Raw genomic sequence first — 115,343 nt, 5'->3', positions numbered from 1 at the left:
CTGTTCCTCTATAATACGGATAACTTCCAGTTTACGGTCTTCCAGATTGCGCAAATACACCAAGCGTTCTTCAATCTGCCGCAGCTGGTTCTCATCCAGTTCTCCAGTCATTTCTTTACGGTAGCGGGCGATAAATGGAATCGTATTGCCTTCGTCCAGAAGCTCCGATGTGGTGCGAATCTGCTTCAAGGACAGTGACAGTTCCTTGGCTACCTGTTTGATGATTCGTTCTTGGCGTTCCGCCTTTAATGTTTCTTCATTGGGTTCCAGAACCGTTTCCTGTTCAGACAAATAAATCCCTCTTTCCTTCCTGAATCGTTCATAATACTCATTTCAGGGCAGCTGTGCTGCATAATAACAGTATGGTCGATCATCCGAAGTTGATCTCAAGCTTTTCAAGCTCTAAATAACACTCTTCTCTATATTATCACAAAATCACGTTGAAATTTCTATCATTCCTATGGCACGTCTGTCATTTGCGTTATTGCACTCCTAACATCCTTCCCCGTTGAACGAAAAAAAAGACCGAGAACGTCATCATGACATCCTCAGGTCTTCTTCAGAATAACCAATTCATCTAAATAAGTTGAAATTTTCTTTTACACGTTAACGGAGAGGACAGAAAAAACCTGGAATAGCGAAGCGTTCGCCTTTATCACCGGATTTTCCCTTCAGAAAAGGGGATCAAAAAAATCTGGGGATAACAGCGAATGGAAGGTTATTCTGTCATCGGAGTGGACTGTGTAAAATCTCTAGTTCAACTTATTTACACCCGCTCAAACCGGAACATTTCGCTCAGGTAGTCTCCCGACTCACTACCTACAGCAATACCGCCATACATCAAGGCATCGCCTGTAAACGTCTCTGAGCCGCCTTTCAGGCGGTAATCCGCATTTGGATCAAGCCCTTTCAGCTTCAGACGTTGAAGCGGTGCATTCGGTTCAGAAAGTACACGGAAGTAGAATACAATCACTTCACCGCCATCTGGTGCAATGAACATCCATGCCGTTTCATTGCCTTCAAACGGACTGAGTAGACGACGGAAAGTACCGTATTGTACCGTACTGCGAATTTCCTTGTAAAGGTCGACCTGTGCTTTTACAATCGCATTCTCTTCGTCTGTAAACTTCGTCAGATCCAGCTCATATCCAAAGTTGCCCGACATCGCAACATGACCGCGAATCTCCAGAGAAGTGATCCGGTTCACCTGATGGTTTGGCACAGCCGAAATATGTGAACCCATGGAACTTACAGGATATACAAGGCTTGTACCGTATTGAATCCGCAAACGGGAGATCGCATCGGTGTTATCACTGGTCCATGCTTGAGGCATGTAATACAGCATGCCCGGGTCAAAACGTCCGCCTCCGCCAGAGCAGCTTTCGAACAAAATATGCGGGAAGGAAGTAACGATACGCTCCATTACTTCGTACAGTCCGAGCATATAACGGTGCGCCGTTTCGCGCTGTCTGTCCGCCGGGAGTAATGCAGAGCCAACCTCTGTCATGTTACGGTTCATGTCCCACTTCACATAAGTGATCGGTGCAGAGCCCAGAACATCGGACAACATCCGAACGATCTCGTCACGCACATCCTGACGGGAGAAGTCGAGCACAAGCTGTTGTCTTCCTTCGGTACGGCGGCGATCAGGCACATGCAGACACCAGTCCGGATGCTTACGATACAGCTCACTATCCGGGGAGATCATCTCTGGCTCGAACCACAGCCCGAACTGCATATCGAGACCTGTGACACGGTTAGCCAAGTCATCCAGTCCTTGAGGCAACTTGTTTTTGTCCACAATCCAGTCGCCCAAGGATGAATTATCGCTGTCCCGGTGACCGAACCAACCGTCATCCAGCACGAACAACTCAATGCCGAGCTTCTGCCCTGCACGTGCGATCTGCTCAATCTTATCGGCATTAAATCCGAAATATGTTGCCTCCCAGTTGTTAACCAGCACAGGACGCTCAGCATTGCGGAATTGTCCACGCGCCAGACGTTCGCGGTACAACTCGTGGTAGGATTGAGACATGCCATCCAGACCCGTAGCCGAGTAGACCATAACAGTCTCAGGTGTCTGGAACGACTCCTGCGGTTCAAGCTTCCAGCTGAACTCAAACGGATTAATACCAACAGATACACGAGTGGTATAGAACTGATCCACTTCTGCCTGTGCAGTAAAGCTACCGCTATATACTAAACTGAATCCATACACTTCACCTTGATCTTCATCCGTTCCCGGTGTCATCAGGGCAATGAACGGGTTTTGCTGGTGACTGCTGGAGCCACGGCGGCTCTCGATTCCTTGCAATCCGGAAGCGAGTGGACGACGAACGATGTCACGTTCACGAGTCCAAGCACCCGAGAGTTGCAGCAATTCATAATCTGCATGTGGCAGGTCTACAGAAGAGCTGAGTGCTCGCAGTACATTTACCACGTTAGCGCTCTCATTCACGATACGCATCGATCGTGTAATGGCATTAAAGGCAGTAAACGCGGTATACGTTAACTCAATTTTCACACCCGACACCTGATCTTGCATTTCAATAATAAGCGTATCCGCTTCATCTTCGGATTCTACATACGTTGCCGGAAGTCCCGTTAACGCCTCTTTTCCCTTGACCAAACGATGGCCTGTATACGTAAACTCGGATACCGTTGAACCATTCTCCAGTTCCAGCTGGATGGCCGGGTTGCGGAAATCGCTCGTTCCATAGACCGGAAGTTCCACTGGCAGGGTGTCAAACGAAATCGTACGATCCTCCGGCACCGGATTTGGACTAAAGGATGCTCTTTCCGTCCGAACATGAAGCCAGCTCAGGTCGGTATCACGCAGTTTTTTACCATAATACAAATGCACCAAATACCCCGAAGGCAATACCTGAAATACGTAGCTCGCCTCGCGGGTCTGTAAATGAAACTGAAGTTTCTCCTGATTGATGTAAATGCTCATATGTCTCCTCCATCTATCTATATAGGTCTTTCGGGTAAACGGTTTCTCAGGTTCCATTATAACGAAAAGATCATCAATGTTCTACGCTTTCACCAAGTCTTAATCAAAAGAGCGCACAACACCCATAAAGGTATCGTACGCTCTTAAGATTACAATCTGAAATTGTGTGTTCCCTCACAGGAACATCCGTTGTCAACAGACAGGCGAGCAAGCACATCAAGTGCTACGCTTCACCCTAAAAATCGATTAAACCCAAGCTGATCTGCAAGGCTTCGTTGACCAATTTCATGGTCTCCTCGTCCAAATGCGTAATCTTGTCGGTCAGCCTCTGCTTATCGATCGTCCGAATCTGTTCGAGCAAAATCACCGAGTCCCGGTCAAAGCCATGCGCCGCTGCATCAATCTCGACATGTGTTGGCAGCTTTGCCTTCTGAATCTGGGCGGTAATCGCCGCCACGATACAGGTTGGACTGAACCGGTTGCCGATATCGTTCTGGATGACCAGAACCGGCCTGACGCCACCTTGCTCAGAACCGACAACGGGAGAAAGATCCGCAAAAAAAACGTCACCACGTTTTACGATCACTGTCTACACCCCGCTAACTAAGCGGTCCAGAGTGCTGTCCGCATCTTCCTCCGCGTGAAAGGCTTCGGATGCCATGGTCAGGTTAATTTTCGCCATCTCCATGTACCCTCGCTGCATTGATTCACGGATGTAACGTTTCTTCCGTTCAGTCAAGTACAGCTTCATTGCTTGCCTAATCAATTCGCTGCGGTTGGAATTCTCCAGCGCTACGATGCCATCCACTTCCTGCAAAAGATAATCAGGCAAACTGATCATAATCCGCTTGGTGTTCTGCAAGTTGGCCACCTTTCTTCCACCCCCACAAACCTTTCGCCATTGTGAACCAGTATTACGCTTTTCCAGAACTTTTATACAAAGGAATATATATGCCCCGCGTATATCAAGTATGCTGTACTCCATTATAAACACGGGAATCATTATTCGTACAGACTAAACATCGCATTTCAGGATTTAATTCCTGACAACGTACATATTTCGAGATACTGCGACAGTATTCCTTCTGTTCTGAAAAAAACTTTGCTGGTAATCGTGTCCAATTTGCGAATTACGTTGTCAAAAGGGGATTGATTCTGGCGACTACCTCTCCTCCCCGGGTATAGACCCGAGGAATACGATGTGCCATCATGCAGATCACTTCATAGTGAATCGTACCAAGCTGGTCTGCCACTTCACTAGCGGTAATTACACCACCAGACTGGTGACCGATGAGAACAACCTCTTCGCCGGCTTGAATTGCTTCCGCTTCTTCTGCGAAAGATTGTAGCGACACCATACACTGATCCATGCAGATCGTACCAACGACAGGAACGCGGCGGCCACGTACAAGCACTTGTGCTTTGCCTGTCAGCATTCTTGAGAATCCGTCTGCATAGCCGATAGGCAAGGTCGCTATTCGTTCATTTTCATGTGTAAAATAACGGGTTCCATAACTGACTCCCCAATGGGACGGCAGTGTTTTGACCAGAACCGCTTTTGTCTTCAGTGTCATTACCGGGAGCAGTTTCACTACCTGGTGATTCACCTCTACCGAAGGATACAGTCCATACAGACTTATGCCCACACGTACCATATCATAGGATAATTCAGGTGTATCAATAGTAGCGGCACTGTTCGCCGTATGTATAATCGGGATGACACATCCCTGATTCCGAAGCGTCTCTGTAACGCTCTGAAACCGTCGATACTGTTCCAGTGTATAGGTCTTGTCTTCTTCATCTGCTTTGGCATAGTGAGTAAACATACCTTCCAGCATTACCTGATCAAGTGAGGAAACCTCTTGTATAAAGTCAATGGCCTCATTGCCAGGTAGCAGACCCAATCTGCCCATGCCACTGTCGATCTTGATGTGAACTTTCAGCTGATTTGCGAATGTGCCTGGATTCACCTGTTTGATAGCCTCAAGCACTTCTCTGCTAAACAATGTAATCGTCACATCATGTTGCCACGCTACAGCGACTCCTTCAGGCGGCGTATACCCCAATACCAGAATCGGGCTTGTGATGCCGTGCAGACGCAGTTCAATAGCTTCGTCAAGGAACGCTACACTTAAATAATCCACGCCTACTCGTTCCAATTCTCTGGCTGTCTCTACTGCACCATGCCCGTAAGCGTTGGCCTTTACACAAGCGAGAAATCTCGTACCCTGAGGTAACGCCTTACGAAAGGCGGTTACGTTGCCTCTCAGATGGTCCAGATTAATCTCCGCCTGGGTTGGCCTATATTGTCCTTGCACGTTAAGTCACCTTCTCTAATCTTCTTAATCCGGCTCACGTCAGACTCCATCGTAATGCTCCAGCATGTCACTGTCAAATATGCAGAAATTTCACTTCTCACATCATATGCTGTAGGAGCCTGCAGAGAACCACAATCAAGTGCAGAAGACAGCCGATAAGCACAGTTATTACAGTCCGCTTGGGTCTCAATATACAGCTGTATATAACTTGCTTACATCAGCTTATTACCCGGTTCACTGCGCGTAGAAGCGTATTTTGTATTTTTAGACTGAACTAGGCATGTTCTTGGGTACTGTAAAAATAGATAAAGCACCGGAGAATTGAATTCTCCGATGCTCTATAGCATTCCTTGGGATAGCACGGCTATGCGTTCTCGTTTTATTTACCTGACTCTTCCTGCATGGAGGTCGCTATACGTACCATCTCATTCTCAGGCAGATCCGCGCTTGTAATTCGGTATTCCACGCCATCAGAAGTCCAGGTCAGCGTCTGCAAAGCATCTCCGCTAATCATACCCGCTGTAAATCCAAGATCAACCAGACGGGAAGGGGCAAGCGATACAGCACGATCCTGAGGTCTTGCTTCAAATATGGTGTAATTATAGGTTCCCTCATACCGAAGCAGAACGGAATAATCCCCGGCTTCTTCCAGAATCTGATCATCCTTCAGCTTGACACCTTCCGGCGCATATGTCGGTTGAATGACACCAAAGCTCTCTGCTTCTTGCGGTTCAGCCACAGTAGGTTCTTCAGTACCCTGCCCACTTGTTGCCCCTTCTGAACCTTCTGCTCCTTGTGTTCCTTGTTGATCCGTACCCTCACTTACGCCTGTCTGCCCATCAACAGCTCCCCCAGTTCCCTCGGAGCCTGGCGTAGCCTGAGGATTAGCAGGCTGTTGTCCGGCGGCGTCATCGGTTTTCTCGGCTGGAGCAGCACCTGCATCTGTTTCTGTCTTATTCCCTTCTTCTGTTGCAGCCGTCATGTTGCGTTGCATATCAAAGGCATCTTTTCCAAATTCCGCTCCGAATTTGAAGCTGTCAAACTTCACGTCCACCACCACATTGGCGTTGGAGTCCGATACTTCTACTTGTTTTGGTGCGTAATCACTCTTATTCAGCCAGATTTTTTGTCTTACGAGAGCATGTGTATTGTAGTTGGCAGCAACATCAAATACGTAGCTTTCCTTTTCGTCTGCAAACTGACGGGTCGTATCCCCTGTAATGCTTCGAATTAACGTCTCATACAAGTAAACCTGACCCTGGTTATCCGGCCAATCACTTTGGAAACGGAAGCTTTTATTCTGGCTCGGTGTCAGTACAAACACACCTTCATCGTTACGAAGTACAATTTGCGTAACATCCTTCTTGGCATTGGTTAATGCAATACGGTAATACGAAGGCTTCTGATGCCATACCTCGACCTTGTACTGCTGCGGTGTTTCTCCGGTATGCAGCGTCATAACGCCTGCTCCCTGGTAACTTTCCATCTCTCCAACGACTTCGTTCAGATCTTTGACCACAGCTGCCGCATCCTTCTTCCCGCAGGCGGCAAGTAAGGCCGATAAGACCAATACCATGGCAAGCATCCATGATATTCGGCGCATGACATCATCCCCTTTAGCACATGTTTTCACTTCAGGATTGTGCGTACAGCAGAACCCCTACTTGATTAGTACATGTTATGAGGGACTTGTTCGATATATGCGGACTAGTTTGACAAGCATGGCATGAAACGTTGTTGAAACGGATTTCTTGTCTACCATAGCGGGATATACACCGGATAACTTGTCTCCGTATTCGGCGCATCTGTTTTTCTTTTAATCCAAAGTTGCCGCAAATCCGGCAAACCATAGCCTGAAATTTTGTAATTCCGTAGCGAGACATCATGGGCGTGCACTTCTTTGAAAGCATATACCGGCAGTATAAGCGCCTCTTCAATCAGCCGCCCCTCCAGTTGAATTAATCTTTCCATACGTAGCACAGGTTCCTGAAACATAACGATATTTTCACATGCTTGGGCAAGCTCGCCTCTCCAATAATCATTCATTGCAAGCAGAAATAACGTATTTCCGAATGTATACATCGTTATCAGACTCCGCATCACATGCTCATCAAATACTTCCCCCGTATAGATCATCTCATAAGGCTGAAGTTCGTCATGATAGACCATATGAACAGGATCGCCAGTCACAACAGCTATGTTTAAACCCACTGATTCACAACGCTTGGCAAACCAAGCCATATCTGCCTCCATCTGCTTCCCTTCTTCAACCCAGACTCGCAACGGTTGTCCCTGGTAAGCACTGCGCTCAAGCAACGTTGCTGCCTGTACAAGTCCCGACTTGTCCGATCCCGTCTGACCTGTCACAGCCTCTTCAGAAGGAATTACATTTTGTTGCTCCCGTGCTCGAATACGAATCAAACGATCGGCCTTCTCCATGTAAGGATTGTCCATTGATTCAACCAACTGATCCGAATCGAGTAACAATCGGACAGCTTGACGGAAATAAAGATCATGATGAGGGCCTTCCTTTTGCATATTAAACGTCATAAATACACCGCCCTGAATCTCATGCTCCACAGAACGAAGTTCACCGTCTGAAAATAGACGCTTCTTAACTAAAGATTCAGTCAAGTCTGCTTGAGGAAGCTGCCAGAATTCAACCCGATCAATATATGCTCGGCCTCGGAAATAAGTCGGGAATACCTCCATTACCAACAAGGTCGCGTCATGATGCATAATTCGATAAGGTCCTGTTCCAATCGGACGAAGGGATTCCATTTGTACATCCCAAGGTACAATCGAAGCACACAAACTGCTCAGCAGATCAGGCAACATGAAGTTAGGCTTATGTAGCACAAAGCGTACGGTCAGGTTGTCTATCAATTCAACATGTTGAATTGAACCAAACATGGTTTTGCAAGGATTATCAGGATCAGTAACGATACGATCAAACGTAAATTTAACATCTGCTGCTTCCATCACACGACCATGATGAAACTGAACGCCTTTGTTCAGATAAAACGTCCACTCTCTGCCCTCCTGATCACTCTCCCACGCTATAGCCAGACTTGGCTCACATTGCTGCCGCTCTGCATTGTAATGAACCAGACGGTCAAAAACCTCAGTGATAATAAAACCTTCCCCCCACATCGCCGTCTGCGTTGGGTCAAAGGTCTGGAAAGGAGTACTCTGCGGAATTCGTAATGTATCCGTTCTACCTGCAACCCCTTCAATGGAACGTAGACCAAATTGAAGTTGCAGATTATGCAACAGCCTCTCTCTTAACTGAGGTGGCAGGGAGGAGGACATTTCATAGGCTTCTTCCATCCTGTTTGCATGCAAAAGCTGATCAAAACGTTCTGCAGCAACTTCTGCCACTGGCTTGCAAAAGACCAGAATTGACTTTTTTCCTCTTCCGCGCTGCGGGCTCCATCTTGCCCAACCATGCTCCTGAAACTTGTTCATAATCAGATTCATGTTACGCATCGTACAGCACAGATAATCCGCAAGTTCACCTATAGTGATGTAAAGCTCTTGATCATCATGTACATGCTTAAGCTTCAAGCGCAATTGTATATAATGCTCCGATATATCCATGCGATGTATGTCCCTCCGAATGGTCCATTTTCTTTGTTCCCTAAAATACGAAACATGAACGACTATGTATACAGTTTTTCTTCCGGTTTTATTTTATTATACTCGATAACATCAACATGACCACAGGAAGGAAGACATACTTGCTATGAAATTTACTGATTTGCACTCGAATATTAAAATTCGAATTGTTACTGATTTTTTTACTGATCTGACACAAAAGACTGTTCTTCCGTTTATGGGGATTTATCTGAGTATACAGATTGGCGTTGGATGGGCAGGTCTCCTACTGACCGTTAATATTGCTGCTTCCATGCTGGCGGGACTTGGTGTTGGATACTTGTCTGATCGAATGGGACGTAAAAAACTGATGGTCATCGCCCAAAGTCTGCAGGTATTTTCTCTATTCTGGCTCGCAGCTGCCAATTCACCCTGGATGAATTCTGTCACACTTACATGTCTTATGTTTCTACTTAGCAGCATCAGTTCAGGGATAACCGCTCCGATTGCAAGTGCCATGATTGTTGATGTAAGCAGTGAGCAGGAACGTCATTACATCTATGGTTTGCAGTACTGGACAACCAATGTAGCCATAACTTTCGGTGCATTGCTGGGAGGCCTTTTATTTGAATCATTTCGTTTTCTGCTGTTTAGTCTGGTATGTGCGGAAAGTATCGTAACCTTGCTAATTCTACTATTTCTAATTCATGAAACAATGGTAAATAAACATTACGTTTCAATTAATTCAGCAAATGACCCATTTGTATCTCCACCATCTGAACCCTCTGGACAATTGAAGTCAGCTTTACAAAACAACATGTTAAACACGTACAAAAAAATACTTCGCGATAAACGTTTTATGGTCTTTTTTACAGCAACCGTTCTTGCAGTTGCCCTTGAATTTCAGTTGGATAAATATATTGCCGTAAGGTTAAAAAATGAATTTGCTTCAGAATTTCTCGGCTTTCATATATCGGGCCTTCACATGTTCAGCATAGTCATGATCATCAACACAGTAATGGTTGCCTTAATTGCCATTCCATTCGGCAAGTACATCAGACGCATCAGTTCCAAAACGATCATAACAGCCGGAATGCTCCTCTATACCTCTGGTTTTGTCGTTCTGGCTTTCAGTAACTGGGCATGGTTGCTTATAACTTCTGCTGTACTGTTCACCATTGGGGAGCTTATGTATTCACCTGTGCGTCAGGTTCTTCTAGCCGGCATCATTCCCGATTCAAACCGCGCGGCATACCTGGCAGCTGATGGACTCAGCTATAATGTTGCCGCTCTGCTGGGAAGTCTTGGCCTGGCAATAGGAGCTCTCTTCCCTTCATATGTGATGGCCGGTTTATACCTGACAGCAGGTTTGGGAGCCCTTTTCTTTTTTCGAATGTCACTTCGAGCAGAGGCCAAACGCAATCCAAACACTTCCTTTGCAGATGCCTCTTAAGCAATATCTATCCATAGACGCAAATAAACATTTGAGAGCCTTTCGGGGCTCTTTTTTACGTTTATTCGAGTTCTTTCATCATCTTTAACAGTAAACAATCATATTCATTTTGTATATTATACTTTACATTTAGTCGATTATCATATACATTGTATTCATGGAGGTGAGTACATGGAAGAATTACACAATCACGTTCGGGAGTTACGAGCCAGAGACCGATTGTCTCAGGCAGAGCTGGCGAAGCTCATCGGAGCATCAAGGCAAACCATTGCTCTGATTGAACGCGGAGATTATTCTCCCTCGGTCGTTCTGGCATTAAAAATAGCTCATGTGTTCGGCGAATCTGTTGAAAAAATATTTGAATTGAAAGGTGGAAATATAGATGAATCCAACCGCTAATACCTCATCCAAAAAAAGAAGAATGCGTCTTCCGCTCTATGCCGCTGGCGGTGCTGTTGTCGGATTTATTTCCTCAGCCGCAATCACCAAGCTTCCCTCTGATCTGAACTGGACCCTGTCCGTTTATTACGATTACGACCTGCTGTTTGCCCTGATCGCTCTGGCGGTGCTTGTTATGACCATTTGGAACAGCATTAGTCTGGCTCGTACTCCTTCTGCCCGTCCTGAAGAAGATGAAGCGGATGATATAAGTGACCCTCCCTCCTTGATGTCCCCTGCTGAACGTTCGCTGGGAAGCGCCATGATGCTTAGCACGTTCAGTGTGATTACTTCATTTGCATGGGTCGCCCTTGCCTTGTCGTTATACGCATCGAGTAGAGACTTGCCCAAGTCTAGCAATCTGTTTACGCTTGGAAATTTGGTCGCCGCCTGCATCGCTGTAATCATCGTCGTTGTCCTGCAGAGCGTGACGATCAAACGTTACAATCGCTACTTCCCTGATCGCGCACTGGACTTGAACTCCCGCAACATGCAGAAAAATCACTTCGAAAAGCTGGATGAGGGCGAGAAATGGATCGTGTATCGCGCAGCCTATCGCTCGTTTCAGATGATGAATCTCCTGCTTGGCGTCGGTATGGCCGCTTTAGTCGTATATTCGATCTTATTTTCCTTTGCCGCTTTCCCGATCATACTGCTGTCAGTCATCTGGATCATCAACATCGGCGTTTATTTTCGTGAAACTTATCGTGCTCAGAAGCAGTAATACACAGTGAACTACCTACTTTGGTAAAAATGACTAAAGGAGTGATGACGTGCATTTATTCAATCGAAATACCCGGTCCAGATGGAGCGCCCTGACCAGCGCATGCATGGCACTTGTTCTTTCTCTCAGCCTCTGGGCTCCCCAGGTGCAGGCTCAGACCGGGGCAACAGCCCCTGACACTGACGGTTCGAAACAGCCTGTAACACTGAATGCCGAATCGGCTAATGCTTTTCTGGATAAGTTCTTTGCTTCATCTGAAACCAAACCACATTACGTTGGCGCGTCTGTCGTCGTTGTAAAGGATGGTCAGGTAATTGCAGAAAAAGGATACGGCCATGCCGATCTGGACAAAAAAACACCTGTCGATCCGAAAAACACCGCTTTTCGTGTCGCCTCTGTCTCCAAAACCTTCACAGCCGCTGCGGTCATGCAGCTTGTTGAGCAAGGTAAAGTCGACCTGAAGGCTGATTTTCAGACCTATGTGAAGGGTTTGCACTTCGAGAATCCATTCGATGCGGAAGTAACCGTAGAACATCTGTTGACACATACCACCGGGTTTGAAATCCGTGATCCACAGCCGGAAGACATCCACACAGACCAAGGCAAGTACATAACGATGGAGGAATACGCCGAGCAGCACATGCCTCCTGTTGTGCGAAAGCCTGGTAGCGCCTACATGTACGATAACTTCTCGTTTTTGCTACTCGGGTTGATCGTCGAAAATGTCAGCGGCGAGCCGTTTGAAACGTACATGCAAGAGCACATCTTTAAGCCTTTAGGCATGAACAACAGCAGTTTTATGCTAGATGAAAAATTCCAGAAACAGCTTGCCACTGGTTATGATGCAGCTCACAATCCGGTTGACATGTACTTCATTGATCCCAATCCATTGCCACAAGGCGGCATGCTGTCTACCGCGGATGACATCGGCAAGTTTATGATTGCCTTTCTGAATGACGGCAAGAAAGATAACCAGCAGATTTTGAAATCAGCAACCGTGAAAAGTATGGAGCAGTATCGCTCTTCCATTCACCCGTTGCTGCCGGATAGCACGTACGGATTCGAAGCACCATTTCAGCTCCCTGGGGCGGGAAGCAGTTCCAAAGTAATCACCAAAGCAGGCGACCTGTCAGGTTACAGCTCTTATCTATTTTTTATTCCTGAGCAGAACACAGGCGTCTTCCTTACCTATAATCAGAATGGAGCTCTGCGTAACCTGCTCTACTCGGCCTTTATTCAAAACTTCTTTCCTCAGTACGCTAAACCCGTACAATTAAAGGATTACACACCGCAACCTGCGGAAGAGTTGCAACGTTTCAACGGTTTTTATGCCGACCTTCGGATCAGTGCACTCATCAGCAAACTGCAAACTGGCGGTGAAACGTCCAGTCAATTAAGCATTAGTGATCCGTATCTGGGTGAACGTAAGCTGATTCAAGTGGAAGACAATCTGTTCACGGATGAATTAACAGGACAGTTCACAGCCTTCAAAACCTATGAAGATGGAACAACCTACATGAGAGAGCCGTATCTCAACCCATTCGGATATGCCAAAAAAGGGAAAAAAGCGGCGGGCTTCCTGGATGTTAAGAAGAACAATCCTTATGCTCAAGCGATCCATAGCTTGCAATCGCTTGGATATTTCGAAAATGAAGCTAACCAGTCTTTCATGCCTAAAACGACTGTAACTCGTGCGGAATTTATCGAGGATATTCTTAAATTAAGTGGACTCAAGCCTAGCAAAACACCAGCGCCTGCAGACACCGACTGGGCTGGCCATGCCTCAGCTGGCTATATCCAGCTTGCTTATGAAATGGGTATGATTACAGGTGCAGACGAGAAACAGTTTAAACCCGATCAAGCCATTGTTCGGCAAGAAGCAGCAGTTATGATATGGAGAGTATTTCAGCTGCAGTATCCAAGCGAACTGTTTAAGAACGTTAAACTTGCAGGCCACACAGATGCTTGGGCTGTGCCTGCAGTGCAAATGATGGTGAAGCTGGGTATCTACGGCCCTGAGGTCAAAATGCTGGAGGACAATGCTGCAGATTACCTCTCACGCAAACCTCTCATTCGTCAGGAACACGCTGCGATCATGTATGCGTTAATTACACAGCCGACCGATCGCATCGTCGCTGAATTGATAGCTGCACAACAGCCAGCACAACCACAGCAGCCATCAGCGGAGGATGCAGCTAAGAATGTTGAAGCACCTGAGAGCAAGCCAGAGACTACACCAATGCCAACGACAGAAAGCGCTCCTCCAGCAACATCCGTTCAATAATTATGCTATACAAGTAAATGACAAAAAGGCTTGTTCGAAAGGATTTCTCCTTTACGAACAAGCCTTTTAAATTATGCAATTAATGAGGATACATGTGTGTTTCCGTTGCGCTGATCAAACTTGGCTGCGGTAGCCTGGGCATACTCTTCAAAATAATCTGCAAGTTTGAGCAGGTTTCCCGGATCTCCCTCATACGAGAAGGAAGCTGGCAGACGCAGACGATACCCTTCTGAGTCCTTTTCTTCAGCCCAGCGCCGCAATAACGAAGCTGCCTTTGCATAATACATCATTTTGGCATACGCATCTTCATGATCGGCTGCAAGCACCAGTGTTTCCTCGAGGATATCAATCCCTTTGGCCGGATTCGTAAGTGCGAGATACTCCATCTGCTCGGAAAAACTCTGCACGAAATCATTCTCACCTTTGATTAAACGATATCCTTTAACCTGATGTTTATCTGCCTCATCCTTCCGTCCCAGACGATACAGTGGCATCAGAACTTCGGATAAGGTCAGATGTGGGATCTCCGCACAGCTCATGCGTCCTTTGAGAATCGGCTTGGCCACTTCCAGCACCTTCTCGTCGTCTCCCTTTAACATAAAATAACGCAAAATCTCGTCCTGCTCACACGCCTCGCAGTCACTCATGAAGTCGCGGTCTAACGCTCTAAACTTGTCATAACTGCGCCCCGCTTCTTCCAGCTCTCCGAAATCCATAAAAATGCGAAAACGGTAGTACCAGTAAGAACGTTCGCTATACCCATAAGACTTGAACCGTGCCCCGAAGTCCTCTAACAGCTCCATAATCTTTTCACGTGAGATTTCCGGGAAATCGGGCATTTTGCCAAGAATCCATTTATAAGACCACAATAACGTTTCTTCATCATACAGCTCTGGTTGCTGATCAAACTTGCCTAGTTGCCAGGAGAAAGCGATCAAAGCTTTCATCGGATATCCACAGAAGGTGGCGACATCCACAATCTCTGAACGTGCTTCGTATGCCTCCTCAACCATACCATTGAGATCAGCCACCCGTGCTGCTTCCTCCAAAAAACCAAGCTTTGCGGAACCATTCGGCAGCTGATAGGCCTCTTCCATCAAATCTTCGAATTCCATCTCTGTCTTCATCAGGCATCTCCCTCATGATTCGTATTTGCGCTTAAACCCCAATCAATAAACCGTACAATTCCCTGGTTCAATACTTCAAGCTCCTGCTTGTTCATGGCGTAATGCCCCATCATCAGTGCATTGACATACAACATTTCAATAGCAATCGGTGTCATCTGATTATCTGGTGACGTCAACACCCGTTTAATGATGGGATTATTCACATTCAGATACAACGTCGAGTATCCTGCCGAATTAATACCTGATGACAACGACCCAAGAACAGATGAGAATAAGTCGGTACTCTCTTCGCTGGCTTTTTCCAACGCACGTAGCGTGGATGATTCCTGCGAAAGGGTAAACAACACTGGCAAGTCAGCGGGCTTGAATCCTTTCACTTCTGCGCGGCAGCGGAAACGTTGTAACGCCGAATCTGCCAGACGCAATGCATCATAATATTGGTTGCGCTCAGCTGGTGCAATATCTGTGAACGTCATCGATACTTCATCTGGCTCAATTCGCTCGGTCTCTACATGATTCAGTATGACAGGCAACATCCCCATCAGCTCTTTATCGTAGATGTAACCTGCGTTAACGACCAACATGGACTGTGCAGAAGCCACATGGTGGATCTGGCGGTATTCATCAATGGTACTGGTATAGTACAGTGTCTCTCCTTCATCAATCAGTTCACCCAGTTCCCGGTGTCCTCGCGTTGTATCGAAAGGCAACCAGCGGTGAATCATCGCGTAAAATTCCTGATCCTGAACAGCCAGCGCCTTCATCGAAAGGGCGTGCAGACGAATCAACTTCTGTAGACGTTCAGTCTGCTGTTCAGCCATTTCGGTAAGTCCCATCCGCAAGGCGTCTCCGAGCTCGGAGCGCACTTCTTCCAGCTTTTCATTTTCATAAAAATGCTCTCTTGAAGCTGTCGGCTGCAGCTCGTCGGTCCAGATCAGACATTTTACAAAAAACGCCCACTCCGGCAAAATATTCTCGGCCTTCTCCGAAATAAGCATTCGCTTCAGATAGACCCGGTGAGAACGCTTGGCATTCAAATTCACGGCGTGCGGCAACACATAGGCAATGCCTCCCGTGCGCCCCGAAGCCGTTGTCAGCGGGATGAAATCCTGGAATTTCTCCCCAAGCAGACGTTCACCAAACGCAAGCACTTCCGCACGGCAGGAACGAGCAAGCTCTGGACGTGTTAACCAAATCGGAGAATCCTGATTTACGACAGAATGCACCCCGTCATGAATCAACGTGACTGGATAAGGCAGGAGCGCACCATAATAAAATAAAGCTTCTTTCACATACTCCGCTTCAAAGTAGTGTGCCGCCTCCGGCGTACAACGCAGATATACTTTCGTTCCGGGAGACAATTGCGTGTCCAACTGCCTAATCGTATACGTACCATCCGGCTTGCCGCGCCACTCCATGGAAGGGCCGCCCTTCACCGATTGAGTCAGCATGACGATCTCATGACTGACCATGAAACAGCTCAGCAGACCAATACCAAAACGTCCAATAAACGATGTCTCGCCATCCAGCAATGCCTGTTGTCCCCGCTTCGAGGATTGTCCAATCATAGCTAGAAACTCATGGATGTCCGCTTCGGTCAAACCAACTCCGTTGTCCTCCACCATCATCGTCAATTGATCTCCGGTTCCTGTTAGCTCAATACGAGCTTCTCCCTGATATCCCGGTTCCACTTCCTTGCGTGCCGTAATCGCATCTGTTGCATTCTGCATAAGCTCACGCAGGAAAACTTTTGGACTGCTGTATAAATGATTCGATAAAATTTGGATCATTCCGCTCAGGTTGACCTGAAAACGATATTCATTCGGTGTACTCATGAACCACTTCACCTTTCCTTTGGGTCTAACACAGCACTTAGCCCGCTTTAACATCTTCACACTGAATAAATGGATGTGTTAGACGAACTCATTATGTATATATCGGCCTATACTCTATTACTCCATTATCTATAGCAATGAAACAGCAATCAAACGGCCTTCATACCTTCTTTTCAAGGATACATCGTACAGCCTGTCAAAAAAACAAACCTTAGACCCGATTTGGTGAAATTTCCCGGGGAATTATGCACTAGAATTTCAGGACTATTGAAGCAATAATATATTTCTTTAGTCTTAGTTGAACGATCTGACACCGCTGGACGTATAATTATCAAATTAGAAAACGGACGGTGATTATACATGATTGAGGTTCTCAATATAAACAAATATTTCGGTGAGCATCAAGCGCTACAAGATGTCAGCTTCACGATTCAACAGGGCAGTATAACCGGGCTTATTGGCCCAAACGGCTCGGGTAAAACAACCCTCATTCGGATCATGAACGGAGTTCTGGGCGCAAACAGCGGGCAGGTTACCATCCAAGGCATGGATACATCAATAGAAACAGAAAAGGTGCTGGGAATCTGCGGAACACTGACCGAGCAAAGTGGCTTGTACGAAAATATGAGTGGGCGGGATAATCTTCTGTTTTTTGCGGATGCCTTTGGGCTAAAACGTGCAACTGAACGCATTGACGAGTTGGTGCATCTCCTTGAGATTCAGGATTACCAGCATCGTAAGGTCGGTACCTATAGCACAGGGATGAAGAAACGTTTAGGTCTGGCACGGGTGCTGTTGCACCGCCCTTCGATTCTGTTTCTCGATGAGCCGACCAACGGTCTCGATCCTGACGGAATCCAGATGGTTCTTCGCATCATTCGTCAGTTAAATACGGAGCTGAACCTGACGATTCTCATCTCCTCACACGTACTTACTCAGCTTTCCGCCGTGTGTGATCATTATATTTTTATGGAAAAGGGTCGTGTTGTTGAGAAAGGGACTGAACAGGAGATCATTCAGCGTTATCAATCCGCACCGCGGCTAGAGGTCGAAGCAGATATGCCAAACGGTTGGAAGACGGGGATTTATTCGCCTGAGACGGTTACAGCGCATACAGCAACATACCAACTCTCGTCTCGTGAACATATTCCGTTGCTGCTTCGGCAGCTGACCGAGCATGGTCAGGTCTATCAGGCACGTATGGAAGGCAATGATCTGGAAAGCATCTATTTTGCGATAAGGGAGGCGAATGCACATGAATAATCGTCAGGCGATACGTGCACTCATTCGTAAAGATATTCGTTCTGTCACATCCAGTGTGCAACTATGGCTGCCTATGCTTATTGTACCGCTAATTATCGGAATCATTGTTCCCTCTGCTATGTTGTGGGTTGCATCCCGCGTGGATCTACATTCGATAAGTAACCTAAATGTTGTATTGGATACATTAGACAAGCTCATTCAGAGTGGACAGTTGCCCTCCCTTGCTACCATGACCACAGACAATCAACGCATTGTTTATTTTCTTGGCTTGTATATGTTCGCCCCCTTGTTTCTCATCATTCCAGTGATGGCTTCCAGCATCCTGACTGCCAACAGTTTCGCTGGCGAGAAGGAACGCAAGACACTGGAAGGTTTGCTATTTACACCAATGAGCATGAGTACACTGTTTAGAGGTAAAGTTCTGGCTGCTTTCATTCCGTCAGTGTTGTTGTCCTGGGTGACCTTCATCATCTATGGGGTCATTGCCAACATCCTGATGTACCCGATCTTTGGCACACTGATGTTTCCGAACTGGAACTGGATCATTCTGATCCTTTGGGTAGTCCCTACATGCAGTTTAGCCGTTATTCTCCTCAATGTGCTGATCTCGGCTAAAGTACGGGGATTTCAGGAAGCTTACCAGCTTGGCGGACTTGTTGTCTTGCCCCTGATTGCCCTGATTGCTGGTCAGGCTACCGGCATGTTAATGATTGGGCCATGGATGTTGCTGGGCACCGGTGCAGTGATGCTGCTCACGAGCTTTATTTTACTCCGTCTCGTAACCATGTGGAACCGCCGTCAGCAACTTGCGGAGAGTCAGATCTGATTGAGAAATAAACAGACGCGAGTTATGATGTGGAGACATGTACTTGGGATGATTATAGAGAGGAATGGAACAACAGCATGGAATACAACCTACTCCAGAAATTAAAATATGCTTCATCATTAACGGCACAGGAGAAGCATATTGTGGACTTTATCCTGAACGACCCCGAAGTTGTATTCCACTCTACAGCCCATGAACTGGCTCAGCAGACTTATACAAGTGCGTCCACTATTGTTCGTCTATGCAAAAAGCTGGGTACCAAAGGGTACCCAGACTTTCAGTTAAAGCTTGCGCTAGAATATCAACAACATCCCTCTTCCCCCTTACGGACGCCGGATCATACAATCACAGAACAAGGCAATGTACTGGCTGCGATTGACTCTGTTCCCTACCTATATCACCAGGCGCTGGATGAGACACACCGTATGTTAAGCGCTCCTGTTCTAGTAAGAATCGCGAATTGGGTCAAAGAATCCGCACGTATCGATATCTACGGTAGCGATATGAATTATTATTTGGCACAGCAAGCTTGTGCCAAATGGAACGAGCTTGGCATTGCGGCGGTGGCACACAATGGTCCCAACATGCATTATTTAAATACAATGAATACCAGTCAGTTCATCCTGTCTTTTGTCATATCTCATACGGGAGAGAACTCATCCATGATTGAAGCTGCCAGAGTACTGAAGAATATGCAACGTAAAGTCATCGCCGTGACCGAAAACAATCTTTCAACACTGTCCAGACATTGTGATGAAACACTGCTAAGCTATGGTTATAACGAACAATTGAGGTTATCCAAAATGTCTTCCATGATCTCGGTACTCTATCTGTTTGATATGCTGTATATGGCGAGCATCAGCGACAACTACTGAGATTTATCATTAATCATTTATCCGCGTCCGCGGCAAAAATAATTCCCGCATTTTTGCGAGCTTCCGCCAGTACGTTCATTACAGAACGGCTGTGTTGAAGCAGTTCATAACACCGCTTATAGTTTTTAGCCAAATAAATATCTCTGAACACTTCCCACTCATAGTACAGCCAATTGGCTTTGTTCTGCGCACTATACTCCTCAGATGGCTCTTTCCCGATCTGAAGCTTGATTTCCCGGCAACCGTTCGCTCCTCCTACAACCTGAAGGTACCCTTTTTCTCCTTGGATGAGCACAAAGTTCATGCCATTCGTATCTTTAGCACCTACACATTCTGCAATGAACTCGGGATACTTGAGGACCACAACTCCTGATGTATCAATGCCGTTCGCATGCTGATTCGCTGTATACGATACGGTATTCGGACTGCCAAACAAACTCATAACCAGATGCAGATTGTAAATGTTGATATCCATCAGCGCTCCACCAGAGAACTCGGGATTAAATACGTTCGGTGTCTGCCCCGCTAGAAGATCATTGTATTTACGGGAGTATTGACTGTAGTTACACTGAATCAGTTTGATCGCACCAAGCTTTGGTAGTTGCTCCTCGATGATTTTGATATTGGGCAAATGAATGTTGGAGATGGCCTCAAACAACAGCAGGTTCTTTTCTTTTGCAAGTGCAATCAGCGTTTCTGCTTCCTGAAGCGTGGACGTGAACGGTTTTTCACATACAACATGTTTACCATGTTGAAGTGCCTGATAGGCCTGTTCATAATGCATACTATTGGGCGAAGCAATGTAAACGAGATCTACATTTTGATCCGAAAGTAAGGACTCCAGGTCTGTATAGATTGTACTTACCCCATATTTACCTGCAAGCTCTTGCGCAGTCTCTCTCTTACGGGAGTACATCGCTGTGACCTTGACATCCTCCAGTTCATTGATCGCGGATAAAATGGCATCTACAATGGAACCTGTACCTATGGTTGCTATCTTCATCATATCGTTTCTCTCCTGTCGTTGTGGTTCAGTCACAACCATGTTACCACGTCCAAATTAGGTGGAGAATATTTCAGGACGAGAATGGTAGCATCATGCGCAAATGGATTTCAAGTTGAACCGAGTATGAAATTCAATTTCATTCTCTTGCTTTTTCTCCTTCTATCCCCGCTCTCATCCCCATTCTAGATCTAACATAAATTCCATAGTTTACCGATATAACATAAGAAATTGACGACATATATATCTAAGGGGGAGGAAGCAAGAATGAAAACAGGGTATACATACGTACAACGCACCCTCTGTGCATTGCTGTTATTTACACTCATTACAGCAGTTACATTAACAGGCGGAACCGCTGCCCAAGCAGCTTCGCTAAGCCAGTCAACCGTCTATTATGAATCTGATGGCGTACTTTACAAAGTATCCGGAGATGGTAGCAATCCAGCAGAAGTATTAATTGATTTTGAAGGCGTAGATTTGACTGCAGCGGGATCATATCTCTACTACACTCAGTCCTCTACTTCCACAACATTACTTCGCGTTCCAAATGACGGTTCCAGTGATGAACCAGAGACATTCGCTTCCGATGTCATCAATTATTATGCGGATAACGGATTTATCTACTACATAGACTCCAAGGGAAGCATATATCGTGCCAATGGCGACCAAGGTATATCATCTGCAACCAAAATTGCGGACAAAGTTAATACGGACCACCCACTTCTAATCGTGACCAAAGGACGTGTGTACTATAATACCTTGGTTGGCGGGAATACGTGGGTGGCTTCCAAAGCATCAAACGGTACTGGAAACGTACAGAAGCTGGCCCAAGGTGCTGTAGAGAGTCGTTATTTTGTGAACTTTGCCAAAAATGAATTACAACTCATGGTCAACACCAATCCTGACGAGCAATATTACTCTACAAAAGCTATTGTGATGTACAAGGCCAACTACAACACAGGTAAAGGCACGGCCGTGAATGCAAAAGCCAAGCTTGATGTAAATGCCGTTTATTCCGGTGGCTGGAGCAACAATCTATATGTGTACAATAGTGGTATTAAGCTGGACAGCAACAAGGATTATAACTATACCCTGGGCAAAGCTTATGCATTGACAACATCCGGTAAAACATTTCAGCTTCACTCCAAAAGCGTGCGAGAAGTCAGTGCAGTTGGAACAGACAAGGTGGTAATCATTGATGCGGATCAAAAAGCGTACGCCAAAACGGTTACTGCGAGCAAGGTGAGTAAAACGTCTAATCTCAACTTGAGCAACGTAACCTATGTTACGAATCAATGGATGAATGATAAACCGGAGGTTGTCTACATTTCTGGCAAAAATGGTCTTTATGCAGTCAATCCATCTCTAAAAGTAAGCAAAATAGCCGCTGACGAATGGGAAACGTTCCACTTGCGTGATGATGTTCCAGGAATCTTCTACATCCATGCGAAAGATGAATTCCGTTTATATCATTCAGAGGCCAATGGAACAGGGCAACAAGCATTAAGTGATATTTTCCTGGACAATATTCTTTTGATTACACTGAATTAAGTCCTTTCCAGATTCGTTAGATTTCAGGTTTGATTAATAATGTAAGGATAAGATGGCTCTACAGCTTTGGTGCTGGGTGTCATCTTTTTATTGTGCTCACATTTTGACGTATATGTTACATTCGACGTATAAAATTTTCATTTTTCTTTTCACGTTTTCTGTTTTGTCGAAATTATTTTTCAAAAACGCCTTCCATTTGAGAATGATAATTGTTATCATTAAGAAAATAAGACAAAAGGATGGTCCGTATGAATGAATCGTTTCCCGTATTAACCGAAACCTCTTCTTTACCGCTACTCTCTTCAATGTGCCGAGTACGTCGTGGGAAAAATTTCCGTATACAAGGCATCACGGTAAGCCGGCCCATACTTTGTCTTATTTTAAAAGGCAACGGCCTTCTGGTTCTGGACGACATCGTTTACGAAGCACAGGCTGGTGAACTGTTTCTGATCAAACCCGGCTTGACTATCGATGCAGTGGCTCATTCAGGAATCACTGAATTCCTTATGTTAAGTATGGAACAAGTCAATATGCAGCGAGTACGAGGCAAATGGAACATGACCGCTTCTTCCTATCTTCCATTTGAATGGCAGGCTGGCAAAATGCGCATCCGGCATGAACAGCAGGCAGCAGAACGAATGGCCAAGTTGTATGATTCCTATCGAGGGGAACTTGCAGAGCATTTTGTCAGCATACATAGTCAGTTACATGAACTTCTACAATTCCTGTCAGAGCATCGATTGGAAGAAAACCTTGAAAAGGTAGATCCCGCACTGGAGCGTAGCATTTCATATATGCGTCGTTTCATGAGTGAAGGTATTAGCATGGATCATCTGGCCAAAATCGCCGGACTGACCCCAAGCTCATATTCCCGCAGCTTCAAAAAAGCAAAAGGCATGTCACCTACCGATTATCTCAATCGGCTACGGATTGAAGAAGCCAAAAAGCAACTGATAGAGGAAAACTGTGTTCTCAAAGAGGTTGCAGAATCCGTTGGATATGGCAATGAATATTATTTTAGTCGTAAATTCAAGCAGATGACTGGCATTGCGCCAAGTATATATATGAAGAAACATCGGTTACGTGTAGCCACAATATCTAGCGCTGGCTTTGATGAGCACCTACACTCCTTGGGATTGAAGCCAGTTGAATCACTGAATTTGGGCCATAGTCAGAATAAGAAGACAGCGGAGCAAGAACGTAATCTAACGAACCAACTGGAACAACTTCGCAAAGCTAAACCTGATCTGATTATTGGTGACGTGTCCTGTCAACCTTATACTGATCAACTGAAAGGTATTGCCCCTGTCGTCATTGTCGAAGTGACCGATGATTGGAAAGAGACTCATATTCGGTTGGCAGAGCTTACCGGGCGTGAGAAGCAAGCAAAGCACAATTTCAAGGAACTTGCACTTCATCGGTTGGAAGTCGCTCCATCCTCTACATTTACATCGAGTCGCGACCGGAAGCATGTCGTTTGGACAGACCGAATGAATTCTCCGCTTATTCATTCACAAGCCAAAGGCTCCACATTGCGGATTCCCTCACAACATATACAGCGGAAAAAGAAAAACCTATTGAAGCCCGTTGTCATGCATCCTTCTACGGCATTGGTACACGAAAACTTGAGTGTCATCGGGCGTTAAAAAGCAAAGGGACCCTTCCTGACGGAATGGGTCCTTGTTTCGAGCTTATAACTGTTCTTTCATTTCTTCTTTAATCTCTTCTTTTGGAACAAGCTTATAGATTTCTTCATCTTCCATCGTATCAATAAGCCTGTCGAGCCATCGGTAGTATGCTTCCGCTTGCAATACTTTACGCTTGTCCTCATGCAGTACTTGCAGAAGCTCAGCGTCAGTCTGTTCATCAAGCTGATCCATCAACCGGTTCATCTCATCTACGGATTTACGAAGAATCTGAAGGTTGCTCTCCACCGCTTTTCTCCATTTAATGGCGAAATAATCCGTAAACGTCTGATGCCAGTCATACTCCACTTCATATAGATCTTTTCTGGAGCCTTTGCTCCACACCTTATTTACCATTTTTAGATCCAGCAGAGTTCGTACTCCGGTGCTCATGCTTGTTTTGCTCATTTCCATTTCCCGGCCCATATCATCAAGGGTCATCGGTTTTTCTGCGAAAAATAGCAATCCATATAAATGTCCCGTGGACAACGTTACGCCGTATAGATCCATATTTCGTCCAATGGCTTCGATAACGCGTTTACGGATCTTCAGCACCGCTGTCTGCTGATCCTCTTGCAAATGGTCCAAGCTCATGCTTGCAACCTCCATTCTGACATTCCAGTCTTGGCAAAAAATCAGCATGTTCAAGCTCTGCTTACATGGGAAAGCATGTAACTGGATATTCTATAAGCTAGAAAACACCTCACACCCAATGGATTATCTTGGGAACTTTACCATGCTTCAATTTGCCTACGATGATCATTTAACCAAAAAAATAAGCTTTAATTCAGCTCATTTTCTATTGTAGGAAAAGCAATAATAAATGTAAAGATGTCTGATTAGCCATAATAAGGAGATAAACAGAGCATTTCGAAGGAAAACTTTGTACAGTTTTTACTGTATAAACATTATGTACTGTTTATTCGGTTGCTATACTGGTTAACTATTGTTAGAATACAAACCGTTACCCAGAAAGACGGGAAGCGAAGCAAAAATTACCGGATTTCGTGGCTGGGCGCACAAGTGTATGGGCTTGTGGTTGCTGAAGGCCGTTCGAAGTGCACAACACATCAGAAGGGGTGAAAACATGACCATACTTGAAGTAAAAAACGTAAGTAAACTGTTTGGCCCCCAAACCGAGCAAGGTCTTGAATTACTGGAGCAAGGTTGGGGCAAAGAAAAGTTGGCCAAAGAAAAACAAATAACGGTTGGTGTCAATCGGGTCAACATGGAAATTAAAGAAGGCGAAATCTTCGTTATTATGGGCCTGTCCGGTAGTGGTAAGTCCACACTGGTTCGGATGTTCAATCGCCTGATTGAACCAACATCCGGAGAAATACTGGTTCATGGCAAAGATTTGCGAAAAATGAACAAAGAACAATTGCGTGAAGTACGCCGGAAAACGATCAGTATGGTGTTTCAGAAGTTTGCGTTGTTTCCGCACCGCACTGTTCTTGATAATGTGGAATATGGTTTAGAAATTCAAAAGGTAGATAAGGAAGTTCGCCGTGAGAAAGCCAAGACCTCACTCGAACTGGTTGGCCTTAAAGGCTGGGAAGACAAAATGCCGGATGAACTGAGCGGCGGGATGCAGCAACGTGTCGGCCTCGCTCGGGCACTTGCGAATGACCCGGAAGTACTGCTGATGGACGAAGCCTTCAGTGCGCTTGATCCATTGATTCGTCGTGATATGCAAGATGAGTTGATTGAGCTTCAGGATAAGATGAAAAAGACGATTATTTTCATTACCCATGACTTGGACGAAGCGCTGCGCATCGGCGATCGGATTGCTCTTATGAAAGACGGCGCCGTTGTGCAGATCGGTACACCGGAGGAAATTATGATTCAACCGGCCAACTCATACGTGGCCCGCTTCGTCGAAGACGTGGACTTGTCCAAGGTCCTCACAGCATCACACGTTATGCGTCGTCCTGAAACCATTACAACAGATCGTGGTCCCCGTGTTGCTCTCGAGTTAATGCGTGAGCGTGGGATATCGAACCTGTTTGTCATTGACCGCTCCAAAAAATTGCTGGGCGTCATTACAGCAGAAGACGCAACCCGTGCAATGCGCGAAAATAAAGTATTAAACGATATTCTGATTACAGATGGTCCGACAGTGTCGCCTGAAACTCTCATTCATGAATTGTTTGAGATTGTAAGTTCAGCCCATGTGCCACTCGCCGTTGTAAGCGAAACTGGCCGTCTGCAAGGCGTTATCGTTCGCGGAGCCCTGCTCGGTGCACTAAGCGGTGAAGTCGCAACAAAGGAGGAACCTGTGAATGATTCCCAAAATACCACTAGCATCGTGGATTGAATCCATCGTTGACTGGATGAGCTCCTCGCTCTCCGGATTGTTTAAAGTGATCTCTGTCGTTATTCAGGAAGTAGTCGGATTTTTCTCGGGGCTGTTTATGTTGCCTCATCCGCTCCTGTTTATTGCTATACTAGGTGTACTGGCGTTTTTGGTAGGCAGATTGCCTCTTACCCTGTTTACTGTTATCGGATTCCTGCTTGTCGATAACCTGGGCTACTGGTCTCAATCCATGGACACGCTCGGTCTTGTTATCACGTCAGGATTGATCTCAATTCTGGTCGGTGTGCCTGTTGGTATCTGGCTGGCATACAGCAAAACGGCTGCACGGATTATCACACCGCTGCTTGACTTCATGCAGACGATGCCAGCATTCGTTTATCTGTTGCCAGCCGTTACGTTCTTCAGTCTCGGCGTTGTTCCCGGCGTTATAGCATCGGTGATCTTCGCTATTCCGCCAACCATTCGTCTGACTCACCTGGGGATTAAGCAAGTTTCCAGTGAACTGGTTGAGGCAGCGGATGCTTTTGGATCAACTTCGGCTCAGAAATTGTTCAAGGTACAGCTTCCGCTCGCCTTGCCTACGGTGATGTCCGGTATTAACCAGACCATCATGTTGTCCCTGTCCATGGTTGTTATTGCATCCATGATCGGTGCACAGGGTATCGGTGCAGAAGTGTACCGTGCTGTAACGCAGCTTCAGATTGGTAAAGGTTTTGAAGCCGGTCTTGCTGTCGTGGTACTTGCCATCGTGCTTGACCGCTTTACGCAAAATTTGTTTATGCCTGGCCGCAAAAAAACTTCTCGTGTCTCTACGAAACAAAAGGCATGGATTACTGCAGCGGCAACACTACTTGTACTTGTTGCTGGCTTCTCTCAATACTTCACGGGCAGCACAACATCTGCTGGTGGCAACAACGGAGCAGCCAATGCTGTAGGTAAGGAAGTGAACTATCAGATTATTGGTATCGATCCAGGTGCAGGCATTATGAAATCAACCGCCAAAGCCATCAAGGATTATAACTTGTCAGACTGGAACCTGATTGAAGGTTCGGGTGCCGCGATGACCGCTACACTGGACAAAGCCATCAAAAACGAACAACCAATCATCATTACTGGCTGGACTCCTCACTGGATGTTCAACAAGTATGATCTGAAATATTTGGAAGACCCCAAAAAATCGTTTGGTGATGCCGAAGAAATTCATACCATCGCTCGTAAAGGCCTGAAAGAAGATCACCCGGTTGCTTATGAGTTCCTGAAGCGCTTTAAATGGACTTCGGATGAGATGGGTGAGATGATGATTGCCATTCAGGATGGTACATCCCCTGAACAGGCTGCCAAAGATTATGCAGAGAAACATGCGGATCAGATTGACGAATGGACAAAAGGTCTGACACCGGTGAACGGTGATGCGTTCAAACTGAGTTATGTTGCATGGGATTCCGAGATTGCAAGTACCAACTTGCTGAAATATGTCATGGAGAACAAACTCGGATACAAAGTCAACGCACTTCAAGTTGAAGCTGGACCTATGTGGACGGGTGTGGCCTCAGGTGACGTAGATGCATCTCCTGCGGCCTGGTTACCACTGACACATGCTGACTACTGGGAACGTTACAAAGATCAAGTTGAGGACCTTGGAGCCAATATGACAGGTGTACGCACAGGTCTGGTTGTTCCTAAATATATGACGGACGTTAACTCGATTGAAGATTTGGAAACGGGGGCTTCAACTTCTGGTTCATCCTCTGAACCTGCGGCAAATGCCAACGTTGGAGATGAAGTCAACCACCGGATTATCGGTATTGACCCAGGTGCCGGTATTATGAAATCCACCGCCAGTGCCATTGAAAAATATGGCCTGACCAACTGGAATTTGGTAGAAGGGTCCGGCGCAGCCATGACGGCTACGCTGGACAAAGCTTACAAGAATAAAGAACCAATTATTATTACAGGTTGGACTCCGCATTGGATGTTCAACCAATATGACCTGAAATATTTGGAAGATCCCGATAAAGTCTATGGAGATGCCGAAGAAATTCATACCATCGCTCGTAAAGGTCTGAAAGAAGATCATCCGGTAGCTTATGAATTCCTGTCCCGCTTCAAATGGACTTCGGATGAGATGGGCGAGATGATGATTGCCATTCAGGACGGTACCTCACCGGAACAAGCTGCCAAAGACTATGCTGAGAAACACAAAGATCAGATTGATGAATGGACGAAAGGTCTGACACCCGTGAACGGCGATACGTTCCGTCTCGGTTATGTTGCCTGGGACTCCGAGATTGCAAGTACGAACCTACTGAAATATGTAATGGAAAAAAATCTCGGTTATAAAGTCAATGCACTGCAAGTTGAAGCCGGACCAATGTGGACGGGTGTTGCATCGGGCGACGTGGATGCTTCTCCGGCTGCATGGCTTCCTCTGACACATGCTGATTATTGGGCTAAATACAAGGATCAATTGGATGACCTTGGTGCCAATATGACAGGTGTAAAAACGGGGCTTGTTGTACCAGCATACATGGATATCAAATCCATCGCAGACTTAAAGGATAAATAAATCTTTTCTCTTGTTCAAACATTCTTTGCAGTAAGTTGATTTTGTTCTTATAGCATTGTTTCTTTTAATGAAAACGGCCTATCTCGAATGTACGAGATAGGCCGTTTTCGTTTAACTAACAAAGAGACGAAAAGGGCCTTTGTGCCTCATCGTCTCTTCTCTTATATCATTTTTATTATGAAAGGTTTACGCGTAATCCCTTAGGTGTTAATTGCTTGATTATTTCCCTGTGCCAAGAAATCCTTCTTTGAAAATATTCAATACATAGTCGAGCGTAATCGGGTCACTGTACGTCACCGCTTTGGTATCGAGCTCGATAACCTGTTTGTTCTGAACGGCCGGAATTTTACTCCAGATTCCCGACTTCATAATCTCGTTATCCCGAGTCATGTCTCTACTGAGCACGATGAAGTCACCCATGTACTCCGGAAGCACTTCAAGTGACAAGGAGTGATAACCATCTTTTAACGTATCATTCTTTACTTTTTCAGGCATATTCAACTTCATGGCTTGGTACAGCGCTTCCGTTCCACGTGCCCAGTGATCCCCCATGGCAAAAACTTCTTTATCAGCGATTTCGATGGTGGACACCGTTACTTTATCTCCATACTTCGCTTTAATCTCATTGCCGATCTCCCCGGCTCTTTTGGTGAAATCATCAATCCATGCTTGTGCTTCAGACTCTTTGTTCAGCACTTTACCAATCTCCAGTTGCTGTTGCAAATAATCGAGTTTACCCCATGTGTATATGATCGTTGGGGCAATTTTGGAAAGTTGTTCAAGATTTTTCATATGTGAACCTGCAATGATTAAGTCAGGATTCAAAGCGGAGACACTCTCCGGATCTTCATCACTTACGATAGCAACGTCTTTTAATTTATCCTTGAACAGCGGATTTTCTGCTGTCCATTTATCTACGCCCACTGGCGTTACATCCATAGAAAGGATATTGGGACCGTTCGTCAAAGCAACGATACGTTGCGGTTTAGCCGGAATTTCCACGGGCCCTGTTTCGGATTGATACGTTATCGTATCTGAAGTATTCGCTGCTTCACTGCTCGTCCCTTCCGTTGCAGTTGTCTCTTGTTTTCCATTGTCTGATGCACCGCTTGAAGCCCCGTTACCACATGCGCTGGCAATCATCGTAAACAACATCAGCACGATGAACGGTAGAATCCATTGCTTTTTCATCTGTATAGTCTCCCCTAATCGTTAATGATAATCATTATCAATTTAATGAACGTGTTGATTATATGATATGAGTCGATAGCATGTCAATCATCTTGAAACGAATTTCTAGATTTTTCTTTAGTTTATCGTTTGCATTCACTTGTTTCGAAAAAGAATCGATTCGTTCGCAAAAAAAACAGCTTACAGACTTTTGCCTGTAAGCTGTTTCTATAGTGAAGAAAATAACAAGTCATGAATGAAATTCTCCTCACTTGTCTTCGTTGAAACACATTTTAAACAAATCCCTATTTTTGTAAATACTGATCAACATATTGTTCTGCGTTAATAGAGCCTATGGCAATCCAGTTAGCGTAGGTCTCTCCGAACATTTTATACAGTAATTCACTTGAATACAGACCACTTGTTTTTCCGAAAAAGAGGTAAAGCTCCTTTACCGTATTCGTATGCTTTTTACCGTTCAGGTCTGTCCACTTTACCTTTTTGTTCAGATCCACCTTACTGATGTCCTTCGTATGGATTTGTACAATCGATCCGTCAACTTTGAAGTATACAATAACACTCTTCTCATATGGATGACCTTTGAGAATACTCCATCCCTTCATATCCCCTGTTGCCGGTACAGCATATAGTTTTCCTTTTTTAGTCGGCTTAGTAACTGTTGTACTGTTTTGTTTCTTTGGCTTTTCAATCTGGATATTCATTTTCCCTTGACCAATAGATACTTGCATCGTTTCGCCATTATTTTTTAATCCTGCTCCGAAAGCATCAGATAGCACTGAAGCAGGCATTAAAGTCACGCCATTCTCTACAAGAAGTGGAGACTTTAAAGTGAGAGAATTTCCATTTAAACTAGCCTTTGTACCTGATTTAGGCAAACTCACTTGCGTAGAACCAACTTTAATTTCAAAGAGGCCCTGCTGAGCCAAATAATTGACACTGCCTCCCAAAGCTTGGACTACCTCTTTCATAGGAACAAGTGTCACACCATTTTTTAAATATCCCCCATCTATTGGGCTGTCTAAGCTTCCTGAAATGATAACTGACTTTTCTATATTTTCAACCTTAACTGTAATTTTGGAAGAACCAACTCCCAGAATTTTGACCATGCCATTGCTTAATACTTGAAGCAGGTGGGGATCACTAATAGTATAATCTGTTTTCGTAAGACCGACCGGTCTCTTATAATACGGATCATTGGCATCATGTAATGTGAATTCGTCATCATAAATAACATAGATATTTAAGTTAAACTTATCTCCTACAGAAGCCGTAATGGCAGGATCGAGCTCAACATCCTTCACTGTTAAATCCTCTGCAAACACATTGGAACTAAATAAAAGCATAAAAAACATCACAAGTAAACTCAGTTTCTTCATTCTTTCTTCTCCTTCACGTATGTAGTCTCTTTACTTCCTCACTTCTTCAAACAATCTTTGTCTATTGACAGACTATGCCTCCCCTCCTTACTATACATTTTTTTTCGATATTTTTTAAAAAAAATTCTTCCTTTTAGTTAATCAATTACAAAAAACGAATGCGGCATACAGACCGCATTCAGTTTCCCACTCGTCAACCCTGCAAGGTATGAGTTACTTCTTGACTGTACTATTGTACTGATTGATTTTTTCCGTAATCTGCTTCGCAGCGGCATCTAGGATCTCTCATGGCGAACCTTGTCCATTCGGCACGGCTTCAATTGATCCTTCGACAATTTGTCTCGCTTCCGGAAAAACACCCATAACTGCGCCGAATGTTGCTGTCGAATCGGCTGAAGCGTGCAATTGGTCGACTGCTGCCCTGGAACTGCGGATATTTCGTCATATTATCCTTTATTACTTGCTGATCGTAGGTTGCTGTCATAATTAGGAAATATTTGCTTTTACCAATTCCATTGTTAACATAATCATGATTCTGGTTTGAAGTACGCACTTTACATAACATAGATAAAATAGAGGCGTATTGCACATTACACAAACTTACAATACACATAAAAACCGCAAGTACACTCCACACCGGAGTTTCCTTGCGGTAAAATGATGTGTACATTCTATACAAAATATCACCGTACATCGACGAACCTTTTTTATATCGTTGCGGCCTATCCTCCCATTACCGATTCAGATGATACGGCACCGTCGTCACAATCACATCTTTATAATTAATCAGATAAGCCCGAATCATGAAGCTGGTCTGGTTATGCAGTACATTTTGCCACCAGTGCTTCGTAATAAATTGCGGTATCAGGATGGTGATATGATCGGTTTCGGCTGTTTTCCATTCCACCGTATCAATGAATTTCTTCAGCGGGCCCATAATGCTGCGGTACCTCGATTTGATTACGACCAGACGGACGCCTGGATTCCATTCTTCCCACTTCTGCTCCATCTTCCGTATAGCCTCATCATCAAAGCCGATGTACAGTGCCACCACATGATCCGACATCGTCTGGGCGTAACTGATGGTATTCATCACCACCCGAGTAATGCCCGCCACCGGAATAACAATCGTATTGCCTTTCTTGGCCGGTTTATCCACCTGAATATCGATACGTAGTTCGTCTGCGATGTTGCAGTAATGGCTGCGAATGCGCATGAACACATAAACGACCAGTGGCAAGAAGATAAAGATAACCCATGTCTGCGTGAACTTGGTGAAAATAAAAATGAGTGTAATCGACAGTGTGGTCAGCATACCGATTGTATTCACCAGCAGTTTTGTCTTCCACCCTGACGGTTTAATTTTAATCCAGCGTATCATCATGCCGAGCTGCGACAGTGTAAAAGGAATGAACACCCCGACCGCATAGAGCGGGATCAGGTTGCCAGTATCCCCTTTAAATCCAACGACAAGAAGTGCCGACATGACGCTGAGAAAAATAATCCCGTTGGAGAAGCCCAGACGGTCTCCTCGCACCATGAACATATGCGGCATATATTTATCCTTCGCCATCATGAAGGACAACAGCGGGAAAGCAGAGTATGCCGTATTCGCCGCGAGGAACAAGATCAGGGCTGTAACACCCTGGATAATAAAATACATCCATCCTCTGCCAAACGTAGCTTCGGCAATCTGGGAAATGACCGTTGCTTTGGGATCAGGTTTGATCCCATACCCAAAGGCTAACAGCGTAATACCGATAAACATGGCACCAAGGATGCATCCCATCAGCAGCAACGTTCCGGCTGCATTTTTCTCCGCAGGTTGCTTGAAGTTCGGAATGGCGTTACTAACCGCCTCAACCCCGGTCAAAGCCGAGCATCCAGAGCTGAACGCTTTAAGCAGCAGGAAGATACTGACATGCGACAGACTTGTTCCGAATTCCGGAGCCGCAGCATGCATACCACCAGTCAGAAATTTGAATCCACCCGAAATAATGAGTATCGCAATCGAAAAGATAAACAGGTAAATAGGGATCGCCAGCACCGAAGCTGACTCCGTAACCCCTCGTAGATTCATAACGGTCAGAAACACAATCATAATAAGCGCAATAATGACACTATAGTCATGCAGTACAGGAAAAGCAGATGTGATCGCATCCGTACCTGCGGAAGAACTTACAGCCACGGTCAGGATATAATCGACTAGCAATGAACCCCCGGCAATCAAGCTCGGTGTGGTGCCCAGGTTATCCTTGGCTACGATATACGCGCCGCCCCCTGTAGGATAAGCAAATATGGTCTGGCGATACGAAAAAATTAAAATGACGAGCAATCCCAGCACGGCGATGGAAATCGGAACCGAGTACCACAAGGCGGCGAATCCCGCCGCAACCAGCACCAGCAAAATCTGTTCCGTACCGTAGGCCACGGATGATAAAGCATCGGAAGACAGGATGGCGAGCGCCTTCCATTTCCCCAATTTTTCTGCATCCAATTCAGCCGACTTCATTGGCTTGCCGATTAAGATTCTCTTCATTTTGCCAAGCATGATCATAACTTCCTTCCATCTCTTGTCTATAAGCTTCTTTGCTTCTCATCTGGGTAACAATGTCTGTTCTTATCTATGAAGCATAGTTATTATGCAAAATCGCAGAGCCGTTGACAATACGTCATTTCACCCGAAAATCGCCAGCGCGTGATAATGCATTCTACGATTCAATATTCGATAACAAAGCCTTTCTTGCTAAGCAAAATGAACGTTTTTGACCCAAAACGGCGATTGTTTGCCTGAAAAAAGAAAAAGACCTTCGGTTCAAAGAACCAAAGGCCACGATCACGATTTCATATGGTCAGCTTCATATAACACAATTGTCATATGGATCTTGTTTACACTTCATTTTGAATGATACCGGGACGAGGAGTTACGCCAAATTGCTCTGTAAGGGCAAGTAGTTGCTCATCCGTAATCCGCTGCCTGATATCGTGACCTGCAACAAGCATGTACACTTGTGCTGCTTTCTCGATGGTCTCAATCAGACCAAACGCTTCGTCAATCGTTGTACCTGTTCCAAAAATGCCGTGCTGCGGCCAGATCACCGCGTGATACTCCCGCATTTTCTCCGCCGTTGCGCGGCCGATTTCATTCGAACCGGGCATCATCCAAGGAATGATCCCAACGCCATCTGGGAATACCACCACACATTCGGTGCACATCTGCCAGAGTGTCTTGGTAAACTTGGCCTCGTCCAGCTCATGGATGAAGGTCATGGCTAGTACATGTGTCGCGTGGTTGTGCATGACAACCCGGTGGTTCGGGTCTCTTTTCAAACGTTCAATATGGCTCATAAAATGGGTCGGCAGTTCACTTGTCGGGTTCGCGCCACCGTTCAGCCCCCACAATACCTCCAGCACCTGTCCATCCGCAGATACACGCAGTACACCCAGATTGCCTTCCGGGTCTGCCAGCACGTTTTTGAAATATTTCCCCGATGCCGTAACGATAAAATATTGTCCCGCCAGTTCTTGCACGGAAAAGGCAGGTGTGATAGTGCGGATCACATGATGAATGTCAATGTACGGTGCAACCTCTTCCTCTTTCAGTAAATAGCTGACATTACCGCCATTACGCTCATCCCATCCATTCTTCCACATATGCTGCGTAATCTCTGCCATCTCGCGTACAAATGGAATATTGAAACCGGCAGGTTGCTGTCTTTCGGTCTGAAGGGTCACGTTCATGTCTATCCTCTCCTATGTTCAAGTATAAAATGGGGCTGTCACGATCAAATTAAGTTCCTTTTTTCACATTCATTATACCTTTGTTTTTGTTTGTTAGTCAATAATAAACACAGATTATTATTTTATTTATTTTTGTTTATCTTTATTTTATTGTAAAACGTCGAAAACAAGCAAAAAAATACCCCGCCGTCGTCCGGCAGGGTCAGTCACACATCTATTTAACACGAGAAGGGGTTTACAAGAGTTATCATATCCTTCCCACCTTAATAGAAGCTGAACGCGAAATAAAAAATGCATGAAAACGACTCAAGATAAGATACCCTAGAACGTTAATCAGCGGGCAGTATTATTTTTCCGTAATCTATAGAAAGGCTTCATCACACCTGTTGCTTCATCCCGTCGCTCGCGCATTTGCTCAAATCCCAGTTGGCTCAAAATGTGACATGCCGCTTCATTATCCGGATGATGACTTGCCACCAGCGTCGCTACCTCTAATTTGTCAAAAGCATAACGAACAACAGCCTGCGCCGCTTCTTGCGCATAGCCTTGTCCCCAGTGATCCCGAGTCAGCAGGAAACCAAGCTCATAGATGTTCTCCTCCGGATCATAAGGGCAGAGGCCACAGCAACCGATAAACACATCTGAATCTTTCTGAAAAAGGGGCCAGTACTGCACTCCCTCCTGCTTCTCACGCTCGATCTCCTGAGTTAGCCTCGCCTCTACTTCCTCTTCGCTCAGAACCTCGTTGCCACGAACCCAACGGGTCACCTCATGATCACCCCAGAGCGCAAACGCGAGGGCACGATCACCTTCGTCCCATGTCGTAAATACAAGTCGCTGCGTTTCCAATATTTTGGTTTGCTTACGGTTCATATTCTATCAACCTCCCGAATCCCAGGCACAGTCTCAACGTGCGGTCTATACTATTCCATTAATCGTGTACGGTTCAGAGTAAACTCTCGGGCCCCAACATTTTATGTAGTTTGATACGCCTTCCCCTGTTTACGACAAGGCTTCAATATGAAAAAGTAACCCCTGCCGACCCGGTCGGCAGAGGTTCATACGTTCTACTAACATCTGATAGATTACGCCAAAGCAACTTCAATCGTACCGGAAGCAGCACCTCCCTGGTTCGCCAGCAAAGCGAAGACCAGCACCTGACTTGCGGTAATGCTCAAACTGCTGTTCACCGGAACAATATAAGTGACAACTGGAGCATTTACACGAGTGATGACGAGAGATACCGGAAACGGTCCATTGTTGTTCACCGTAACACTTGCATTGGTGCCGCCAGACAGGTTTTCATAGTAGGATTTACCCACACCCGCTGGCAGATTGTAGAACTGTAATGGTAAAAGGATGGCCATCAAAATCACCTCCTTTTTGCTTTGATACGGTATTCTATGTTTCAAATCTAGTAAAGCCACGGTGAATTGACCCTGGTAGAACGTACATTTATAGCTGACATATAAGTTTAATAGATAACGTATCCCGCGAAAAACAAAAAAAGCCCCACCGGATGATCCGGCAGAGCTGCTTATCCAAGAACATACCCAGGAACAAACTAGGCATACAGCATAAAAAAGTTCAATTCATGGCCTTGCTGTTTGAGGTAATTATAGAGCTGTGAGCGATGGTGGAACACATGTGTGAGCGTTTCGATCTGCCACTGCACCTGCAGGTGTCCATGCTCTGCGTAGAAAGCTTTGGTAGAGCGGTTCAAAAAGTCCTCTTCGCTAAGACTTGTAATATATGCTTTGTACGCCTCGAAATTGCTCCATAATGTCTTTTCCAGTTGCTCAATATCCTGGTTTCCAGATAAACTGTCCTCCACTTGACCTACTTCAGCCTCACCTTTCTCTTGCATGATGACAAGATCCGAAGCCGTAATCTGAATAAAATGATGCACCAGTTCCACAAGGGAACGCATATTGTCCTGCGGACGATACGCCCAGTCCTCTGGACGAATTAGACGAATTAACGAAGCACCTGTGCGTACGCCTGTTTCCAGTTCCGTTAACAGATGCTCTCGAATTTGTAATGTTCCATTCATGATTCATTACTCCTTTGTGATAAGTCTATGATTCATAGTATAACGGAAGATACGGCCGCATCATTGTACTTTTCGGACAACATCTGTTGATGCTCCTGAACAGCAACTAGCGGTGTATCGCCGTAAAACTTGCGGAATTGCCTGATCAGATGAGCCTGATCGTAAAATCCATGCGTCTGTGCCAGTTCAGCTCCGTCCGTAGCCAGGCCTTTGCGAATGCCATGCAACACCTGATGGAAACGAACAATTTCACTAAAACGCTTGGGACTGATACCCACTTGTTCGGTCATTTTGCGATGCAACTGACGTTCACTGACAGCTTCTCCCTGGGCAAGTTCTTGTATACTCAAGCGGCCATTATCCTTGAAGATCCGGTAGAGCACATTACGAAGCAGATCCTGATCAGCATGATGATGAATCGGGCTGCTACGCAGGGTCACTCGGCGGAGGTAAGACTCCATCACCTGCACACGCTGGGCAAAATCCCTCGTTTCTTCCATCTTCAATTGCAGCTCGTCCCATCGAATTGGCCAGCATTCTTCCAGCGGTATACGTCGGTCTGTAAACAAATCCAGTGACTGACCGTGTAGAAAAGGAGCTCCCCCCGGAAAAAAGCGAACTCCAAACGTATAAGCTCCCTCCGGAGGCGCTGTCAACGATAACGGAAAAGCAAAAGGCTGCATGTAATTGCCGCAATAGCTATACGTATGCCTTTCTTGCTCTGGATTATAATCGATCAGAATGTCAGTGCAACCATCTGGTAATACCCGGGCAGAGGCCGGAAATTTCAACCTTAAGTCATTGACCTTGATGTCCATGTCCATTCCATCTGTGCCATACTTGCCATCTTCCCTATGTTCCCGAGTTCCTGATTCCCAATAACAGGCTACATAAGGTGTAAGCACAGGGGAAGGACTATTCTCTATGTAGTATGTACGGGGGTCCATCCCATTCATCTGTACCGGACGATACAATGCGTGCAGACGAGCGTCCATGCATTTCCCTGCCTTTCCCTTTTATGCGAAAAAGAGCCTCATCTAATCGGTATCTCCCGGTATCTCTCAATATCTCTTGGTTCACATTATATTATTATGCTCATTCTTCTCTCTCATCATATCATGAGTATGATCGCTCAGCTAAACATAAAAAAAGTGCCCTGCTCGGAGGACAATCCGAACAGGGCCAGTCACACATCTATTTAACACGAGAAGGGGTTTACAAGATTTATATTAATCCCTCAACCTTAAGAGAAACTGAAATCCAGATGAAGAACAGATCAAAAAATGAACGAAGGACAGATGAAGAACAGAAGAAAAATAAGTTAGGCACTATTACTCGTCTTTTCAGCCTAAACCATGCAGTTTGCGAAATTTCTCGGGACTCATGCCCGTATGTCGTTTAAATATCGTACAGAAGTAACTCGCATTTTCATACCCTACCCGGTCAGCCACTTCATAAATTCGGAGCTCCCGCTCACTGAACATCAGCTGTTTGCTACGATTGATTCGTTCCTGGTTGACATAAAACACAGGTCTGACACGAAGTGCCTTTTGAAACAACCGACATAGATATTGAGGAGATACAACAGCCACATCCGCCAGTTGCTTCAGCGACAAAGGCTGATCCAGGTGCTCTGTAATGTAACGTAGCACTGGTTTTAACCGTTCCATCTCGTCGTTATCGTTGTCCGACACAATGAGCAAAGGCTTCAGATCCAGTAGCAAGGCATACAGGTGTTTGGAACTGTCCCGATCATCGGCAGCATTCATCGCATCCCCCGTGCCTTCCTCCCTTACAAGCAACAATTCCAAAGCGTTCAGCAGTTCGGGTTTTCTAAGCTTATATACTCCTGAACTGGTGATTCCCGCATAGGCCAGTAGCTGACTTGCCTCCCGCCCTTGAAAGGATACCCATGCCAGTTCCCAGTGATCCGTAATAGGCCTATACTCATGCGGAATATCGGGGTAGGTGATAAACACCTCCCCTGGGCCAACGATATACTCTCCTTCATCCTCTATAATCAGCCTGCCTTGTCCCTGAATGACCTGATGAATCTGGTAATCGGGAAAGCCTTCCGGGCGCTCCGTTTCAAATTGATGTTCCCAATACCCAACGGTCGTCATATAGACTGGCAGACGTGCGGCTTCGTCTGTTTTACCAAAAAAGATTCGTGTATTCATGCGGTACACCACGCTCTCCAGCTTTAGTTTCATATTGTGATATATATGGGCAATATTCTTTATTTTCTAAGTACCTGATCAATTCTATACTGTGAATATATTATAACATGATCAAAGGAGTTGCTGATATGCGAAAGAAACTTGTGCACACCCCTCCGGCTAACGGATATCCGGAATGGAACAACAATCCCGAGACGTTTCAGGTGAATCGTCTGCCGGCCCATGCTAATATGGTAGCGTTTCCAACAATAGAAGAAGCCTTGTCCAATGAATTTACTTCGTCCCCTTGGTACCAGACGCTAAATGGTTCATGGAAGTTCAGCTTTGCTGAAACGCCAGAACAGCGCATTGTCTCTTTTTACGAAGCCGGTTATGACGCTAGCAATTGGGATGAGATCGCTGTCCCATCCAACTGGCAGCTTCAAGGCTATGATTACCCTCACTATACGAACATGACTTATCCTTGGGTGGAGCGCGAGCCTGAGTTAAAACCACCCTTTGCACCAGCAACCTATAACCCTGTCGGTTCCTATATTCGCACGTTTACAGTTCCTGCGGACTGGAAAGATCGTCCGGTCCTGTTGCACTTTGAAGGCGTTGAATCTGCCTTTTATGTGTGGGTGAATGGAGAACTTGTTGGGTACAGTGAGGATACCTTCACACCTGCGGAGTTTGATATCACGGCATATTTAACAGAAGGTGAGAACAAGCTGGCGGTTGAGGTTTATCGCTGGTGTGATGCAAGCTGGCTGGAGAATCAAGATTTCTGGCGACTTAGCGGTATTTTCCGCGGCGTATATCTGCACTCGCCTTCGGCGGTTCAGATCGCTGATTTCTTCGTTCGGACGGAACTCGATGATGCTTTGCAGAATGCAGAACTGCAGTTGGATGTGAAACTGTACAATCATAATGCTGGACAGCAAGTGGAAGGCTTGACGGTTCAAGCGCAGCTCTATGATGCGGAGCAGAAGCTTGTTTTGGATCAGCCGCTCGCGGCAGAAGTTTCTTTTGCCAATGAAGAAGAAATAACGTTACACCTCTCTACTCCAGTTGTGAACCCGCTCTTGTGGAGTGCTGAAACGCCTAACCTGTACACATTGGTACTTTTCATCCAGAATACTTTGGGCGAAACGGTCGAGGCTGTTCGTACCCGTGTCGGATTCCGCAGATTTGAGATCAAGGACGGCTTGATGAAAATTAACGGCAAACGCATCGTGTTCAAGGGTGTCAATCGCCACGAATTCTCGCCAGATTCAGGACGGGCCATCGGCCGTGAGGATATGATTCGTGATATCGAGCTGATGAAAGCCTATAACGTTAATGCCGTGCGCACATCGCACTATCCAAACCAGACGCTCTGGTATGAGCTGTGTGACGAATACGGACTGTATGTGATTGACGAGACGAATCTGGAGACACATGGTACCTGGTACTATGGGCAAAAAGAAATGAACGACGGCAACATCCCGGCAAGCAAGCCGGAATGGCGCGACAACGTCATCGATCGCTGTAACTCCATGTTCCAGCGGGACAAAAACCATGCGTCCATCATCATCTGGTCGCTTGGTAATGAATCGTTTGGCGGCGATAACTTTATCGCCATGTACGACTATCTGAAACAAGCCGACCCAACAAGACTCGTTCATTATGAAGGAACTTATCACTACCGCCCTACCGATTCGGCAAGTGATATTGAATCCACGATGTATATCAGCCCGAACGATATCGAACAGTATGCACGGATGAAAGGGGACAAAAAACCTTATATCATCTGTGAATACAGCCATGCGATGGGCAACTCCTGTGGCGGTCTGCACCTGTACTGGGAAATGTTTGATAAATATGAGATTTTACAAGGGGCATTTATCTGGGATTGGGTGGATCAATCCATTCGTACCAAGACAGCAGACGGTATAGAATATCTCGCTTACGGTGGAGATTTTGGCGAGTCGCCGCATGACGGCAACTTCTGCGGTAACGGACTGATTTTGGCAGATAAAACGGTTACGCCGAAGCTGGAAGAAGTGAAAAAATGTTATCAGAACGTTCGCATGCAGGCGCTCAATCTGCAAACCGGACTGGTTCGCATCACGAATCATTTCCTGTTCACAGACCTGAACGAATATGCACTCGCCTGGACGTTATCCCATAACGGATTATCTGTGGAAAAAGGGCATCTGGACATTGCTGCACAGCCTGGCGAATCCGTTGAAGTCCATATCCCTTACACACCATCTTCCGACCTGTACACAGAAGCTGTTCTTACTGTCTCTCTGGAAACCAAGAAAGCTACGAAGTGGGCAGAAGCAGGACATGAGATTGGTTGGGAGCAATTCGTCGTATCTCCTCGTCTGCGTGCAATTCAGCAACCTGTTGCGGGAGCAAGTGACGCGCTTCAAGTGGAGGAACTGCAAGTTGGCGGATTGAAAGTGAATGCGGGTGAAGTCTCCATAAGCTTCAGTTCGGTTACTGGCGCACTTACTTCCTATCAGATTAACTCTCAGGAGCAATTACTGGCACCCGCTCGTGCGAACTTCTGGCGTGCGATGACCGATAACGATCTGGGTAACAAACTGAATGAACGTGCCGCTTTCTGGCGTGATGCTCATGCGACGAAAAAGCTGATTCGTTTTGAACATCATACGGATGCGCAGGGCTGTCATGTGACAACCGATTATACGTGGGATGTTAGCCCGGGAAGTACGCTGTCCATCACCTATCACATCAAGCCGAATAGCGAGCTTGAAATCAGTCAAACCCTCGTCTCCGGTGCAGGTCTGCCTGAACTTCCTGAGTTCGGTATGCTGTTTGAATTAAAAGACAGTCTGGATACGATCTCATGGTATGGTAGAGGGCCGCATGACAACTATATCGACCGTCAGTCCAGTGCACGCCTTGGCTATTACACCGGAGCCGTTCGTGATCAGTTTGTTCCTTACCTGAAACCACAGGAATGTGGTAACAAAACGGATGTCCGTTTTGCTGAGATTACATCGGCTGTAGGCGAAGATGCTGCAAAGGGCAGCATCGGGTTGCATTTTGAAGCCAATGCGCCGTTTGAAATCAATGCACTGCCATGGTCGCCTGAAGAACTGGAAGCGAATGACCATGTCTACAAATTGCCAGTAAGTTCACATACCATCGCTCGTATCAACTACATGCAGATGGGTGTTGGCGGTGACGACAGCTGGAGTGCCCGTACACATCCAGAGTATACGCTGCAAGCCAATCGTCCATATCATTTTACGTTCACGGTAAAGCCTGTATAGAGCTCCCGCTCCATTTAGCTTAATTTCTTAGGTTCCATCCTCGTAACAAACACCAAAAATCCCTGTTAGCATGATGCTGGCAGGGATTTTTGTGATGGAGATTATTAACTACTCAAACGTTACACTCTCACTTTTGTCATTCCAGCTAATGTTAAACGTAATGGGCTCTTTGTTATCCACCGGATTTAATGCACCGGACTCGGTAACCGGTGTCGGTTGTTTGGCGAGTGCCCGTCCCCACCGCTCAAAATTTGGTCCTTTGATATTGTAGACGAAATCTTTGACAGTACTCTCATCTCCTATGTAAACAATCCCGTATGAACCTGTTGAACGTTGCAAGGAAACATCCCAATGCGCACTCTTCTCATGTTTGATGTCATCCACACCACAGGCGGTCAGCATAGTGAACATTGATACAATACCTAATACCAGCGGTAATTTCATTCGTTTCATTTTCATTCTATCCCCTACTAATTGGTATTTACCCCATATTGGAAACGGTGATAGAAATATTCGAACACCCTGTAGTTATCTCGTGTAACGATCTATATCCTCTTCCGCTGACTCGTGCATTCTTTTGTGATATTCTTCATGCTGATGAACGTCATTTTTCAGCTTAGCCAAGAAGCCCCAACCTGTAAAGAACATGAGCAGCACAGCAATCAACGCATAAGCAAAACTAAATTGATTCATATAGAAATTGACAAAGATTCCGGCCAATATGAAACCTAGAATCCACAATACCCATTTTGTACTTTTTCTCATCGCTGTCCCTCCTTACTCGGTTGTAATTATTTACTCTATCATACTCTATGTATTCTCATACATACGCTCTAAAAGTATTACGGTTGCGTTAATTAAAAAGAAAAAGGCTCCCTCTCGGGAGCCTTTCCTCTATCGGTTTTTACACCTTTGTTACATCATGCCACGCATTCATCAGCAGATGAAATGTGCAAAAATAGCATCATAAAAGGTATTAAAATTAAGGGGGTTATACCATTTGAAATAGTTGTAGAGATTAGAACACCCCTAAGATTATTACAACATCCTATTTGATCAGTTGTTTTGTGTAGGGAAGAAGTTCTTCTATCTTCTCTACGATGCGTTTTTGTTCTCGAAGTGGTGGTAGAGGAATAATCATTTTTTTCAAATGAGTAGGTCCATAGTGCTTAATTGTTCCTCCGGACTTTTGTTCGTTTATTTGCTTTATATAAGCATTTGACATAATGAAGTATTTAAAATACTCCTTATAGACATTGCCATACATTTTGAATCGTATTTGACCAGTGTAGGGTATTGTACCTACAGTTTCTTCAGTTACTTCACATATTTTATCCATTGAAGCACTAGTGCTTATTATAATATCTCCTAAATCTAGTTTAAAGTGATTCCACCTTTTCTCTACCATCTTTGGATCTAAATAGTTGCATCCGTCTAAACTTAATTTATCCCCTTGCATACCAGCAATTCTAATTAAGGGAATCCCTGAATTTCTGAAATCTTTTGCCATGATTCCTGGTCCTTCTTGAAAATTTGACATCTCTGCAATCCTAACCCACTTCCATGTCTCTGGTATATCAAATGGAATCTCTTCCTCACTGATTTCTGGAAGTGCCTTGGTCTCTTTAATCTTGCCTTCCTTAATCAACTTTTTCTTTTCTTCTTGAATATGCTGATACAGTTCTTGAGCAGTTCCATCTTCTTCACGCTGTTCAACCAGTTTACCTTGGATAGCATATTGCAAAATAGATTTACGCATATCCTCCGGGAACTTTTTGTTCAATCCCTCCAATTCAGAATAGGCTAAATCATATTTATCCACATAAGTTATGAGCTCTTCGATCTTTGCTACGATACGCTTTTGTTCTTCAAGTGGAGGGAGAGGGAATAATAATTTCTCCCAAGAAGTTTTATTAATTATCGGGGTTGCTGTACCTGTTGCCTTAGATAGCATACTTAATAGAAAAAACTTAGAATTCAATAAAAAGTAAACATATAAATGATTGCAAATCAAAGGTGTGATTGAATTAATTTGTTGATTGTAAGACACATCAACTAAATTGATAGCACACTTTCCAATAGAGCCACCAATACAAACTTGCAATATTGAATATTTTTCACTTACTCTGCCAACTTTTTCCCCTTTTTCAGAAAGACCTTGATTTTGATAATTAATTACTCCATTAAATATATCTCCGGGAGAAATAAAAGGGATAAAGTCACCGAAATACTCCTTCTTGGTTTTTGATGGTGTATTTCCTGTTTGTGTAATACCTAATTCTCTTAATCTCACCCATTTCCAATTTTCAGGAATATCAAACGGAATCTCTTCTTTCATAATTTCAGGTAGCTTTTTCTCTTTCTTAATCTTCCCTTCCTTAATCAACTTCTCTTTTTCCACTTTAATCTGCTCAAGAAGTTCATTTGCTGTTCTATCTGCTTCTCTTTGTTCTACCAGCTTGCCTTGAATAGCTAATTGAAGAATACTGTTCCTTAGGTCCTGTCCATTCATTTAATTACCTCCAAGCATAGAAGTAATCTGTCCTAAAACATGATCAATTTCAGCATTAAGAGAGGCGCGCTTCTCTTGATATTCTCGAATCAAATCCATTGGCTCTAGAATCACTTCTTCCTCGTGAGGAAAGCCACAAAGATCAATGTTATAGCTTCGATCTACAATTTCATCGATTGTGTACCTTCTAGCCTTGGGATAACCGTCAACATCAATATCTTCTCGATTTCCCCACCATTCTAGAGCTTCATTAAAGTGTTCCAACTTCATCGGTCTGGTCTTTGAGAAGTTCTTATAGCCTTCTGGCATATCCACACGATAGAACCAAGTTTCCGCCGTAGGTTTGCTGTTCTCAAAGAACAAGATATTAGTTCGAATAGATGTATAAGGTGCAAAAACACTATGTGGCATTCTAATTACAGTGTGAAGATTAAATTCACTGAATAATTTCTTCTTAATATTGAATTTGGCATTATCCGTTCCGAACAGAAATCCCTCAGGAATAATAACTGCTGCTCGACCATTTTTCTTCAATCGATACATGATCACATTCATAAATAAATCTGCGGTTTCAGAACTTCTAAGTTCTGTTGGAAAGTTGACTTTGACGCTCTCCTTTTCACTTCCTCCATAAGGCGGATTCATTAAGATCACATCAAAGGGCTCCATCTTTCGAAGTTCTTTATAGTCTGTTTCTAATGAATTCCCATGAAGGATTTCTGGATCATCAATATCATGAATCAGCATGTTTGTTACACTCAACATATGCGGCAATGCTTTCTTTTCAATTCCATATACAGATTTGTTATAGATTTCTCTATTTTCAAGAGAGTTACCAACTTGTTTATCGAGTGCAGCTAAAGCTGATGTCAAGAAGCCCCCAGTACCACATGCGAAATCTCCGATTTTTTCTCCTAATACCGGTTTTACCACTTCTACCATAAAGTCGGTGACAGCTCTTGGTGTGTAAAACTCACCAGCATTTCCTGCACTCTGTAAGTCCTTTAGGAACGATTCGTAGATTGTACCGAACTCATGGCGATCTTTATATTCTGTGAAGTCAATCTCATCAATGATATTAATAACTTGCCGAAGCAACACTCCGTCTTTTTGATAATTGTTAGCATCTTCAAAAGCAGTTTTTACGATGCTTTGGCTCATTGGTGTTTCTTCATCAATTTCTAGTTTTTTAAGCATAGGAAAAAGTTTGTTATTTACGAAATCTAGTAAAGAATTTCCTGTAAGAGCCTCTCCATCTTTTAGATCAACTGCCCAATCTCTCCATTTTAAATCATCTGGAATAATGGACTTGTAGTTGTCATCATAAAGTTCCCACGCTTCTTCTTTTGCATCATATATTTTCAGGAAGAGAATCCATACGATTTGCTCAATTCTCTGGGCATCTCCATTAACACCTGAGTCATTTCGCATAACATCCTGAATTCTCTTAACAAAATTACTAATCGCCATAACTTAACCAGCCTTGTCTACTTTGTATTTTTACTTATGCGTAATAAATCTCATTCTCTAGTTCTTTTACCGCCTTGAGATAAGCTTCCTTTCCACCAAAGGCTTCGACTATTTTCATTGGGCTACCAATTTTAGCAAATTCCTTTAGTTGAAGCACCTTTGCATCTCCAATCTCTTTAATGCCATCATTAGCATACTTATCAAGCAGTGCTTCAATTACTTGCTGGGCAACATCGGAATACTTGAATAGATAGTGACGTTTTTTCACATTCTCTGCTCGCTCTTTTTTTGTCAGTGGTGGTTTATCATAAGCCAAGTGGCAAATCAGGTCAAAATCGTCTAGCTCCGTTTTGCTTAATTCTTCTTTGACCGCATCTAGCAGTACTCCACTGTCTTGTAATTCATCAATGATGGCTTGTTTTTTCTCCACTTCTGTCCAAGTTCTCAAGAAATCATCCAACTTTCCATATTGCTCTAGGATATTTTTTTTTGTGTAGTCAATTAGACTTTCAGTTATGAGCTTCCCATCTTTATCAACATATTGGACTCTCTCTGAAAGAACCCGAACACTAACATCGCCTATGTAATATTTGCGAGGTTTGTCTTCATCCTCATCATTAAATGGTACCGTATCTCCAGTTCCATACTCTCCGTTATCTTCTTTGCTTTCATCTGTCGGTAGCTTTGGCTCATCCATCGGATCATCTCCATTAAGGTCAATCACCAATTCTGGTTTGCCGTCAAAAGCAGGGTCGGCAAAGAGTCTGCTGGAATTACGAAAGTCCATAATATTAAAGTAGGTCTTACCGTATTCCTCGAGAAGTCTTGTACCGCGACCGATAATCTGCTTGAATTCGGTCATGCTTTTGATGTTATTTTCTAATACAATCAACTTACACATTTTCGCATCTACACCTGTAGTCATGAGCTTACTGGTTACTGCAATAACCGGATAATCACTTTCTTCATCAATAAAGTATTCTAGTTGTGCTTTTCCTTCATCGTTGTCCCCAGTGATACGCATAATGTATTTATCATTTTCTGCATACAAGTCATTATTTTCATTAATAAGCGCTTGTCTCATACGTTCGGCGTGTTCAATGTCAACACAAAATACGATCGTTTTACTAAAGCGATCCGTTTTCTTTAAGAACTCTGTGATTTTTGATGCTATGACTCGTGTGCGTTCATCAAGTACAAGGGATCGTTCAAAATCTTTTATATTATACTCTCGATCTTCAATTTCATAGCCAAATTTATCAACCATTCCTGCTTCTGGTCGATAGCCTTCAAGATCTCGATCTAATCCAATTCTGATGACTTTATAAGGCGCCAGGAAGCCATCATTTATTCCTTGTTTTAAAGAGTACTCATAAATTGGCTCACCAAAGTAAGTCTGGCTTGAGGCTTCTTTTGTTTCTATTGGTGTTGCTGTACAACCAATGTGAGTAGCCGATGAAAAATAATCCAGAACCTTTCTCCATGCTGATTCTTCTTTTGCACTCCCTCTGTGGCACTCATCTATCACAATTAAATCAAAAAAGTTCGGTTGGAACTGACGAAAAGCCTCTTCTCCATCGTCACCAGTAAGTTGCTGATAAAGAGCTAAATAAATCTCATAGGAACTATCAAGATCTTTACTTTTCACCTTAGTCATCTTCCCGCTAAATGGCTTGAAGTCTCCCGTAATAGTCTGGTCAACTAGTACATTGCGGTCTGCTAAGAACAGAATCCTTTTTTTAAAACCAGATTTCCACAACCTATAGATAATTTGAAAGGTCATAAAGGTTTTACCGGTACCTGTGGCACTAACTAAAAGCACACGCTCTTGCCCTTTAGCAATCGCATCTACTGTTCTATTGATTGCGACCCTTTGATAATACCTAGGTGTTTTATAATTAGGCACATAATAATATGGCTCTAAAATAACCTTTTCTTCAGCCTCACCGATATTTTTATCAATTAAATATCTTTGGTATAATTCTTCTGGGGATGGAAACTCTTCAAGTCTTAGTTCTCTTACCTCCCCAGTAATTAAGTTCTGTTCAACAAAGGCATCCCCATTAGAAGCGTAGACATAGCATATGTCAAGTGCTTTCGCATATTCGATCCCTTGCTGTAAACCTGCCCCTACCGAATGATTATTATCCTTGGCCTCTATGACTGCTAAAGGAAAGTTATTTTTATAAAAAAGTACATAGTCCGCTCTTTTCTTTTTTCCTCTGGCAGTCACATTTCCACGAAGTATGATTCTTCCAGCTGTAAAAGCATATTCAAGTCGCACTTGTTTATTTATATCCCAGCCAGCATCATTGATCGCCGGTGTGATATATCTAGCTTTGACATCTTCTTCAGATAAATTCCTCTTTCCCATTAGCTCAGTCCCTTCATCCTATTTTTCTTAAAATCGCTTATTCCATTTCAAATTCCATAATGTCTCCAATGTTGCATTTGAGGCACTTGCAAATTTTATATAAGCTTTCTAGATTTACAGGTTGGCATTTTCCTAGGCGAGCTAATATGTTGTAAGTGATTTCAGACTGCTCCTTCAACACCGTTTTATTCATTTTCTTGTCAATCAAGAGCTTCCACAACTTATCATAACTTATAACCATACAAAGTCCTCCTTAGCTATATAAAAAGACAATTATATTATAGCACAGTATCAAACGAAAAGTGGAGGAAACCTTACAATAATGTGAGGTGAACTAAAATAAGCATCACCGTTCATTTTCCGTAGTCATATCCCCCTAATATTATCCTAATCCCCTACTAAATAAAAAATTCAACTATATAAAATAAAAAATCCTTTTCTTTAAACTTTTTCTCTGTACTGCATTGAATATTTATATGGCGGATTGTCAAGCCAAGTGCGACAGTTCCTCTGAAAACGATTCGTGAGCGGTTTGGTAGGATTAGATGGTCAGGATTATTTAGAAAAACTACAAGAATTAATCCGTGACTATTCGATAACAAACTCTACTAATACGCTTTCTCCTTACAATCAAGCCATCATCTCTATCTTAAGAGAGGGATATGATTTTGCGGAGCAATGTTTTAGAAGCTCCGTTCCAATAGATACTTAGAATTACTATTAAGATAGTATTTTAATAATTATGTCTTCGATTGGTCTAATTCAAGAATATTCTTTTGAGAACTATCTTTATCCAGTATCATCAAGTACGAGGGAAAATATTAAATAAGTTATTAATCATGTCGGTAATTAAACAAATATTAATTGGCTCCAGACAAAAAAACACTTCTCAATAGATATTGAGAAATGTTTTTTTTTACTTTTAATTTTGTTGCTTTAAAGGCTTTTATACCTTTATTACATCATGCCGCCCATTCCGCCCATGCCGCCCATGTCAGGAGCGCCAGCAGCGCCTGCAGGTTCTGGCTTGTCAGCGATAACCGCTTCAGTTGTCAGGAACATTGCTGCTACGGAAGCCGCGTTTTGCAGTGCATAACGTGTTACTTTCGCAGGGTCAACGATACCCGCTTCGATCATGTTAACCCACTCGCCAGTTGCAGCGTTGAAACCTACGCCAACTTGTTCTTTTTTCAGACGTTCCACGATGACGGAACCTTCTTCACCAGCGTTAGCCGCAATTGTGCGGATTGGCGCTTCCAGAGCTTTCAGTACGATGTTCACACCTGTTTGCTCGTCGCCGGACAATGCTACACCAGCAACAGCATGATATACGTTCAGAAGCGCAGTACCACCACCGGATACGATACCTTCTTCAACCGCAGCGCGAGTTGCGTTCAGAGCATCTTCGATACGCAGTTTGCGTTCTTTCAATTCAGTTTCAGTAGCCGCACCGACTTTGATTACTGCTACACCGCCGGACAATTTAGCCAGACGCTCTTGCAGTTTCTCTTTGTCGAACTCGGAAGTGGTTTCTTCCAATTGTGTACGAATTTGGCTAACACGAGCATCGATATCGGATTTGTTACCAGCACCGTCAACGATGATTGTGTTTTCTTTCGTAACACGGATTTGACGAGCTGTACCCAATTGTTCCACAACTGCGGATTTCAGGTCCAGACCCAGTTCTTCCGTAATTACTTGGCCACCAGTCAGGGCAGCGATATCTTGCAACATTGCTTTACGACGGTCACCGAATCCTGGAGCTTTAACCGCTACAGCATTGAATGTACCACGCAGTTTGTTCACAACCAGCATCGCCAGTGCTTCGCCTTCGATATCTTCAGCGATCAATACGAGCGGTTTGCCTTGTTGAACGATTTTCTCAAGCAATGGCAGGATGTCTTGCGTGCTGGAGATTTTTTTGTCTGTGATCAAGATGTACGGGTTGTCGAGAACTGCTTCCATTTTGTCCGTATCTGTGATCATGTATGGAGAGATGTATCCGCGGTCGAATTGCATACCTTCTACCACTTCAAGCTCCGTTGCGAATCCACGGGATTCTTCAACGGTGATTACGCCGTCTTTACCCACTTTTTCCATAGCTTCAGCGATCAGTTCGCCTACTTCTTCGTCAGCTGCAGAGATTGCCGCTACTTGTGCGATGGATTGTTTAGTCTCAACCGGTTTGGAGATGGATTGCAGTTCAGCAACCGCAGCTTTAACCGCTTTGTCGATCCCTTTACGGATACCGATTGGGCTAGCGCCTGCAGTTACGTTTTTCAAACCTTCTGTGATCAGGGCTTGAGCAAGTACTGTCGCAGTTGTTGTACCGTCACCGGCAACATCGTTTGTTTTCGTTGCAACTTCTTTAACCAGTTGTGCACCCATGTTCTCGAATGCATCTTCCAGTTCGATCTCTTTTGCAATCGTCACACCGTCATTTGTGATGAGCGGGCTTCCGAATTTTTTCTCCAGAACCACGTTACGGCCTTTTGGTCCGAGCGTTACTTTCACTGCGTTAGCCAATGCATCCACACCACGAAGCATGGAGCGACGAGCGTCTTCACTGAATTTAATGTCTTTAGCCATTTAAGAAAACCTCCCTAGTATATTGTGTAAAATGGTACTGCTATATGGTTCGGTTAACCGATTAAAATTTGAAATTAGTCGAGAATCGCGTGAATGTCGCTCTCTTTCATAATCAAATATTCTTTACCTTCGAATTTGATTTCTGTACCGGCATATTTGGAGAAAATAACGCGGTCTCCTTCTTTCACTTCCAGAGCTACACGTACGCCGTCTTTCAATGCACCCGCACCAACTGCAATGATTTTACCCTCTTGCGGTTTTTCTTTGGCGGAGTCCGGAAGTACGATCCCGAAAGAAGTCGTTTGTTCTTGCTCCAGTGGTTCTACCAATACGCGTTCACCTAAAGGTCTGATCATGAAAAATAGCCTCCTTTTAAAATTATATAGCCTTGCATTTGTAGGTTGCAGCCATATGTATTAGCACTCGACAGTGTTCAGTGCTAACAACCAACTTTATGATACTCAACTTGAAGCATGATTTCAAGTCTTTTTGATGAATTCTTGCGAGAATTTACGTTGAATTTACATCCATACAGCTTGACCACTTATATCCAATAAGCCAAATCACGCCTGGTACAGCTGGATGAATGTTACATTCATGCCTTCTATTTTACGAGATTCGTTGCCTTAGATGCAAACTTCACCCCGTATCCCCTTTTCCATTGTATCCATCGTCCCGTATAATATGCCTGCATGTCCAGATCTCTTCTCATCTTCCAATCGAACCAGAAGACCCGGATCAGAACAAATCGTCTTCTCCGGGTCTTCAGGCGAGTAGATTCATCCTCCACCCGCACCTCATTTTTGATGCAGGCAGCATTCTTACTCTAAATACATAAACTATAGAATTCTCTACCCTGTATGCTGGTTGTCCTCGGACCGCACATAACGAGCTTCAATCTCCTGATCGGCTGCAAGTTGCTTGCGATACACAATGGCGGATAGAAACACACTGATCTCATACAAGAGCAACAACGGAATCATGACAAGCAGATCAGATATTAAGTCTGGAGGTGTAATGACCACTGCAATAAAAATCAGCACGAAATAAGAAATTTTGCGCATTTTACGCAGACGAATCGGATTCAGAATGCGTAGCCCTGTCAGGAACATAATCAGCAGTGGCAACTCAAACAGCAGTGACACTGGCAATACAATGCCAAACAGGAAACTGAAGTACTGCTTCATACCATAAGTCTCGACAAGTCCCATTTTCTCCGTAATCGTGGTTGTGAACGCAAGCGCCATTGGAAAAACAACATAATACGAAAAAGCGACTCCCACCAGAAATAGTAGAAATACATAAGGCACATACTTCAGAGATGCCTTACGTTCTTGTGGCCGCAGACCAGGACTCACAAACTTCCAGAGCTGGTACACCGTAAAAGGCAACGTGATAATAATGGAAAAGAGCCCGGCAATCTTCATATAAATCCCGATACCGTCCCAGAACGAGAACGCATGCAGTACGAAGCCCTTGGCCGTCTCTGCCTTCGTCAAATACTGATAAACCGGGTCTGCCACGAAAAAACCTGCAATCAGTCCCAGAATAAAAATGCTCAATACATAGATCAGCCGCTTGCGCAGCTCACTCAGATGTTCGGTAAGCGTCATTTCTTCATTTTGCTGCGTCATGCCTGCCTCCCCTGGAATTCCAGCTTTAAAATACAAAACCCTTCCGGCAGGAAGGGATGTCTCTTTCGTTGCATGAGCCTTATTCCGGCAGGCGTTTATCCACAGGTTTCTCAGCAGCTGTTGTATCTGCTGCTACCGGTTTCGCTTTTTCCTGCTCTTTCCGGCTGGAAGCATCATCGTCCGAAATAATATCACGCGCGCCTTCCTTAAATTCACGGAACGTGCGTCCGACAGCCCGTCCCAATTCCGGCAGCTTGTTAGGCCCAAACAACAGCAATGCAACCACAACTAATAAAATAATACCAGTTGGCCCAATAGGTCCTAGCATACTTATTCCTCCTTGTTTCAAGCTTTCGAAATGCTCTACCGAAGTCATGTTCATCAGATGTCTTAACTGCATTTGGATTTATGCCCATCATACCACAGATGTAACCACTTACATAACCCGTAAATATGATAACTGTGCTTTATTTTCCTTATTGCTTAAATTGGCCCGTTACCATCAGGAGCGCTTCCGGAAGCTGATCCATAATGGCTGCCAAGTGTTCGTGAACACCCTTCGGCGTGCCGGGCAGATTCACGATCAGCGTACGTCCGCGAATTCCGCAGACACCGCGGAACAACATCGCTGAGCGATTTTTGCTCATTACACTATATCTCATCGCCTCCGCCATGCCGGGAACTTCACGTTCAATCACCCGTCTGGTCGCTTCAGGCGTAATATCCCGAATAGCCAGCTCTGTACCGCCTGTTGTTAATACGAGATCCGCGTGAAAATAATCGGTCATCTCGATTAAGGCTGCAATAATCTCATCCGGTTCGTCAGGAACGATCCGATACTCCACGATCTGACCACCCAGTTCTTCCTCTACAAGTTCCCGTATCACCTGCGCACTTGTATCCTCACGTTCTCCACGGGCCCCTTTGTCACTGGCTGTCAGGATTGCTGTTCTCCACACCATAAAGATCACCCTTCTCCTCTATGAAAATAAATATCCGTTATCGTCTGAAATCACCGTTTTTACCGCCGCTCTTGGACTGCAGCATCGTTGGGCCGATGATCATATCTTTTTGCATCGCTTTACACATGTCATAGACCGTAAGTGCCGCAGCCGAGGCAGCCGTCAGCGCCTCCATCTCAACACCTGTTTTGCCTTCTGTCTTGACGGTTGCTTCGATATGGAGTTCGTCCACGCCGTTATCATGAAAACGAATATCCACCCCATTCAGTGCAAGCGGATGACACATCGGAATCCAATCAGACGTTTTTTTCGCCCCTTGGATACCAGCAATCTGAGCAACCGCGAGCACATCGCCTTTTCCAATACGGCCTTGGCGAATGGCTTCCAGTGTCTCCGGGTTCATCGTGACTTTCGTTACAGCAACAGCGGTACGTACCGTTACATCCTTACCCGAAATATCCACCATCCGGGCTCGTCCCTGTTCATTAAAATGAGTCAGCTTCCCACTGGAAGATTGACCTTGGTTTACTTCTGAGTTCAATCACATCACAACCCTTTATTCGATATGTAATATACCTTCGGGTGTTATCAACAGATCCAGCCGCAGATCTAGCGGGTCCATCGGAATGTCCGGCTCCAACTGGCCTGGTAATACCAAAGCAGCCATGAGAGGTCCTTTACCTTGCTTAGCACAATGGTTCTCAAGACTCGCTGCAAACCGGTCGTAATAGCCGCCACCGTATCCGATCCGTCCTCCTCGAAGGTCGTAACCCAGTCCCGGTACCAGCACCAGATCCAAAGCCGGCCAATCTTCGGGCTGCAACACTTCACAAGTCGCCTTAGGTTCAGGTATGCCCCAAACGCCTGGTTCAATATCCTCCTGGCTCGTCACTCGCCGCAGTTCCATTCGTGGCGGATCAGCGAGCACTTTGGGCGCTAGCAACACATCCCCTTGTTTCCAACCCTCTTCAAAAAGAAAATCGGTGGAAGCCTCACTGCCATAAGACAGGTAGCTGAAAATAACCAGCGTCTCACGCTTTTGCCTGTTCTTGTTTAGCCGCAGACGATCCAGTTCACGCTTCAGTCCGTCATTCATTCGCATGCTAGCTTGCTGACGCATCTGCTCGTCCAAACGATCGCGTAGCTGTCTAAGCCGGGAGCGAAGCTGCTTCTTCTGTTCCGCATGATCCTGCATAATGCTGACGAACCTCCTGTTGATGTGGAAGGTAAAAAATAAATTCAAGCCATTGCACTTATATGTTAAGACAAGATGTCATCTGGATGATCAGGTTCAAATGATTCATTTTCTGCAAAATCGTCATGGTATAACATGCCTTCTTTCAGTTTATCACTGATTGACCAAAAAGACTACAAGCCGGAGCCGTTCCCAACCGGTGCATTTGCTCTGTATTTCATGTAAACTGAGAAGTAAGTGTCTATTTCAGAACTCGACCTATGGAGGAACTTAATTCTATGTTGCTGCAAGTATCCGGAATTATTAAACGTTTTGGTGTCGATCCAATCCTGGACGGCGTGAACTTACAAATATTAGAACGTGAGCGCATCGGACTGGTTGGCGTTAACGGTGCAGGAAAATCCACTTTACTCAAAATCATCGCTGGAGAAATGTCCCATGACGGCGGACAAATCTTCAAATCCAAAGAAACAACGCTTGGTTACCTCGCGCAGAATAGCGGCCTGCAGTCTAACCGCAGTATCTGGGAAGAAATGATGCATGTCTTCGCTCATCTGACCCAGACCGAAGCTGAACTGAGACAGATGGAGCATGATATTGCCGATCCCGCACGAATGGAAGATGAAAAGCAATACGCTGATCTGCTGGAACGCTATGCAAGACGCTCGGACTGGTTCAAGGATCATGGCGGTTACGAGATGGAAACGCGCATTCGCAGCGTACTGCATGGTATGGGTTTTGGTGAATTCTCCCCAGACACCCCCATCAGCACACTCAGCGGCGGTCAGAAGACCAGACTCGCATTAGCCCGCATTCTGTTGCAAGCTCCCGATCTGCTTATGCTGGACGAGCCTACCAACTATCTGGATATCGCAACTTTGACATGGCTCGAAGATTATTTGAGAGGATACTCTGGCGCACTGTTAGTTGTATCCCATGACCGGTACTTCCTCGACAGACTTGTAACGACAATCGTTGAAATCGAACGTCATCGCTCCAAAAAATATACGGGTAATTACAGTCGCTATATGGAGCTGAAGGCAGCCGAGTATGAGATTCAGATGAAACAATACGAGAAACAACAGGATGAAATCTCCAAGATGGAGGACTTTGTGCAAAAGAACATCGTACGCGCTTCAACGACGAAGCGTGCCCAAAGTCGTCGCAAAGCACTGGAGAAAATGGATCGTCTGGATAAACCACTTGGCGATCTCAAAAAAGCCCATTTTTCATTTGAGACCGCTGTTATGTCTGGCAAGGAAGTCCTGCGTGTCGATCAGTTATCCGTTGCATACGATGAGGGGTCACCTCTGTTCCGCAATGTGTCCTTCGAGTTACGACGTGGTGAAACCGTGGCCCTGATTGGGCCTAACGGGATCGGAAAATCAACGATGCTGAAATGTCTTACCGGCAGTCTTCGTCCTGTGCAGGGTGATATTCAGTGGGGCACCAAAGTACAGATCGGTTATTATGACCAGGAGCAGACTGGACTGAATCCGTCCAACACGGTGCTCGAAGAACTGTGGAGTGCTTATCCAGGCATGGAAGAAGCGCGCATTCGGACCGTACTGGGTAACTTTTTGTTCAGCGGTGACGATGTGCTCAAAAAAATATCCTCGCTCAGCGGTGGAGAGAAGGCTCGTGTGTCTCTGTCCAAGCTCATGCTGAAGGAAGCCAATGTGCTTATTCTCGATGAGCCGACAAACCATCTCGACCTCTTCGCCAAAGAAGTGCTGGAAGCCGCCTTAATGGATTACGAAGGAACGCTGCTCTTCATATCACATGACCGATACTTCCTGAACAAAATGGCAGAACGGATCGTTGAGCTTCATCCGGGCGGCACTGAGCAATACCTCGGTAACTATGACGATTACGTGGAGAAAAAGCAGGAATTGGAGGACATTGCACGTGAGGCCGCCGAGGCTCGCCAGGCCGCTTCCAAATCCGCTTCTTCCGCAACAGCAAGTGCCGGTTCAGCAGCAACTGAAAAATCCGGTGCCGCTTCCTTCGAGGCGGATAAACAAGCCAAACGCGAAGAACGAAACAGACAGCGCAGACAGGAAGCTCTGGAGCAACAGATTGCCGAATTGGAGTCCGAAATCACTTCGCTCGAAGAACAGATGACTTTGCCAGAAGTGTATCAGGATTATATGAAATTACAGGAACTACAGCAGTCATCGGAGGAGCACAAAAGTCTTCTTGCAAAAGCTTATGAAGAGTGGGAAAGCCTAGCGATGGGCTAAGCTGTGATTCCGCGTGATGATTCTGTCTGTGATTCCGGTAAGGCTCCGTGTTACGAAAGTAACGTGGAGCCTCTTGTATTGTGTAGGAATCCAGCGATTTAGAAGACGCGGGACTCGCTGATAAAATAACTTCAACACTCTCAGCTTGGTAGAGATCAAAAATCATATTTTCACATTTGTCAAATATCCATGGATTACATAAAATAAATTTCGGAAGGCATCCCCTTTTATTATCCACAACAATGAGTAACATTTCACAACCCTTTTCATGTAATCAAACGTTGGTAGAATAAGCTTTGTATAAAAAAACCATATTTATCCACCGTTTTATCCACATTATCCACAGCAATGTTGGTAACTCAGATGCATTCTATCCCCTGAGAACCTCATGTTTCGAAAACACATATTGCAGTACTTCACCTTAGTTACCCACAAATTATACTGGATATGTGGATAACTATAGTCACACCTTGACAGATTTGATTATTGCTATATGGTTTTTCGTTTATTCCATTCTTTCATATTTTAAATGGGCAAGCGAGCCTCTGAAAGCCCAGGAAAGGACTCTCATGCAAACAACCATTACTCCCGAATTCACTATCCATGTTCAAGCCCCCTTCTCTTCGGTTCAAGTGATCGGTTCTATTGTCATTGCCCGTTGTGTCCCGGTCACAATGCTCTCCTCCTCCATGAGTATCTGGATATCCGAAGCAGATGACACAGAGGAGCCAGAAACACCGTCTGCACATTTATCCCGCATCATTGATGGATACGGAGATATCATGGATCGCCATGAGCTTCTGATTGCGGGTCTAGCTGGAGAGTATGTGAAGCAAAGGGATCGACTTGTTGATAAAGATGATGGAATCGATGTCTCTTGGTATCGTTTACGCACCATGTTTTACTTGGAGGGCAAAGGCACTATTCTTTCTGCTACAGCCATGTGTTCGGAGGGGGAGCTTGAAGTCATCGAAAAGGCATTTATTCAGACCCTTGCTTCAATACAGTTTCATTCCAGTTTTAAAAGTCTGCAGCCCGTCTCAGAGCAGAGTACGGAATCCAGTGTACCCAATGATGATCCTTGGGAACAGCTTCTTCACACAGCTATGGAAAGTATGGAGCAGATTGATCAAATGGAGCCTTCAAGTGATGTTCGCGAAGAGATATCTCCATTAAAGAAACTGGAGAATGCACAGCATATTCATGTCGAGGAACTTTTTCAGCATGCTTTGACCCAAACAGGCTTGCAAAAACATTCCGATGAGTTACGGGCTATTGCTCAATCTGCCTTTACGCTGATCGAAGCGGGTTCTGCTCCGGCGGAGTTATGCGCAATCACACGAATTGGCGGAGGGCCTGATTTGCCAGAAGGTGTGGCTTGGCCGCGTAATGAGGATGGACTACACTACAACTTTCTCGCGCAGATCAATCTGTCTGATTTACCCGAATCCATCGAATATTTGCCTTCAAGCGGCTGTTTAACCTTTATGTCAGATACTGATTTACGCGGTGGCAAAGTATTGTATTGGCCTGAAAGTAGCCACTATATTCATCATCCGCTACCAGAGGATGCAGAAGATCTGGCGAACTCTGTCATGCAGATGCTGATATGGAGCAGTGAGCATAACCGGCTCGTGGTCAGTCAAGACCAACTGCATCATCTTAAAGCGCATACCGTTGCGGATGGAACTCTGTCTTTTGAACGTTTCGGGCAACCTGTACTTGCTCTGGCTTCTGAATATGAGATCAGCCTCGAGCCACAGACCATGCGAATACTCCCGCTTCTGACTCTTCCTGATTCAAGCTCTGCATATTCCAGCATAGGGTTGTTAGATCCTTTTCCCGTGATTTCAACCTTTCGGGAATGTATGCATATTGGTCATGGACCGCAGCACCAACTACTGGGTCATCATCGTTCGACTGCTCCAGCTACTGCGCGTGCTGTATCACATGCCCAGCAGCAGGGCTGGCAGGAATTGACCTGTCATGAAGATTGGTTTGTTCTGCTTGCGCTCCAGTCCGGCGGCAAGGCAGGCTTCCAATTCGATGATTATGGTGAATTCATCTATTTAGCTAACGTTAAGGATACCTGTCACGGAAACTTCTCACGAGTCTTTACCTACCTTGAGCTTGAATAATATACCTCTCATAAGCTTTGATGAATACATTCCACAAGCTAGAGCGATATACATGTAAGCAGAAAAAGGGTTCCATTCCGCCCAAACCATGGCGGAAGTAACCCTTTTTAGCTTCTTTTTGCTAAATCATATTCATATCTCTAAGGCACCTTAATGTACAGACACCTCTTCACTATCCACAACAGTTTCCGCTTTAAGTCCAGCTGCATTACATGCCGCAACGTAAGCCAAACCTGCAGCCATGACAATATCATGATGTGTTGCCGTCCCCCTGAACTCTCGTCCGGCACGTTCTACCGTGATCACGGCTTCCGCGCTGGCTCCTTCTCCCCCACTCAAGGCATGCATCTCCATATCAACAAACGTAATGTCATCTGAGATACACTGCCCGATAGCCTGGATCGTCGCATCTACAGGACCTTTGCCTACGGCAGAGTAGGACTGTTCCCCTGCACTCGTACGAATACGGACCGCAGCCATGCGGTCTGTCATGCTACCTGCCGTCACTTGCAGCTCAACCAATTCATAGTCCTGTGCCGGAATATTCATCGTTTGGCTTACCATTTGCAACAACTGGTCATCACTTACCACTTTTTGTTGATCTGCGGTAACTTTGAACACTTCGTACAGTTGTTCCATCTGCTGTTCATCCGGTTCAAATCCGTATTTGCGCACCCGATCCTTCAGAGCATGACGACCCGAGTGTTTCCCCAAAATAATCATACTGCGCGGAATGCCCAGTGCTTCCGGGTCCATAATCTCATACGTATTGCGGTTTTTCAGCAAACCGTCCTGATGGATGCCCGACTCATGCTGGAATGCGTTACGTCCAACAACCGGTTTGTTGTAAGCAATCGGGAAATGCATGGCTCTGCTAATCTGGCGAGATGTCTCATATAGCTGATTCAGCTTGATGTTGGTCGTTGCTCCGATCACGTCTCCGCGTGTTTCCAGCGCCATAATCAGTTCCTCTAACGCACAATTTCCTGTCCGTTCCCCAATCCCGTTAATCGTCACTTCAATCTGGGAAGCACCATTCGCAATGGCAGCCAGACTGTTTGCCACGGCAAGGCCCAGATCGTTATGGCAGTGGGCACTATAGCGAACTTTATCGCCGCCCCGCGCCCCTTCACGTACGCGTCGGAACATCTCTCCATACTCATGCGGCAGCGCATAACCAACCGTATCCGGCAGATTAATGATACTCGCCCCTGCCTCAATGGCCACTTCAATCATTTCAATCAGATCATCCATCTTGGTACGCGCAGCGTCCATCGCTGTGAACTCCACGGTATCCGTAAACTGACGTGCATAGGAGACCATCTCCCGGGCCGTTGCCACCACTTCACTGCGTGGACGGCGTAGCTGATGCTCAATATGAATATCAGATGAGGATATAAACAGGTGGATTCGTCGCCGGGCCGCATCTGCTGTAGCCTTCACCGCAGCATCGATATCGCCTTTGACTGCACGTGCAAATCCGCAGATTTCCACCTGCTGCAATTGTCTCGAGATCGCCTGAACCGCCTCAAACTCCCCTGGGCTGGAGATGGGGAATCCAGGCTCAATGACGTCAATGCCAAGCGCTGCCAGCTGGTGAGCCAGCTCTATTTTTTGCTCAGGATGCAGGCTAGCTCCGGGTGCTTGCTCTCCATCTCGCAGCGTTGTATCAAAAATGTCAATCTTGCGTTTGTTCGGATTGGTTGTCATATTCATTAACCTCCATTAATTTTGGGATATCGGTTTCGTATATGTTTGGTTTGTGAAAAGTTATGTTCAATGTGATGTGTGATGGTTCAAAGTGTACGTCGACTTACACCCTGAACAACTGTTGTTCCAGATTTCCTGATCAGACTTGCATCCATATGGTTGTTCCCTTTCGCCCACCCTGCTGCCGGCAGCAAAACAAATAACCCGCCATCTCATCAAAGAGACGGCGGGTTATTCTCCCCTCCGCGGTACCACTCTCGCTTGATGGCTCAGCCTGCACTGACACCATCCACCTCGTGTTCTCCAAAAAGTTCATTAGACTTCATCCTAACTACGGCGAAACCGTAACATTTCAGAGAAACACCCTGTAACGGGGGTTAACCGTTGCTAAGTACACATGAGTTGACACCGTCTCGTTTAGTGACGAGCAAGCTCTGCCTCTTCTCATGTTTCCAAAGCTCTGTTCCCGGGCGAGATTCAAACGATTCCAGCCACTGCGTCGCACCACCCCGCAGCTCTCTGAGCGCCTTTGCCGTTCTACTGCTCCCGTTCATTACGTTTGTTGATATGATATTTATTGTTCATATTGATCAAAAAATAAAAATCAAAAAAGCCTGCCTTCTCCTGCATAATGCAAGAGACGACAGGCTGTTCACCTTCGCGGTACCACTCTTGTTGACCTCAAGCCTGTTCGAATAACAGCTTGAAAGTCCCCTTAGTATTGTGCATCGATCTCTACACTTCGTATTAGCGTAACAGAAGTAGTCTCCGTTTCGTTCTAATATGCTTCGACCCGAGCACAATGGCCCATTCACGGAGGCAACCCGTAACGATATACTGTCGGCTGGCTTCAGCCTTCGGCCTGTTTCGTGCTAGCCGTGTTCCATCGTTCCGCTTCCAGGTGAGTTTCAGGTTTCCTTCGGCTACGTTCCACCATCCCGCAGCTCTCTAATGACCCGGAGTGACCTTACTGTTCCTGTTCGTCGCGTTTTTCAGTTCAGGAGATAATTCCTGTTTAAATTTGTAACTAATATACATTCTTCACAAACCGCTGTCAACCATTCATTTCAAAAAAGAGAGAATTTTACGCCTCGGTCTGAACCGACCAGGCTTCCAGAGAAAGTCCCGGGTCCGCCTTCGCGTCAAAATTAGTCCCCTCGCCGCGAATCCATTTCAGATGTGCTGCCGCGCCGATCATGGCTGCATTATCCGTACAATATTCCATTGGCGGGATGACGAGTTCAAGTCCTTCCTTCGCACAGCGTTCCTGCAGAGCAGTTCGCAAACCGCGATTGGCAGCAACCCCACCGCACAGAAGTAACTGACGTGAGCCATATTCACGAACAGCACGTACCGCTTTTTCCACCAGCACTTCAACGACAGCTTCTTGAAAACCCCGTGCCACCGCAGACGGTTCCAGTGTTTCACCACGCATCTTAGCCTGATTCAGTGCGTTGAGTACAGCCGATTTCAAGCCACTTAGACTGAAATCATAGGACCCTGCTTCAAGCCACACTCGTGGCAAAGGAACAACATCTTCAGCTTCAGATGCCATACGGTCTACATGCGGCCCTCCCGGATATGGACAGCCGAGCGCACGAGCGACTTTGTCATATGCTTCACCGACAGCATCGTCCCGTGTGCGTCCAATCAACTTGAACTTGCCCTCGGACTCCAGATGTACAAGCTCTGTATGTCCCCCGGATACGACAAGTGCCATCGCTGGATATTGCAACTCACGCACAAGGCGATTGGCATAAATATGACCAGCAATATGATGGGTGCCGATCAGCGGTTTACCCAGAGCCATCGCAAGTGTCTTCGCTGCTACGATACCCACCAGCAGTGCGCCGACCAATCCAGGTCCCTGCGTAACCGCAATCGCGCTCAGATCACGCGGACGAATGCCAGACTGCTCAATCGCTTGCTCCAGCATTAGCGTAATAACTTCAACGTGTTTGCGTGAAGCCACCTCGGGCACAACTCCGCCAAACGCTTTATGTGTCTCGATCTGACTAGAGATGAGATTGGACAGCACTTCACGTCCATCTTTGACCACAGCTACCGATGTTTCATCACAGCTTGTCTCTACCGCCAAAATATAGGATGGAGTTCCGCCTTGATTATCTATATGATCATTCATGAATCCATTACGCTTCCTTCCTCTTCGCCGCTCCGGCCTGCAGGCGGAAGTACCGCCCACATGATCATTGCATCCTCTCCGTTATCAGAGTAATACCCTTTGCGCAGACCTGCCGATTCAAACCCTTTTTTCTGATACAAATTCTGAGCCACGACATTCGACACCCGAACTTCCAGTGTCATTCGCTCCATGCCGAGGTAGGCCGCTGTCTTCATTAACTCGTCCAGCAATTTCTCGCCCAGTTTGCGGCCCTGGTAGGCTTTTCTCACCGCTATATTGGTAATATGCGCTTCGTCCATAATCGTCCACATTCCCGCATATCCAATAGCAGTCCCGTCCAGCTCCATGACCATATATTTAGCAAAATGATTATGCTTCAATTCATTGTGAAATGCCTCTTCCGTCCAAGGGAGGGTAAATGCTTCATGCTCAATCTCCATCACGTCAGGAATATCTGCCACGGTCATGAGTCTGAACTGAAACATGGTCTCCTGTCCTTCATTCGCTACGTTGTCCATCCGCTCTCCCTCTCCCTTCAGCCTTTGCGCAGCAGGTTGGCTTCGGCTTCGGACAGCTGGGTGTAGTTCGGCACCAGGGCATGTACGTCATCGCGCTGACCTGCAAGCAACGCTTCGGCGCCGAGGCGCCCAATCCAGCGGCCTTCCAGCTCATACGGTACGAGCTGGAGAGCCGTTCCTGCGGGGCAGCGAAGCTCTGCCGCTGCCGCCGCATGTTGGCCCGTCTCGCCGACGATCCAGACGGCAGCGGGCCGCTCTTCCGGCGCCGCCTCCGCCAAGCGGGCGGCGAGCTCTTCCAGCCATCCGTTCACTTGACGGATGGCATCCGGCGCCAGCCGGCGGGGTGTATCGCCGCCGGCTGAGGCGAACAGCGCGGTATAGGCTTGACCGCGCCGCGCATCCACGAGCGGAACGATCCAGTGGACAGGGGCGGCACTCGTGCCGCCCTGGTCCGCGGATGGCGTTCCGCCAGCCCCGGCTGCGGCATCATCTGCCGCAGCTTGCGCCTTGGCGGCGAGGCCGCTGTGCCAGCCGCCCCAGGCGAGGGCCTGCAGGCTGGACACCCCGGCAACGGGGATGTCCCACGCCCAGGCCAGCGTCTTTGCCGCGGTCACCGCAATGCGGATGCCCGTGTACGAGCCCGGTCCAATGCCGACGGCAATCCCGTCCAGTTGGCCTGGCTTCGTGCCGCTGGCAGCGAGCAACTGCTCCATTACAGGCACGACGTGCACCGAGTGATTACGCTCTGCTCGCTCATTGCGCTCTTCCAGTAGCGACCGCTCCTCCATCACCGCTGCAGCCATCACCGCGGTAGATGTATCCAACACCAAAAACCGCTGACGCGGCTTTTTTTGCTCCTCAATCGTCCCATCATTCCTTAATGCTTCTAACGTTTCTTCTTTCCCTAAACCTTCGTTCGTCCCTTCATTTCCAAAACCTTGTATCATCCTATAACTCCATTCTGTCTGAACTGTCGACATAGCGCGGCATATCCCTCACCATACCCATCCAGCGTTATCGTTCGATCTTCCAGACCTGTCGTCTCAATCTGCACATGAAGATGCTCTTCGGGTAACAACTCAGGAATGATGCTGGACCATTCCACCAGACTGACTCCCGCACCATAAAAATATTCTTCAAGACCCAGCTCATCCGCTTCTTCCAACGATATGCGATACACATCCATGTGATATAGCGGCAATCGACCCTCGTATTCCTTGATCAGCGTGAAAGTTGGACTGCTTACAACATCTCTCACGCCCAAATGCCAGGCAAACTTCTGAGAAAAAGCGGTTTTACCCGCACCCAAATCGCCGTCCAGTGCAATAACCATGCCAGCCTGTGCCTGTGCTGCAAGTGCAGCCGCAAGCGTTTCTGTATCTGCAATGCTGTGGGAGTGATACACCCACTGCTCGTGCGTCTGATTCAATATACGCCCCACCTTTGACGGTCTTCCGTCTGAGTTCACTTTGAACCTTATTATATCGGTCCCTTTCCTTGCCCGCAACATCGAAGGAACATGCTGGAAAGGTTAGACTTTATAACCATCTCTTTGCGTAATCACAGAAAGGATCTGAACCTAAAAAAACCGATACCTCCCGGTATCGGCCGCACTTTCATTGAATTCCAGAATGACAATAACCTCTAGTTTCCGCTGTACTTGTCACATTTTTATGACTGCTACTCTTCCAGACGATCCACTCGCACCGTTTGGGTGTTCCCTGGTCTGCTGCCCACCTGTACCGTTGCCATGCCGTTTGCCTCATCCACATTTTCAATCCAGACAGGCTCGCCTTCAAGCGTCACCGCGATTGTATCTTTGGAATTATAAATAGCTTTAGCCCGTTTTGCATCCATCATACTATTCGTAGTCTCCTTCCGGGTCATCATTGTGATCCTCTCGCACAATCGTATCTGTCGTACTATCCCCAATATAACCATTATCCTCTGTAACCTGACCGCCGCCCAAACCCTCATTCACCATACGATCGATATCCAGCATAAAGGATTCCCGATCGAGCGGCAGTTTCTCTGAAGTTACCGCTTCCCAATTGACATCTGCTGCCGGCGTATAAAACTCTTCTGCACTCTCGGCATCCTCCAGAGGGTAGGGGGTAAACGTGTGCTTGTGCGCCTCTTCCTCATCTCGCCTGTTCTTCATCTGGCACCTCCCCATCATGTTTCTGTTATCATCCCCGACTCTTGCTGAACCATACAAAATGCTGAAGACCCTCATCTAGATATCCCTAACCACCATACAATCAAGGGTTTACGACTATCCCTTACAACAGCTGCCCATACTATTAATAAATAAGAAATTTGAAAGGAGTCGCCTTTATGCATACGGTCTGGAAAGGTGCAATCAGTTTTGGTCTCGTGCATGTCCCTGTCAAAATGTTCTCGGCTACGGAGGACAAAGATATCTCCATGCGTTACATTCATAACGTTTGCGGAAGTCCGCTCGCTTATGTACGCCAGTGCCCCTCCTGTGAGGTCGAAGTCAAATGGGAAGAGATCACCAAAGGCTATGAATATGAAAAGGGCAAATTTGTTCTTTTCGAAAAAGAAGAACTTGAGGCCTTAAACGAGTCCAGTAGCAAAACCATTACCATTCTGGATTTTGTGGATTTGACTGAGATTGACCCGATCTATTTTCAAAAAACCTATTATCTCTCTCCTGATCAGGCTGGCGGTAATGCCTATCAGCTTCTCATGAACGCCATGCGGGATACGGGAAAAATAGGCATTGCTAAAATCTCCATTCGCTCCAAAAGTAGTCTCGCCGCCATCCGCGTTCTGGAAGACTGCTTGTCGATGGAAACTATTTTTTACCCGGATGAGATCCGTCCCGTGTCTCAGGTTCCTAACCTTCCTGAAGTTCAAAATGTAAACGAAAAAGAACTCACGATGGCCAAACTGCTAATCGACCAACTTTCAACTCCGTTTGAACCTGGTAAATATACAGATGATTATCGGGCAAAGTTGCTTGACCTCATTCAACACAAGGTTGCTGGGGAGGAAATCAAGATTGCTCCAGCCAAACCGGAAGCTAATGTGATGGATCTTATGGCTGCACTTCAAGCAAGTATTGAAGCAGTAAAGCCCATTCCTTCAGACCCTGGAACAACCACGGCTAAACCTAAAAAACGCGCTCCGCGCAAAACAACCGCCCAGGCTGTTGCTGGAGGAGAAACCGATGCTACACCTGCAACTCCGAAACGCAAAAAATCCCCCGCTAAACCCAAAGCTTAAGCGTGCTGTTGGAGTAGGAGGGTTGGGAACCCCACTTGTATCTAACGGACCGGACGTAATTGGGTCACCATGATCCCAAGACTACCCTATCGGTTCGTTAGCAAGTGGTGGATCATTTATCTGTTACCACCCTCGACTCGCCACGATGACCATCCCCAATTAAACAAACATCTCAGACACTTTTGATGAAACAATATCGACTAAGTTATTGACTAAACAAAGTAAATATTTTATATTAACTTATGAAAAGTAACTTATTTATATTTATAAAGTGATGAGCTTCATTTTCAAAAAATAACATGTTTCAAGGCTCACTTTTACATCGATATGCACTTCGTTCCAATATTTTAATATTCACACATTATAATTTGCGATTTGTTCACGATGAGAAGTCATTATAAGGAGGAAATAACCATGAGTACGACTTATCAAATCCCAGCCACAACCCATCTAGGTGAAGTCAGTCTCAAAATTAGCAATCTAGATCGATCCATTCAGTTTTATACGGACGTTGTTGGCCTTAAACTACTGACACGCCAAGATCATATTGCCACAATGACAGCGGACGGAAAGAACGTCCTTCTTCGCCTTGAAGAAGTGAGCAACAGCATCACTTTGCCCGAGCGCTCCCATGCCGGACTGTACCACTTTGCCATTCTGCTACCTGACCGCAAGTCGCTTGGACTTGCCGTTCGTAATCTTGTCGCATCCGGAATCGATATTGGTCAGGGAGATCACCTGGTGAGTGAAGCCTTTTATATCTCTGATCCCGATTTGAACGGGATTGAAATCTATGCCGACCGCCCTCGTGATACTTGGAAACGGGATACTGACAATAATTACGTCATGGCAAGCGATCCAGTGGATGTGCAAAGCTTGTTTGATCTGTCGGCAAGTGAAACTTGGGATGGCTTGCCAGCTGGCACCGTTATCGGTCATGTTCACTTTCACGTTCGCAGTCTGGAGGAAGCCCGCAGCTTCTACTCCGGTATTCTCGGATTTGATGTTGTAGGCAACTTCGCCAATATGTCAGCACTGTTTGTGTCTGCCGGAGGCTACCATCACCATCTGGGACTGAATATTTGGGCCGGAGTTAACGCTCCAATCAATCCTGCCAATGCTACGGGAATCAACTATTTCACCATTGTGTATGCCCATAACCATGAAGTTGAGCAGGCCGTTGAACGTCTGCGCGAGTCTGGCGTTGAAGTACGTCCCGATGGTGATGCATGGTATGCAGCAGACCCGCAAAACATCGGAATCCGCCTGATTGCAGAGGCCTAAAGCTCAATTCGTGTGACTTTGAACACAAACTGTTACCATCCATTCACTCTGCCGATTTCATTCTGCATTCCTTCTCTTGATCAAACTTGTTACTGCAAAAAAAGCCTGACCTCGTTCCTCCAAAGCTTCCTTAGGAGGTAAAGGGTCGGGCTTTTTTATACTTCTGATAAAACCGTAAATATTGGTACATCCTAACTCAGACTTAAACATTGTCAGACGAAGGAGATTTATTGAATGATTGAAAAGGGACGTTTGACCGTCAGGCAACTTGCTTCGCTGATGTTCCTTTGCACAATCGGTGAGCAGATCCTCTTTTTCCCCTCGATGATCACATCTTATGCCCAGCAGGATGCCTGGATCTCTTCATTGCTTGGCGTAGGAGGCGGAATAGGTGTGCTTCTGATCATGCTCGCTGTATATCGCTTGGATCCGCGTCTGAATTTAATTGAACATGTACTCCGGGTGCTGGGGCCTTGGGTGGGTGCTGTGATCAGCGCATTCTATATTTTTTATTTTCTGATTGGTGCATCGACGTTTATCCGTGAAATGGGAGACTTTATGACGACGAACATTCTGAGAAATTCGCCATTATGGGTGTTGCACCTGACATTCATCTGCGCCCTGACTTGGGGATTGCGATCGGGACTCCCTAACATGGGAAGGACTGCCGAAATCCTGTTGCCTATCGTTGTCCTGTTCTTGATTATTCTCACCCTATGCCTACTCCCCAAGGCAGAGCTCGACAATATAAAACCCATTCTTGGTCGGGGATTCCTTGATCCGTTCAAAGGCTTTATCGCTGTACTTACATATCCGTACTGTGAATTATGTATTTTCATGATGTTATTGCCTTACACAGAGCAACGCCCTCATCTGAAAAGAGATTTTTTGCTCATGGGTATGATCGGCGGATTAATGTTAACGCTAACCATAAGTATGTGTCTGCTTATTATGGGACCATTCATGACACAGCATTACTGGTTTACTTCATTTAATCTGTCCCGTCTGATTAACATCGGTAACTTTTTAGAACGCATTGAGGCTATTATGGCTTCCGTCTGGGTTATCGCTGTATTTTTCAAAAGCGTGCTCTTCTTCTACAGCTTTGTGCTTGGGCTCGCTCATCTGTTTTGCTTGTCCAGCTATCGGAATCTCATTTTCCCAGCGGCATTTCTTATTTTAACATGTTCCATCCTGATCGCTCCGAATGAAACCTTCTATCTGAAAGTGATCATTCCCTACTGGATTGACTGGGATTTAACCTGTGGCATTTTTCTGCCGCTGCTGTTGATCCTGATTCATCATTTGAAACATAAGTTGCAAAAACATTAATGCCCTCCACGCATTTGATTTAACCCTCATACGTGGCTGGCTTAAGGAAGGAAAGGAGTAACACATGATCAAACCTGTTAGTCCGTTTGAACCTGTATCCCGAGACACTTTACCCACAGGCTCCCAGTGGATTGCCCAGATCAAGTGGGATGGTGTACGCATGCTCGCCTATGAGAACGGGCAAGAGTTACGGCTGGTCAATCGCAGGTTACACGACCGGACGACCCAGTATCCAGAACTAGTGGGACCGCGCAATCTATGCGAGGGCAACTCTTACATTTTGGACGGTGAGATCATTGCTCTCGATCCGGATACGGGACGTCCTTCCTTTTATCACGTACTTCGCCGGGATCGCATGAGCAAGCCGGATAACATTGCTCAAGCCAAACAGCAGATACCGATAACTTATATGGTTTTTGACATTCTATATTACGATGGAAATTGGGTCACAGATCTGACGCTATCTGCCCGTCAGCAGCTGCTTCACCAAGTGCTACATACCAGCACTCATGTTCAGGAAGTAACCAACTCAACGGATGCATCTACTTTGCTAAGCGTTATGAGGCAACATCAGATGGAAGGCATCGTCTGTAAGGATCTCACCAGCACCTACGGGATCGGTAGCAAGGACTCACGCTGGCAGAAGGTAAAGATCATGCATGATCTGTACGCCATGATCGGGGGCGTTACGTATCGCGATGGAATCGTTAACGCCGTTGCGGTCGGCGTATTTGACGGACCTCATTTTATCTATATTGGTCATGTAGGAACAGGGAAGTTGAACATTAATCGCTGGCGGGAACTCACTTCACAGGTGCAACCACTTATCATAAAGGATAGGCCGTTCCATAACATTCCTGAGCGTAGCGCAGAGACAACTTGGGTACAACCCGAGATTGGACTTAAGGTGCAGTATATGGAACTGACGCATCATCGCACACTGAGACATCCTAGCATCCAAACCTTTGCAGAAGTAACACGGGAGGACTGCCTGGCGAGCCAGTTACAACATGAATTCCAGTAAAAGGAGGTGCAGTGGTGCCATACAAAGTCAAAGGCTCCATCAAGATTGAGGGTGTAGAACTCACGGTTACGAATCCAGACAAGCTGTTATGGCCAGAAGCAGGGATTACCAAAGCCATCTATTTGCAAAAGTTGGCCGCACTGGCTCCTTATCTGCTAACCTACACTCACAACCGTTTACTGACAACCATTCGCTACCCTCATGGCGCTGGTGACACGTTCTTTTATCAGAAAAATGCACCGGAGCCTGTGCCTGATTTCGTTCAAACACAGGATCATGAAGGTATACGGTATATTGTCATGAACGGGCTACCTGAACTTCTCTGGTTAGGAAATCTGGCCGCACTTGAATTCCATCCTTCGCTTCATGCGATTAACAGTACGCTACCCTGTGAATGGATGATTGATCTCGACCCTTCGATGGAGCACGAGCCGCGGATCATGCAGGCCGCCTTGATTGTAGGTGAAACATTGTCCTCCCTCGGGTTGCAATCGGTTCCCAAAACCTCTGGCGCCACAGGTGTTCAAATTATTGTACCAATTACTCCGGGTGTAACATTTGATGAGTTACGGGATATTGGTCATTTTGTAGGTAAATATGTCACGCAAAAACATCCTGATTTGTTTACGCTGGAACGGCTCAAAAAAGATCGGGGTGATCGAATTTACTTTGATTATCTCCAGCATTATGGCGGCAAAACATTAGCTGCTCCCTATACCCCTCGCGCAAAGCCACGGGGAACCGTCTCCACTCCCCTGACTTGGGATGAAGTGCGCCGTGATGTCTCTATTCAGGATTATCACCTTATGAATATTATTGAACGCCTGACAACCGTTGGCGACCTGATTGCAGCAGTACCACCGCAACCTATCGAACTGATTCTGAAACATCTCAAGAAAAAATAGCCGATATCCTGAATCACAGGATATCGGCTATTGGTATAGTAGAGTCATATCGAGCAGAAAGCTTCGCTAATGGATGCCTTTTTTCTTGAAACGTCCGCCCTTCACATCGTGAATGTTACCGATAGCTACAAAGGCCTGCGGGTCCCAGTCCTCAACAATGGACTTCAGCTTGGCTTCTTCCAGACGAGTGATGACAACAAAAATGATCTTTTTCTCATCCCCGCTGAATCCGCCTTCTCCGTCCAAATACGTTACACCACGTCCGAGACGATCTGTCAACGCGGAACCGATATCACGATACTTCTCACTGATGATCCAGACCGACTTGGACTGATCCAGCCCTTCATTCACGATATCAATCATCTTCATGGCAATGTAATAGGCAATCATCGAGTACAGAGCGTTCGGCCAGCCGAATACAAATCCAGCACCCGCGAAAATAAATACGTTAATAATCAATACGATCTGTCCCACAGACAGCGGTGATTTCTCACTAAACAAAATAGCAACGATCTCTGTACCGTCCAGTGAACCACCTGAACGAATGACGAGACCAACTCCCACACCCAGGATCAATCCGCCGAATACAGCACCCAGAAGTGGTTCACCGGGTGTTAGTGCCGGAACTTCATGCAATAGAGACGTGCCGATAGACATCACGACGATCCCCAGCAAAGTAGATAACGCAAAGGTCTTACCAATCTGCTTGTAACCAAGGATTAGAAAAGGCATATTGAGCAAAGTCAGAAATATCCCCAGCGGCAGATGTGTAAGCTCTGAAACCATAATCGAGATCCCCGTGATACCGCCGTCGATGACGCCGTTTGGCACGAGGAATACTTCAAGCGATACAGCCATGAGCACAGCACCGATCAGGATCATTACAATACGTTGCAGAAATTTCAGCGTAAACACCGAGCTTTTGACGCCGCGGTCGGCTTGCTTGGCCGTTAATTCTTTCACCGTTACATTGGACATGGTATCCCCCCCGTAAAATCAGAATGTGAATCCATTTTATATATCCATTAAATCACTCCACGGGGAAGCTGCATGTAGAAAACGAGCCAAACTGTATTCTTCATGTACTTTAACCCACCATCAAAACGGGCATCTAAAGGCGATATAAAATAGATTCAAGATGTACTGCTTGCCGGATCACACTTCCAAAAGAGAGCAAAAGGGAGCCTGTTTCCCCAGACTCCCCTCCTTCATCACGACATGATTTATGTAACTATTATATCATAAAAGATCAAATTGGAGCAAAAGACTTAGCAAAAAGAAGATAAATTCAAAAAAAGTGAATTTATCTTCAGAAATCTGCCTTAAATCGGCTAAAGAAGCGGAGAAAGCATGCGAGAAAGCATTTCAGCCCCTTTTTGCAGACGTGAGCGATGTTGGAAAGCGAAAGTATCTATTTGGCTACATTCCTCTAGGTCACGTTCAAAATCATGCATCAGACGATGAATGGCAGAGCTTTCAAACAATACAGCCGTCAATTCAAAATTATAAAAGAAACTGCGCATATCCATGTTGGCCGTCCCTACTGTCGCCAGTAATTCATCGACAATCATCACTTTGGCATGTACAAAACCTTTGCGGTATTGATAAAATTTCACACCGGCACGTAGCAACTCTTCAACATAAGAAAGAGATGCCAGATGCACTAACCGTGAATCGGACTGATACGGAATAATAATTCGCACATCCACTCCACTGACCGCAGCGGTCTTGAGAGCCTCGTAAAGAGCTGGATCAGGAATGAAATACGGTGTTGTAATATATATCCGTTCACAGGCTACTGAAATCGCGCCAAAACACATCTCCTGAATGGCGTCCCAATCTTGATCAGGTCCACTACCTAAAATCTGAATTCGTTCTCCGCCGCTGCAAATATGAGGTGGAAACAACTCTCCGAGCTGCGGCTCCATAATCCGTTTTCCCGAGGCCAGCTTCCAGTCGTTAAGAAACGTGCTTTGCAGGAAATAGACGGCATCTCCTTCAATCTGCACATGGGTATCTCTCCAAAATCCAACCTCCGGGTATTGACCCAGATAGTCATCTCCGACGTTAATACCGCCAACAAAACCAACCTTCCCGTCCACAACTACAATTTTACGGTGGTTTCGGTAATTAACTCTGCGATCAATCGTCGCAATGAGCGGTGGCAGGAAAAAATGAAACTCAACACCTGCATCCTGAAGCTTGCGGATAAAACTCCAGCTCAGTTTATGACTGCCAAGCCCGTCACAGATGAACCTGACTTTCACTCCCTCCTGCGCTTTACGGATCATGACCTGTTGAAAGCGAGTACCGATCACATCATCTCTGAAAATATAGAACTCGACATGTAGATGATGCTTCGCCTTCTCCATCTCTCTAAGCATAGCGGCAAATGCCTCTTCCCCATTGGTAAGCACTTTACTCCGGTTACATCCCGTAATCGGGCTCTCGGACAAGTGGGATAACAGGTTGAATAAACGTTGCTGGTGGTTATACCTATCCCCTGGCATTTGGGCAATCTCTTCTATAATGTGCGCCTGTTTCCAGATCGTTTCCCGCATTTCTCTGAAGATGCGGGACCCGCCCTTTCGCAGCTTTTTGCGTTTACTGTAGTCCTGAGCCACGAAATAATACACAACGAATCCGATTAAGGGCACACAAAATAAGATGAACAGCCAAGCCACTGCTTTGGCTGGATTGCGGAACTCCAGCACGAGAATCGTAGCCGCTTGAAAAATAAAAACAAGTAAAATAATGACCAGCCAGAACATGTGGCCTCCCCCTTAGTACATACGCTATAATATTTTAATTGTCTGTTTTGTAATATTCCGTAATCTGGATCTCCATCCTTTTCTTCGGTCTCATTCTAAACAGCTTTGACGATATTGTTCCCAGCTAATCATAGATACCCAATGTAGACCTCATTCGTAACGAATACTTAGATAAAACTTTACATAACCTAACTTCAACACTGTTTTGCACAACTCCCTTTCCAGACTCTTCCTCTTTTCTTCCGGTAAAGGTGGTCTTCTTACGTAAAATTAGATATAATACTCGTTAAAACTTATTACATAAAAGGAGAAGAGTAGTGAATGGACAGTGAGAGGTATGCGTTAAATTTGGTTTTGGTTGCACTTTTGATAGGGTTATCGGCATTTTTTGTGGCAGTGGAGTTCGCTCTGGTACGGGTTCGTCCGAGTCGGATCGACCAAATGATTGCAGAAGGGAACAAACGGGCGCTCGCTGTGAAACAGGCCGTCGCTAACCTAGACGGATATCTGTCTGCTTGTCAGCTTGGGATTACGATTACGTCTCTCGGACTGGGCTGGCTCGGTGAACCCACGGTAGAGAAAATCCTCCACCCGGTGTTCGAAAGCATGAGCATCCCAGATGCACTCGCTTCATTTTTGTCCTTTGTCATTGCCTTTGTAGCGATCACGTATTTACACGTTGTTGTGGGTGAACTTGCACCCAAAACGATAGCGATCCGCAAAGCCGAGACTGTCGCACTGTTGACATCCGGTCCTATCATCTTGTTTAACCGAGTGATGTATCCTTTTATCTGGCTGTTGAACGGCTCTGCGAACCAACTGGTCAAATTGTTTGGCATCAAGCCTGCTTCGGAACATGAAGACGCACACTCTGAAGAAGAGCTCCAGATCATTATTAACGAGAGCTTTGAGAGTGGTAAAATCAATCAGGCGGAATTTGGGTATGTTAGCCGAATTTTTGCATTTGATGAGATGCTGGCCAAAGAGATCATGGTTCCCCGGACCGACATGGTCTGCCTTTATCTAAATAAAACGAACGAGGAAAATCTAGAGATCATTCGCGAAGAGCAATACACTCGCTTTCCAGTCGTTAATGAGAGCAAAGACGATATTATCGGTATCATTAATACGAAACAATTTTTCTTAGAACTGTATGGTAATGATGAACCCGTCGACCTGTCTTCCCTCATTCAGCCCGTTTCGGCTGTTCATGAGACAACTCCAGTCAAGGATCTGCTTAAAAAAATGCAGAAGGATGGCGTGCATATTGCTGTTCTCGTCGACGAGTATGGAGGCACGTCGGGGATTGTAACGATTGAAGACGTATTGGAGCAGATTGTTGGTGAGATTCGCGATGAGTTCGACGCAGACGAAGAAGAAGAAATTCAGATTGTGAATGAGCATTATATCATCATGGATGGTAAGGTTTCGCTGTCCAAGGTCAACGATATGTTCATGTCTTCGCTTGATGCGGACGAGTGGGATACGATTGGTGGATGGCTGTACAGTCACCGTCCGGAGATGAACGAACAGGAAGAGTATGAATACGAAAACCTGACCTTTGTCCTGCTGGAAAAAGATAAAAATCGCTTCTACAAGGTGGCTATCGTCCCGAAAGAACCACTGAACATGTCAGACTACACCGATGAAGACGAGAAAGAAACAAACGTTTGATTTAAAAGGTCTGTCCACGTCATTTCCGATGTGGACAGACCTTTTCTTTATGCTGAGGGATGAAATATCTTACCTACATCTTATTTGGCATCTGCTCGATCTTCAACAATCCGGTTCTGGATTTTCTTAAATATAATCTTAAGGATCATGTAAAGCGGAATAATAATAATCATACCTAGAATGTTGCCAAGGTCGGCTCCAACAAGTAACAGGATCACTGTAGTCAACGGATGAATATCAAGCTGTTTGCCATACACATAAGGAGAGATGAGATTATCCTGTATTTGCTGTGCAATGACGATAATGATCAGAGACCAGAGAGCCATGGAAGGCGAGTCGATAAAAGCAACAATCACAACAGGAATCGCCGCCAGTAGCGCTCCTACATAAGGGATAAAGTTCAGAATAATGGACACAACCGTTAACAATAGCGCATAAGGCAACCCGATAAGAAGAAAACCGATAAACATGAGAATGCCCAGCGCCACATTAACGATAACCCGGCCTACAATATAATTGCTCAGAGCCTCATCAATTTCATGCACCGTCTCTTCTCCGTCTTTTCGGTAATGTCTCGGCAATAAAAGCGTCAAGTTGGTTCCAAATTTGTCACCTTCCTTGAGCATGTAATAGAGCATAATCGGAAATGTTGCCAAAATAATGACCAAGTTGGACACGACGGAAAACAGACCAGAGACATAATCCGTAACCTGCGTAATCCCCTGACTTAAATAATCGGACAATCTGGTAAACAAGTCCGAATTCTCAGGCAGGTAACGGGCAAGAAAACGATTGTTTTCCAGTGCTTTAATCTGCTCTACAAGAGATGAGACAAGCTTAGGTGTATTTTCGATAAAATTCCATAACTGCTCCCGCAGGGAAGGCCACACGAGAACGCTGAATCCTGCGATGAGGAGTCCAACAGCCACATAAATAATCAGGACAGACAGTGCCCTTTTGATTTTGTGCCGCTCCATGAAGTCCACGAGCGGACGCAACAGATAGTAGAAAAATCCTGCAATCAAGAGCGGGATAATAATGATATGAATCAGCGAAGTGAGAGGGCGGAAAATAAAGTTGACCTTATCCCCCAAATACACAATCAGCAACAGTAAAATAATTGCTGTGCATATGCGGTAAAATTTGTTGTTAATCAAGAAAAATGATCCCTCCATGCGCTGCCATGCCAAAGTGACTGCGACGATAATATGATTCTAACATTACAATACCAGTATGTACCCTGAATAGACAGCTATGCCACATGAAAACAAAAAAGAGGCAGGAGTTAACCTGCCACATCTCTTTTGTTGAACACAACCCAGGAAATCACCATAAAGATGACATAATATGCAGCGAGAACTGCCAGGGAGAACCCGAGAGTCATGCCCTCACTTGCTCCATTCATCAAGCCCATATCCGATGAAGAGTTCATATATTTGCTCAAGTTCATATTATTGAACAGAACATATTTAGCCCATTCATAACGATCCGGATTAAAGATCAGTGAGAATATATTTTGTGTAAACATAATAAACAAGGACAAACCAATCGCAAGTGCACCTGAACGAAATACCGAGGAGACCATAAAGGCAATCGCAAGTGTAATAAACAAGTCGATATACAGATATCCCCATCTCGTAAACGCATCAGCTGCGATTATACTGCTGTCTACCGAAACCTCATGAGAGAAGAGAATATATGAGCTAAGCATGGCCATACCAATCACCAGTAGTGTGCTTAATATACTAAAGCCTACTACAGTGAGATATTTGGAAGCCAAAATTTTACTGCGTGACCATGGTCGGATAAGTAACAGTTTAATGGTTCCCCATGTAAATTCACCCGCCACTGTTTCTGCTGCAATGACTACACAGAAGATGGTGTTCAGAAAAAATGCAATCTGAACTGTTGTAGCCGCAGGCTGCCAAAACAAGGTGTCACTTGACCCCATGCCTTCTCTCATTAAGACAGGCATGAGTAACGAGATCAGAACAAGAATAGCTAACATAATCCAGGTACGTACACGACGGAACACCTTCATATTTTCATTCAGTAGCAGATTGCCGAAACTACCCAATGCCGCCACCTCCAGTCACTTGCAAAAATTGATCTTCCAGCGTACGAGTCACACTACGAATGGCATAAACCTGCACGCCTTCACGTACCAGTTTGGCATTGACCGCTGGAATTTGTTCTCGAGAGAGAGACAACACGATAACCTTACCCTGAATAACTGCCTCACCCTCCATGAGTTCAACAGCACGTTCAGCGTCATCGACTTCAAACGCAACTTCAATTAAAGCATCTGAACCTTGCTCATCCCGCAGATTTCGAACATCAATCAGTTTACCGTTCTGAATAATAGCTACGGTGTCACACATCAATTCCATCTCGGACAACAGATGGCTTGATACAAACACGGTGATCCCCTCTTCGTGGGTGAGGAGCCGCAGATAATCTCTCAACTCCCTTATGCCCTGTGGATCGAGACCGTTCGTTGGCTCATCCAGAACTAACAGCTTAGGTCTATGTAATATAGCCTGTGCGACACCAAGGCGCTGACGCATACCCAAAGAATAGGTTTTTACCTTGTCATGAATCCGCGCTGTTAGGCCCACACGCTCAATGGTCTCTGCAATACGTTCCTTGGTAACGCCAGGTGACATACGGGCAAAATGCACCAGATTCTGATATCCGGTCAGAAACTTGTACATCTCCGGATTTTCCACAATCGCCCCCACCTGGGCTATCGCCTCTTCAAACTCATTCTTTACACTGTGTCCAGAGATGAAAATATCTCCTTTACTAATGGACATCAGACCTACCATCATTCGAATCGTTGTTGTTTTCCCCGCGCCATTTGGTCCTAAAAAACCAAAAACCTGCCCCGGAGAAATATCCAGGGTCAGGTCACTGACCAATGATCGGGAGGAAATGATTTTACTGACGCCTTGAAGTCGGACGACCGGCTCCTGCTGCATTCAATCCTCTCCTTCATGGACGGGCTTATTTCATGCCCGTTTCTCATATGAGCATAGTGTATCATAATCTTTAGTATATTGTCCTGCAAACTGGGACTTACCTTCTCGTTTTGACTCAACTACACACGCCTCACAGCATCCAAGTGGCATTTCACTCCGGTAAAATCCAGTACGAAACACGTGATTGCCTCCATTGCCCTCTGGCTTCTGGGCGGCGTCTCTAGCGACCGACACAATCATCCCACAACTGACACAGTAAAAGCGGCCCGTTTCATTCAATGGAATACCTTCCCCTCACAGGGAGTCTCTAGTCCCTGTTATTTGTCGTTAGACGCTGAAAATTGATACATTTTGTATCCTAATTCGTAATTTACTTGACACCGGGACTATTGTCAAGCTTTTTAAGCATGGATTTAGGTTGAAAATTCAAAAAAACGCTATAAATGCGACAAAAGTCTCGCATTTATAGCGCTTGGTCAAGGACTAATGATACAAAACGGTATATTCAACCTCCATTTACATCACAGCATATGTAACATTTACTCCTCATCCTGATATTGCACCCTATCATGCATCACGATGAAGTTTCAGTGTTGTGTTTCCTATCATCTGGATAATACCATAACAGCGTCCACTGCTTACCATCCTGCACAAGGTAACAGATCTGCACAAGATCAAACTTTCCAAAGGTTCCGGAATACGTTTGTGTAACTTTGATTTTGTATGCTTCAGAAAAAGGCTTAACGCCTTGAATGATCTCCACATCAAATTCCCGCTCTGGCGGTTCCATCTCCAGTTCAAACGTCTGCACACCAAAATGCTGCATAAAAATGTGAGCTCTATTCTGCACATAGGCACTCTTCGGAAATCGCTCTTTCATTAAAGGATGAAAAAGCTCCCAGGAGCTTCCGAAGTCACCCGTTTGCTCGTATTTGTAAAACTCTTCCGCCACAGCAGCAGCCTCTGTAGCCGCATCTGCACGAAACAGCGCAGGTACACTCCTAATAATCAGCCACAGCAAAAGCACTACAAATAAAATAAGTCCACTTTTTTTGAACAGTGCATTACGGTTTCTTCTTCTTAGCATCATTCAGCCCCCTTGTCCTGCCTACCCCATATGTATGATGGTTTGCAAACAAGTAGAAGCTACGCCCGAACTACACAATGCATTTCCTGGGAAATCAATGATGTCTCCTACCCAGCAAAGCTCGAATTCCTGTATAAACCGAGATGCCACAACTTCCACCAATCAAGTCTACACCGACATCCCAGATTGAACTCGTACGATTGGGGCTGAACTGTTGGATATACTCGTCAATGGAGGCAATCACTGCAACGAACATCAGCGCCACCGTAATACAAGTTATGACTCTCACCCGTTTGTAACGCAGACTGCCATAGATTAATACTGCGAGAACAGCGTAGATTAACAGATGCGCAGTCTTGCGAAAGAGGAATTCTACAAAAGCATAAGGCCTTTCTCTTAGTGAATACTCGTGACCATTATAAAACAGGTGCACATCGGGCAATGTAACCCCGATGTGCACCTGTTTGGTCAAACGTTGAAGCCATGGCTGAATATTTTGCTGTTGATAGGATTGGGAAGACATCAGCCAGATTATCGCAATCCAGACCCCTGCCAGCATTAGCCAAAACAACATTTTATACGAACGATTCTTCCGTTGATATTTCTGTTTTCTTGTTTCTCTTCCCTCCGCATTCAGCAATGTTTTCACCACTTTCCTTGCTGTTTCACGAACGTTGCCCTTACTGTTCTAGGTGCTGCGTCAGTAATCCGTGAATGCGCTCCTTTTCCTCTTGACCTACAATAAAATAATAAATACCGTTGATCTTCTCGCCTTTTCCCTTGATCTCAACTGTATCGATTTCTTCCAGGTCGCTACGATAATCCAGAAGCAGTTCTTTCATCTCATCAAATGTCAGATCTGTTCTGACATGTGTACCCAGCTCATCTAACATATTCTGAAGGTGAAGCACACTGGAGAATTGCATCGTATTTTTGAGCATCTGCTTCAGGACCTCTCGCTGACGATCATTCCTTCCCAAGTCGCCCTTCGGATCATCATAACGCATTCTGGAGAATCCGAGAGCAGCGACACCATCCAGATGAATATTGCCCTGCTCATAACGTTTACCCTCATAGTCAAAGGCAAACGGGTTGTTTACATCCACACCACCAACAAGATCAATGATTTTGGAGAACCCCTCCATATCTACTTTCATATAATAGTGAATGGGAATTCCCAAAAATTGTTCAACTGTTGCAAGAGACATATCCACGCCCCCAAAAGCATAAGCGTGATTGATTTTGTCTTCGGTGTTGCGTCCTACAATTTCTGTTCGTGTATCTCGCGGAATATTAAACATCAGCACTTTCTTTTTCCCCGGATTCACACTTAGAACAATCATCGTATCTGAACGTCCTCGATCATTCTGGCGTTCATCCACCCCCAGGATCAAGGCATTAAAGGGCTCTTTGCGATTGAGTTCAACCTGGAGTCCGCCCTTCGCATCGGTTACCGAAACAGGCTTTACGGGATTACGAGGCTCATAAATCTGATCAGCGGTTGATTTAACCGATTGATAGAGATAGATCGCATAACCAAATACAACGATGATCAAAAGGGAAGCAATCCAAGCCGTCCATTTCATCCACTTTTTCATGGGGATCTTCCTCACTCATATTGTTGATATTCACTGGCAGATTAGATAATTGCTGGTGCTTTCCCTTCCACCTTCACGAGACCTGGACGTCCGACAGAATAATAGTGGAAAGCAGATGCTTGAATCTGCTCCGCACTATACACATTACGACCATCAATCATCACAGGATCCTTCATCGTTTGGGCTAAGGTTGTCAGATCAACCTGGGCAAATTCCTTCCATTCTGTCAGTACACATAGCGCATCCGCGTCTTGAGCAGCATGAAGCGGGCTATCCTCCCACGAAATCGAGGCAATGTCGATCTCTTTACGGAAGTTAGCCGTTGCAATCGGATCGTAGGCTCTGACCGATGCTCCAGCATCAATAAGATGTTGAACAATATCAATGGCTGGTGCGTCTCGCACATCATCGGTATCCGGTTTAAACGCCAGTCCCCAGATAGCAATTGTTTTGCCTGCGAGTGACCCCAGCGCTTCCTCCAGTTTGTAGATCACTTGCATACGTTGGTCCTGATTGACTTGCACTACAGATTTCAACAGCCTGAAATCATAATCCACCATACCTGCAATCTGGATCAGCGCCTGTGTATCTTTAGGAAAACAAGAGCCGCCATAACCGATCCCTGCCTTCAAAAAAGCAGACCCGATGCGTTTATCGTACCCCATGCCTTCTGCAACACGTGTAACATCCGCCCCAACTTTCTCACAAATATTCGAAATTTCATTAATAAATGATATTTTGGTTGCCAGAAAAGCATTGGATGCGTATTTAATCATCTCCGCTGAGCGGATATCTGTAATAATCAGATTACTTGTCAAGGGCCGATGAAGTTTCTTTAACGTCTGGATGGCCCGATCACTGCTGGTGCCGATGACAATCCGGTCAGGGTTAAGCGTATCCTTGATTGCGGAGCCTTCTCGCAAAAACTCGGGAACAGAGGCCACGTCAAATGGCTGGGAGGATATACTGCGAATCAGATCGCGGATACGGTCATTGGTACCTACAGGAACCGTGCTTTTAGTCACGATGATTTTGTAGTTTTCGAGATGGGTGCCGATCTCCATAGCCACTTGCTCTACATAACTCAGATTCGCCTCACCGTTTGGTAGAGAAGGTGTACCTACGGCTATAAAGACAATATCTGACTGGTGTATCGCCTCACCAATGTTTGAGGTAAACGACAGTTTACCTGCTTGCATATTGGAAATCATCAACTCTTTAAGACCAGGTTCGTAGATTGGAACGATGCCCTCATTCAGCATTTGTACTTTTTCCTCATTGTTGTCTACACAGATCACCTGGTTGCCAATCTCCGAAAAACAAACCCCTGATACCAGACCTACGTAGCCTGTTCCAATCACCGCAATATTCATCTTGTTTTCCCCCAATTCACGCAATTTTGGATAATATCTTCCCATTCCATCTCAACGCGAACGATGTCCTCTTCCACCAGTTCACTGCCCATCTGCACCTCAATAATTTCGAGTTCGCTCAACGCTTTGACACTGTGCTTCCCTCCTGCCGGAATCACAATGACATCTCCTTGATGAAGCGGTCTGAGCTCGCCGTCCATAATGAATTCACCTTGTCCCGAGACAACGGTCCATACTTCATTTCGTTTGAGATGGTACTGGTACGAAAAGTTTTTATGGGGCTCGATGATGATGCGTTTGGTTAATACTTCTTCGCCTTTTTTATTGCGTGTGTAATCAAGCACTCTGTAACAGCCCCAACGACGTTCTTCATACATGGGGCGCTCAGCGCTATCTTTTAACACTTCCTTGATCTGAGGGCTCGCCTCTTTTTCACTGACCAGAATGCCATCAGGACTTGTTGCCACGATCAAGTTGGATACTCCCAGTACGCAGACCGGAATGTTTAATTCATTAATCAGATGTGTGTTCACCGTACTGTTCGTCATGACACCTTTGCCCACAATATTGGTACTCATCTCATCTGTCAGCGTGTTCCATGTGCCAAGGTCTTTCCAGTACCCCTCGTAAGGTGTAACCACAATATGCTGAGCCTTCTCCACCACTTGATAATCAAAGCTGATTTTCTGCAGTCTCCCGTACTGTTTCAACATTTCTTCATACTGGATAGGCAGTTCAAGCGAGATGAGCAGATTAATCAAATAATTGAGTTTGAATGCAAAAACCCCGCAATTCCAAAGGGCAGATTGTTCGATCATCTCTGCCGCTTCAGCTTCACGGGGTTTCTCTTGAAAACGGGATACTTTGGCGTAACGTTGTTCTTCTTTAGTTTCAGACCGTTCTGGAATGATGTAACCATACTTTTCCGAAGGATACGTGGGTTTCACGCCAATTAACGCAAGCTCTGCACCGGAGTCATCCAGCACGTCCTCCAGCTCTGTTACTTTATAAAAGAATGACTCCTCCACATAGGGATCAACCGGAAGCATGGCTACCGTTTCATTTAAGCTGGCTCCCTGCACGGAGTACAAATATACGGCCGCCAAGGCGATTGCGGGGAAGGTATCTCTTCGTTCAGGCTCAACGACTAGATCCACTTCATAACCCAACTGACTTCGCAAAATCTCCACCTGCGGTTTGCTCGTTGCAATCGTTGCTTGGCCACTTAACCCCGTGTGCTGCAATTGCCTCCATACGCGCTGTACCATCGATTCCGTCTGTCCGTCCTCGCCTTCAAGCACCTTCAGGAATTGCTTGGATCTCGTGTCGTTGGACAAAGGCCATAACCGTTTACCTGATCCACCGGAGAGAAGTACGATTCTCAATGCAACCACTCCACTCTATATATTTTAAGGTGATACGGGACAGCTTTTCGTTCGTTATACGGTTGCCGTTGATTCCATATACTTGGTCACGGGCGGAGCACTCGCCTTGGAAGAGGAGTCCATATTGGCTGTGTTCACTTCATGTGTCCATATCCGGTAATATCCCGAATTCTTCCCATAAGAGTTATCAATCAATAGGTTAGGCTTCGCCATCAGACAAGACAGGATGTGACCATGTAATCTGGATGTGTGAATCATGCGATAATCCGAGAAGCAGCGTACCGCCTTATTCACAAGGTAGTCACTATATTTCATCCATATGAATTGGGAGAGGGCTCGCGAAGCAGGTTTCTTCAACCCTTTACTGATATAGTAGATTAGCTTTCGCTCATATTTGTTGTACAAGGTGGGCCAATCCAGGTAATCTCCTTGCTGCTCTGCGGAATTCAGAGATTGTTGAGCTGCTGTTTGTTCAATGTCAGTTCTAAAGAAATTCAATCTCTCTTTACGAGAGTTACGCTGGATCTCCATCGGCCATAATTGGTGCGCCATATCGGGAACTAAGTTCACCTTAGAGTTGGAAAAATGATCCGAGGCAATTTGAAACGATATCTCATCGCGAACATAGATATGCAGATCTGTATGCTGAGCAAAAACAGATGCAGTTCTTTGAAGAATAGCTTGATCCTTATAAAATATCGTCTGAGGAAGAATCACGATTCGATGATGCGGGTAATGCTGAACGATACGTTCTCTTAATGATTGATGAGCTTCGTATAAATCACCGAAATTCCCACCACCATGAAGAACAATAATATGATCCTGGGGAATTTCAACTTGGTCATGAAAGTCATGGACGCTGTATCGTTGAGACACATGAATATGATGGTCTTTGAAAAAAGCCTCTGTTCCTTTCATAATAAGCAGATCACCACAATTGCTGTGAACGGGATAATCAATGTAATAGATCTTCGAATGAGGAGGCACAACTTCAAGGATCGATTCAAGTCGTTTTTTCAACTCATCCATGGGATGAATCTTTTGCACGTTTGACATCTCTTCTGGCTCCTTTAAATAGATTTTTTTCTCTCCATTTTTGCTTGAGGAAGGCCATATCTTCCTTGTTATATAACATCTTGTGCATCGGCATTTTGAAAATAATCGAAACGGATATTAATGACATCAGCATACGGACGAAGGAACCAAGTAACAACGCCAGCCCTAAACCGTATAACCCGAACATGGGCGTAAGCACAAAGAACAACGTAATGGTCACAGCAAGTGCGATGACCTGCCGAAGCACGATAACGCCTGGTCTACCGAGCGCATTAAAAGCCGAAGCCAGAATCCAAGATCCTCCGCCAACGATACACTCCAGAGACAACAGATAGAATACACCGCTGGCCTCCAGAAATTCCGGGCCAAACAACAAGCCAATAAAAAAACGACCAATCAGCATACTCGGTATGATGATGATCGTCATAAGTACCATACTAATGCGGAAAGCTCTGCCAACAAGAGACAACACCTGTTGCTGCTCCATGCCGGCTACCTTTGGAAATATGACATTGGTGATGGCCGTCTGCACAACATTAAACATACGCGATAGGGCAAACACAACCGAATATAACCCGAAATCTTTGGGTGTCAGCAGAGCCAAAATAATAATTTTGTCAAACTGGCTATACAACGCGCCTAGCAACTCTACCCCATATACACGAAGGCCATAGCTGAATAGATGAATCCCCGTTCGAATCTGAGCTACCAGCTTGCTGACGGAACTGAATATTTGCTGACGCATGGCAATCATATAACAGGTCAACACCAGTATAGTGCTGGCAAAACTGATAATAATGGCTCGTTCCACGGTTAATACCTGCGCTACCCACAGTAGTACCAACCCTGCAAGATTCAATAAGGGAGCCAGCAAACGCGACAGATTATAAATATGGAACTTGTCGGTACCTTGTGCGGCTGCCGCAAGCACACCCATGAACAGCATCACTGGAACCATGGATACGGTATACCACCTTGCAATGGTAATGACAGATTCTGAATATGCTGATAGCCAGATAGGGATACCAAACCAACTGATCACCCCAGCGATGATACTGATCGGAATCTGAACGGCAAAGCTCATGCTGATATAGACAGGGAGTTGCTGGCTGTTTTTTTTGACATTGTAAATTAACGAGGTGGGCAGACCAAATGCGGCCAGACCTGAAATGAATGCAGGCCAGAATAAAACAGCCGCAAGCTCTCCCTTCCCCGTCGCTCCGAACATGCGAGCTGTAATAATGGAAGTTAGCGTAGTCACAGCCATAATGAGAATATTAGCCATGCTTGTCATGACAATGGTCTGAATAATGCTTCGCTGCCTTGGTTTTCGGGCAATCGCCATGTTCATCAGGTGTTCAGCCCTCTGCCATTTCGGAAAGATCCCACAATCGTGCCGTTCCGATAAGATATTTTAGCCATCTCACTCATGACTTTCTGCACATTATTGAAAGAGATGACGATTAATAGAGCTGCTTGCACAATTCTTATCGTATGTTTGAATACGCCCCATGCACTTTTCTTATACCGCGTGGCATCACTTATACCTTGCCAATACACCCGGCGTAATAGCCAACGTTTGGTTAATCTGTTTTTTGCTATTTTGTGTTCAACAACTGCATATGGACTGTAGAAAACTTTATGTTCTTGGCGGACTCGACTTATTAGCTCACTCTCTTCACTTGACATTAGATTTGTACCAACCCGCCCCAAATCTTCTCTAAACGGCTCTAACTTTTCGAAAATACTCACTCTGAATGCTACATTGGCCCCAAAAGGAATAGAAGGCGCAGGCATCTCAACAACTTTTTCAGAGAAATCCATTAGTGTGTACAAGCTCACAATATCTTGTGGTATCCATTCGGGCCTTCCGCCCTCCCATATAGGAACGATTTTCCCACCCACACAACCAATCCGGGAATCCATATCAAATATCTTAATGACTTCGTTTATCCAAGTAGGACATGCCAATGCATCATCATCCAGAAATAAAATAAACTCACCTTTTGCTTCCTTGATTGCTCGGTTTCTTGCATAAGAAAGGCCTAATTGTGGTTCAAAAATATACCTTACATGCTCCGGCATGTGAGACGAATCAAATAAATCCCTAGTATGATCTGTCGAATGATTATCTATGACCAAAATTTCGTAATCGGCAGGATCGGTATCTCCTTTCAATACACTCTCAACAGCCTGCATAGTGTCTACCGCTCTGTTGTGTGTACAAATGGCTACAGAAGCCCTCATGCTCTCACCCCAATCACATTGATATTTAGGCTAATTGCTTCAACAACTTTCCACGATGCGACCACAAACAATAGTTGACCACCCAGTCGTATCCGTTATCCCCCATCGCTCTGGCTAGCCCATCGTCGGTCATTAATTGTTCGATACGCGCAGCAATCTCCTGATCATTAACCGGGTCTACGAGATAACCGGTGATATTGTCCTTCACGGCGTCGGGAATACCGCCACTGTTGCCTGCAATGACAGGTAATCGATAATAGTTGGCTTCCAGGAATACAATCCCGAACCCTTCCACGTCACCCTTCTCCTTGATATCCCGGCTTGGCATAATGAAGAGATCCGCACATTCATATAATTGCTGAAGCTCATCGTCTGTAGTACGTCCTGTAAATACAACAACAGATTCGAGTCCGTACTGAGTTACCAGTCGTTCGAGTTCTCCCTTATACGGCCCATCTCCGCAGATAACATACTTCAGATCAGGAATATGCGTAATAACCTGACTCACGGCTTTCAGTGTGACATCATGACCTTTGCGTTCCACAAGTCGCGAGACGGTGATCATCACTTTTTTGCCATGCAGACCATACTTATCCCGTAAATCCCCCTGGCTCCCTGTATCCGCGTTTAACTTGTTCACATTAAGTCCCGGTGGAATAATGACAATCTGAGAATCCGAAATCCCCAGTTCAACCAGCTTCGACTTCGTATACTGGCTATTGGCAATCACCTTGTCCGCACGCTTCAGAATGAACAACAGCAGTGGGAATAATCGGCTATTAACCATCCCCATCACATCCAGGCCGTGAACATAAGGAAAGTATTTTACTCGAAAAAGGAATTTCATGAATGGACCGGCTAAGCCAACCGGGAATATATTCACAAAATGAATCTCATCTGTTTTTTTGCGCCATTTCAACAAAATCAGTTGCATGACCAGAACAAGCTGCGAGAGAATCAACAGCCATTTATTAGAATCCGAAAAAATACGTTTCCGAATGATTTCAAAATCACTCTTCCGGTCAAACTGCTCGGACTCTGCGGTATTATTTATTTTATTGGTCAGCACCGTTGTCTCTTCTGCTGGAATCTGTGATATCAGCCCGTAGGCATAATCATGAATCCCTCCCTTTTCAGGCGGGAAATCAATCGCAACAAACACTTTGTTCATAGCTTTATCTCCCTCACAACAATACATTTGGCATGCTTACACCGTGCTCATAATAATGTTGACCGTATCCTTGGCACATTTGTTCCAGGAGAAGAAGGCCGAGTGCTCTTTGCCCTGAATGGACATTCGCTGTCCAAGCTCCGGATCAGACATCATCTCTACCAGACGTGAAGCTGCTTCCTGCGGATGATGAGGGTCAAAGTACAGTCCTGCCTCTCCGCATACTTCCGGGATCGAACCACGGGAAGACACGATAACCGGACAACCAAGCGCCATCGCCTCCAGTGGCGGTAAGCCAAACCCTTCGTACAAGGATGGGAAAATAAAACCGGTGGCATGTTCGTAGAGCGCTTTTAACTCCTCATCCGTCACATACCCTACCCAATTCACACCTTCCGAATCATTCACAGCATGATTGCTGAACACCTTACTGTTCTTGGAGCCCACGATGACAACACTCAAATTCTGTGCTTTCACCTGAGGTAAAATCTCCAAGATCAGCTTAAAGTTTTTGTAAGGATTCATCGTGCTGACAGCCAGTACATACGGGGAGTTAATCCCATATTTCTCAAGTGTGCCTTGAGCCGCCTGCCTGTGATGAATATGATCGATGCCCAGGTGTGTAACGGATACCTTCTGAGCGGCAATTTTGCAGTGTTGAATAAGTTCACCTTTGGAAAAGTTAGACACTGTAATGACCTTTTTGGATATCTTGCCTAAGCGAACCGTTAAAAACTGATACCATGACCGAAACGCGAAGGAAAATGCCTTCGGATAACTGAATACAGAAGCGTCATGGATCGTCACGACCTGATTGCGTTTGAATGCCGGGCCTGTGTTACACAGGTTAATTAGCAATCCTTTTTTCGCGTAAAATGGCAACTCCAGCTGTTCCCACACATGTCCCTTCAGTCTGCCAACAATCCGGTGCCGAATATGTTTCAGTTCAAGATGAGTAACCACATTCGCGGGTGAGAGCAGGCAAAACTCTACTTTCGTACCGTCTACTTCTCCAGCGTCAATCAAATTATCGATTTCCTTCACGAGTTCAATGGCATATCGCTGAACCCCGGTAACGGTCTGTGTCAGGAAACGGGCATTGATATAGATTGTATTCATGTTAATCTCCATTTCTCTTTGAAATTTCCAAACGGGAAGCCGGCCCCGCGGTTTGGAAGCTAACTTCTACATTTCTCGCTTCATAATAGAGACTCACGAACTCCTCATTCATTCGATCCGAGCTGAACTTCTCTTTATACACCTGATATCCCGCTTCACCCATAGTTGCCAACGTTTCTTTATCAAGTTGCATTAGAATCTCTCTCAACCCTTCGAGTCGTTCAAGTTCAAAGATGTAGCCATTCTCCCCATGCGTCACCAGCTCTGGCAACGAGGCCCGATTGCTAGCGATGACGGGTTTGTGATTTTTCATTGCTTCCAGCGCGACCAAGGGTAACCCTTCCCACCTGGAAGGCATAATGATCGCATCACACTGCTCGTAATAGTGATCAATCTCTGCATTATTGACCCACCCTAACCGGATCATATTGTCGGTAAAGGTCCATTCATTTTTTTCCAATACGCTGTCTCCAATGATGTATAACTGAATACGCTGCTGCAGCTCGGGATACTGCCTGAATGCATCCAGCAGCAGATCCAGTCCTTTCTGCCGATCGTATCTGCCCACAAACAAGAGCCGAATCATGCTGTCATCCTCTTGCTCCTGATCTTTTTGCACAATTACTTGCGGCTGCTCTTCATGATTTTGAGGCTTGTGAGACTTGCGGTCACGCAGGCCACTATAAACGAATCGGGATTTGGCTGGAGACATGCCCATGCGAATCGATTGCTGCATCTCATATTTTGAAATGTTCACGATATAGTCTGTTTTGAATTCCAGTATTTTCTCGATCATGAAATAAGCCTTTTTATGCAGGGGTTTGGTATCCATCAAAAAAGACCAGCCATGTGAGCAGTAAAAGATACTCGCTTTGCGCGGTGTGAAAAAAAATAAGCCCCTTGCGAGCATACCCGCAAATGAGCTGTGTACATGAATAATATCCGGCTCGATCCGCCGAATAGCTTGGTGAATCTGTCTCATCGCTGAGAAAAAGTGTTTCGGGTGGCGTTTGTAACTGTAACGAAAGATATGCTCTGGCTCCAGATCAAAATCCTTTGCCGAGTTATAATCACTCATCAATACATAAACCTCAAACCGGTTACGCTGGTAGGACACCAGCTCGTTTAAATACGTGGCAACACCGCCCACCACATATTCTCCGATGTGCAAAACCTTCATTTTCGCTCACCCGCTTTATATGGTATATCACCTGCATTACGATGCTGATACAGAGCTATGCCTATGAACATCCAGAAAAAAACGTTCGCAGGAAACAACTCAAGAACGTTGGTCGTCATACTTGCCGCAGCCACTCCTGCGCCGAGGGCTATAGCCACCTGAGGAAGTCTGGAACCTGCCGAGTAAGGTGAGGCATTCATTCGTCTAACCAGTGTGATCAACAACCACATGAATAACATCAAAAAATAGGTAAGACCGATCCAACCTGTCTGTTCGTACAAGGAAAAGTACTGGTTATCCACTGCAAAATTACTGGAGTTCAGACCCATCATATGTGTGCGCCGGCTGGCAGCACCAACCGAACCAATTCCGTTGCCGATCATGCCATTCATGGTGAATGGCGAGGTCAGGCTGCTTCCCCATATCTGTAATCGATCAAGCAGGGATGAACTGGAGAGCAGATTTTTGGACTGCAGGAACCTGCCTCCGAAAAACACAACTGCAGGCAGTGTCAGAAAAACAACCGCCAGAACTAACATATTCTTTTTGCTGTACTTGCGAATCTGAATTAAAAAAAGAACCACCTGATATACAAACCAGAGCAATAAAGCCGATCGAATCGTAGATAAAAGCAAAAAGCCGATCGTCAGCAACTGGATCATCAGGCGAAAGCTACGGTGCTTCACTGCCAGCTTGGTTTGTTCTGCAATGATGCCTGTCATTAACAGTGCATACGCATAACCATCCGGCGAGTACGTAATGGAGGATAAACGCGGCACACCCTCAAGATAGTTTTTGATGTTTACGCCGTATACGAATCCCATAGTGATTAACTTTTCTATACCCAGCGCATATTGAGCGCACCATCCTGCAATGAGCATAATAAAAATAACCAGATTGGTTCTGGCAAATGCGTACATTCCACCCTGCTTGGCCATAAACATGCCTGCAAACAGCATCACCAGCGGTAAAAGCGTAATTTTGATTCCATAGACTAACGTGACCACGCTGGAACCGACAAGTACATTTAACGATCCGAGCACGATAAGGGAGGCCAGTATAAACAGGAATAGATTCAGAAAATGAATCTGCTGGCGATATACCCGGGCAAGTGTGTATACCGCAAGTAGCAACATGCCTGCATCCTTTAACGAACGAATCACAATATTATCGACATAGATCGAAATCAGACCATAAATGGACAGATAGAGCAGTAAGAAATGAATCAACATCATGATGACTGAGGAAGGCGCATCAGACCTCGCTTGAACTAATGATGGCGATTTGACGTTCAGAGAAGTCATGTACATCTTAGCCTTCACCTCCAATTAACTTCTCGTAGATGATCGCATGTCTGGTGAGAAGATAATCTTCATTAAAGGATAAGCTGTGTTCGCAGCATTGTAGCATTAATTCATTTTTCTCCGCTTCAGATAAGGCGTAATAATGGAGGATTGCGTCACGGATCGAATCCGCACGATGGGCGGTGAAAGAGAAGGTATCCGCATCCAGCAAAATCTCGGGCATGCCCCCAACCTTGGAAGCGTAAACTGGCGTACCTGCTTGATACGATTCGATGACCACTCTGCCAAAAGGTTCATCCCAGGTGGACGGTACAATCGTGAGATCCATCTTTTTCATCTGGGAAGTGATCTCCTTTTTATCGATTTTGCCCACGAACACGATCCGGGGATCAGCCCCTGCAAGTTCTTGTAATGTGTGAAGCAGAGGGCCATCCCCATGGATGAACAGCTTCCCCACAATCTGCTGATCGAGCTTTTGCACTGCTTCAATCAGATACTGAACTCCTTTGACCTCGGTTAGTTGTCCAAAATATCCAACGTGCAGGGGTTGCTCATGACGAACCGTTTTCCCCGCATTAACATGCTGAACCTGATTATCCCGCTCAACAATGTTATGAATGACATGTTTGGACGCGTGCGCGAAAAACCCCAGTTCGATATGCTTGTTAAGCACATGCTCGGATATGCCAATAACGGAAGAAACTCTGCGGCTGTAGTGTTTGGAAATCTGTCTGTAGAACCTGGAATATGCCGAGATCGCGATGGGTTCAATTAACGAAAAATCGCGCAGGGTATGCACAACCGGGATGTTCAGTTCAAACGCCGCTTTCCAGATCGCAAGGCTTAGTCCCGGTATATTCTGAGTGTGGATCAGAGCAGGACGTTTCATCATCAGATATTGTTTAATATGCTGGTACTGCTTCACATTAAAAATATCCTGGATACGCCATAACACTTTGTCAGAAGTGCTGGCCTTCCTTGCTGTATCACCGATCCAGTACCGATTATTAAATGGTAGCCGCGAGATTTCAATCCCGTTCACTGTATCCGTCTGCACCCCGCCCTCCTTGTGTCCACCAACTGTAATGACTTTAACGTCATAACTGGACTCCAGCGTCTGGGCCAAAATCTGTGTCGATATCTCGGCTCCCCCAATAATATGGGGTGGATATAAACTGTGAGCAATCAATATAGTTTGCACGGTTCTCAACTCGCTTTTATTCAGCTTCATTGTTATCAGTTCAGTGTAATCAAGTTTCCTGTACCTGCAGCATCGATCGATAGTGCTCTATCGTGCGTTTCAATCCCTCTTCCAGACCAATCTCCGGCTCCCAGTTTAATATTTCACGAGCTTTATCAATCACTGGACGTCTAACCTTCGGATCATCTTCAGGTAAAGGCAAGAATACAACCTTACTGTCCGATTGTGTGAGCTGTTTCACCAAATGAGCGACCTCAAGAATCGTGTATTCCGTAGGGTTTCCGATATTGATAATCTCTCCATCAGCCCGATCTTCCGCCATGAAAGCTTGTAATCCCCGAATGTTATCATCCACATAACAGAAGGATCGGGTCTGTGAACCATCTCCATACACTGTAATATCTTGACCCGTCAGCGCCTGCGTTACAAAATTAGATATCACTCTGCCGTCATCATTGCGAAGCCCGGAAGAATACGTGTTGAAAATACGCGCAACTTTCACGGAAACTCGTTGTTTTGTGTAGTATTCATAACAAAAAACTTCGCCTAACCGTTTGGCTTCATCATAGCAAGCTCGTGGCCCCCACGTATTTACATTGCCTCGATAACTCTCCGGCTGCGGATGAATCTCGGGATCGCCATAGGCTTCACTTGTACTGGAATACAGAAACTTGGCTCCTTTGACCCGAGCCAGTTCCAGCATATGATAGGTTCCTCGCGTGTTCACCCAGATCGTGCCAATCGCATCTGCTTGATAGAATTTAGGTGAAGCAGGCGAAGCCAGATGATAGACTTCGTGCACCTGCTGATCAACGAAAATATCCATTGTATCGGGACGTGTAACATCTGCTTCATGGAATACAAAGTTAGGGTTCTCCATAACCCCTGCCAGATTGCGAATCACACCTGTTGAAAGATTATCGATCCCTGTAACCCGATGGCCCTGGCCGATCAAAGATTGCACGAGATGAGAGCCCAGAAATCCGGCAGCACCTGTCACTACAATATGTTTCATTACATCACACTCCAAATTATGATCCAAAATGGTCAAAAGGTGTTGCTTTTAATCATTACACCGATAGTTTTAAAAATGATCGTAATGTCCATTTTCATGGATACATTCGAGATATAGTGGAAGTCATACTGGAGATTATGGTGAATAGGCTCCTTCCGAGCCTCGCTCACCTGCCACAATCCCGTAATTCCCGGTTTCACCAGAAAACGCCTGCGTTCCAGATCGGTGTAACATTCCTCCACAATACGTTTCATCTCAGGTCTTGGGCCGATAAAACTCATATCGCCTTTGATAATATTGAGCAGCTGCGGCAGTTCGTCCAGACTCGTCTTGCGCAGTATTCTACCTAACCTTGTGATTCTTGGATCATTGCTGGTCGTTGGAGAAAGGCCATATTTCGGCGCATCTGTGCGCATCGTTCTGAATTTATAAATGTTAAATTTGACCCCGTTCTTCCCGTACCGTTCCTGCTTAAAGATGACAGGACCTTTGGAATCCAGTTTGATCAAAATAGCCGAAAGTAGCATGACCGGTAATGTCATCAGCAGCAGCAGAATGGCGATAACAAAATCGGCCAATGGCTTCATCACATCCGTATACCCGCCAACACGTTGTGAGTATGGCTGCTCAAGTACTGCGGCATTCCCCTCTTTAACCAAGGTTTCCCCACTCCCAAAGTATTCCGGTCCTGATATCTTCACAGACTATCCCCTCCAGCTACAAGGATTTGATTCATTTGTTCCTTCATTAGAATCTCTTCGATTGCCATCAGCACCGGTGCACGCAACTCTTTATTTTTGAGTGCAAAATCTAAAGTCGTAAGGATGTACCCCAGTTTCTCCCCTACATCAAAGCGGGAACCTTCAAAGTCATAGGCACTGATTCCTTGATCGATATTCAACTTTTGCAACGCATCTGTAAGCTGAATTTCCCCTCCTGCACCGACATTTTGCTCTTCCAGATACTCAAAAATTTTCGGAGTCAAAATGTACCTTCCCATAATGGCCAGGTTAGACGGCGCCGAACCTAGTGGAGGCTTTTCAACCATACTCTTAACAGAAGATAAACGTCCTTCTGTGTGCAACGGATCAATAATCCCATAGCGTGATGTTTCACTTGGACTTACCGTTTTCACGCCAAGCACCGACTGCTCTACCTTTTCATACTGCTGGATGAGCTGTTTCAGGCATGGCACTTCCGACACGACGATATCATCGCCAAGCAACACGGCAAAGGGTTCATTGCCTATGAAATTCCGGGCGCACCAGACCGCATGCCCAAGTCCAAGGGCTTCCTTCTGTCTTATGTAATGGATATCCACGTTGGAGGACTTCCGGACTTCTTCCAGTAAACTGAGTTTCCCTTTCTCAAGGAGGTTATGCTCCAGTTCAAACGCACTGTCAAAATGATCTTCAATCGCACGTTTTCCTTTTCCCGTCACGATGATAATATCTTCGATCCCGGAAGCAACCGCCTCTTCAACGATGTACTGGATAGTCGGTTTATCCACAATAGGGAGCATTTCTTTAGGCATTGCCTTTGTAGCAGGTAAAAAACGGGTTCCCAATCCAGCAGCAGGGATAATTGCTTTTCTCACCTTTGTCATAGATATCACCCTATCCATTTAGTTTTTTTATTTAACTCAAAACCATGAAAACATGAAACATATCATTCATAAATAGGGCATTGAACCCCTCCTCACATCACACCCCTGACGATACACGTCTAAGGTACACTACCCACAGTGTGACCGAGTGCCTACCTTGATAGAGGTATAGTAGACATGACCTTTTAAAATGATTTGAAAATGAAACTCCATTGTCTTGCCTGTTATTTTTCCCCGTAACTGTTATTGCGGCTTTTCGGAACCTGCACATTGTTCAGCACAGCGCCCAGAATACGTGCATTCACATGTTCAAGATGAGCCTTCGCCTTTTTGACCAGATCCTTTTTCACCTTGCCTGCATTCACCACAAGAATGACACCATCACACAATGAACTGATAATCAATGCATCTGTCACGGTTAGAACCGGTGGTGTATCGAAGAGAATAACGTCATACTCTTCCTTCAAGCCTTCAAGGAGTGCTGTCATCTTACGTGATCCGATCATCTCCGAAGGATTAGGGGGAATTGGCCCGGAAGATAAGACATGAAGACCTTCCACTCCGGTTTCCCGAAGCACTTCCGTCACTTTGTATTGACTCGATAACACACTGGTTAGGCCTACATGGTTGGGCACATTAAACATCAGATGTACTGCCGGTTTACGGAGATCCGTATCCATTACCAGAACCTTTTTCCCTTCCTGCGCATAGGTGACTGCCAGATTGCCAATCGTCGTAGTTTTCCCTTCCCCTGAGGATGCCGAGGCAATCATGATCGTTTGAATCTGACTGTCTATGGATGAAAACTGAATATTGGTTCGTAGCTTTCGATAAGCTTCTGATGAAGTGGATCTGGGATTAGCCATCGTTACCAGGCCTACTCGTTCATTGGTTAATCGTGACATACTGTCCATCACCTACCTGTTTTTGAGATATGGATGACTGTTTTGACATACGGCTCTCTTCTTTTCTTATCTTGGAGATGACAGCAAGTGCAGGGAGATTTAATTCTTTCTCCAATTCATCTTCCGTTTTCAAGGTGTCATCCAAATATTCCAGCAGGAATATAAACCCTACTGCCAGTAGTAGGCCCACAATAAAGCTGATCAAAATATTGATGATGGGGTTGACGTTAATAGGATTGGAGGAATCCGTAGGTTTCGCTTCACTTAGGATCGTGACATTGTCTACTTTCATAATTACGGGGATTTGAGATTTAAACACTTTCGCAACTGCGTTTACGGTTTTTGCGGCTTTTTCGGATGATAGTCCCGTAGCCGTTAGACTCATAACCTGGGACTCATTGGCGGTGGAAACTCGGATGTTCTGCCCTATTTGATTACCAGTCATACCAAGATCGGGGTATGTAGATGCCACTTTATCGAGGATTGCAGAAGATTTAATAATCTCCATATAAGAGTTGATCACTTTGATGTTTGTCTGAATAGTTCCAATATCCAAACTTGGAACACCTTGGGCATTATATGCCTGGTTGACGATTAATTTGGCGCCTGCTTCATAGATCGGTACAGTAAAAAAGTAGTTTTTGACACCTGCACCAATACAAGCCACAGCTACGAAGGCAACAATAATCCAGATGCGTTTACGTAAAATGTGTAAATACTCTTTGAGTTCCATTCGATTTTCCTCCCATTTAAGTCAGCCATATTAAGTGACTATGTATTTGGTACATCAGTAGCTGCTCACCAGAATAAAAAGCTGCGCTTTTTCTTGGCTGGTAATACAGCCGAAATACGTTGATTATTCCATATGGATTGTGCATTATCTTGAAAATGTTGAATGCAGCAACGTCCCAAACGTCTTTCGAGCAACGGATATACGACATCCAGTTTGAACGTTCGATGTTTCGTATCGTGTGCATCTGATGAAATGAAATGAAACCCGTTTTCTTTGCAAAAATGAAAACACCACTTCTGAACTTTTCGCCCGAAAAGCCCAGTGAATGATTCCGCCGTAAGCTGGCATAGTCCACCTTGAAACAAGTATTCGGACAACAGCAATGGCTTTTTCAAAATGACAAGGTTGCGTTCCGGATGAGCGATAATAGGGGTAATTCCCGCGATTCGCAGTTCGTGCAGTATTCCGGGGAACTGTGAGGGAATATGACCAAAGGGCAACTCCAGCAACATATAACGGCTACCGGCAAGTGTGCAGCACTTTCCTGCATACAAGTCTTCAATCAGCCTATCATGCACTCTGATCTCCTGACCGGGATCAATCTGCAAACGGATATTTCGTTTGGCAAGCTCGGCACGAAACATATAAACAGCCTGATTGACTACCTTTGGTTCATTGTTGTAATGTCCGTTCAGGTGATGCGGAGTTGCAATAATGGAGGTAATTCCTGAAGCTACTGCCTTCTCAGCCATCGCAACGGACTGCTCCATTTGAACAGGACCATCATCCAGACCGAATAGAATGTGGCAGTGCATTTCAACCATATCCAAACTTCCAGAAATATATGCTCCCCCTCGCCCCTTTATTCATTGCGCAAATGCTTTTGGTGTTAAAGAACTAATGCATAACGCTACGAAATATAGTAAAATGGCGTTAAGTACATGCTTGTTCAGAAATTGTTCAGAGTCCACCTCATCCTATATGATAAAATCAATGTAACGATAAGGCTTTAGCTGAGGAGATGGATCTGTTGCATTCCCATATGTAGAACGGGGAACCGCCTCAAATTCAACTTCGGTAAGCATTCTGTTTAACTGTCCAGTTATATATAGTGTTTGGTCTTTCTGAATATGCAAGTTTGAATGATACAATATCAGTTCTCCAAAAGGCTGTTTCCATTGCAGCTTGGCATGAAGCCTGACGCATATACGGCTGTCTTCTACATCTAAACCTAGTACCATTTCTGATATTACGGGTAAGTTCAGGTCGCTCAGGAAAGTGATCGCTTGTGTATCCATACCAAGTAACAGGACGGGTCGTCTTTTGCGGTCTACCATTTTCCCATGAAATTCCTGAATGTACATATGGACATTTGGTTTCAGATCGGCCCATTCCTGAAGAATTTTTGAATTCATGATTTCATTCCTTTAGAATGGATTGGCCAGCATGGACGAGAACGTTACTTTTGACAGGTATAACGCTCAAACCATGAGGAAATACTTAAACTACTAACTATGATACATTTTGTAACTCCATACGTTCAATTTACGATACAATACGTATCATGTCAAGCGGTATTTGGACATGGTTCTTTTGATTTACGACAATATGAGCTGTCCTTAGACAGACCTATTTAATAAGTGGTATATGAGACGAATGAGGCGTAGTACATTTGCAGGAAAGTTTACCCTGATCAAAAACTTGGCTCAGGATTGTTTCAATATATATGATGGTGTTCAGGGGGAAATAGCTTATGAGCTACGGAAATCGCATTGCTGAATTACGAGAACAGCGGGGACTTACTCAAGAAGAACTTGCGAACTCCATTCATATTACGAGAGCAGCTCTTTCCCACTACGAGAAAAACCGGCGCAAACCGGATTTCGAGGTGTTAACGCGGCTTGCTGACATTTTCGATGTGTCCATTGATTATTTGATTGGACGTACGAAGCAAAGTGATGTGGTTATGGATGAAGACGTGCGTGAATTCGTGGATGCGCTTGAATTGTCAGATAAGGAAGTGTTAGAGCGCTTTGATCTGATGATTGATGGTAAACCTTTAACAGAGGAAGAAGCTCGTCGTTTTATCGCTTTTGTACGAATGGAACGCAGTATGGATTAATTATGCTACACCCGAAAAGAAAACCCAGTTTCCGAGTACTTCCTGCTCCGGTTTCTGGGCCTTTTTGTGCATCATGATTTCCCTCCATTCCTTGGTGTGCAACGGCTCATGTACGCTTGCTCTCGGAGGATACGAAATGTTTCAAACGCTCCGGGTCGATTCCACATTGCAGTAAAACTTTCATGATGTCCACTCGGGTTGCTTCGACTTTGTTACTTGTCGGCTTAGAATCGCCCATGTTTGGATGCTTCATCTTCATTCCGCTAACCTCTCTTATCTTTATACTTTCTCTGCACGCCAAAAACTAAACCTAATTATACTTTAGAACGTTCCTTGATGTTGTCGTCTCATGGCGATAACGTTTTTTGAGCGGGTTCTAATTTTGTCGAAAGCAAAAAGGAGCCTTATGACGCCGTTCTGGCGGCTATAAGACTCCTTTTGTTTCAAAGCTTTTCTTTTTTCAGGAAAATATACGAAACATTACCCTCCGGTGCGCGCAAGCTCACGCATATTTGCTTCAAATGCGGCCAGCAAAGCGGCTTCACCTGTCAGACCTGTCGCCTGTATCCGCTCGATCTGTTCCGTCATACGTTTGAAGTCCTTCGGAATGACACGTACAAATTGATTCAGGGAATCCTGCCATGTATCCAGGATACGCTGACCTGCATCACTTCCAGTGAGTGCTACGTGCCGTTGAATCATGCCACGTAGATCTGCACTTTCGGCAGTATCTTCTACACGCTCCAAAAGAACCATTTCCAGATTGCAGCGTTGCAGGAATGTGCCTTTTGGATCATACACGTAAGCAATACCTCCGGACATCCCTGCTGCAAAGTTACGACCTGTATCGCCGAGTACTACGACACGCCCGCCTGTCATGTATTCACAGCCATGATCGCCTACACCTTCAACAACGACTTTAGCTCCGGAGTTACGTACAGCAAAACGTTCACCGGCAATACCGCGGATATACGCTTCCCCACTAGTCGCCCCATATAAAGCAGTGTTTCCGATAATAATGTTATTCTCCGCTTCAAATGTCGCTTTTGGTGAAGGCATAACGATCAGCTTGCCTCCTGACAATCCTTTACCCACGTAGTCGTTGGAGTCTCCTTCAACCGTGAGCGTCATACCTTTTGGTACAAAAGCACCAAAGCTTTGTCCAGCGGAGCCGACAAATTTAAATTTAACCGTATCCTCAGGCAAACCAGCAAGACCATACTTACGTGTAATCTCACTACCCAGGATGGTACCCACTGCACGGTTCACGTTGGTGATTGGCAGAACCGCTTCTACAGGTTGACCGGATTCAATAGCTGGCTGTGCGAGTGGCACGAGTTGTTGCATATCCAGCGTTTCTTCCAGTTGGTGATTCTGATGCTGTGTACGGTAACGTGCAGCGCCTTCTGGCAGTTCAGGCACATGTAGCAATACCGACAGATCCACACCTTTTTTCTTCCAGTGATCCACAGCTTCTACCGTTTCGAGACAATCTGTACGTCCAACCATTTCCTGAATGGTACGGAATCCAAGATCAGCCATAATCTCACGCATGTCTTCAGCAACGAAACGCATAAAGTTTACGACATGTTCAGGGTCTCCCATATAGTTTTTACGCAGTTCCGGATTTTGTGTTGCCACACCAACTGGACAAGTATCCATTTGGCAGACACGCATCATGATACAGCCCAATGCAACGAGTGGTGCAGTAGAGAAACCATACTCTTCCGCTCCAAGCAACGCTGCAATCGCCAGGTCACGCCCGTTCAGCATTTTACCATCCGTTTCAAGAACAACACGATCACGCAGATTGTTCAGCATCAACGTTTGATGTGTCTCCGCAAGTCCAAGCTCCCACGGCATACCGGCATGACGGATGGAACCTTGAGGAGATGCCCCTGTACCGCCGTCGTAACCGCTGACCAGGATAATGTCCGCACGACCTTTAGCTACACCTGCAGCAATCGTTCCGACACCCACTTCAGATACCAGCTTCACGTTAATTTCGGCACGCGGATTAGCATTTTTCAAGTCATAGATCAACTCAGCCAAGTCCTCAATCGAATAGATATCGTGATGCGGTGGCGGTGAGATCAGACCTACACCTGGTGTAGAACCACGAACTTCTGCTACCCAAGGATATACCTTACGACCTGGCAGCTGTCCGCCTTCACCTGGTTTAGCCCCTTGTGCCATTTTGATCTGAATCTCGTCAGCGTTAACCAGATAGTTGGAAGTTACACCAAAACGTCCGGATGCAACTTGTTTGATCGCACTGCGACGGGAATCCCCATTGCTGTCTTTCACGAAACGAGCTGGATCTTCTCCGCCTTCACCTGTGTTGGATTTACCGCCTACACGGTTCATGGCGATTGCCAAATCTTCGTGAGCTTCTTTACTTATCGAACCGAAGGACATTGCACCCGTTTTGAAACGACGCATGATGTTTTCCACCGATTCCACTTCTTCGAGCGGAATGGATGCTCCGACCGGTTTCAGCTTCAGCATGGAGCGAATCGTAAGCAATTGATCATTCTCACCCTGTACGAGTTTGGAATACTTTTTGTACAGTTTGTAATCGCCCGTACGTACAGCGTGTTGCAACGTATGGATCGTTTGCGGGTTGAACAAATGCTCTTCCCCGTCATTACGCCATTGGTATTCACCGCCGGAATCCAGCACTTTATCATTGCCGTCCTTATCCGTGAAGGCACGGTTGTGATGTGTCAGCGCCTCTGCTGCTACTTCCTCCAGACCGATACCACCGATTCGTGAAGGTGTCCAAGTGAAGTAACGGTCAACGAAATCTGATTTCAGACCAACGGCTTCGAAAATTTGAGCACCGCGATACGATTGGATCGTTGAGATTCCCATTTTGGACAATATTTTAATAACGCCTTTTGTTGCGGCTTTAATGTAGTTTTTAACGGCTTTCTCATGGGAAATGCCGCGCAGCAAACCTTGCTGAATCATATCATCCAGTGTTTCAAATGCCAGATAAGGGTTAACCGCACTTACGCCATAACCCAGAAGCAATGCGTAGTGGTGAATATCACGCGGTTCTCCCGATTCGAGCAAAATGCTGACTTTAGTTCTTGTACCCTGACGAATCAGGTGGTGATGCAGACCTGCAACAGCCAGCAACGCCGGGATTGCTGCATTCTCGGCATCCACACCGCGGTCAGACAAGATCAGAATATTATGTCCTTTGTCGATGACACGGTCTGCTGCTTCAAAGAGCAAGTCCATTGCTTTACGCAACCCTTCCGCTCCCTCTGCAGCGGTGAAGAAGATCGGGATTGTCATGGAACGGAAGCCCGGACGACGAACGTGGCGGATCTTCGCAAAGTCTTCATTAGACAATACCGGTGTATCCAGACGAATCTGGCGACAGCTCTCCGGTTCAGGGTTAAGCAGGTTACGCTCCGGACCAATCGTTGTCGCTGTAGAGGTAACGATCTCTTCACGAATCGCGTCAATCGGCGGATTGGTTACCTGTGCAAACATCTGTTTAAAGTAGTTATACAGGCGTTGCGGACGATCTGACAGAACAGCCAGAGGTGCATCATAACCCATGGAACCTGTGGCTTCCATTCCTGTGGATGCCATTGGCTCCAGCACTTTGCGCAGTTCTTCAAATGTATATCCGTAAGCCAGTTGAAGTTGCGTAACATTGTCATGTTTAGGGTCTGGAAGCTCCGGTGCTTCCGGCAATTCGTTCAGATCCATCAAGTGCTCTTCAAGCCAATCCTCATAAGGATTCTCTGCAGCAATGAGTGCTTTGACTTCTTCATCAGAGATAATACGGCCCTCTTGAGTATCTACGAGCAACATCCGTCCTGGACGCAGACGATCTTTGTACAGAATGTCTTCCGGTGCGATATCCAGAACACCGACTTCGGAAGAAAGAATGATTCGGTCATCCTTCGTTACATAATAACGAGCAGGTCGCAAACCGTTACGGTCAAGCGTAGCACCGATCTGTAAACCGTCTGTAAATGCCATAGCCGCAGGGCCATCCCATGGCTCCATCATCGTGCTGTGGTATTCATAGAATGCCTTTTTCGCAGGGTCCATCCCTTCATCAGTGCTCCATGGCTCAGGAACCATCATCATCGCCACGTGTGGCAGGGAGCGTCCGCTTAGGTACAGGAATTCCAGCGTGTTGTCAAACATCGCTGTATCTGAACCGTCCGGATTAATAACCGGTTTTACTTTCGCAATATCATCGCCGAACAGTTCGCTTTCGAACAAGGACTGACGTGCATGCATCCAGTTCACATTACCACGCATCGTGTTGATCTCACCGTTGTGGATCATGAAACGATACGGGTGAGCACGCTCCCAGCTCGGGAAGGTGTTCGTACTGAAACGAGAGTGTACGAGTGCAATCGCTGACTCAACCAGTTCTTCCTGCAAATCCAGATAGAACTTGCCGACCTGCTCGGTTGTCAACATGCCTTTGTAGACCACTTTACGGCATGACAAACTCGGCAAGTAGAATGACTCTCCTTCCGCCTCGTCTGCAGAATAACGAATGGCCAGTTCAGCACGTCTGCGGATGACATACAATTTGCGTTCAAATGCAAGTTCATCTTTCACTTCATCTGATCTTCCGATAAACACCTGACGTACATAAGGCTTCGCTGCCAATGCAGAACGGCCCAGCATCTCATCATACGTAGGTACATCCCGGAAGCCCAGGAAGGTCTGTCCTTCTTCTTCAATAATCTTCTTCAGGCTCTCTTCATGTGCAGTACGGACTGCCGGATCATGAGACAGGAACAACATGCCCACGCCATAGAATCCCTGTTCAGGCAATGCAAAACCGAGTCGATCTGCTTCCTTTGCAAAATAACGATGTGGAATCTGAATCAGGATGCCTGCTCCGTCACCGGAATTCGGTTCACTTCCCTGACCCCCACGGTGCTCCATATTACTGAGCATGGTCAGTGCTTGACTAACGATATCGTGTGAAGGTACTCCTTTGATGTTGGCAACAAAACCCATACCACATGCATCTTTTTCGAATTGTGGGTCATACAGACCTTGTTTTGGAGGTAATCCGATGTGTCTCATGGAACGCAACCTTTCTATAATGAAGTATTTCGGAAAGATCAAGAACATAACAACAGGCAACATTGAAACGGGAGGAGCTGGCATTTCGCTTGCGATAAGCCTGCCTGCTGAGATGGAGAGGTGATAGCTTGAGCCATCTGTTGTAAGCCTGGTATTGCGGTAAAGACCGCGATTATTGCGAAGGACTGAATCCGGTGATCCGGTAACAGCATATATACAACAATATGTAGCCGCTGGCACGACTACTCAAGATGGAGCGACGTTTTTTGATATAGTTCTATTATTTTAACACCGACCTAACATCAGCGCAATTTAAACTTTTTAATACCTCTGATAAGAATTGCTTTGCAGTACAGCTTTAGTGTATTGACGTTTAAAAACATCTCTTTTTCGAATAATTATACACATTTTATAGCAGAGCACAACTGATTTTAATTGCTGATAAAAGAAAATCGTTCCATATCCAGCCTACGTTTGACCATATTTTCGCAATTTTCATGCTTCAGCTTCCAATATAACTTTCTATTTTCATACTATTGAATACAAAATGGCCTGCAGCTTAATTTCGCGCCGCAGGCCATTTGTACTATTTGACTACTATATTGCATAATTTCGATACATATGCTTTAACTTTTTTTTGCAGAAAGTTGTGCGAATTGTCGTCTTGCTTCATTAAATATTATACGGTCAAAGGCTGACCGCTTTCGGCAACTTCAGCTTCTCTCTTAGTACGTCGGCCGTTCAGGAGGAAGTACGTTAGCGTAAGCAACACAGATATAGCTGCATAGACGCTCAATATTTCAGCCTGATGCCACATCACATTGAAGTTACCGCTGGAGACAACGGCTCTGAGACCCATAATGCTGTGTGTCATTGGTAGCCACTGACTAATGGATTGCAGCCATGAAGGAATCAGTTCTACCGGGAATGTACCCGCACTTCCTGCAAGCTGGAAGACCAATAACAAGATGATTACATAACGTCCAGGCAGATCTAGCCAAGTAACCAGCGCCTGAACGATCAGCATGAAGGTTAGACCCGTTATAATCGTAAACAGATAAAACAGTCCTGTACTATGTGTCTCTAGTCCGAGACCGTATAGCATAAAGCTTGCTACAATAACCGACTGGAAGATGCTCACCGAACCAAATATCAGTGTGCGGCTTACGAAACGATTCCAGCCTGTTGCTCCAGGTACAGACGTTTCACGCATTTTCAGAACGATGGTAGAGATCAGTGATCCTACAAACAGACCGATGGACAGGAAAAATGGTGTCATGCCTGTTCCGTAATTACTTACGTTCTCTGCCTTGTTCTCGGAAGAGCTAACCGGTTCTGCAAACATATTGACAACTTCATCTGTTTTCTTCACTTTGGATGTTTTCTGAGCAGCATCTTTAAGCTTCGTTGCCAGTTCACCAGAACCGTCTTTCAGTTCTGTAAGACCATTAGCAAGTTTACCAGCTCCGTCACCCAGTTGCTTGGAACCATCAGCCAGAGATGAAACACCGCCGCTAAGTTTACCAACACCTGTCTGCAATGCTGCTGTACCTGTACCTAGCTGTTTCGCACCAGTTGCCAGTTGTGTACCGCCTGTAGCTGCTTCACCTAATTTGCTACTGAATTGTTGCAAGCCGCCTGAGAGTTTGGCTCCGCCCTGACTAAGCTGTCCAGCACCTGCAAGCAGTTGCTTCTGTCCATCAACCAGTTGACTTGCACCTGCAAGCAGTTGTTGTTGGCCTCCATGCAGTTCAGTTGCGCCAGCAGCCAGCTGCTGATTACCTTGGTGGAGTTGATCCGCGCCTTGTGCCAGCTTCTGCTCGCTCTCATGTAGCTGTGTACTGCCATCAGCAACAGCCTGACTCGCTGCTATCAACTTTTGAACATCGGCGCTTGCTGCCAGTTCCGGGTTGCTTGCGGCCAATTGTTTCAATCCGGCTGCTACTCCCTGTGCGCCATCGGCAACTTTACTGCTACCATCCACAGCGGATTGCAGACCGGTTGCCAATGTCCCACTGCCCTGAACTGCCGATTGCAGACCGTCAGACAGCTTCGCACTGCCTTGTTCGGATGATTGCAGACCTGCTTGTAGCTTGTTTGTGCCATCCAATGAAGATTGCAGGCCGGAGGCCAGCTTGTCGCTTCCTTCTTTCAACTGGTCAGCACCACTTTGAAGCTGCCCAGTAGCTGCTTCATGAAGTTGCTGTAAACCTGAAACTAGACTTGTCGTTCCATTTTCAAGTTTGGAAGCTCCATTATGCAGCGCAGTAACTCCGTCACTTAACGGAGCTAGTCCATCCTGAAGTTTCAACGTGCCGGATGCAAGTTTAGCCAGATTATCTTTAAGTTTCACAGCACCGTCGTCGAGTTTTCCAGCACCGGTCTTCAAATCTCCGGCACCGTCGCCTGCTTCAGCCAAGCCATCCGACACTTCGGAGAACTTATCTAACAGCGTCTCTGCATAAGACTCTGTAACTTTGGCCGAAACTTTAGCCTTCAGATCTTTAATTGCCGTTTTACCGATTTGCGCACCTACAAAGTTGTAATTACCGTTCGGCTCATAGATCAAGTCCGCTGGTGCAGGCTTATCATCCAGCAATGTTGTGGCTTGGGACGAGAAGTTCTCTGGAATCGTAATCTGCATGTAATACTTGTCGTTTTGCATGCCGTCCTTTGCCTGAGCAGCACCCACAAAGTCCCATTTAAAATCTTTATTTTTCTTCAGTTCGTCAATAAGGTCTTTACCTACATGAAGTGACTTCCCTTCCAGTTCGGCTCCTTTATCAAGGTTAACTACGGCTACCGGGAGTTTATCAACACGACCGTATGGGTCCCAGTAAGCCGCCAAATAAATGCCGCTGTACAGGATCGGTATAAATAATATCGCAATTACAGGGATCAACACCTTCGGGTTTCTCACGGCTGATCCCAAATCCTTGAAAAACACGTTTAATGATTTCATGTCATTTTCTCCCCTTAATCTCTCTGCTAGACAGCAGGAATAACCAATATGAAAACAGAATGAAAAACTCTGGTATTTTTACCGAAATACGTGATGACCAAATCTCTCAAACGGTCAGTTGAGAGCAAAAAACAAACTTGTCTTTCGACAAGCAAGTTTCAATCAACAGAACTGATCGCAGCTATGCCTTCCATTAAGAAAAGACGAAAGTAGTTCTTGATTTCCTCTTTGCTAAGCGGATCATGATGTTTACTCCAGTCCGAAGTTAATGCAATATACAATCGAATCATCATAAAAGCAACAACTTGCGGATCGCAATCGCGTATTTCTCCCCCAGCTCTGGCTTTCTCCAGTTCACGGGACAGAAAATCGGAAATGACCTTCTCGACTTTTTCCAGACCTTCTTTGGCCTGTAACGTTCCAAAATCCTTCAACTCCTGTGACAACTTCACGAGCAACTCGTGATCACGGCGGAATTCCAACAGCGCATCGAGCACACGAAACAGATTATCAAAAAAAGCACTTTCCTGATGCACTTCACGCTGCGCAATGTTTTTCATCTCCTGTATGACTTCCACCAGGATTTGATCAAACAGCTGTTCTTTATTGGTGAAAAAGGTGTAGATCGTGCCTTTGCCTACATTGGCGATCTTGGCTACTTGATCCATCGTAGTCGCTTTGTATCCAAACATGGCAAACGACTGGGCGGCTGCATGAATCACCTGCTGTCTCCTGTCGATCGGAGCCATTTTATCCCCTCCTTGCTTCATATAATGTGACGGGTAATTCCATCGCTCTCTATAAAATGACCAAAAATACAAATTGGTCATTCGGTCAAAAACTACAATATCACCTTGAAAATAAGAATGCAAGCCTAACAATAAAAAAATGTATTAATATTTTTTAACCGAAATGCAGTGGAAACTGTCAGCGTCGTCGTCTATAGTGTAAGATGACTCAAACAATCCGCATATAACTGAAGTTTGTTGTATCAAATCAGGTTATACGGTGTAAATATTTTTGGATGAAACATGATTCCGTGTTTTGCTGTATATTCATTAGTAACAAACCTAGCATAACTGTCCCTACTTAAAACGTACGAAACTGTTCTCATTCAAATTTTAATTTTAACTCAAACTTATGAATAAAGGTGAACTCATGCGAAAACCAAGAGTGCTCTTATTATCAGAAGGATTCGGTACTGGTCATACACAGGCGGCTCATGCTCTGGCACATGGCATCAAAAAAGTAAGTCCTCATGTTCACAGTCGTGTTATTGAACTTGGGAAATTTTTGAATCCTACCGTCGCTCCACTGATCTTTTCTGCATATCGAAAGACACTATCGGTTCAACCCAAACTTGTCAGCCTGTTGTACCGCACACAGTACAACAAATCTTTAAACGGCTTAACCAAACTGGCGTTGCACCGTATCTTCTATACCCAGACGGCGCAGGTCGTATCCCAGTTGAAGCCGGATATTGTAATCTGTACCCATCCGTTTCCTAATGCGGTTATTTCCAGACTTAAACGTCAAGGACTGAATATTCCGCTTTACACGTTGATCACTGATTATGACGTACATGGAACGTGGATTAACCCTGAGGTAAACAAATATCTCGTATCCACTCCGCAAGTTAAAGCCCTGTTAGAGATTCGGGGGGTTCCTTCCTCGCAGATCCAGATTACAGGTATTCCTGTGCATCCGGATTTTTGGGAGTCCGGGGATAAGGTCAAGCTCAGAGAAGAGATGGGACTGCAGAATATGCCAACAGCTCTGCTTATGGGGGGAGGTTGGGGGCTTTCTTTTGACGAGGAACATATGAAAACTCTCGCATCCTGGGCAGACCGGGTTCAATTAATCTTCTGCCTCGGAAGCAACCAAAAGATGATCGACAAAATGAAAGAAATTCCTTGCTTCCAGCATCCCAACATCCGTATTCTGGGATACACGAAGGAAGTCAGCAGACTCATGGATGTTTCAGACGTCCTGATCACCAAGCCAGGAGGCATGACATGTACGGAAGCGATGGCTAAAGGCCTTCCGATGCTGTTTATCCCTCCACTGCCAGGACAGGAAGAGGAGAACTGTGAATATTTTGTACAAGCCGGATATGGAGAGATCATTCACTCTAAGGATGTCATAACGAATCGATTCCGGGAGTTGTCTGAAAATCAGCACAAGCAAGGTAGTCTACCTAAGAAGAACAAAAGGTATATAACAGGACATTCACCAGCTTATGATCCAACCTGTTGTGCTCAAGCTGTTCACGATTTACTCTTCCCTGCAACAACAGAAGTTACAACTACGTCTCTAGAGCGTTTCTCAGCGGGCATTACAAGCAGACCTTTGTCTGGTACCAGACTGCCTTTATAATCCCTCTAAGGAGCCTTAGGATCGGTCTCAGGACGCAATATTCAACACACGATCAATCAAGTGCTTAAACGAATACGAAAAAGCAAAAAAGGTTCCCCTTCAGAAAATGAAAGGGAACCTTTTTTATTTCTATTGCATTTCATCGTATGATCTACCAAAAAAATGGGTAAATTACAATCAAAGATACTTAAAAAAACGACGAAATAAAACTGCGTTTTTACATGATTCAGGGTTTATGTGACACTCACATTGTTAACTACCCTGCCTGTTTGCAGAATTTTAAGGTGCTTTACTTGTAAAAAGTATGATGCCCAATCGTTTTTACTTCCTTCTTCGTACGAGCCACTGTCAGATCATCAGCAAGCGTCAAAGATAAAAAATAATACGTATCATCAGACACTTCCTTCTGGCCGTTCAGCGCAGCATTCACAGCTTTGATGCTATCTTCATTCGGGGTTACCCGTTTTAGTCGTCCATTCGCCACAGGGCTGAACTGTGATTTTTGATGGATGACCTTGTAAATGGTATCGGGAAAATTGGCTGACCGCAGCCGGTTTAAGACAACGTTGGCAACTGCCACTTTGCCTTTGTACGGTTCGCCTTCCGCTTCTGCCATGACAATTTTTTGTAGCAGATGCAGCTCTTTATCGGACACACTGTAAGACCAGGTTGCGAGTTTCGCATCTTCCTGATTCAAAAGTTTGGTCCGCGTAAAGTAAAGTTGTTGGGGGGGAGTTGACATCGCAGCCGCCGCTTTGGCATGTTCCATTTTAGCCAATTTCAGAGCAGCTTCTTTTTTGGCTTTGGCTGTAGCGATAGCTTGGGCTTTTTGTTTAGCCGCAGCTTCCTGTTGCTCGCGCTCTTCCTGAGCAGTCAAAAGCCAGTTTTTTGCTGGCAAAGCATTAGTCCATGTTACGGATTGTCCAGACGTGTCAGAAGATAGACTTGTCCCATCTTCCATCATTCGCCTCTGGTCTTGCGGCAATGATGGGCTGTTATGCGCCGAAGACGCAAGCTCCGTCATCTGTTTACTATCACTCGCTTCATTCCATTTCCCCGTCGCCTGAACGACATTTACCCCCACTATACATACAAGCAGCACTGATAACATCGGTGCTACCCAACGATTCTTGCTTATAATTTCCATTCGAAGATTCCTCCTATCGAAACAATTCCCTAATCTTAGTAACCAAAAAAAAAGAATTTGAATAACGATGGCTAATATTACATAGGGATAAACACAATGTCAATGTGAGTTTATGGTATTAAAAAGTTTTTCAGGAAAATGAAAACGTATCCACTGTCTCATACATTGGCGTTTGTCCAAGCCTTGTCACATAAAGTACAAAACCGTCTACTGACCATGAATTTCCATGAGAAGCATGTTCTGTAACGATTTCGGAAACTCCGGAATGATCCATACCAGGAAGCGATCCAAGATATTTTCTGGCTACAGTAACATGTGGACGGTAAGGTCTTAACTCGGCTTCAAAACCCAGATCTTTTGTAGCCTCTACAATTTTTTGCTGTAAGTGATGTAATCGCTCTACATCTCCGTTAACACCTCTCCAGAGAACTTTCGGTGTTTTCTCCAGACCAAACGTTCCCCATTCCGATAGCTGCAGGTCAAACGTATGAAAATCAGCGGCTACGTTGTGCAAAGCTACTCGAAGATGACCGACATCACTCATCAACGTATCCCCCAGGAATTGCAAGGTAATATGATAGTCTCTTTGGTCAGTCCACTTACGAAAATCAAGCTTGTTCCGTATTAGCTTGGCCTGCATATGAAGAAACTGCTGAACAGATTCAGGCAGACGCACAGCAATAAACAGACGTTCCCGTCTGGATGCATGTTCTTGAAGTTTTGGGGCATTCATTGCATACACCTCTCTAAAGTTCGCTCTATTATTCCATAACTATGCATATCATTTCAAGCTGGGTAAACATAGAGTGACACACAATATAGATTTTGCATATCAGACTCCGTTCCTGAATTTTCCATTTACATGCACAGGATACACTGAATCTGATACACTTGACAAGACTAATTCATCGATCTCAGGAGGCACACACATTATGAGTAAAATCGTATGTTTTCCATCTCTATCCGAAGAACAACAGCAACAGATCCAGCAGGCTGCGCCAGGATACACGATCAAAGTGGGTAAAGCCAAGGATCTGGATCCGAGCGAATTAAAAGAAGCCGAAATTATACTGGGCTGGTCTCCTCTTGTAACTGAACATGCTCTGCATCAGGACAGCCCTTTGAAATGGATTCAGGTCTGGTCAGCCGGTGTAGATAATCTCCCATTCGCGGAGCTACAACAAAAAAATATTCAGGTGACCAGTGCCAACGGCGTTCATGCCATTCCCATTACAGAAATCATTCTGGGCATGATGTTATCCCACAGTCGCTGGCTAAGACAAGCTATGCTGTATCAGCAGCAGGCTGAATGGAAGAATCCCGGCAAAGCACTGTCAGAGTTACATGGTAAGACAGCTGTTATCGTCGGAGTCGGCGAGATTGGGACCGAAACAGCCCGTGTATTAAAAGCACTAGGCATGCGTACAATTGGAGTACGACGCTCAGGAAAAGACGTGCCCCATGTTGACCGTATGTATGATATGTCTGGACTGCATGAAGCTCTAAGCCAAGGTGACTATGTGATTAACATTCTGCCATTGACCGATGAAACCCGGCATATTTACGATCAGAATACCTTTAACCATTTCAAGACTGATGCGTGTTTTGTCAATGTAGGTCGTGGCCCTAGCGTAAACACGGAGGCATTGCTGGCCGCCTTGCAAAGCGACAAAATTGCCTTCGCTGCTCTGGATGTATTCGAAGAGGAACCCCTTCCAGCAAACCACCCGCTATGGGGCATGGATAATGTGTTAATTACACCTCACATTGCAGGAAGCACAGAACAATATACGCAGCGCGCTCTCGATATTTTCATCAAAAATCTGGAAGCCTACGTTGCGGGTAAAACTCTTCCGCTCAATCTTGTCGATTATAGTCATAAATATTAACACAAACACCCGTTCCCATGCAACTTGTCAAAATGATGTTTGATCATTCTGGATGAATTCTGAACAAAAACACTCCACGAAGGATTCTTTCTTCCTTCGTGGAGTGTTTATTATGCACTCTAACGTATAATTACATGCACATCCAGATCATCACATACACACCCAGACATGACGTACAAATGTGCCTTTACGCACCGTTATGTACTTTTCTATCGTCCATCCGGATTCCAGCAAGTGAGCCTGTACCCACTCTGTGGAAACGACGATAGCTCGTTTGCATAACTTGCGTAATTTCTGGAGCATCTCTCGCTGTTCTTGATCGGGAAGAACCGAACAAAGATTATAGGGCATGTCGAAAATTGCCGAATCATACTCACCTTCCAGATCCCTCATGTCTCCCAAAGTAATTCGATTGGCGTCATACCCGAAATGAGGTAGATTAACTTTTGCTCCGCGCACAGCAAGTGCATTAAGATCATTGCCTACTGCATCAATTCCCATGGATAAAGCTTCAATGACCACCGTTCCCATTCCACAGCATGGATCCAGCAAACGATGATTTTCCGTCTCTGGAACAGCAACGTTCACCAGCGCCCTTGCTAAGGTTACACCGAAGCCTGTGGAGTAGTTTTGCGGCTTCTGCTGATGGTTTTGCCACGATTTTTCCGCTTCTGTCCACTGACCCAAGATCCATTTTAGACCTATTTTAATTAGTCCGAAAGTCACTTTAGGTTGTTTCATCTGCGCTTTTCCATGGATGCACATCCCGACTTCTTTTTCAAACTTCCGTGCCTGAGCATAGTCAGGTGGCGTATCTCCTGCTTTTAGACAAACTACCTTAAATGTCTCATCCTGCTGCAAACGAATGTTTCGAGCTATAGGGAGCAGCTCCGTAATCGAGTCTCCTTCACCCAATACATTCAGCCGTCCATGCATAAATGGACTTCTTCCCGGCGGGATACACCGCTCAGACCTAATATAAGAACCACTGGTAATGCGTATTTCTGAATCCAACTTAAGCAATGTACTCAATTCAAGATGGCATAACTCACGTTCATTTTCATGACAGGCAAAGATGTATATATATGTAGCTGCCATCATAATCATCCTCATTTCTTGGTTCTACTTTTCAAGTTTAAATCAAAAAAATAAGGGATTCCATTGCTGGATATCCCTTTCAACTTTAATTTTAGGACCTGGTCTTAAACTCGAAATCCGACCACACATCCACCTTTTCAAACAATCGTTTTACCCTGTTTCTTCTATTATAAAGAACGGCTTATACTTTTAATTTTTCAATGGATGTGAGCAGATCGTCAGACAGTTCCTTCAACGTTTGAATATTACTGCTGATGGTCTCCATAGAACCGACTTGTTCCTCAGCCGAAGCAGAGACTTCCTCCACACTGGCCGCCGATTGTTGAGACACTGCAGAAATCTGCTGAC

The 115,343-nt window shown here is 45.4% G+C and carries 96 protein-coding genes, 1 pseudogene and 1 other annotated feature (2 of these 98 running past the window's edge); of the genes and pseudogenes, 23 read left to right on the top strand and 74 right to left on the bottom strand.

Annotated features, from left to right (window positions below; all coding sequences use genetic code 11):
• From H7T88_RS07635 to H7T88_RS07605, 7 genes are all read right to left on the bottom strand, one after another.
• On the bottom strand, positions 1–291 hold the beginning of the coding sequence (locus H7T88_RS07635) for a Tex family protein (protein WP_154890876.1). The gene continues 1,926 nt to the left of window position 1, outside the view; 291 of the gene's 2,217 nt are visible here — the first part of the coding sequence; its start codon is at positions 289–291; its stop codon lies beyond the left edge, outside the window.
• Between the two features lie 475 nt (positions 292–766).
• Complete coding sequence (locus H7T88_RS07630) at positions 767–2,956, bottom strand: alpha-galactosidase (protein ID WP_154890875.1); 2,190 nt, start codon at positions 2,954–2,956, stop codon at positions 767–769.
• A gap of 235 nt (positions 2,957–3,191) precedes the next feature.
• A complete protein-coding gene (locus H7T88_RS07625; protein ID WP_024630714.1) occupies positions 3,192–3,542 on the bottom strand; it encodes a type II toxin-antitoxin system PemK/MazF family toxin in 351 nt (116 codons plus the stop codon).
• 3 nt (positions 3,543–3,545) lie between these two features.
• A complete protein-coding gene (locus H7T88_RS07620; RefSeq protein WP_024630715.1) occupies positions 3,546–3,827 on the bottom strand; it encodes a CopG family ribbon-helix-helix protein in 282 nt (93 codons plus the stop codon).
• 259 nt (positions 3,828–4,086) lie between these two features.
• Positions 4,087–5,274, bottom strand: coding sequence for an alanine racemase (gene alr, locus H7T88_RS07615; RefSeq protein WP_221787892.1), 1,188 nt, complete (start codon positions 5,272–5,274; stop codon positions 4,087–4,089).
• A 379-nt stretch (positions 5,275–5,653) separates the two neighbouring features.
• Positions 5,654–6,877 carry a DUF4367 domain-containing protein gene (locus tag H7T88_RS07610; RefSeq protein WP_221787890.1) on the bottom strand — a complete coding sequence of 408 codons (1,224 nt, stop codon included), beginning with the start codon at positions 6,875–6,877 and terminating at the stop codon, positions 5,654–5,656.
• Between the two features lie 152 nt (positions 6,878–7,029).
• A complete protein-coding gene (locus H7T88_RS07605) occupies positions 7,030–8,874 on the bottom strand; it encodes an ABC transporter substrate-binding protein (protein ID WP_221787884.1) in 1,845 nt (614 codons plus the stop codon).
• 145 nt (positions 8,875–9,019) lie between these two features.
• Between H7T88_RS07605 and H7T88_RS07600 the strand changes: the two genes are divergently transcribed.
• The 4 genes from H7T88_RS07600 to H7T88_RS07585 all read left to right on the top strand — a co-directional run bounded on the left by H7T88_RS07600 (position 9,020) and on the right by H7T88_RS07585 (position 13,770).
• Positions 9,020–10,324 (top strand): MFS transporter, encoded by a 1,305-nt coding sequence (locus H7T88_RS07600; RefSeq protein WP_221787882.1) that lies wholly within the window; start codon positions 9,020–9,022, stop codon positions 10,322–10,324.
• A 171-nt stretch (positions 10,325–10,495) separates the two neighbouring features.
• Entirely contained in the window at positions 10,496–10,723 is a 228-nt protein-coding gene (locus tag H7T88_RS07595; RefSeq protein WP_090918145.1) for a helix-turn-helix transcriptional regulator, read from the top strand.
• Positions 10,707–11,486 carry a DUF3169 family protein gene (locus tag H7T88_RS07590; RefSeq protein WP_221787879.1) on the top strand — a complete coding sequence of 260 codons (780 nt, stop codon included), beginning with the start codon at positions 10,707–10,709 and terminating at the stop codon, positions 11,484–11,486. Before H7T88_RS07595 ends, H7T88_RS07590 begins: the two co-directional genes overlap by 17 nt.
• A 106-nt stretch (positions 11,487–11,592) precedes the next feature.
• On the top strand, positions 11,593–13,770 hold the full coding sequence (locus H7T88_RS07585) for a serine hydrolase domain-containing protein (RefSeq protein ID WP_260510769.1): 2,178 nt from the start codon (positions 11,593–11,595) through the stop codon (positions 13,768–13,770).
• Between the two features lie 71 nt (positions 13,771–13,841).
• On the opposite strand, the gene H7T88_RS07580 is transcribed toward H7T88_RS07585, so the two are convergent.
• Both H7T88_RS07580 and H7T88_RS07575 read right to left on the bottom strand, forming a co-directional pair.
• Positions 13,842–14,897, bottom strand: coding sequence for a hypothetical protein (locus H7T88_RS07580; RefSeq protein ID WP_221787875.1), 1,056 nt, complete (start codon positions 14,895–14,897; stop codon positions 13,842–13,844).
• Positions 14,897–16,732 (bottom strand): HSP90 family protein, encoded by a 1,836-nt coding sequence (locus H7T88_RS07575; protein ID WP_221787874.1) that lies wholly within the window; start codon positions 16,730–16,732, stop codon positions 14,897–14,899. Before H7T88_RS07575 ends, H7T88_RS07580 begins: the two co-directional genes overlap by 1 nt.
• A gap of 360 nt (positions 16,733–17,092) precedes the next feature.
• Here H7T88_RS07575 and H7T88_RS07570 point away from each other — a divergent pair, with 360 nt between their 5' ends.
• The 3 genes from H7T88_RS07570 (at position 17,093) to H7T88_RS07560 (ending at position 19,696) form a co-directional block, all read left to right on the top strand.
• Positions 17,093–17,995, top strand: coding sequence for an ABC transporter ATP-binding protein (locus tag H7T88_RS07570; RefSeq protein ID WP_221787873.1), 903 nt, complete (start codon positions 17,093–17,095; stop codon positions 17,993–17,995).
• Positions 17,988–18,821, top strand: a complete 834-nt coding sequence (locus H7T88_RS07565) for an ABC transporter permease subunit (RefSeq protein ID WP_221787872.1) — start codon at positions 17,988–17,990, stop codon at positions 18,819–18,821. Before H7T88_RS07570 ends, H7T88_RS07565 begins: the two co-directional genes overlap by 8 nt.
• A 77-nt stretch (positions 18,822–18,898) precedes the next feature.
• Positions 18,899–19,696 (top strand): MurR/RpiR family transcriptional regulator, encoded by a 798-nt coding sequence (locus tag H7T88_RS07560; RefSeq protein WP_154890865.1) that lies wholly within the window; start codon positions 18,899–18,901, stop codon positions 19,694–19,696.
• Positions 19,697–19,709: 13 nt separating this feature from the next.
• Here H7T88_RS07560 and H7T88_RS07555 read toward each other — a convergent pair whose 3' ends face one another.
• Positions 19,710–20,699 (bottom strand): Gfo/Idh/MocA family protein, encoded by a 990-nt coding sequence (locus tag H7T88_RS07555; RefSeq protein WP_221787932.1) that lies wholly within the window; start codon positions 20,697–20,699, stop codon positions 19,710–19,712.
• A gap of 267 nt (positions 20,700–20,966) precedes the next feature.
• Between H7T88_RS07555 and H7T88_RS07550 the strand changes: the two genes are divergently transcribed.
• Together H7T88_RS07550 and H7T88_RS07545 are read left to right on the top strand one after the other, a co-directional pair.
• The gene (locus tag H7T88_RS07550; protein ID WP_221787871.1) at positions 20,967–22,253 is read left to right on the top strand and encodes a DUF5050 domain-containing protein; all 1,287 of its coding nucleotides are present in this window, start codon (positions 20,967–20,969) and stop codon (positions 22,251–22,253) included.
• A gap of 248 nt (positions 22,254–22,501) precedes the next feature.
• Positions 22,502–23,899: a helix-turn-helix domain-containing protein gene (locus H7T88_RS07545; RefSeq protein ID WP_221787870.1), complete on the top strand. Its 1,398-nt coding sequence runs from the start codon at positions 22,502–22,504 to the stop codon at positions 23,897–23,899.
• A 45-nt stretch (positions 23,900–23,944) separates the two neighbouring features.
• Here H7T88_RS07545 and H7T88_RS07540 read toward each other — a convergent pair whose 3' ends face one another.
• On the bottom strand, positions 23,945–24,532 hold the full coding sequence (locus tag H7T88_RS07540; RefSeq protein WP_090918165.1) for a GbsR/MarR family transcriptional regulator: 588 nt from the start codon (positions 24,530–24,532) through the stop codon (positions 23,945–23,947).
• A gap of 493 nt (positions 24,533–25,025) precedes the next feature.
• Here H7T88_RS07540 and H7T88_RS07535 point away from each other — a divergent pair, with 493 nt between their 5' ends.
• Positions 25,026–26,255, top strand: a complete 1,230-nt coding sequence (locus H7T88_RS07535) for a quaternary amine ABC transporter ATP-binding protein (RefSeq protein ID WP_154890862.1) — start codon at positions 25,026–25,028, stop codon at positions 26,253–26,255.
• A complete protein-coding gene (locus tag H7T88_RS07530) occupies positions 26,221–28,821 on the top strand; it encodes a glycine betaine ABC transporter substrate-binding protein (protein WP_221787869.1) in 2,601 nt (866 codons plus the stop codon). The genes H7T88_RS07535 and H7T88_RS07530 overlap by 35 nt, the downstream gene beginning before the upstream one ends.
• A 219-nt stretch (positions 28,822–29,040) precedes the next feature.
• Here the strand turns inward: H7T88_RS07530 and H7T88_RS07525 are convergent, their stop codons facing one another.
• The 10 genes and pseudogenes from H7T88_RS07525 to H7T88_RS07485 form a co-directional block, all read right to left on the bottom strand.
• Positions 29,041–30,012: an ABC transporter substrate-binding protein gene (locus H7T88_RS07525; protein ID WP_154890860.1), complete on the bottom strand. Its 972-nt coding sequence runs from the start codon at positions 30,010–30,012 to the stop codon at positions 29,041–29,043.
• A gap of 284 nt (positions 30,013–30,296) precedes the next feature.
• A complete protein-coding gene (locus H7T88_RS07520) occupies positions 30,297–31,388 on the bottom strand; it encodes a copper amine oxidase N-terminal domain-containing protein (RefSeq protein ID WP_154890859.1) in 1,092 nt (363 codons plus the stop codon).
• Positions 31,389–31,601: 213 nt separating this feature from the next.
• Positions 31,602–31,884, bottom strand: a pseudogene (locus H7T88_RS28680) (ABC transporter substrate-binding protein); the annotation flags it as partial.
• Positions 31,885–32,121: 237 nt separating this feature from the next.
• Entirely contained in the window at positions 32,122–33,939 is a 1,818-nt protein-coding gene (gene kimA, locus H7T88_RS07515; protein ID WP_090918178.1) for a potassium transporter KimA, read from the bottom strand.
• Between the two features lie 338 nt (positions 33,940–34,277).
• Positions 34,278–35,129, bottom strand: a complete 852-nt coding sequence (gene rhaD, locus H7T88_RS07510) for a rhamnulose-1-phosphate aldolase (protein ID WP_221787866.1) — start codon at positions 35,127–35,129, stop codon at positions 34,278–34,280.
• 333 nt (positions 35,130–35,462) lie between these two features.
• Complete coding sequence (locus H7T88_RS07505; protein WP_221787864.1) at positions 35,463–36,002, bottom strand: GNAT family N-acetyltransferase; 540 nt, start codon at positions 36,000–36,002, stop codon at positions 35,463–35,465.
• Between the two features lie 212 nt (positions 36,003–36,214).
• Positions 36,215–36,496 (bottom strand): hypothetical protein, encoded by a 282-nt coding sequence (locus tag H7T88_RS07500; protein WP_090918184.1) that lies wholly within the window; start codon positions 36,494–36,496, stop codon positions 36,215–36,217.
• 197 nt (positions 36,497–36,693) lie between these two features.
• Positions 36,694–37,182, bottom strand: a complete 489-nt coding sequence (locus tag H7T88_RS07495; RefSeq protein WP_154958525.1) for a DinB family protein — start codon at positions 37,180–37,182, stop codon at positions 36,694–36,696.
• A gap of 32 nt (positions 37,183–37,214) precedes the next feature.
• Positions 37,215–38,177 carry a helix-turn-helix domain-containing protein gene (locus H7T88_RS07490; protein ID WP_221787862.1) on the bottom strand — a complete coding sequence of 321 codons (963 nt, stop codon included), beginning with the start codon at positions 38,175–38,177 and terminating at the stop codon, positions 37,215–37,217.
• 348 nt (positions 38,178–38,525) lie between these two features.
• Positions 38,526–39,362, bottom strand: a complete 837-nt coding sequence (locus H7T88_RS07485; protein ID WP_221787860.1) for an AraC family transcriptional regulator — start codon at positions 39,360–39,362, stop codon at positions 38,526–38,528.
• Positions 39,363–39,490: 128 nt separating this feature from the next.
• On the opposite strand from H7T88_RS07485, the gene lacZ reads away from it, so the two are divergent.
• A complete protein-coding gene (gene lacZ / locus H7T88_RS07480) occupies positions 39,491–42,631 on the top strand; it encodes a beta-galactosidase, LacZ type (protein WP_221787858.1) in 3,141 nt (1,046 codons plus the stop codon).
• Between the two features lie 108 nt (positions 42,632–42,739).
• On the opposite strand, the gene H7T88_RS07475 is transcribed toward lacZ, so the two are convergent.
• From H7T88_RS07475 to H7T88_RS07415, 13 genes are all read right to left on the bottom strand, one after another.
• A complete protein-coding gene (locus H7T88_RS07475) occupies positions 42,740–43,084 on the bottom strand; it encodes a hypothetical protein (RefSeq protein WP_154982741.1) in 345 nt (114 codons plus the stop codon).
• 75 nt (positions 43,085–43,159) lie between these two features.
• Positions 43,160–43,396 (bottom strand): hypothetical protein, encoded by a 237-nt coding sequence (locus tag H7T88_RS07470; RefSeq protein ID WP_154958530.1) that lies wholly within the window; start codon positions 43,394–43,396, stop codon positions 43,160–43,162.
• Between the two features lie 283 nt (positions 43,397–43,679).
• Positions 43,680–45,143: a restriction endonuclease subunit S gene (locus tag H7T88_RS07465; RefSeq protein WP_221787857.1), complete on the bottom strand. Its 1,464-nt coding sequence runs from the start codon at positions 45,141–45,143 to the stop codon at positions 43,680–43,682.
• Positions 45,144–46,613: a class I SAM-dependent DNA methyltransferase gene (locus tag H7T88_RS07460; protein WP_221787856.1), complete on the bottom strand. Its 1,470-nt coding sequence runs from the start codon at positions 46,611–46,613 to the stop codon at positions 45,144–45,146.
• 34 nt (positions 46,614–46,647) lie between these two features.
• Positions 46,648–48,987: an EcoAI/FtnUII family type I restriction enzme subunit R gene (hsdR, locus tag H7T88_RS07455; RefSeq protein WP_221787855.1), complete on the bottom strand. Its 2,340-nt coding sequence runs from the start codon at positions 48,985–48,987 to the stop codon at positions 46,648–46,650.
• 37 nt (positions 48,988–49,024) lie between these two features.
• A complete protein-coding gene (locus H7T88_RS07450; protein ID WP_221787854.1) occupies positions 49,025–49,228 on the bottom strand; it encodes a helix-turn-helix domain-containing protein in 204 nt (67 codons plus the stop codon).
• 716 nt (positions 49,229–49,944) lie between these two features.
• Positions 49,945–51,576, bottom strand: a complete 1,632-nt coding sequence (gene groL / locus H7T88_RS07445) for a chaperonin GroEL (RefSeq protein WP_090918203.1) — start codon at positions 51,574–51,576, stop codon at positions 49,945–49,947.
• A 74-nt stretch (positions 51,577–51,650) separates the two neighbouring features.
• Entirely contained in the window at positions 51,651–51,932 is a 282-nt protein-coding gene (gene groES, locus H7T88_RS07440) for a co-chaperone GroES (RefSeq protein ID WP_090918205.1), read from the bottom strand.
• A 495-nt stretch (positions 51,933–52,427) separates the two neighbouring features.
• The gene (gene tatC, locus H7T88_RS07435) at positions 52,428–53,210 is read right to left on the bottom strand and encodes a twin-arginine translocase subunit TatC (protein ID WP_221787853.1); all 783 of its coding nucleotides are present in this window, start codon (positions 53,208–53,210) and stop codon (positions 52,428–52,430) included.
• 79 nt (positions 53,211–53,289) lie between these two features.
• Positions 53,290–53,538 carry a twin-arginine translocase TatA/TatE family subunit gene (tatA, locus tag H7T88_RS07430; RefSeq protein WP_221787852.1) on the bottom strand — a complete coding sequence of 83 codons (249 nt, stop codon included), beginning with the start codon at positions 53,536–53,538 and terminating at the stop codon, positions 53,290–53,292.
• Between the two features lie 148 nt (positions 53,539–53,686).
• On the bottom strand, positions 53,687–54,172 hold the full coding sequence (locus H7T88_RS07425) for a MogA/MoaB family molybdenum cofactor biosynthesis protein (protein ID WP_017690080.1): 486 nt from the start codon (positions 54,170–54,172) through the stop codon (positions 53,687–53,689).
• 37 nt (positions 54,173–54,209) lie between these two features.
• Positions 54,210–54,713, bottom strand: coding sequence for a cyclic pyranopterin monophosphate synthase MoaC (moaC, locus tag H7T88_RS07420; protein WP_312027587.1), 504 nt, complete (start codon positions 54,711–54,713; stop codon positions 54,210–54,212).
• Between the two features lie 15 nt (positions 54,714–54,728).
• Complete coding sequence (locus tag H7T88_RS07415) at positions 54,729–55,367, bottom strand: 5-formyltetrahydrofolate cyclo-ligase (protein ID WP_221787851.1); 639 nt, start codon at positions 55,365–55,367, stop codon at positions 54,729–54,731.
• A gap of 278 nt (positions 55,368–55,645) precedes the next feature.
• Between H7T88_RS07415 and H7T88_RS07410 the strand changes: the two genes are divergently transcribed.
• Both H7T88_RS07410 and H7T88_RS07405 read left to right on the top strand, forming a co-directional pair.
• Complete coding sequence (locus H7T88_RS07410; RefSeq protein WP_154958537.1) at positions 55,646–57,610, top strand: ABC-F family ATP-binding cassette domain-containing protein; 1,965 nt, start codon at positions 55,646–55,648, stop codon at positions 57,608–57,610.
• A gap of 569 nt (positions 57,611–58,179) precedes the next feature.
• Positions 58,180–59,748: a DUF1963 domain-containing protein gene (locus H7T88_RS07405; RefSeq protein ID WP_221787850.1), complete on the top strand. Its 1,569-nt coding sequence runs from the start codon at positions 58,180–58,182 to the stop codon at positions 59,746–59,748.
• A 150-nt stretch (positions 59,749–59,898) separates the two neighbouring features.
• On the opposite strand, the gene H7T88_RS07400 is transcribed toward H7T88_RS07405, so the two are convergent.
• The 7 genes from H7T88_RS07400 to H7T88_RS07370 all read right to left on the bottom strand — a co-directional run bounded on the left by H7T88_RS07400 (position 59,899) and on the right by H7T88_RS07370 (position 66,280).
• Positions 59,899–61,458: a 2-isopropylmalate synthase gene (locus H7T88_RS07400; protein ID WP_221787848.1), complete on the bottom strand. Its 1,560-nt coding sequence runs from the start codon at positions 61,456–61,458 to the stop codon at positions 59,899–59,901.
• Positions 61,459–61,674: 216 nt separating this feature from the next.
• Positions 61,675–62,021, bottom strand: a binding site (T-box leader).
• Positions 62,022–62,542: 521 nt separating this feature from the next.
• A complete protein-coding gene (gene tsaD / locus H7T88_RS07395) occupies positions 62,543–63,601 on the bottom strand; it encodes a tRNA (adenosine(37)-N6)-threonylcarbamoyltransferase complex transferase subunit TsaD (RefSeq protein ID WP_221787847.1) in 1,059 nt (352 codons plus the stop codon).
• Positions 63,598–64,119 carry a ribosomal protein S18-alanine N-acetyltransferase gene (rimI, locus tag H7T88_RS07390; RefSeq protein ID WP_090918224.1) on the bottom strand — a complete coding sequence of 174 codons (522 nt, stop codon included), beginning with the start codon at positions 64,117–64,119 and terminating at the stop codon, positions 63,598–63,600. The genes tsaD and rimI overlap by 4 nt, the downstream gene beginning before the upstream one ends.
• Positions 64,120–64,136: 17 nt before the next feature.
• Positions 64,137–65,066, bottom strand: coding sequence for a tRNA (adenosine(37)-N6)-threonylcarbamoyltransferase complex dimerization subunit type 1 TsaB (gene tsaB / locus H7T88_RS07385; RefSeq protein WP_260510768.1), 930 nt, complete (start codon positions 65,064–65,066; stop codon positions 64,137–64,139).
• Positions 65,063–65,548: a tRNA (adenosine(37)-N6)-threonylcarbamoyltransferase complex ATPase subunit type 1 TsaE gene (tsaE, locus tag H7T88_RS07380; protein WP_154982736.1), complete on the bottom strand. Its 486-nt coding sequence runs from the start codon at positions 65,546–65,548 to the stop codon at positions 65,063–65,065. Before tsaE ends, tsaB begins: the two co-directional genes overlap by 4 nt.
• 251 nt (positions 65,549–65,799) lie before the next feature.
• The gene (locus H7T88_RS07375; RefSeq protein ID WP_090918464.1) at positions 65,800–65,976 is read right to left on the bottom strand and encodes an H-type small acid-soluble spore protein; all 177 of its coding nucleotides are present in this window, start codon (positions 65,974–65,976) and stop codon (positions 65,800–65,802) included.
• A gap of 4 nt (positions 65,977–65,980) precedes the next feature.
• Entirely contained in the window at positions 65,981–66,280 is a 300-nt protein-coding gene (locus H7T88_RS07370; RefSeq protein ID WP_221787937.1) for a hypothetical protein, read from the bottom strand.
• Between the two features lie 176 nt (positions 66,281–66,456).
• Between H7T88_RS07370 and ku the strand changes: the two genes are divergently transcribed.
• The 5 genes from ku (at position 66,457) to ligD (ending at position 71,916) form a co-directional block, all read left to right on the top strand.
• Entirely contained in the window at positions 66,457–67,371 is a 915-nt protein-coding gene (gene ku, locus H7T88_RS07365; protein ID WP_154982735.1) for a non-homologous end joining protein Ku, read from the top strand.
• A 414-nt stretch (positions 67,372–67,785) separates the two neighbouring features.
• Positions 67,786–68,655, top strand: a complete 870-nt coding sequence (locus H7T88_RS07360; protein ID WP_221787845.1) for a VOC family protein — start codon at positions 67,786–67,788, stop codon at positions 68,653–68,655.
• A 234-nt stretch (positions 68,656–68,889) separates the two neighbouring features.
• Positions 68,890–69,987, top strand: a complete 1,098-nt coding sequence (locus H7T88_RS07355) for a GerAB/ArcD/ProY family transporter (protein ID WP_221787843.1) — start codon at positions 68,890–68,892, stop codon at positions 69,985–69,987.
• Positions 69,988–70,051: 64 nt separating this feature from the next.
• Positions 70,052–71,011: an ATP-dependent DNA ligase gene (locus H7T88_RS07350; RefSeq protein WP_221787841.1), complete on the top strand. Its 960-nt coding sequence runs from the start codon at positions 70,052–70,054 to the stop codon at positions 71,009–71,011.
• Between the two features lie 14 nt (positions 71,012–71,025).
• The gene (gene ligD / locus H7T88_RS07345; RefSeq protein ID WP_221787840.1) at positions 71,026–71,916 is read left to right on the top strand and encodes a non-homologous end-joining DNA ligase; all 891 of its coding nucleotides are present in this window, start codon (positions 71,026–71,028) and stop codon (positions 71,914–71,916) included.
• 66 nt (positions 71,917–71,982) lie between these two features.
• Here ligD and H7T88_RS07340 read toward each other — a convergent pair whose 3' ends face one another.
• On the bottom strand, positions 71,983–72,894 hold the full coding sequence (locus H7T88_RS07340; RefSeq protein ID WP_154890835.1) for a YitT family protein: 912 nt from the start codon (positions 72,892–72,894) through the stop codon (positions 71,983–71,985).
• Between the two features lie 353 nt (positions 72,895–73,247).
• Complete coding sequence (cls, locus tag H7T88_RS07335) at positions 73,248–74,687, bottom strand: cardiolipin synthase (RefSeq protein ID WP_221787839.1); 1,440 nt, start codon at positions 74,685–74,687, stop codon at positions 73,248–73,250.
• Between the two features lie 321 nt (positions 74,688–75,008).
• On the opposite strand from cls, the gene H7T88_RS07330 reads away from it, so the two are divergent.
• Entirely contained in the window at positions 75,009–76,361 is a 1,353-nt protein-coding gene (locus tag H7T88_RS07330; protein ID WP_221787838.1) for a hemolysin family protein, read from the top strand.
• 80 nt (positions 76,362–76,441) lie between these two features.
• On the opposite strand, the gene H7T88_RS07325 is transcribed toward H7T88_RS07330, so the two are convergent.
• The 23 genes from H7T88_RS07325 to H7T88_RS07215 form a co-directional block, all read right to left on the bottom strand.
• Positions 76,442–77,518 carry an AI-2E family transporter gene (locus tag H7T88_RS07325; RefSeq protein ID WP_090918247.1) on the bottom strand — a complete coding sequence of 359 codons (1,077 nt, stop codon included), beginning with the start codon at positions 77,516–77,518 and terminating at the stop codon, positions 76,442–76,444.
• 128 nt (positions 77,519–77,646) lie between these two features.
• Entirely contained in the window at positions 77,647–78,447 is an 801-nt protein-coding gene (locus H7T88_RS07320) for an ABC transporter permease (RefSeq protein ID WP_373323226.1), read from the bottom strand.
• Entirely contained in the window at positions 78,431–79,342 is a 912-nt protein-coding gene (locus H7T88_RS07315) for an ABC transporter ATP-binding protein (RefSeq protein ID WP_154890831.1), read from the bottom strand. Before H7T88_RS07315 ends, H7T88_RS07320 begins: the two co-directional genes overlap by 17 nt.
• Before the next feature lie 574 nt (positions 79,343–79,916).
• Positions 79,917–80,432: a hypothetical protein gene (locus tag H7T88_RS07310; RefSeq protein WP_221787837.1), complete on the bottom strand. Its 516-nt coding sequence runs from the start codon at positions 80,430–80,432 to the stop codon at positions 79,917–79,919.
• A gap of 91 nt (positions 80,433–80,523) precedes the next feature.
• On the bottom strand, positions 80,524–81,078 hold the full coding sequence (locus H7T88_RS07305) for a VanZ family protein (protein WP_221787836.1): 555 nt from the start codon (positions 81,076–81,078) through the stop codon (positions 80,524–80,526).
• 31 nt (positions 81,079–81,109) lie between these two features.
• Positions 81,110–82,027 (bottom strand): LCP family glycopolymer transferase, encoded by a 918-nt coding sequence (locus tag H7T88_RS07300; RefSeq protein WP_154982728.1) that lies wholly within the window; start codon positions 82,025–82,027, stop codon positions 81,110–81,112.
• Between the two features lie 41 nt (positions 82,028–82,068).
• Positions 82,069–83,400 carry a UDP-glucose dehydrogenase family protein gene (locus tag H7T88_RS07295; protein WP_221787835.1) on the bottom strand — a complete coding sequence of 444 codons (1,332 nt, stop codon included), beginning with the start codon at positions 83,398–83,400 and terminating at the stop codon, positions 82,069–82,071.
• On the bottom strand, positions 83,397–84,785 hold the full coding sequence (locus tag H7T88_RS07290; protein WP_221787834.1) for a sugar phosphate nucleotidyltransferase: 1,389 nt from the start codon (positions 84,783–84,785) through the stop codon (positions 83,397–83,399). The genes H7T88_RS07295 and H7T88_RS07290 overlap by 4 nt, the downstream gene beginning before the upstream one ends.
• A 54-nt stretch (positions 84,786–84,839) precedes the next feature.
• Complete coding sequence (locus H7T88_RS07285) at positions 84,840–85,841, bottom strand: polysaccharide pyruvyl transferase family protein (protein ID WP_221787833.1); 1,002 nt, start codon at positions 85,839–85,841, stop codon at positions 84,840–84,842.
• Positions 85,807–87,192 carry a lipopolysaccharide biosynthesis protein gene (locus tag H7T88_RS07280; RefSeq protein ID WP_221787832.1) on the bottom strand — a complete coding sequence of 462 codons (1,386 nt, stop codon included), beginning with the start codon at positions 87,190–87,192 and terminating at the stop codon, positions 85,807–85,809. Before H7T88_RS07280 ends, H7T88_RS07285 begins: the two co-directional genes overlap by 35 nt.
• On the bottom strand, positions 87,192–88,088 hold the full coding sequence (locus H7T88_RS07275) for a glycosyltransferase (RefSeq protein WP_154982723.1): 897 nt from the start codon (positions 88,086–88,088) through the stop codon (positions 87,192–87,194). Before H7T88_RS07275 ends, H7T88_RS07280 begins: the two co-directional genes overlap by 1 nt.
• A gap of 25 nt (positions 88,089–88,113) precedes the next feature.
• Positions 88,114–89,259 (bottom strand): glycosyltransferase family 4 protein, encoded by a 1,146-nt coding sequence (locus H7T88_RS07270; protein WP_221787830.1) that lies wholly within the window; start codon positions 89,257–89,259, stop codon positions 88,114–88,116.
• 36 nt (positions 89,260–89,295) lie between these two features.
• Positions 89,296–90,378, bottom strand: a complete 1,083-nt coding sequence (locus H7T88_RS07265) for a glycosyltransferase family 4 protein (protein ID WP_167375686.1) — start codon at positions 90,376–90,378, stop codon at positions 89,296–89,298.
• Between the two features lies 1 nt (position 90,379).
• The gene (locus H7T88_RS07260) at positions 90,380–91,558 is read right to left on the bottom strand and encodes a glycosyltransferase (RefSeq protein WP_221787828.1); all 1,179 of its coding nucleotides are present in this window, start codon (positions 91,556–91,558) and stop codon (positions 90,380–90,382) included.
• Positions 91,555–92,868 (bottom strand): O-antigen ligase family protein, encoded by a 1,314-nt coding sequence (locus H7T88_RS07255; RefSeq protein ID WP_221787827.1) that lies wholly within the window; start codon positions 92,866–92,868, stop codon positions 91,555–91,557. The genes H7T88_RS07260 and H7T88_RS07255 overlap by 4 nt, the downstream gene beginning before the upstream one ends.
• A 1-nt stretch (position 92,869) precedes the next feature.
• On the bottom strand, positions 92,870–94,093 hold the full coding sequence (locus H7T88_RS07250) for a glycosyltransferase family 4 protein (protein ID WP_221787825.1): 1,224 nt from the start codon (positions 94,091–94,093) through the stop codon (positions 92,870–92,872).
• A gap of 19 nt (positions 94,094–94,112) precedes the next feature.
• Positions 94,113–95,078, bottom strand: a complete 966-nt coding sequence (locus H7T88_RS07245) for a UDP-glucuronic acid decarboxylase family protein (protein WP_221787823.1) — start codon at positions 95,076–95,078, stop codon at positions 94,113–94,115.
• A gap of 32 nt (positions 95,079–95,110) precedes the next feature.
• Positions 95,111–95,779 (bottom strand): sugar transferase, encoded by a 669-nt coding sequence (locus H7T88_RS07240; RefSeq protein WP_221787821.1) that lies wholly within the window; start codon positions 95,777–95,779, stop codon positions 95,111–95,113.
• Positions 95,776–96,684, bottom strand: coding sequence for a UTP--glucose-1-phosphate uridylyltransferase GalU (galU, locus tag H7T88_RS07235; RefSeq protein ID WP_221787819.1), 909 nt, complete (start codon positions 96,682–96,684; stop codon positions 95,776–95,778). Before galU ends, H7T88_RS07240 begins: the two co-directional genes overlap by 4 nt.
• A 224-nt stretch (positions 96,685–96,908) precedes the next feature.
• Positions 96,909–97,589, bottom strand: coding sequence for a CpsD/CapB family tyrosine-protein kinase (locus H7T88_RS07230; protein ID WP_090918284.1), 681 nt, complete (start codon positions 97,587–97,589; stop codon positions 96,909–96,911).
• Positions 97,570–98,322, bottom strand: a complete 753-nt coding sequence (locus H7T88_RS07225) for a YveK family protein (protein ID WP_090918286.1) — start codon at positions 98,320–98,322, stop codon at positions 97,570–97,572. The genes H7T88_RS07230 and H7T88_RS07225 overlap by 20 nt, the downstream gene beginning before the upstream one ends.
• A 65-nt stretch (positions 98,323–98,387) precedes the next feature.
• Positions 98,388–99,146: a tyrosine-protein phosphatase gene (locus tag H7T88_RS07220; RefSeq protein ID WP_260510778.1), complete on the bottom strand. Its 759-nt coding sequence runs from the start codon at positions 99,144–99,146 to the stop codon at positions 98,388–98,390.
• 153 nt (positions 99,147–99,299) lie between these two features.
• Entirely contained in the window at positions 99,300–99,737 is a 438-nt protein-coding gene (locus H7T88_RS07215; protein WP_154890816.1) for a hypothetical protein, read from the bottom strand.
• 338 nt (positions 99,738–100,075) lie between these two features.
• Here H7T88_RS07215 and relB point away from each other — a divergent pair, with 338 nt between their 5' ends.
• Positions 100,076–100,444 (top strand): type II toxin-antitoxin system RelB family anti-toxin, encoded by a 369-nt coding sequence (gene relB, locus H7T88_RS07210; RefSeq protein WP_090918292.1) that lies wholly within the window; start codon positions 100,076–100,078, stop codon positions 100,442–100,444.
• A 106-nt stretch (positions 100,445–100,550) separates the two neighbouring features.
• Here relB and H7T88_RS07205 read toward each other — a convergent pair whose 3' ends face one another.
• The 4 genes from H7T88_RS07205 to H7T88_RS07190 form a co-directional block, all read right to left on the bottom strand.
• Positions 100,551–100,703: a hypothetical protein gene (locus H7T88_RS07205; RefSeq protein ID WP_186809745.1), complete on the bottom strand. Its 153-nt coding sequence runs from the start codon at positions 100,701–100,703 to the stop codon at positions 100,551–100,553.
• Positions 100,704–100,924: 221 nt separating this feature from the next.
• Positions 100,925–105,523 carry a glutamate synthase large subunit gene (gene gltB, locus H7T88_RS07200; protein WP_221787815.1) on the bottom strand — a complete coding sequence of 1,533 codons (4,599 nt, stop codon included), beginning with the start codon at positions 105,521–105,523 and terminating at the stop codon, positions 100,925–100,927.
• Positions 105,524–106,202: 679 nt separating this feature from the next.
• Positions 106,203–108,485 carry a YhgE/Pip family protein gene (locus H7T88_RS07195; RefSeq protein ID WP_221787812.1) on the bottom strand — a complete coding sequence of 761 codons (2,283 nt, stop codon included), beginning with the start codon at positions 108,483–108,485 and terminating at the stop codon, positions 106,203–106,205.
• 158 nt (positions 108,486–108,643) lie between these two features.
• Positions 108,644–109,234, bottom strand: a complete 591-nt coding sequence (locus H7T88_RS07190) for a TetR/AcrR family transcriptional regulator (RefSeq protein ID WP_090918298.1) — start codon at positions 109,232–109,234, stop codon at positions 108,644–108,646.
• A gap of 409 nt (positions 109,235–109,643) precedes the next feature.
• On the opposite strand from H7T88_RS07190, the gene H7T88_RS07185 reads away from it, so the two are divergent.
• On the top strand, positions 109,644–110,861 hold the full coding sequence (locus H7T88_RS07185; protein ID WP_154958554.1) for an MGDG synthase family glycosyltransferase: 1,218 nt from the start codon (positions 109,644–109,646) through the stop codon (positions 110,859–110,861).
• A 289-nt stretch (positions 110,862–111,150) separates the two neighbouring features.
• Here H7T88_RS07185 and H7T88_RS07180 read toward each other — a convergent pair whose 3' ends face one another.
• Both H7T88_RS07180 and thpR read right to left on the bottom strand, forming a co-directional pair.
• The gene (locus tag H7T88_RS07180; protein ID WP_221787810.1) at positions 111,151–112,008 is read right to left on the bottom strand and encodes a cell wall hydrolase; all 858 of its coding nucleotides are present in this window, start codon (positions 112,006–112,008) and stop codon (positions 111,151–111,153) included.
• Between the two features lie 130 nt (positions 112,009–112,138).
• Positions 112,139–112,741, bottom strand: coding sequence for an RNA 2',3'-cyclic phosphodiesterase (gene thpR / locus H7T88_RS07175; RefSeq protein WP_221787808.1), 603 nt, complete (start codon positions 112,739–112,741; stop codon positions 112,139–112,141).
• 199 nt (positions 112,742–112,940) lie between these two features.
• Here thpR and H7T88_RS07170 point away from each other — a divergent pair, with 199 nt between their 5' ends.
• Positions 112,941–113,897 carry a D-2-hydroxyacid dehydrogenase gene (locus H7T88_RS07170; RefSeq protein ID WP_221787806.1) on the top strand — a complete coding sequence of 319 codons (957 nt, stop codon included), beginning with the start codon at positions 112,941–112,943 and terminating at the stop codon, positions 113,895–113,897.
• A 150-nt stretch (positions 113,898–114,047) separates the two neighbouring features.
• On the opposite strand, the gene H7T88_RS07165 is transcribed toward H7T88_RS07170, so the two are convergent.
• On the bottom strand, positions 114,048–114,998 hold the full coding sequence (locus H7T88_RS07165; protein WP_260510767.1) for a TRM11 family SAM-dependent methyltransferase: 951 nt from the start codon (positions 114,996–114,998) through the stop codon (positions 114,048–114,050).
• 178 nt (positions 114,999–115,176) lie between these two features.
• Positions 115,177–115,343, bottom strand: the final stretch of a protein-coding gene (locus H7T88_RS07160) for a HAMP domain-containing methyl-accepting chemotaxis protein (RefSeq protein WP_154890809.1). Its footprint extends 1,546 nt past the window's final position; the window shows 167 of its 1,713 coding nt (coding positions 1,547–1,713); its start codon lies beyond the right edge, outside the window; it ends in the stop codon at positions 115,177–115,179.

This window comes from Paenibacillus cucumis (ex Kampfer et al. 2016) (assembly GCF_019748695.1).
In the GTDB taxonomy this organism is placed as follows: domain Bacteria; phylum Bacillota; class Bacilli; order Paenibacillales; family Paenibacillaceae; genus Paenibacillus; species Paenibacillus polysaccharolyticus.
This window is presented reverse-complemented; position numbering and strand designations above follow the sequence as displayed.

Bases quoted from the DNA above. Each gene is read 5' to 3' on its own strand.
- H7T88_RS07630 (WP_154890875.1), bottom strand. From the start codon at position 2,956: ATGAGCATTTACATCAATCAGGAGAAACTTCAGTTTCATTTACAGACC.
- H7T88_RS07610 (WP_221787890.1), bottom strand. From the start codon at position 6,877: ATGCGCCGAATATCATGGATGCTTGCCATGGTATTGGTCTTATCGGCC.
- H7T88_RS07605 (WP_221787884.1), bottom strand. From the start codon at position 8,874: ATGGATATATCGGAGCATTATATACAATTGCGCTTGAAGCTTAAGCAT.
- H7T88_RS07600 (WP_221787882.1), top strand. From the start codon at position 9,020: ATGAAATTTACTGATTTGCACTCGAATATTAAAATTCGAATTGTTACT.
- H7T88_RS07595 (WP_090918145.1), top strand. From the start codon at position 10,496: ATGGAAGAATTACACAATCACGTTCGGGAGTTACGAGCCAGAGACCGA.
- H7T88_RS07590 (WP_221787879.1), top strand. From the start codon at position 10,707: ATGAATCCAACCGCTAATACCTCATCCAAAAAAAGAAGAATGCGTCTT.
- H7T88_RS07585 (WP_260510769.1), top strand. From the start codon at position 11,593: ATGGCACTTGTTCTTTCTCTCAGCCTCTGGGCTCCCCAGGTGCAGGCT.
- H7T88_RS07580 (WP_221787875.1), bottom strand. From the start codon at position 14,897: ATGAAGACAGAGATGGAATTCGAAGATTTGATGGAAGAGGCCTATCAG.
- H7T88_RS07575 (WP_221787874.1), bottom strand. From the start codon at position 16,732: ATGAGTACACCGAATGAATATCGTTTTCAGGTCAACCTGAGCGGAATG.
- H7T88_RS07570 (WP_221787873.1), top strand. From the start codon at position 17,093: ATGATTGAGGTTCTCAATATAAACAAATATTTCGGTGAGCATCAAGCG.
- H7T88_RS07565 (WP_221787872.1), top strand. From the start codon at position 17,988: ATGAATAATCGTCAGGCGATACGTGCACTCATTCGTAAAGATATTCGT.
- H7T88_RS07560 (WP_154890865.1), top strand. From the start codon at position 18,899: ATGGAATACAACCTACTCCAGAAATTAAAATATGCTTCATCATTAACG.
- H7T88_RS07555 (WP_221787932.1), bottom strand. From the start codon at position 20,699: ATGAAGATAGCAACCATAGGTACAGGTTCCATTGTAGATGCCATTTTA.
- H7T88_RS07550 (WP_221787871.1), top strand. From the start codon at position 20,967: ATGAAAACAGGGTATACATACGTACAACGCACCCTCTGTGCATTGCTG.
- H7T88_RS07545 (WP_221787870.1), top strand. From the start codon at position 22,502: ATGAATGAATCGTTTCCCGTATTAACCGAAACCTCTTCTTTACCGCTA.
- H7T88_RS07540 (WP_090918165.1), bottom strand. From the start codon at position 24,532: ATGAGCTTGGACCATTTGCAAGAGGATCAGCAGACAGCGGTGCTGAAG.
- H7T88_RS07535 (WP_154890862.1), top strand. From the start codon at position 25,026: ATGACCATACTTGAAGTAAAAAACGTAAGTAAACTGTTTGGCCCCCAA.
- H7T88_RS07530 (WP_221787869.1), top strand. From the start codon at position 26,221: ATGATTCCCAAAATACCACTAGCATCGTGGATTGAATCCATCGTTGAC.
- H7T88_RS07525 (WP_154890860.1), bottom strand. From the start codon at position 30,012: ATGAAAAAGCAATGGATTCTACCGTTCATCGTGCTGATGTTGTTTACG.
- H7T88_RS07520 (WP_154890859.1), bottom strand. From the start codon at position 31,388: ATGAAGAAACTGAGTTTACTTGTGATGTTTTTTATGCTTTTATTTAGT.
- kimA (WP_090918178.1), bottom strand. From the start codon at position 33,939: ATGCTTGGCAAAATGAAGAGAATCTTAATCGGCAAGCCAATGAAGTCG.
- rhaD (WP_221787866.1), bottom strand. From the start codon at position 35,129: ATGAACGTGACCCTTCAGACCGAAAGACAGCAACCTGCCGGTTTCAAT.
- H7T88_RS07505 (WP_221787864.1), bottom strand. From the start codon at position 36,002: ATGAACCGTAAGCAAACCAAAATATTGGAAACGCAGCGACTTGTATTT.
- H7T88_RS07500 (WP_090918184.1), bottom strand. From the start codon at position 36,496: ATGGCCATCCTTTTACCATTACAGTTCTACAATCTGCCAGCGGGTGTG.
- H7T88_RS07495 (WP_154958525.1), bottom strand. From the start codon at position 37,182: ATGAATGGAACATTACAAATTCGAGAGCATCTGTTAACGGAACTGGAA.
- H7T88_RS07490 (WP_221787862.1), bottom strand. From the start codon at position 38,177: ATGGACGCTCGTCTGCACGCATTGTATCGTCCGGTACAGATGAATGGG.
- H7T88_RS07485 (WP_221787860.1), bottom strand. From the start codon at position 39,362: ATGAATACACGAATCTTTTTTGGTAAAACAGACGAAGCCGCACGTCTG.
- lacZ (WP_221787858.1), top strand. From the start codon at position 39,491: ATGCGAAAGAAACTTGTGCACACCCCTCCGGCTAACGGATATCCGGAA.
- H7T88_RS07475 (WP_154982741.1), bottom strand. From the start codon at position 43,084: ATGAAACGAATGAAATTACCGCTGGTATTAGGTATTGTATCAATGTTC.
- H7T88_RS07470 (WP_154958530.1), bottom strand. From the start codon at position 43,396: ATGAGAAAAAGTACAAAATGGGTATTGTGGATTCTAGGTTTCATATTG.
- H7T88_RS07465 (WP_221787857.1), bottom strand. From the start codon at position 45,143: ATGAATGGACAGGACCTAAGGAACAGTATTCTTCAATTAGCTATTCAA.
- H7T88_RS07460 (WP_221787856.1), bottom strand. From the start codon at position 46,613: ATGGCGATTAGTAATTTTGTTAAGAGAATTCAGGATGTTATGCGAAAT.
- hsdR (WP_221787855.1), bottom strand. From the start codon at position 48,987: ATGGGAAAGAGGAATTTATCTGAAGAAGATGTCAAAGCTAGATATATC.
- H7T88_RS07450 (WP_221787854.1), bottom strand. From the start codon at position 49,228: ATGGTTATAAGTTATGATAAGTTGTGGAAGCTCTTGATTGACAAGAAA.
- groL (WP_090918203.1), bottom strand. From the start codon at position 51,576: ATGGCTAAAGACATTAAATTCAGTGAAGACGCTCGTCGCTCCATGCTT.
- groES (WP_090918205.1), bottom strand. From the start codon at position 51,932: ATGATCAGACCTTTAGGTGAACGCGTATTGGTAGAACCACTGGAGCAA.
- tatC (WP_221787853.1), bottom strand. From the start codon at position 53,210: ATGACGCAGCAAAATGAAGAAATGACGCTTACCGAACATCTGAGTGAG.
- tatA (WP_221787852.1), bottom strand. From the start codon at position 53,538: ATGCTAGGACCTATTGGGCCAACTGGTATTATTTTATTAGTTGTGGTT.
- H7T88_RS07425 (WP_017690080.1), bottom strand. From the start codon at position 54,172: ATGGTGTGGAGAACAGCAATCCTGACAGCCAGTGACAAAGGGGCCCGT.
- H7T88_RS07415 (WP_221787851.1), bottom strand. From the start codon at position 55,367: ATGCAGGATCATGCGGAACAGAAGAAGCAGCTTCGCTCCCGGCTTAGA.
- H7T88_RS07410 (WP_154958537.1), top strand. From the start codon at position 55,646: ATGTTGCTGCAAGTATCCGGAATTATTAAACGTTTTGGTGTCGATCCA.
- H7T88_RS07405 (WP_221787850.1), top strand. From the start codon at position 58,180: ATGCAAACAACCATTACTCCCGAATTCACTATCCATGTTCAAGCCCCC.
- H7T88_RS07400 (WP_221787848.1), bottom strand. From the start codon at position 61,458: ATGACAACCAATCCGAACAAACGCAAGATTGACATTTTTGATACAACG.
- tsaD (WP_221787847.1), bottom strand. From the start codon at position 63,601: ATGAATGATCATATAGATAATCAAGGCGGAACTCCATCCTATATTTTG.
- rimI (WP_090918224.1), bottom strand. From the start codon at position 64,119: ATGGACAACGTAGCGAATGAAGGACAGGAGACCATGTTTCAGTTCAGA.
- tsaB (WP_260510768.1), bottom strand. From the start codon at position 65,066: ATGATACAAGGTTTTGGAAATGAAGGGACGAACGAAGGTTTAGGGAAA.
- H7T88_RS07375 (WP_090918464.1), bottom strand. From the start codon at position 65,976: ATGGATGCAAAACGGGCTAAAGCTATTTATAATTCCAAAGATACAATC.
- H7T88_RS07370 (WP_221787937.1), bottom strand. From the start codon at position 66,280: ATGAAGAACAGGCGAGATGAGGAAGAGGCGCACAAGCACACGTTTACC.
- ku (WP_154982735.1), top strand. From the start codon at position 66,457: ATGCATACGGTCTGGAAAGGTGCAATCAGTTTTGGTCTCGTGCATGTC.
- H7T88_RS07360 (WP_221787845.1), top strand. From the start codon at position 67,786: ATGAGTACGACTTATCAAATCCCAGCCACAACCCATCTAGGTGAAGTC.
- H7T88_RS07355 (WP_221787843.1), top strand. From the start codon at position 68,890: ATGATTGAAAAGGGACGTTTGACCGTCAGGCAACTTGCTTCGCTGATG.
- H7T88_RS07350 (WP_221787841.1), top strand. From the start codon at position 70,052: ATGATCAAACCTGTTAGTCCGTTTGAACCTGTATCCCGAGACACTTTA.
- H7T88_RS07340 (WP_154890835.1), bottom strand. From the start codon at position 72,894: ATGTCCAATGTAACGGTGAAAGAATTAACGGCCAAGCAAGCCGACCGC.
- cls (WP_221787839.1), bottom strand. From the start codon at position 74,687: ATGTTCTGGCTGGTCATTATTTTACTTGTTTTTATTTTTCAAGCGGCT.
- H7T88_RS07330 (WP_221787838.1), top strand. From the start codon at position 75,009: ATGGACAGTGAGAGGTATGCGTTAAATTTGGTTTTGGTTGCACTTTTG.
- H7T88_RS07315 (WP_154890831.1), bottom strand. From the start codon at position 79,342: ATGCAGCAGGAGCCGGTCGTCCGACTTCAAGGCGTCAGTAAAATCATT.
- H7T88_RS07310 (WP_221787837.1), bottom strand. From the start codon at position 80,432: ATGATGCTAAGAAGAAGAAACCGTAATGCACTGTTCAAAAAAAGTGGA.
- H7T88_RS07300 (WP_154982728.1), bottom strand. From the start codon at position 82,027: ATGAAAAAGTGGATGAAATGGACGGCTTGGATTGCTTCCCTTTTGATC.
- H7T88_RS07295 (WP_221787835.1), bottom strand. From the start codon at position 83,400: ATGAATATTGCGGTGATTGGAACAGGCTACGTAGGTCTGGTATCAGGG.
- H7T88_RS07285 (WP_221787833.1), bottom strand. From the start codon at position 85,841: ATGTCAAACGTGCAAAAGATTCATCCCATGGATGAGTTGAAAAAACGA.
- H7T88_RS07280 (WP_221787832.1), bottom strand. From the start codon at position 87,192: ATGAACATGGCGATTGCCCGAAAACCAAGGCAGCGAAGCATTATTCAG.
- H7T88_RS07275 (WP_154982723.1), bottom strand. From the start codon at position 88,088: ATGAGGGCTTCTGTAGCCATTTGTACACACAACAGAGCGGTAGACACT.
- H7T88_RS07270 (WP_221787830.1), bottom strand. From the start codon at position 89,259: ATGAACAAAGTGTTTGTTGCGATTGATTTCCCGCCTGAAAAGGGAGGG.
- H7T88_RS07265 (WP_167375686.1), bottom strand. From the start codon at position 90,378: ATGAATACAATCTATATCAATGCCCGTTTCCTGACACAGACCGTTACC.
- H7T88_RS07260 (WP_221787828.1), bottom strand. From the start codon at position 91,558: ATGAAGGTTTTGCACATCGGAGAATATGTGGTGGGCGGTGTTGCCACG.
- H7T88_RS07255 (WP_221787827.1), bottom strand. From the start codon at position 92,868: ATGTACATGACTTCTCTGAACGTCAAATCGCCATCATTAGTTCAAGCG.
- H7T88_RS07250 (WP_221787825.1), bottom strand. From the start codon at position 94,093: ATGAAGCTGAATAAAAGCGAGTTGAGAACCGTGCAAACTATATTGATT.
- H7T88_RS07245 (WP_221787823.1), bottom strand. From the start codon at position 95,078: ATGAAACATATTGTAGTGACAGGTGCTGCCGGATTTCTGGGCTCTCAT.
- galU (WP_221787819.1), bottom strand. From the start codon at position 96,684: ATGACAAAGGTGAGAAAAGCAATTATCCCTGCTGCTGGATTGGGAACC.
- H7T88_RS07230 (WP_090918284.1), bottom strand. From the start codon at position 97,589: ATGTCACGATTAACCAATGAACGAGTAGGCCTGGTAACGATGGCTAAT.
- H7T88_RS07225 (WP_090918286.1), bottom strand. From the start codon at position 98,322: ATGGAACTCAAAGAGTATTTACACATTTTACGTAAACGCATCTGGATT.
- H7T88_RS07220 (WP_260510778.1), bottom strand. From the start codon at position 99,146: ATGGTTGAAATGCACTGCCACATTCTATTCGGTCTGGATGATGGTCCT.
- H7T88_RS07215 (WP_154890816.1), bottom strand. From the start codon at position 99,737: ATGAATTCAAAAATTCTTCAGGAATGGGCCGATCTGAAACCAAATGTC.
- relB (WP_090918292.1), top strand. From the start codon at position 100,076: ATGAGCTACGGAAATCGCATTGCTGAATTACGAGAACAGCGGGGACTT.
- H7T88_RS07205 (WP_186809745.1), bottom strand. From the start codon at position 100,703: ATGAAGATGAAGCATCCAAACATGGGCGATTCTAAGCCGACAAGTAAC.
- gltB (WP_221787815.1), bottom strand. From the start codon at position 105,523: ATGAGACACATCGGATTACCTCCAAAACAAGGTCTGTATGACCCACAA.
- H7T88_RS07195 (WP_221787812.1), bottom strand. From the start codon at position 108,485: ATGAAATCATTAAACGTGTTTTTCAAGGATTTGGGATCAGCCGTGAGA.
- H7T88_RS07190 (WP_090918298.1), bottom strand. From the start codon at position 109,234: ATGGCTCCGATCGACAGGAGACAGCAGGTGATTCATGCAGCCGCCCAG.
- H7T88_RS07185 (WP_154958554.1), top strand. From the start codon at position 109,644: ATGCGAAAACCAAGAGTGCTCTTATTATCAGAAGGATTCGGTACTGGT.
- H7T88_RS07180 (WP_221787810.1), bottom strand. From the start codon at position 112,008: ATGGAAATTATAAGCAAGAATCGTTGGGTAGCACCGATGTTATCAGTG.
- thpR (WP_221787808.1), bottom strand. From the start codon at position 112,741: ATGAATGCCCCAAAACTTCAAGAACATGCATCCAGACGGGAACGTCTG.
- H7T88_RS07170 (WP_221787806.1), top strand. From the start codon at position 112,941: ATGAGTAAAATCGTATGTTTTCCATCTCTATCCGAAGAACAACAGCAA.
- H7T88_RS07165 (WP_260510767.1), bottom strand. From the start codon at position 114,998: ATGATGGCAGCTACATATATATACATCTTTGCCTGTCATGAAAATGAA.